Origin of the sequence: Variovorax paradoxus (assembly GCF_030815975.1) — a bacterium.
GTDB classification, from domain to species: domain Bacteria; phylum Pseudomonadota; class Gammaproteobacteria; order Burkholderiales; family Burkholderiaceae_C; genus Variovorax; species Variovorax paradoxus_N.
Genome location: NZ_JAUSXL010000002.1, coordinates 4,331,843 through 4,443,855, shown reverse-complemented (window position 1 = coordinate 4,443,855; position 112,013 = coordinate 4,331,843). Strand labels below are relative to the sequence as shown.

Below are 112,013 nucleotides of genomic sequence, written 5' to 3'. Positions count from 1 at the left end.
CGGTCGAAGCCACGCGGCTCGGCCATGCCGTGACGCTCTACGAAACCGCCCACATGGCGGGCGGCCGCGCGCGACGCGTAGACAACATGCATGGGCTGGTGCTGGACAACGGGCAGCACATCCTGATCGGCGCCTACGCCGCAACGCTGAAGCTGATGCGTGAGATGGGCATCGATGTCGGCCAGGCGCTGCTGCGGCTGCCGCTCTCGCTGCGCTTTGCCGATGGCGGCGGCCTGAAGCTGCCGCGGCTGCCCGCGCCGCTCGACCTGCTGGCGGGCATCTTCACGGCGCGCGGCTGGACGTGGCGGGACAAGTCCACACTGCTGCGCACCGCCGTGCAATGGCGCCTCGCCGGATTCCGCTGCGCCGCCGGCAGCACCGTGGCCGCGCTTTGCACGGGCCTCACGCCGCGTGTGATGGAGGAGCTGATCGAGCCACTGTGCGTTTCCGCGCTCAACACGCCGATCGGCCAGTCGAGCGGCGAAGTGTTCCTGCGCGTGCTGCACGATGCGCTCTTCAGCGGCAGCGGCGGCGCGGACCTGCTGCTGCCGCGCGTCGACCTGGGCGCACTCTTTCCCGATGCGGCCCTGGCGTGGCTCGCGCAGCACGACGCAACGCTGCGCATCGGCACGCGCGTGCACGCCATCTGGCCCGAGGGCGCGGCGTGGCGGGTCGACGGCGAGCACTTCGACCAGGTCGTTCTGGCATGCGCGCCCTGGGACGCGGCACGGCTCGTTCGCGCATCCGGCCTGGCAGCGGATCGCTGGTGCGCAACCACCGAGGCCCTGCGCTTCGAGGCCATTGCCACGGTCTATCTGCGCGGCGCCTCGCCGCTTGCAGAACCGATGCTGGCGCTGCGCAGCCATCCCGCCACCGCGCCGGCGCAGTTCGTGTTCGATCGCGGCCAGCTCGGCGGACCGGAAGGCGTGCTTGCCATGGTGGTGAGCGCGAACGAAACGCCGCGCGAAATGCTGGAACAACAGGCCATGGCACAGGCCGCGGCCCAACTCGGCCAGACCGCGCTGCAAGCCGTGCAGACCGTGGTCGAGAAGCGCGCCACCTTCGCCTGCACACCCGCGCTCGCACGGCCGGCGATGCGCATCGCACCGGGCCTGCAGGCCTGCGGCGACTACACCGAAGGCCCCTACCCTGCCACACTCGAAGGCGCAGTCCTGAGCGGACTGGCCGCCGCCAACGCATCGACAACGCCATGACCGAACTGCGCTACCTGGATTTCGACTACAGCGAAGACACCGAGGGCCACGGCACCTTCGATGCCATGGCCTCGACCGTGCCTGCAAGAACACACGAAGTGCTGGCCGAGATCGCCCAGGTGCTGGCCTGGGCCGATGCCACCTTTCCCGACGCGCGCGGCGCGCTCGACGACGGGGCGGCCTGGGACTTCGACCTGCAGCAGACCCGCGAGGCGCCGGAGCTCGACACGGTGACCTTCTCGCTCAGCGGCACGGAAGATTTCTGCGCGGCGCTGCGCGCGCGGTTCGGCCTGGACTGACGCCTCCCTGTTCATGACGGAAAGAACCATGGTCACCTGCTACCTGCGCTACATCGTCGATCCCTACAAGCTCAAGGAATTCGAGCACTACGGCAAGCTGTGGATTCCGCTGGTCGAGAAGTTCGGTGGCCAGCACCATGGCTATTTCCTGCCATCGGAGGGCGCGAACAACGTGGCGCTGGCGATGTTCAGCTTTCCGAGCCTGGCTGCGTACGAGCAGTACCGCTCGGATTCGATGCAGGATGCCGAATGCCAGGCCGCCTTCAGGTATGCCGAGGACACCCGGTGCATCCTGAGCTACGAGCGCAGCTTCTTCCGGCCGGTTTTCTCGTAGCTCAGGCGCCGAGCGCCACGCACAGCGCGTGCAGGTTCGGCACGATCAGCTGCGGCCGCGCGCCATGCACCCAGGGGCGCTCGTCGCGCACCAGCCAGGCGGCCTGCATGCCGGCATTGAGCGCGCCGACCACGTCGAGCTCCGCGTCGTCGCCCACGTGCAGCACGTCCTTGGGCAGCAGGCCGACCGACGCGGCCGCGGCACGGAAGATCGGCGCATGCGGCTTGCCGCTGCCGAAGGCGCGCGCATTGAACGCGGTGCGAAACCAGCGGCCGACGCCGGTCAGGTGGATGTCCGCATTGCCGTTCGAAACCGCCACCAGCGGATAGCGTTCGCTGAGCCACTTGAGGGCCGGCAGCGCGTCTTCGTAGAGCGTCACGCGCTGGCGCTCGGCAAAGAAGGCGTCGAAGGCCGGATCGGCCAGCGCCGGGTCTTCGCCCGCGTGCCTGAGCGCTGCGCGGATCGACTCGCGGCGCAGCGCGCTCAGGTCGTGCGCCAGGTCGGAGCGCTCCTTGGCGGTGGCTTCGCGCAGTTCGCGCAACACGCCCGGCGTCAGCAGCAGCGAGGCGGTCTTGGGTGCTTCCCGCAACAGCCATTCCTGCAGCACGGTCTCGGCGCGCTCGATGGTCGGCCAGATCGGCCAGAGGGTGTCGTCCAGGTCGAGCGAGATCGCCGAGATGCGCTGGATGTCGAGGGGCGCGGCGCCTGCCGGGGCCGTGGAAGCGGAGGTCATGCCCGAGAATATCGCATGCCTCAAGACAACGGGAACCACGGTTCCATCGCCGCCGAACGCACCGCCATCCTCTGGTGCAACCTGGGCTCGCCGGACGCGCCCACCGCAGCCGCCGTGCGGTCATATCTTGCGGAGTTTCTCGGCGATCCGCGCGTGGTCGAGATTCCCAGGCTGCTCTGGGCCCTCATCCTGCACGGCATCATCCTGCGCGTGCGGCCCGCCAGGTCGGCCGCCAAGTACGCGAGCATCTGGATGGCCGAGGGTTCGCCGCTGAAGGTATGGACCCGCAAGCAGGCCACGCTGCTGGCCGGCTGGCTCGGCGAACGCGGCCACCGCGTGGCGGTGCAGGACGCCATGCGCTACGCCAGCCCGTCGATCGCTTCGCGCCTGGATGCGCTGCAGGCCGCAGGCGCCACGCGCGTGCTGGTGCTGCAGGCCTACCCGCAGTATTCGGCCACCACCACGGCCAGCGTGATCGACGCGGTGAACAGCTGGAGCCGCGGCCAGCGCCGCATACCGGAATTCCGCTTCGTCAACCAGTACCACGACGATCCGGCCTACATCGAAGCGCTTGCGCGAAGCATCGAGCGCCACTGGAAAACCGAAGGCCGCGGCGAACTGCTGCTGATGAGCTTCCACGGCATTCCCGTGCGCAACATCGCGCTCGGTGATCCGTACCAGGCCCAGTGCCTCGAAACCGCGCGCCTGCTCGCGGCGCGGCTGGGCCTTTCGGCCGCACAGCACCGCGTGACCTTCCAGTCGCGTTTCGGCCGCGCCAAGTGGCTCGAGCCCTACACCGAGCCGACCCTGCGCGAGCTCGGCGCGAGCGGGATGAAGCGCATCGACGTGGTGTGCCCGGGCTTTCCGGCCGATTGCCTGGAGACACTCGAAGAAATTGCCATCGAAGGCCGCGAAGCCTTCATGCATGCGGGCGGCGAGGCCTTCAGCTACATCCCCTGCCTCAACGACAGCCCGGCGTGGATCACCGCGCTCGCGGGCATTGCCGAACGCAACCTCGCGGGTTGGCCCACCCTGTCACCGGCCGTCGCTCAGAACTTGCCCAGATAGTCCATCTTGCCGATCGGCATGCCCTGGTGGCGCAGCACGCCGTAGGCCGTGGTCAGGTGGAAGAAGAAGTTGGGCAGCGCGAACTGGAGCAGGTAGCGCTGTGCGGTGAGGTGGGCTTCGCCTTCGCGCACCTTGATGGTCACGGCGCGTTCCTCGTGGCCGTCGATCAGCGTGCGGTCCACGGTCGCGAGGAAATCCTGCGTCTTCGCGATGCGGGCCAGCAGCTCGTCGTACGTCTTTTCCTCGTCGGGAAAACCCGGCGCCGTGATGTCCGCGATGCGCGCCACGCCAAGCTTCGAGGCGTCGCTCGCGCGCTGGATCTGGCCGGCCAACGTGAGCATGTCCGGTGCGAGCCTCGCGTCCACCAGCGTTGCCGGATCGATGTCGTTGGCCCTGGCGTGCGCCAGGCTCTTCTCGAGCAGGTGGGTGAGCTGGCCGAGCCCGCGGGAGAAGACCGGCACGGACAGGTCGTACATCGAAAGCGCCATGGCGTTAATCCTTGTGGTTGGAATCGGCGGCGATTGTCTCGCCGACTCGCGCCTGGCGACCGGCGGCCCGGATAAACCCTTCGATCAACTGCAGTTGTTCGGGCACGTTGAGCGCGGGCGCGTGGCCGCACCCCTGGATTTCGACCACCTTCAGCAACCCGGCGGCGCCTGGCCCCCGCTGCTGCATCTGCTGCGTCACCTCGGGCAGTACCAGGTCTGACTCGGCGCCGCGCAGGCACAGCACCGGCGCCTCGATCACGTCGTAGTGCGGCCAGATCAGGTAGTCGTTGTCGTGCGCGCTGAACTGCCGGACCATCGCCGGGTCGTAGTGCGGCGTCACGCGGCCGTCGGGCAGGCGGCGCGTGGAGCTTTCGGTCAGGCGGCGCCACTGCGCATCGCTGAGCCAGCCATAGGGCTTGTAGACGGTGCGGAAGAAAAGCTCGAGCTCGCCCACCGTGTCGAATGCGGGCGGCTCGCCGGCATAGGCGCGGATGCGCTCGATGGCCGCCTGCGCGAGCTGCGGCGCGTTGTCGTTGAGCGTGAGGCTCGCGATGCGCGCCTTCATGCGCGGCTCGAACAGGCCCGAGGCGCAGACCGTGCCGATGGCACCGCCCATCGACGTGCCGACCCAGTGCACGCGGTCCAGGCGCAGCTCGTCGCACAGCGCGGCGGCCATGCGCGCGTAGAACGAAAGCTGGTATTCCTCGTCGGGCAGCGGGCTCCACTGGCTCAGGCCGCGGCCGATGGTGTCGGGGCAGACCACGCGGAAGCCGCGCGCGGCAAAGTGCTGTGCCAGCTCGTCCATGTCGCGGCAGGTGCGCGCGAGGCCGTGCCAGGCAATGATCACCGGCGCATCGGGTGCGCCCCAGTCGAGCCAATGGATTTCGCGGCCCGCCAGCTGGGCGTAGCGAGAGGCCGGAACGGGTAGATCTTTGCTCATCGCGCAGCCCTCGCCCTGAGCTTGCCGACGATGCCGGTCGGAAAGTAATACACCGAGAGCACGAACAGCACGCCCAGCCACAGCAGCCACCGATCGGGCGACAGCAGCGCCGAGAGCCACGGCAGCCCGCTCGCGGCCTCGCTGCCCACGCGCAGCAGGTCCTGCAGGTAGCTCTGCGCCACCACGAACAGCACCGCGCCAATGGCCGCGCCGTAGATGGTGCCCATGCCACCGATCACCACGATCAGCAGCACGTCGATCATGATCTCGAAGCTCAGCGAGGTGTCGGGCCCGTTGTAGCGCAGCCAAATCGCGAGCATGGCGCCGGCCAGCGTGGCAAAGAGCGCCGACAGTACGGCCGCCGTGGTGCGGTACACCACCACGCGGTAGCCGATGGCCTCGGCGCGGAACTCGTTCTCGCGGATCGCCTGCAGCACGCGGCCGAAAGGCGAATTCACGATGCGCAGCAGCGCGAGCACCAGCACCACCGCCGCCACGAAGAGCAGGTAGTAGCACAGCAGCCGGCCGTCGAGCGAGACGCCGAGGAAGGGCTCTTCGGCAAACTCGAAGCTCGGCGAGATCAGCTCGGGCAGCTTGAAGGTGAGCCCGTCTTCGCCGCCCGTGAAATCCGACAGCTGCGAGGCCAGCGTCTGGAAGGCCGAGGCCACCGCCAGCGTGATCATCGCGAAGAAGATTGCGCGCACCCGCAGCGAGAAGAGGCCGATGGCGAACGAGAGCACCAGCGAGACCGCGAGCGACGCCGCGAGCCCGAGCAGCACCGCGCCCCAGCTGGGCCCGAGGCGCGACGCCGAGATTGCGATGCCATAGGCACCGATGCCGAAGAACATGGTGTGCGCAAAGCTCACGATGCCGGTGTAGCCCAAGAGCAGGTCGAAGCTCGCGACCAGCACCACGAACACCAGGATCTTGGCCGCGACGCTGAGCGCCTTCACGCCCGGGAAGAGGAACGGCGCGAAGGCCAGCGCGATGAACAGCGCCACCAGCAGCAGCGCCAGCAGGCGGCTTCGGGGCATGTCGTTGGAGAGAAGTCGTTTCAGGAACATGTCGTCTTCTTCCTCAACGGTTCGCGACCGGGTACACGCCCTGCGGCCGCCACAGCAGCACCGCCACCATCAGCAGGATGCTCGCGAACTGCGTGAGCGTGGGCAGCAGGAAGCCGATGTAGTTGGTCATGAGCCCCACCAGCAGCGCGCCGATCAGCGCGCCGCCCGTCGAGCCGAGCCCGCCGATGATGATCACGATGAAGATCAGCACGTTGACCTGCGCGCCCATCTGCGGCACCAGGTTCTGCTGGAACAGCCCCCACATCACGCCGCCCAGGCCGGCCAGCGCGCTGCCCACCACGAACACGCCGATGAACAGCCGGCCGATGCGGTAGCCGAGCGACTCCACCATCTCGCGGTCCTGCACGCCGGCGCGGATCAAGAGGCCGATCTTGGTGCGCGCGAGCGTCCATGCGAGCAGGCCAAACACCACCACGCCCACCGCCACCGCGAGCAGCCGGTACTTGCTGATGGCCGCGTCGGCCACGAACAGCGAGCCGCGCAGCGCCTCGGGCAGCGGCAGCGGAATCTGCGCCGGCCCCCAGATCACCTTGATGAGTTCCTCGCCGATGATCATGCCGCCCATGGTGATCAGGATCTGCTTCAGGTGCTGGCCGTAGACCGGCCGCACGATGAAGCGCTCGAACGCGAGGCCGACCGCGCCGGCCACCGCCATCGCGACCAGCATCGCGGGGAACACGGCCACGAGGTTGCGCCACAGTTCGCCCGAACCGGTCCAGTCGCCCATCAGGCCGAGCACGCTGCTGGCCACGAAGGCGCCGAGCGCGATGAACACGCCGTGGCCGAAGTTGAGCACGTCCATCAGCCCGAACACCAGCGTGAGGCCCGAGGCGATGATGAAGATGATCATGCCCATCGCCAGCCCCGCGACCGTGAGCGTGAGCCAGGTCGAGAACGAGCCCGTGAGCGGCAGCGCGACCAGCGCGATGGCGGGAGCGAGCAGCAGCGGCTTCCAGTCGAAGTCGATCTTGGTCATGAGGGCGCTCCTTCTTGCTCCTTCCCCCTCCGGGGGAAGGCTGGGATGGGGGCTGACGGCACTTGCAAGGCCGCGCTGTATCGAGGGCCGCGAGCCCCCACCCCAACCCTCCCCCAGAGGGGGAGGGAGAAATACGTCGAATACTTCATAGAGCCAGTCCAAGCAGCGATTGCTGCAATTGCGCGTCCGCCGAGAACGCCGCCATCGAGCCGCTGTGCACCACGCGGCCGTTGTCCATCACCGCCACGTTGTCGCCCAGGCGCTGGGCGAAGTTGATGTTCTGCTCCACCAGCAGGATGGTCACGCCGCTCGCCTTGAGCTCGGCGAAGGCGTCGATCATGTTGTTGATCATCACGGGCGCAAGGCCCTTGCTGGGCTCGTCGATCAGCAGCAGTTCGCGCGGCTCGACGATGGCGCGCGACACGGCCAGCATCTGCTTCTGCCCACCCGAGAGCTTGCCGGCCGGATGGTTCCAGAACTTCTCGACCGCGGGGAAGAGCTTGAAGATCCACTTCAGGCGCGTGTCGTCGATCTGCTGCGCGTTCTTGGCGCCGCGCGCGGCGAGCAGCATGTTCTCCTTCACCGTGAGGTCGGAGAAGATGCCCATGTTCTCGGGCACGTAGGCGATGCCGCGACTGGCGATCTGTGGTGTCTGCATCGCGGTGATGTCGGTGCCACCGAAGCGCACCCTGCCCTGCGATGCATGCCACAGGCCCATGATGGTCCGCAGCGTGGTCGTCTTGCCCGCGCCGTTGCGGCCCAGCAGCATGGTGAGCTGGCCCTTCGGCACCGCGAGGTCGACGCCGTGCAGGATGTGGTATGCCCCGATGTGCGTGTGCACGCCTTCGAGGGTCAAAAGATTCTGAGTGCTCATGGGTATTGCTCCTTCCCCTTCCGGGGGAAGGCTGGGATGGGGGCAGACGCCGCCTGAAAAGCTGCCGCGGTTCGAAGGCCGCGAGCCCCCACCCTTGCCCTCCCCCAGCGGGGGAGGGAGAAATTCATCATCGACGCCTTCATGCGGCCGCCTCCTTCGCAATGCCCAGATAAGCTTCCTGCACCACCGGCGAGGCAATCACTTCAGCCGGTTCTCCATCCGCCACCAGCGTGCCGTTGTGCAGCACGATGATGCGGTCCGCCAGTTCGCGCACCACGTCCATCTTGTGTTCGACCAGCAGGATGGTCTTGCTCTTGTCCTGCTTGAGCTTGCGGATCAGGTCGAGGATGACCGGCGCCTCGGCCGCGTTCATGCCGGCCGTGGGCTCGTCGAACATGAAGACCTTCGGTTCGAGCGCCATCAAGAGCGCCACCTCGAGCTTGCGCTGGTCGCCGTGCGGCAGGCTCGCCACGGTCGCGTGTTCACGTGATTTGAGTGCCACGTCCGCCAGGATCTGGTCGGCGCGCTCGGTCAGCGCCTTGTGGTCGCTCCAGATGCTCCACAGGTTGAGCCCGCGCCGGTGCGCACCCTGGCGCGTGGCCTGCACCGCCAGGCGCACGTTCTCCAGCACCGTGAGGTTCGGGAACAGGTTGGTGAGCTGGAAGGCCCGCCCCAGCCCCGCGTGCGTGCGCGCCGACGGCGACAGGCCCGAGAGCAGCTGCCCGTCGAGCGACACCGTGCCCGCGCTCGCCTTGAGCTGGCCCGAGATCAGGTTGAAGTACGTGGTCTTGCCCGCCCCGTTGGGGCCGACGATGGCCGTCAGCGTGCCGGGCGCGAAGGCGCAGCTCACGCCATTGACGGCCACGTGCCCGCCGAAGCGGATGGTCAGGTCTTGCGTCTCAAGCATCGTGGGTCATTGCGATTGAAAAAGTAGATGCAGATCGGCCTCAGCAGGTGCCGATCACGTAGTAGTTGGGCCCGGTCTGCTTGAGCGTAGTGGTGACATAGACGTTCCACAGGCCCATCGACTGTCCCGAGCCGTAGGCATAGGTGAGGCCCCACAGCGCATAGGCGCGTCCCGCCACGGTGTGCGCATAGTTGCTGGCGGTGTAGCAGGTTCCGCCGCCGCCGCTGCCGGCCAGGGTGGTGCCCGTGGCCGCGGTCGACATCGCGCCCTGCGCATTGCTGGCGTCCAGCGCCGCCACGGTCCAGCTGTAGGTGGTGGACGGGGCCAGGCCGGTGTCGGTGTAGTTGGTGCCGGCCACCGGTGCGGCGTTGACCTTGCTGCCGCCGCGGTAGACGTTGTAGCCGCTCGCACCCGTGACGCCGGCCCAGCCGACCACCATGCTGCTGCTGGTCGCGCCCGAGGTGCCCACGCCGGCGGGCGCCGGCAGCGACGAGCCGCCGCCGGAGCCGGTCACACGGTCGACCATGGCCTTGAGCGCCGCCATCTGCGGACCCGACTTCTTCGCGTAGTTCGCGTTGTCATAGCCCCACCAGTCCCAGCAGCTGTTGGTGGCTGCGGTGCTGGTCTGCGGGTAGATCAGCACGATGTTGTTGGTGTCGGCCCAGCGGTTGTAGCCGGTCTTGCGTACGTACTGGTCACCCACGTCGGTGTAGTTCTGCTTGCAGCCATGCAGCACCAGGTGCACGCGGCACGACGCGGTGGTGCAGGCCTGCGGCACGTAGATCCAGCCGGTGGCGGCCACGCCGTGGCCGGTGATGAATTCCGACTGGTTGAACTCGGTGAAGCTGCCGCCCAGCGTGCCGTTGTTGCGCGGGTTCAGCGGCCCGTAGAGCTGCGTGAGGATCTCGCCCGCGAGGTCGAAGCCGCAGTTGTTGATGTACGGCGCGGCGGTGGTGCTGCAGGCGCCGCCGTAGTCGTCGGTGACCATCGCATGGCCGGCGCCGATGTTGTTCTTGTAGACCGTGTTGGCGGCGGGCACGAAGCTCTGGTAGTAGGTCTTGAGGTCGTCCATCACCGCGGGCTTGACGGTGTTGTCCGACGTACCCGAAAACATGTACACCTTGGAGTTGCTCATGTTCGACACCGGGTCGATCGCGCCGCTGGCGGCCCAGCTGTTGGTGGTGCTCACGAGCGACGACACCGGAATGCTGGTGCTGTGCGTCATGCAGCGCCCGGTGGCATTGACCACCGAGCCTTCGGCGCAGTAGTACGGACCGCCGGCGACCACGCCCGCGCCGCGCTTGAAGGTGGCCGAGTAAGCCACGTGCAACTGCACCGCCATGAAGCCGCCCGCCGAGAGGCCGGACACGCTCACCTCCGCCGGATTGGCCCCGAGCGCCGGCAGCGGCACCGCCGCCGGCGCGGCCTGTGCCGCCATCGTGATCGCCGCGGCTGCGGCCAACCCCTTCCAGTTCCATCGTTTCGCTGCCATCGCTGTCTCCTTCTGTTGTAGGTGTATCGAACGCTTGCTTGCTGACTGACGAATCGGCCGTTGGTCGCGCCGCGTCCGCGCCGCGAAGGCGCAGGCTGGCGCTCCGCCCGGCGGCCATCCAGGGCGAAGGGAATGCGGCTTCAGGGCCGCGGCTGCGGGCGAGCCCTTATCTCTTGTTCTTGATGGGAATGTCCATCTCTTCGGGCTTGATCTCGTGCACCAGCTCCGGCACGCCCCAGGCGAAGGCCGGGTCGGCCTTGATCTTGAAGTGGTACATCGACTGCATCGCCTGGTGGTCTTCCTTGCGGAAGGTCATCTTGCCCTTGGGCGTGTCGAAGCTCATGCCTTCCATCGCGCCGATTAGCTTGTTGGTGCCGGTATCGCCGTTGGTCTTCTTGAGCGCCGTGACCACCGCCATCGCGGCCGAGAAGCCGCCGGCCGTGAAGAAGTCCGGCGGCGTCTTGAATTCCTTGTAGTGGGCCGACACCAGTGCCTCGTTGACCGGGTTCTTCGGAATGCCGAAGTAGTAGTACGCCGCGCCTTCCATGCCGGGCAGGTTCTTGTAGGCCGCCATGGCCGGCAGGATGTTGCCGCCGGTGGCAATCTCGATGCCGTAGCGCTTGAGGTCGAGGTCGACGATCTTGAACGGATTGCCCGCGCCGGCCCAGACGATCCAGATGATCTTGCGACCCGGCTGGTCCTTGAGCTTGTCGATCAGGCGCTGCGCGCCGGCCGTGAAGTCGGTGGTGGCGGGCGGCAGGTACTCCTCGTGCACCAGCTTCGCCTTCTTGAGCGCGGCGCCGAAGGCCTTCACCCCGTCGCGGCCGAAGGCGTTGTCCTGCGCGAGCGTGGCCACGGTCACGCCGGCCTTGTCGATGGCCACCGCGTTGCTGATTGCGTCCTGGCTCGAATTGCGGCCGGTGCGGAAGATGTACTTGTTCCACTTGTCGCCGGTGATCGAATCGGCCACCGCGGGCTCCACGATCAGGATCTTCTTGTATTCCTCGGCCACCGGCAGCATGGCCAGCGCCACGCCGGAAGCCGTGGGGCCCACCGCCAGCGCGGCCTTGTCGTCGGAGTAGGCGGCGGCCAGCAGCGACTTGCCGAGGTCGGGCTTGCCCTGGTCGTCCTTCTCGATGACCACCAGCTTCTTGCCGTTGACCATCATCGTGCCGCCGGTGGCGTAGTCCAGGCCCATCGTGAAGCCGGTCTGCGTCTGCTTGCCGTAGGCCTCGAGCGGACCGGTCTTGCTGTAGATGTGGGCGATGCGGATTTCGTTGGACTGGGCCCAGGCGGGTGCGGCGGCGGCACAGGCGGCGAGTGCGGCCAGGGCGACGAGGTGGCGACGGTTCATTCTTTGTCTCCTGAAATAGGTGACTGAATATTGCACACTTCGTGCCATCTGCTAACCCCTTGATACCAAACACTTCTTCATTCGGAAGAAGCACCTTTCGACTGAATTCAGAACACTTGATGTGTCTGAATTTCAATCAACTGTCTATGTATCGGTCAGGGTTTTCTCGGAGACTTGGCGCTCGGCGATCCAGCATTGGAACTGGCGCTCGGCCTGCATGCGGAACTCGTTGCGCGCGTGGTTGCAGGCGGCGTGCGCCAGCCGGCGGTGCTTTTGCGAGCGCACCCCGCCGAGCGTCGAATCGATCAGGTGCTCGATGGTCGCGGACTCGGGCCTGCCGTGCGGCTCGTCGAAGTCCATGGGCAGGCCGCACCAATGGCAGTTGGGGCCGAAGGTGGAACGCAGGGCGCGCACGCTCACAGGCTCGCTCGCTCCGGGCCGATGCGGCGCACAAGGCCCGGCGGCTTCACGCCGGCCGCTCCTGGCTCGTCATGCGCTCGTAGAGCGTTGCGCGCGAAATGCCGAGCAGCCTCGACGTTGCCAGCTTGTTGCCGCCGGTGGACTCCAGCGCCGCGGCAATCGCCTTGCGCTCCAGTTCGGCTACCTGCTGCGCGAGCGGCCGCAGCAGCATCGCCTGTTCGTCGGCATCGTGCGCACTCTGCAAGGTGGCGGGCAGTTCGATCTGCTCCAGCCCCGCTTCGCGCAGGATGCGCTCGAGCTGCGCGGCGTCGATGCGCTGCGAGTCGCTGCGCATCGTGACCTGCTCCAGCACGTTGCGCAGCTCGCGGATGTTGCCGCGCCAGTGCTGGCCCGCCAGCAGCGCGAGCGCATCGGGCGTGATCTCGGGCGGGGCCTCGCCGCTGCGCAGCGCCATGTCCTCGCCCAGCGCCTCGACCAGTGCCGGAATGTCGCTGCGGCGCTCGCGCAGCGGCGGCACGCGCAACGGCAGCACGTTGAGGCGGTAGTACAGGTCTTCGCGGAACTGGCCGCGGCGCACCAGCTCAGGCAGGTCGCGCGAGGTGGCGGCGATCACGCGCGCATCGAAGGGCACGAGCTTGTTGGAGCCGAGCGGCTCGATCTCGCCCTCCTGCAGCGCGCGCAACAGCTTGGCCTGCAGGCCGAGCGGCATGTCGCCGATCTCGTCGAGAAAGAGGCTGCCGCCGTCGGCCAGCTTGAACTTGCCTTCGCGCCCGCGCCGGTCGGCGCCCGTGAAGGCGCCGGGCGCGAAGCCGAAGAACTCGGCCTCCAACAAGGTGTCCGGCACGGCCGCGATGTTGACGCTGACGAACATCCCCTTGGCCCGCGCGGAGGAAGCGTGGATCGCATGCGCCAGCAGTTCCTTGCCGGTGCCCGTTTCGCCCAGCAGCAGCACCGGGCTCGCAGACTGCGCGGCGCGCCGCGCATGGCGCTTCACCTCCACCGCGGCCGGGCTGCTGCCGATGAAGCTGGCAAAGGTGTACTTGGAGCGGCGCTGCCCGTCGGCCGCGTGCTGGTAGAGCGGGTTGTTGCGCTGGCTTGCGAGCTCGCGACGCGCGTCGTCGAGGTCGCGCTGCAGCAGCGCGAACTTGCTGATGAGCGGCTGCAGCGTGGTCTCGGGCTGGTCGAACAGCACGATGCCGATGGCGCCGATCACATCGCCCGCCCCGCCCTCCCGCTCCTCGCGCAGCGGAATGCGGCTGACCACGAAGGTGCCCGCCTTGTTGGTGAGCAGGTCGACCAGGATCGGCTCGCCGGTCTCGAGCACGCGCCGCATCTGCGTGTTGGGAATGACGTCCTCGACCATGTGGCCCAGGAACTGGTCGATCGACGAAAAACCCAGCGCCGGCAGGAAGCGGCGATAGCCTTCGTTGACCCACACGATGCGCCCGCTGCGGTCCACCAGGAACATGCCTTGGCTGATGCTCGAGAACAGATGGAACATCGAGCGCGCGGCCAGCGCAAGAATGCCCTCGGCGTCGAGGGGCAGAGCAGGCGATGCGGCAACGGGCGGAACGGCGGACATGGGCGGATCGTAGCGCGCATCATTCGGCCGCTCAGTCGGGCGTCTGTGGCGGCCGCCGGAAATGCCCCAAAAGCACATTCGCTCACCCATGCGAAGAAAGCCCTCATCCCGCCATAAGTAAATCAAACGTTTGATTACCTGCATGGTCTAATCGCCGGCATGAGCGCCTCCGCCCTGCAAGCACTTTCCGCCCGCGCGCCACGCAGCGACGGCGTCGAAGCACGCCAGCGCCTGCTGTATGCCGCCCTCGCCCTCTTTGCCGCCAACGGCTTCGCCAAGACCTCGACCCGCGAGATCGCGCGCGCGGCAGGCGTGAACATCTCGGCCATCAGCTACTACTTCAGCGACAAGGCCGGCTTGTATGCCGCCACCTTCGGCGAACCGATGGGCGGCAACGCGGGCGATTTCATCTCGCTCTATGCCGCGCCGGACCTGCCGATGGAAGAAGCTCTGCAGATCTTCTTCACCCGCATGATCGAGCCCCTGAAGCAGGGAGAAATCGTGCGGCAGTGCATCCAGCTGCACCTGCGCGAAATGCTCGAGCCGACCAGCCAGTGGGCCGAGGAGATGGAGCGTGACATCAAGGGCCCGCACAACGCCATCGCGGGCGTGCTGTGCCGCCGCCTGGGCCTCGCGCGGCCCGACGACGACGTGCACCGGCTGACCTTTGCCATCACCGGCCTGGCGATGCAGCTTTTCGTGAGCCAGGACCTGGTCGAGGCGATACGCCCCTCCTTGCTGAATACGCCGCGCAGCGTGGACACCTGGGCGCAGCGCCTCACGGGCTATGCCATTGCGCTGGTCGAGGCCGAAGCCCTGCGCCGCCAGGCCACTGCCAGGCCCGCGGCCGCACCTGCCCGTTCCGGGAGAAAGAAGACATGAGACGACTCCGATCGATTGCCGCCCTCTGCCTGCCTCTGTGCCTGGGCCTCGGCCTTGCCGGCTGCGGCCTGACACGCCCGCCCGCCGCGGCCCCCGCGCCCTTCCCCGCGCAGTGGCACGCGCCGCTGCCGCACGGCGGCTCGCTCGCATCGTTGGCCGACTGGTGGCGCCAGCTCGACGATCCGCTGCTGGTCGAACTGATCGCAGCGGCCGAGGCCGCGAGCCCCAATCTCGCGAGCGCCGCCGCGCGCGTGGCCGAGGCGCGCTCCACACGCGTGCAGGCCGGCGCGGCGCTGCTGCCCAACCTGGACGGCACGGCCTCGGCCAGCCGCGGTGTCTCGGGCTCCTCCTTCGGCTCGGCCGGCGCAAGCTCTTCGTCCAGCAGCACGGCCATCGCGCCGCTGACCACGCTGCAAGCGGGCCTGCAGTCCAAGTGGGAGATCGACCTCTTCGGCCGCCTGCGCGCCGACCGCGATTCGGCCGAGCAGAAGTTCAACAGCGCCACCGCCAAATGGCACGAAGCGCGCGTTGCCGTGGCGGCTGAAACGGCCAATGCCTATTTCGCCGAACGCGCCTGCCAGCAGCAACTGCGCGTGTCCGAATCCGATGCCCGCTCGCGCGGCGAAACGGCGCGGCTCAACGACCTGTCCGCGCGCGCCGGCTTCACGGCGCCGGCCGACGCCGCGCTCGCACGCGCCAGCGCCTCCGATGCCTCGGGCCGCCTGACCCAGCAGCGCGCGTTGTGCGCGGTGCAGCGCAAGGCACTGGTGGCGCTCAGCGGCATCGACGAGCCCACGCTCGAACAGAAGCTCGCCGCCTCGCCCGCGCAGCGCGCCCTGCCGGCGGTCGGCAGCATTGCCAGCGTGCCGGCGCAGGCGATATCGCAGCGGCCCGACGTGTATGCGGCCGAGCTCGGCGTGGCCTCGGCCAGCGCCGACGTGGGCTCCGCCGAAGCCGAGCGCTACCCCAAGCTCAGCATCTCGGGCTCGATCGGCCGCATGCAGATCCGCACCAGCGGCTTCCGGGAATCGCTCGACACCTGGACGATCGGGCCGGTGTCGCTCACCGTGCCGCTGCTCGATGGCGGCGCGCGCGCGGCCAACAGCGATGCGGCCAAGGCGCGCTACACCGAAGCGGTGTCGCTCTACCGCGCGAACGTGCGGCAGGCGGTGCGCGAGGTGGAAGAAGCCCTGGTCAACCTCGATGCCACCGATGCGCGCACCACCGATGCCGATGCCGCAGTGAAGAACTACCAGGCCTCGTTCGACGCCACCCAGGCCCGCTACAGCAGCGGCCTGGCCAGCCTGTTCGAGCTCGAGGATTCGCGCCGCACGCTCTTTGCCGCGCAGACCGCCCGCGTCTCGCTGCAACGCGAACGCACCGAAGCCTGGGTCGCGCTCTACCGCTCGATGGGCGGCGGCTGGGCCCGCCCCGAATCGCCCTCAATGACTTCCAACCCGGCCGCCAAGGTCGCGACGTCGCCATGAAAAGAATCATCAAACGCTCCACCCTTGCCATCGCCCTGCTGGCGCTGGTGATCATCGCGGCCGCGGCCGTGTGGCTGACGCGCAAGCCCGCGAACGAAACCGGCACGCCGGCCGCCGCCAAGGGCAAGGCGGGTGCACCGGCCGCTCGCCCGACGCTGACGGTCACCGTCGCCAAGGCCGAGCCCACCGAGCTCACGCTCACCCTTGCGGCCAATGGCAACGTGGCGGCCTGGCAGGAGGCCAGCGTGGGCTCCGAATCCAGCGGCCTCAAGCTGGCCGAAGTGCGCGTGAACGTGGGCGACGTGGTGAAGAAGGGCCAGCTGCTCGCCGTGTTCTCGCCCGAGACGGTGCGCGCGGACATCGCGCAATCGCGCGCCTCGCTCGCCGAGGCAAAGGCCACCGCCGCCGACGCTGCCGGCAATGCGGCGCGCGCCCGCACGCTGCAGGCCACCGGCGCATTGAGCCAGCAGCAGATCAACCAGTACCAGACGGCCGAGCAGACCGCCAAGGCGCGCGTCGAGGCCGCCGAAGCCGTGCTGGCCGCGCAGGAAGTGCGCGGCCGCAACACGCAGGTGCTGGCGCCCGACGATGGCGTGATCTCGGCGCGCACCGCCACGGTGGGCAGCGTGGTTTCGGCCGGCACCGAGCTGTTCCGCCTGATCCGCCAGGGCCGGCTCGAATGGCGCGCCGAAGTCACCTCGGCCGAGCTCAGCCGCATTGCGGTGGGCACCACGGCCTTCGTGGTCAGCGCGAGCGGCGCCCAGGTGCGCGGCAAGGTGCGCAGCATCGCGCCCACGGTCGATCCGCAAACGCGCGCGGCGCTGGTCTACGTCGACCTGCCGAACGTGCAGCAGAACACCGGCATCAAGGCCGGCATGTTCGCGCGCGGCGACTTCGAACTCGGACGCAGCTCCGCACCCACCGTGCCGCAGGCCTCCATCGTTCCGCGCGACGGCTTCAACAACGTCTTCATGCTGCTGCCCGACAACCGCGTGGCACAGCTCAAGGTGCAGACCGGCCGCCGCGTCGGCGAGCGCGTGGAGATCACCAACGCGCTGCCCGAGGGCGCGCAGATCGTGGTGCAGGGCGCCGGCTTCCTGAACGACGGCGACCTGGTGCGCGTCGTGGCCGCCCCTGCGCCCGCGGGTGCCGGTGCCCGGCCCGCCGCAGCGCCGGCCTCGGCCGCCGCGGGCGGCCACCAGGGCACCGCTGAAACGAGGGCACGCCCATGAACGTTTCCGCATGGTCCATCCGCAACCCGATTCCGGCGGTGATGCTGTTCGTGCTGCTGAGCTTCGGCGGGCTGCTGTCCTTCAACGCCATGAAGGTGCAGAACTTTCCGGACATCGACCTGCCGACCGTGACTGTCTCGGCGTCGCTGCCCGGCGCCGCGCCTTCGCAGCTCGAGACCGACGTCGCGCGCAAGCTCGAGAATTCCATTGCAACGGTGCAGGGCCTGAAGCACATCACCACCAAGGTGCAGGACGGCGCCGCCACGCTGATCGTGGAATTTCGCCTCGAGAAACCGGTGCAGGAAGCCGTGGACGACGTGCGCTCCGCGGTGCAGCGCGTGCGCGCCGACCTGCCGGCCGACGTGCGTGACCCGGTGGTCACCAAGCTCGACTTCGCGGCCCAGCCGGTGCTGGCCTTCACCATCGCCTCGTCGCGCATGGATGGCGAGGCGCTGAGCTGGTTCGTGGACAACGACATCACCAAGAAGCTGCTCGCGCTGCCCGGCGTGGGTGCGGTGAACCGCGTGGGCGGCGTCACGCGCCAGGTGCACGTCGACCTCGATCCGGCCAAGCTGCAGGCGCTGGGCGCCTCGGCCGCCGACATCTCGCGCCAGCTGCGCCAGGTACAGACCGAAAGCGCGGGCGGCCGCATCGACCTGGGCGGCAGCGAGCAGCCGGTGCGCACCCTGGCCACCGTGCAGTCGGCCGACCAGCTGGCCGACATGCAGATCGCGCTTTCCGACGGCCGCCGCATCCGGCTCGACCAGGTGGCGCGCATCAGCGACACCATCGCCGAGCCGCGCGCCGCGGCGCTGCTCAACGGCAAGCCGGTGGTCGGCTTCGAAGTGGCGCGCAGCCGCGGCGCGAGCGAGGTCGAGGTGGGCCGCGCGGTGCAGAAGGCGCTGGCCGACATGCGCGCGCAGCGCCCAGACATCGAGCTGACCGAGGCCTTCAACTTCGTCGATCCGGTGGAGGAAGAGTACGACGGCTCGCTGCACCTGCTGTACGAGGGCGCGATCCTGGCCGTGATCGTGGTGTGGCTGTTCCTGCGCGACTGGCGCGCCACCTTCGTCTCGGCCGTGGCGCTGCCGATGTCGGTGATTCCGGCCTTCATCGGCATGCACCTGCTGGGCTTTTCGGTCAACGTGATCTCGCTGCTCGCGCTCTCGCTGGTGGTCGGGATATTGGTGGACGATGCCATCGTGGAGGTGGAAAACATCGTGCGCCACCTGCGCATGGGCAAGTCGCCCTACGAGGCGGCCATGGAAGCGGCCGACGAGATCGGGCTGGCCGTGATCGCCACCACCTTCACGCTGATTGCGGTGTTCCTGCCCACCGCTTTCATGAGCGGCGTGGCCGGCAAGTTCTTCAAGCAGTTCGGCTGGACGGCCTCGCTGGCGGTGTTTGCCTCGCTGGTGGTGGCACGGGTGCTCACGCCGATGATGGCGGCCTACATCCTGAAGCCGATCGTCGGCACCGAGAAAGAACCGCGCTGGCTCACGGCCTACATGCGCGCCGTGGAGTGGAGCACGCACCACCGCTTCAAGACAATGGTGCTCGCCACCCTCTTCTTCTTCGGTTCGCTGGCGATGATTCCGCTGCTGAAGACCGGCTTCATTCCGCCGGACGACAACTCGCAGACGCAAATCTATCTCTCGCTTGCACCCGGCTCCACGCTCGCACAGACCACTGCGGCCGCCGAAGAAACGCGCCACCGAGTGATGCAGATCAAGCATGTGCGCAGCGTCTACACCACCGTGGCGGGCGGCAGCGCGGGCGGCGATCCTTTTGCCAACTTCGGCACGCCTGAAACGCGCAAGGCCACGCTCACCATCAAGCTCGACGAGCGCGGCGACCGTCCGCGCAAGCAGGTGATCGAGAACCAGATCCGCACCGCGCTCGAAACGCTGCCCGGCGTGCGCAGCACCGTGGGCCTGGGCGGCTCGGGCGAAAAATACATCCTCGCGCTCACGGGTGAAGACCCTGCCGCGCTGGCCAGCGCCGCCAGCGCCGTCGAGAAAGACCTGCGCACGGTGCCCGGCCTCGGCAACATCACGTCCACCGCGAGCCTGATACGCCCCGAGATCGCCGTGCGCCCCGACTTCGCGCGCGCCGCCGACCTGGGCGTGACGAGTTCGGCCATCGCCGAGACGCTGCGCGTGGCCACGCTGGGCGACTACGACCAGGCGCTGGCCAAGCTCAACCTCGCGCAGCGGCAGGTGCCCATCGTGGTGAAGCTCGAAGACTCGGCACGGCAGAATCTCGAGCTGCTCGGCCGCCTCTCGGTGCCCGGCACGCGCGGCCCGGTCATGCTGAGCCAGGTGGCCTCGCTGACGATGGAAGGCGGCCCGGCCGTCATCGACCGCTACGACCGCTCGCGCAACGTCAACTTCGAGATCGAGCTCTCCGGCGTGGGCCTGGGCGATGCCAAGGCCGCCGTCACAGCGCTGCCATCGGTCCAGAAACTGCCGCCCGGCGTGCGCGTGACCGAGGTGGGCGATGCGGAAGTGATGACCGAGCTGTTCGCGAGCTTCGGCCTCGCGATGCTCACGGGCGTGCTGTGCATCTACATCGTGCTGGTGCTGCTGTTCAAGGACTTCCTGCATCCGGTGACGATTCTTTGCGCGCTGCCGCTGGCGCTCGGCGGCGCCTTCGTCGGCCTCCTGATCGGGCAGAAGGCGCTGTCGATGCCGTCGCTGATCGGCCTGATCATGCTGATGGGCATTGCCACCAAGAACTCGATCCTGCTGGTGGAATACGCCATCGTGGCGCGCCGCGACCACGGCATGAGCCGCTGGGACGCGCTGCGCGACGCCTGCCACAAGCGGGCGCGGCCGATCATCATGACCACGCTGGCCATGGGTGCGGGCATGCTGCCGATTGCCGTGGGCTTCGGCACCGCCGATTCGAGCTTCCGCTCGCCGATGGCGATGGCGGTGATCGGCGGGCTGATCACGTCCACCGTGCTGAGCCTCTTGGTGGTGCCGGCGGTGTTCACCTATGTGGACGATATCGAGCACTGGATACGGCGGACCGTGCGCAAGCTGCGGGGGCAGCCGGCTGATCCGCATATCGACGACGACCTGGTCGAAACGCCGCCCCGCCCCGCGGCCTGAGCGGCTGCGATTTCCTCCTCCACTCCCTCCTCCTCGCCGTGAACGGGAGGAGGCGTCGAGTAGCAAAGGGCTGCCCGTTCGGCCAGAGGAATAGGCTGCATGGCGGATTCCGCCGAAGAGCGGCGCTTCGAATAATCCGGTGCCTGTACACACACAAGGCACCGGCATTGCGCGGCGAGACCCCCATGATTCGACCCACCCTGCGATTCGGCTCACACGGCGCCGGCGTTTCGCTGCTGCAATCGGCCCTGAACCAGTGGGTGGCCTCCAAGCTTCCGCAGCTGGTGGCCGACGGGCAGTTCGGATCCAAGACCACTTCCAAGGTCAAGGAGTACCAGGGATTCTGCAAGCTGGTGCCCGACGCCATCGTCGGGCCCAAGACCTGGGGCATGCTCGAAACGCTGATCGCCCAGCTCATCGGAATGGTCACGCCGCCGCCCGGCGGCAAACCGGCGTCAGCACTGGGCGACAGCGTGGTCGCGGCAGCGGAAGCGGCGCTGCTCAGATGGGGATGGACGACCTCGTCCCAGCCCAGCCCGAGCAATGAGCGCATTGCCGCGGCGCTGTGCGCAAATCCTGCGAGCCCGCAGCGCCCGCGCCAGGGCGGCATGGGGCTGCAGAAAATCTTCCAGGATGCGAACGCCGCCGGCGCCTACATCGGCCGCTGCCCCACCATCACCGCGACTGCCGTGTCGAAGTGGCAGGAAATGGACGCCGGCAATTGGCGCAACGCCAACGACCTGTGCGCATGGTGCGGCATCTTCTGCATCTACGTGTACCGCACCGCCGGCGTCCATGTGCCGGGCGGCTGGGCCCAGCACAGCAAGAACGTGTTCGACAGCACGGTGTTCCGGCGAATTACCGATTACTCGGCCGTGTTTCCGGGCTGCATCGGCGTGGTGAGTGGAATCAACCCGGGTGGACGCAACCACCATTTCATCGTCACTTCGAACGGCAACGACCGGATGGAAAGCATCGACGGCAACGCCTTTGGTCCCGACCGCAACGACAAGAGCAAGGGCAACAAGAGTGTGATCGCGCGCAACGAGTACAGCTACGCCGCGCTCAGGCAAGAGACGGCGTACTTCCTCGCACCCGTGTCGGCGGCTTGAAAAAAAGAAAAAAATGCCGCGAGGCCAACAAGGCACCGCGGCATTCCGGGAAGAAGAAAGAAGACGATTCGCGGAAAGGCTCAGGCCGCGAGCCTGGCCAGCTTCCGCTCACTCATCCGCTTGGCAACCCGCGGCAGCACCAGCACAGCCACGATGACAACCACCAGCGTGATCGACATCGGCCGCTGGAAGAACACCGTCGCGCTGCCCTCGCCGATCGACATCGCGTTGCGCAGCTGCGCTTCTGCGAGCGGTCCGAGGATCATGCCCACCACCACAGGCGCGGTCGGAAAGTCGAAGCGCCGCATCGCCACGCCCAGCAGGCCGATGCCATAGAGCAGAAACAGGTCGAATGCGCTCTGGCGCATGCCGTAGGCACCCACCGTCGCGAAGATCAGGATGCCGGCGTAGAGCTGCGGCTTGGGAATCTTCAGCAGCTTGACCCACAGGCCCACCATCGGCAGGTTCAGCACCAGCAGCATGACGTTGCCGATGTAGAGCGAGGCGATCAGCGCCCACACCAGCGCAGCCGATGTGGTGAACAGCTGCGGCCCCGGCTGGATTCCGTAGTTCTGGAACGCGCCGAGCAGGATGGCGGTGGTGTTCGAGGTGGGAATGCCGAGCGTGAGCAGCGGAATCAGCGCCGCCGTCACCGTGGCGTTGTTGGCGGCCTCGGGGCCGGCCACGCCTTCGATGGCGCCCTTGGTGCCGAACTCGGCCTTGGCGTCCGCGTCCTTGGCGAGCTTCTTTTCCATCGCATAGCTCAGGAAGGTCGGTATCTCGGTGCCGCCGGCCGGAATGCAGCCGAATGGCGTGCCGATGGCAGTGCCGCGCAGCCATGCGGGGATGGAGCGCTTCCAGTCGCGCTTGCTCATGTGAACGCGGCTCAGCTTGTTCTGCGCCTCCACCACCTTGCCTTCATACAGCACGGCGTACAGCACTTCGGCCACCGCGAACAGGCCGACCGCAACCAGCACGATCTCGATGCCGTCGAGCAGCTCGGGAATGCCGCCGGTGTAGCGGCCCTGGCCCGAGATCTGGTCGAGCCCGACGCAGCCGGCCGCCAGGCCGATGAACAGCGCCGTCATGCCGCGCAGCGTGCTCTTGCCCAGCACCGCGCTCACCGTGGTGAAGGCCAGCAGCATCAAGAGGAAATACTCGGGCGGGCCGAGCTTGACCGCGAACTCGGCCACGAACGGCGCGAACAGCGTGACGATGACGGTGGCGATGGTGCCGGCCACGAAGGAGCCGATGGCGGCGGTGGCAAGCGCAGCGCCCGCCCTGCCGCTCTTGGCCATCTTGTTGCCTTCCATCGCCGTCACCATGCTGGCCGTTTCGCCCGGCGTGTTGAGCAGGATCGAGGTGGTCGAGCCGCCGTACATGGCGCCGTAGTAGATGCCCGAGAAGAAGATCATCGAGGCCGTGATGTCGACCTTGCCGGTAATGGGCAGCAGCATGGCCACCGCCACGGCCGGGCCGATGCCGGGCAGCACGCCCACGGCCGTGCCCAGGGCGCAGCCCACCAGGCACCAGAGCAGATTGACGGGGGTGATCGCCGTGGCGAAACCCGTCATGAGTGCGTTGAAGATTTCCATGTCAGAGCCATCCCGACGTTGTGAGGCCCGGCAGGTTGATGGCCAGGAACTGCGTGAACATCCAGAACACCGGGGCGGCAATGAGTGCGCCGGTGACGAAATCGATGCCCCAGGTACGCGGCGCGTTCGCGCGGGCCTGTCCGCTCGCACGGCGCAGGCCTTGCACGGCCAGCACGTAGCACAGCGTGCAGCTCAGGATGAAGCCGAGCGTCGTGATGAGCGCCGCGTTGAGCAGCAGCCCCGCCGATACCCAGATGAAGCCGGGCCAGTACGCACGGTCGGCGCCCGTGGGTGCGTCGAGCTCACGGAAGCCGCCGGTGCGCGCTTCCCAGAGAATCCATCCGCCGCACAGCGTGAGCACGCCCGACACCAGCCAGGGCAGGAAATTCGGCCCGACGCCGCCGTAGCCGGCCTCGGAAGAAATGCCGATGGCACCGAAGGCCAGCGCCAGGCCGGTCAGCAGCACGCCGATGCCAACCAGCGTTTGGGGCCAGGTGGCCGTCGGTGGCGGCGCGGCCGAGGAGTCTGGAGTTGTCATTTTTTCTCTCGGGATGTGGAACTGGATTTGAAAACGGCACGCTGTCGTCTCTTTCGAGGACAGCGCGCCGTGTGGCGGCCAGTGGTGCGAGCCAAATTCAGACCATGCCGGACTTGGCCATGATGGCGCGCAGGCTCGCGAAATCGTCGTCGACGAACTTGGCAAAGGCCTCGCCCGAAAGCACCGCCGGCGTCCAGTCGTTCTTCTTGAGCGACTCGGCCCACGACGGGCTCTTCATGGCGGCCAGCACCATGTCGGTCAGCGACTTGCGCTGCTCGGCGCTGATGCCGGGCGCGCCGTACACGCCGCGCCAGTTGCCGATCTCCACGTCGATGCCCTGCTCCTTGAGCGTGGGCACGTTGATGCCAGGCAGGCGCTGGGCGGAGGTGACGGCAATGGCCTTCATCTTGCCGGCGGCGATGTACTCGGCGAACTCGCTGTAGCCGCTGCCGCCGATGGTGACGTTGCCGCCCAGGATGGCGGCGGTGGCCTCGCCGCCGCCGCGGAAGGCCACGTAGTTGATCTTGGACGGATCGGCGCCGACCTTCTGCGCGATCATGGCCGCGGCGATGTGCTCGGTGGAGCCGCGCGAACCGCCGCCCCACTTGACGCTGCCCGGGTCCTTCTTGAGCTGCTCGACCACGTCCTTCATGGTCTTGAACGGCGAATTGGCCGGCAGCACGAACACGTTGTATTCGGTGGTCAGGCGGGCGATGGGCGTGGCCTGCGAGAGGTTGACCGGCGGCTTGCCCGTGATGATGCCGCCGAGCATGACGGAGCCCATGACCATGAGCGCGTTCGGATCGCCCTTGGAGCCGTTCACGAACTGGGCCAGGCCCAGTGCGCCGGCGGCGCCGCCCTTGTTGTCGTAGGTGACGGTGTCGGCTACCTTGGCTTCGGTCAGGGCCTTGCCCAGCGCGCGGCCCGTGGTATCCCAGCCGCCGCCCGGGTTGGCTGGAATCATCATCTTGACGTTGGCTGCGGCGCGTGCCGACAACGGCAGGGCTCCGGCGGCGGCCAGCGCGGCCAATGACTTCAAAAAGGTGTCGCGACGCATCGTTGTCTCCTGAGTACTAAAGAAAACCTGACTTGGACCTGAGCCGCTATCATGCGCCGCCCTGCTGTCAGTTGGCTGTCCACCGGACTGGGGAAAACACCGAAGTACCATTCCCCTCCACACCCCATGAAGCTGCTGCTGATCGAAGACGATCCCTCGATGCAGGTCACCCTGCAGCGCACCCTCGCCCGCAGCAAGATCGACGTGCGCATCTGCGGCGACGGCGCCCTGGCCGTGGAGCAATGGCGCGCCCTGGAGCCCGACGTGGTGGCGCTCGACCTGAGCCTGCCCAACCTCGACGGCCTGCAGGTGCTGGCCCAGGCGCGCGCCGCGGGGCTGCGCACCCCCGTGCTGCTGCTCACCGCCCGCGGCACGGTCGGCGACCGCATCATGGGCCTGAACGCCGGCGCCGACGACTACCTGCCCAAGCCCTTCGATCTCGACGAACTGGAAGCGCGCATCCGCGCGCTGCGCCGGCGCCACCAGAATGCCGGCGCCGACGCGGGCCCGAACCCGCAGGAGGTGGGCGGGCTGCGCTTCGAGCCCGAAAGCGGCGCCATTTATCACAAGAGCGGCATCCTGGAGCTCACGCCGCGCGAACTCGCGCTGCTCAAGGCACTGATGATGAAGCCCGGCCATGCAGTGAGCAAGGAGCGGCTCTTCGAGCTCGTGTTCCCGGGCGAAACCGATGTGCAGTACGAGGCCATCGAGGTGGTGGTGTACCGCCTGCGCAAGAAGCTCGCGGGCACCGGCGCGGCGCTGATGACGCTGCGCGGGCTGGGCTACCTGCTGCGCGCCGAACCATGAAGACGGCCTTGTCGCTGCGCGCGAGGCTGCTGCTGGGCATTCTCGCGCCGGTGGCGCTGTTCATCGTGATCAACAGCGTGAGCCTGTACCGGCAGAGCCTGGCCGCAGCCACCACGGCCTACGACCGCACGCTGCTCGCATCGGCCAAGACCATCGGCGAGCAGCTCGACGTGGAAGGCTACGACGAGAAGGCGCGGCTGCGCGCCGTCGTGCCCTATTCGGCGCTCGAGGCCTTCGAGGCCGACAACCGCAGCCGCCTTTTCTACCGTGTTTCCGCGCTGGACGGCGAAATGGTTTCGGGCTTTGCCGAGCTACCGTTCTGGCGCGGCCGCATCCCCGACCGCGGGGCCTATGCGGCCCTGGTCGATTTTTACGACGCGCGCTTTCGCAACCAGCCGGTGCGCATGGCGGTGTTGCTGCAACCCGTGGCCAGCGCCCATGGCCGCGGCATGGCCGTGGTGCAGGTGGCGGAAACCCTGGAGCTGCGCGAAACGCTGGTGCGCAAGCTGCTCGTCGACATGCTGTGGCGCCAACTGCTGCTGATGGGTGTGATCGCGCTGGTGACCGTGCTGGTGGTGCAGCGCGCCACGCGGCCGGTCAGGGAACTCGGCGAAGCCATCGAGAAGCGCGCGGCCGACGATCTTTCCCCCATCGACGCGCCTGATGCGCCGCGCGAACTGCGCCCGCTGATCGATGCCACCACCGAGGTCATGGGCCGGCTGCAGCGCCTGCTCGACCACCAGAAGCGCTTCGTGCGCGACAGCGCCCATCAATTGCGCACGCCGCTCGCGGTGCTCAAGGCGCAGGTGCAGTCGGCGCGGCGCGGCGACGTGCCGCCCGAGCAGGCGCTGGGCGAGATCAGCCAGACCGTGGAGCGCGCCACCACGCTCGCCAACCAGATGCTGTCGCTGGCCAAGGTCGAGCAGCTGCGCCAGCGGCCCGAATCGATGCCGCTGGAGCTCGGCGAGGTGGTGCGCCAGATTGCACTCGACCTGTCGCCGCTGATCGCCGACAAGGCGCTCGACTTCGAACTGGCCATCGACGGGCCCGTGACGGTGCGCGCCCACCAGTGGATGCTGCAGGAGCTCACGCGCAACCTGCTGCACAACGCGATCAAGCAGAGCCCGCGCGGCGGCGCGCTGTCGGTGATGGTGCGCTGCGACGCGCAGGAAGCCGTGCTGACGGTGCGCGACGAGGGGCCCGGCATATCGGCCGAACTGCGCCAGCGCCTGTTCGCGCCGTTCTCCGCCGGCGATGCGGCCAGCGGTTCGGGGCTGGGCCTGGCCATCTGCCGCGAGATCGTGCTCGCGCTCGGCGGACGCATCACCCTCGACAACCGCGGCACGCAGGAAAATGCCGCACAGGCGATCGGCCTCGATGCTGTCGTGCGGCTGCCCGTCTACCGCCACAATGCCTGAAACATATGGATCGCCTGCGCATCGACAAATGGCTCTGGGCCGCCCGCTTCTTCAAGACGCGATCCCTGGCTGCGGACGAAATCGGCAAGAACCGGGTGCAGGTCAACGGCGACGTCGCCAAGGCCTCGCGCGAGGTCAAGCCCGGAGACACCGTCGCCATCCGCCTGGGCGCCGTCACGCGAACGGTCACGGTGCGCGGATTGAGCGGCCAGCGCGGGCCCGCGCCGGTGGCTCAGCAGCTCTATGAAGAAACGCCCGAGAGCATTGCCGCGCAGGCCGAAATGCGCGAGCAGCGCCGCATGGGCAGCGAGCCGGCGCTGGCCATCGAGCAGGGCCGGCCCACCAAGCGCGACCGGCGCGAGCTCGACGGCGCGGCGCGGCATGCCGAATGGGACAGCCGCTGGAGCGCTTCCATCGATCCCGAAGACACCGAGCGCTGATCGCCAATCGCTTACCCTGCGTGCTTTTGCACGGAGTCCGGGTTCATGGCCAGCTTCAAGAAATACCGCGCCGACAGCAAGTTCAAACTCTCGCAGGTGGACCCCGGCGAATCTCCGTTCCTGGATGGCGACGAAGCCGACCAGCTCGCCGAGATCGACACCCTGGCCGTCGAACTCGACGACATGCAGAACCTGCTGCATGCCGAGGGCCGCCGCAAGGTCCTGCTGGTGCTGCAGGGCATGGACACCAGCGGCAAGGACGGCACCGTTCGCTGGGTCTTCTCGCGCACCTCTCCGCTGGGCGTGCGCGTCACCGCCTTCAAGGTGCCCAGCGACGACGAGCGCGCGCACGACTACCTCTGGCGCTGCCATGCGGTGGTGCCGCGCGGCGGCGAGATCGCGGTGTGGAACCGCAGCCACTATGAAGACGTGCTGGTGCCCGTGGTCGAAGGCTGGATCGACAAGGCCGAGACCCAGCGGCGCTACGCGCAGATCAACGACTTCGAGCGCCTGCTCGTCGAGACCGGCACGGTGGTCGTCAAGTGCATGCTGCACATCGACAAGGACACGCAGCGCGAACGCCTGCAGGCGCGCATCGACACGCCCGGCAAGCAATGGAAGTTCAACGTGGGAGACCTCGAGGTGCGCACCAAGTGGAACGCCTACCAGCAGGCCTACGACAAGGCGCTGCGCGCCACCTCGACAGACCACGCGCCCTGGTACGTGATACCCGCCAACAACAAGCGGCACCGCAACCTGATGATCGCGCGGCTCCTGATGAAGATCCTGCGGCAGATGAAGCTCAAGGCGCCGCCCGCGGATCCTGCCCTCAAGGGCATGCTCATCAAGTGACGAGCGCCAGTGCCGGTGCTGCGGGCGTCAGGAGCGGCGAACGGCCGAGGACTGGCCCAGCACCCGGCACTTGCCGAATTCGCAGCGCACGGCCCAGATGGCGCCGTTCGAGCACGGCACGCTGTACGACTCGTAGCCCGGGCCCTTGGCCGTCAGCTCGGCGCGCGGCTGGATGCTGCACTGCCCGGCCCTGGCAAGGACTTCGGCGTTGTAGGTATCGACCCCGGTCCGGCGCGGCGCCAGGACGACTTCCGGATTGAAGGCATGGCCATAGAACGTGTCGCGCACGTTCGGATCGAGGTTGCGGTAGCCGCGCTTGGCCATGCAGTGCACCAGCGCGATCTGCTGGTGCTCGGCAATCAGGTCCGCGCTGGGCCGGTAGGACATGTCGATCACCGCCGCCGAAATGCCGGTGTACGAGGCCGCTGCCACAATGCCCTGTCCATGCACCGTGATCAAGCCCAGGCCCAATGCGAGCCACATGGCGTCGCCGGTTTCGCTGCGCGCGGTGATCCGCGTTGCCGCCACGCGGCAATCGGCCACGTCGCTGTCGTAGCGGGCCCGGTCCACGCCTTCCATGGCGATCATGGGCACATACGACAGCCCGGTTCCGGTTCCGGGTTGCGTGGGTGCGGGTGGCGCGCTGGCGCAGCCGGCCAATGCAACAACGGCGCACACGATGCTCAGCAGCAGCTTCATGGAGATCCCTCGTCCTCTTCGCGATAGTTCGGGCGATTTAACCATACAGATGGTTACTTTTGAGCCTGCTTTGTCGCAAAGTTGCGACGAACGAGTTGCTGAGTGCTTTTTGCTGACAGCGGAAATCATTGAACATGCCCATCGACAACACGACCCCCGGCAACGCCATCCGCGAACTCTATGCCGCGCTGTGGCACTTCGCTGCCGGCGCGCGCGGGCAGCTGCTGGGCGCCACCGCGCTGCTCGGCGTTTCGCAGCTGATCCGCCTGACGCTGCCCTACCTGGCGGGACAGGCCATCAACGCGCTGCAGCGCAATGAATTCGGCGCTGCGGGCCGCTGGATCGCGACGCTGGCCGGCGTCTACATCGGCGCCTGGGCGCTGCACGGGCCGGGCCGCATCCTCGAGCGCAACGTGGGCCTGAAGGTGCGCGAGGCGCTGGCCGACCGGCTCTATGCCCGCATTGCTGCCGCCCCGCTGGCCTGGCACGACAGCCACCATTCGGGCGAACTGCAGCATCGCGTGCACCAGGCCAGCCGGGCGCTCGCGGATTTCGCGCAGAACCAGTTCATCTGGCTCACGAACGCCGTCAACTTCGTCGGACCGCTGGTCGCGCTGGCCCTGCTCTCGCGCACCAGTGGCCTCACGGCGCTGGCCGGCTACGTGCTCATCGCCGTCGTGATCGTGCGCATCGACCGCGCGCTGATGCTTCTGGCGCGCGCGGAGAACGACGCCGACCGCCGCTATGTGGCCGCGCTGCTCGACTTCCTGGGCAATGCGTCGACGGTGATCGGCCTGCGCCTGCAGGGCGCCTCGCGTCTGCTGCTGCGCCGGCGCATGGCGGCCATTTCGCTGCCGCTCAAGCGCACCGTGGTGCTCAACGAAGGCAAGTGGTTTGCCGTCGACCTGATGGGCCTGGCACTGACCTGGGGCCTGGTGGTGATCTATGTCTGGCAGGCGCGCACGCCGGGCCAGGCCGTGATGCTGGGGGCGGTGTTCATGATCTACCAGTACGCGCAGCAGGCGGCCGGTGTGGTCACTTCGGTGGCGGCCAATTTCCAGTTCTTCGCGCGCATGCACACCGACTACAGCAGCGCCGAGCCGATCTGGCAGGCGCCCAGGAGCCACACGGAAGAAAGCCCGCCCGAGCAGGTTCCCGCGCATGAACGCATCGCGCCCGATGCGGCGTGGAAGACGCTGGAGGTCGATGGCCTGCAGTGGAACTACGCGCTTCGCGGCAGCGCGGCGGCGGCAGCCGGGGAGCCCGCGCGCGCCGGGCTCAAGGCCGTGGCGCTAACGCTTCGCCGCGGCGAGCGCATTGCGCTGGTGGGCCCCAGCGGCGGCGGCAAGAGCACGCTGCTGCGCGTGCTCGCGGGCCTGTATGCGCCGCATGGCGGCACGCTCGCCATCGACGGCCAACCGGCCGACTGGACGCAGCTGCGCGGCATCGCCACGCTGATCCCGCAGGAAACCGAAGTGTTCGAAGCCAGCGTGCGCGAGAACCTCTCGTTCGGGCAGCCCTTCGCCGACGAAGCCCTGCACGCCGCGCTGCATGCGAGCGCGTTCGACGAGGTGCTGGCGGCCACCCACGGCGACCTGGACACGCCCGTGTCCGAGCGCGGCTTCAACCTCTCTGGCGGACAGCGCCAGCGCCTGTGCCTGGCGCGCGGCGTGCTCGCGGCACAGGGCAGTTCGCTGCTGCTGCTCGACGAGCCCACGAGCGCGCTGGATGCCGGCACCGAGGCGCGCGTGCTCGAACGCATCGCCGGCGCCTTTCCGAACGCCTGCGTGATCGCGTCGATCCATCGCCTGAGCCTGCTCGACCGCTTCGACACCGTAGTGGTGATGGAGGCAGGTCGCGTGCTCGACGCCGGGCCGCGCGATGCAGTGCTGCAGCGCCAGCCGCTGCTGCAGCGGCTGGTGGCGCCGGTCGAGGAACGCGCCGCGGCCTGAACCCTTTTCCGCCTTGAAACCGGGGAGAACTGCAATGCCTATTGCAGCGCCGCCGGCTTGATCCGCGATGCCATGCCCGCAGTGCCGAAGGCCTGGAAGCGGTCGATGCAGACATCGCGTGCGGCTGCTGTCGCTTCCTTCAGGAACTTGCGCGGATCGAATTCGCTGCGGTCCTGCCCCATCGCGCGGCGCATGGCGCCCGTCATGGCCAGCCGGATGTCGGTGTCGATGTTGACCTTGCGCACGCCGTGGCGGATGCCTTCCTGGATCTCCTCCACCGGCACGCCGTAGGTTTCCTTGATGTCGCCGCCGAAGTCGCGGATCACGGCCAGCCATTCCTGCGGCACCGACGAAGAACCGTGCATCACGAGGTGCGTCTTCGGAATGCGCGCATGGATCTCCTTGATGCGGTCGATCGCGAGGATGTCGCCGGTCGGCTTGCGGCTGAACTTGTAGGCGCCGTGCGAGGTGCCGATGGCAATGGCCAGTGCATCCACGCCGGTGCGCGAAACAAAGTCCACCGCCTGCTGCGGATCGGTCAGCAGCTGGTCGTGCGACAGCACGCCCTCGGCGCCGCTGCCGTCTTCCTCGCCGGCCATGCCCGATTCGAGCGACCCGAGGCAGCCCAGCTCGCCCTCGACCGAGACGCCGACCGCATGCGCCATCTCCACCACGCGGCTGGTCACGCCCACGTTGTAGTCGTAGCTCGCGGGCGTCTTGGCGTCTTCCATCAGCGAGCCGTCCATCATCACGCTGGTGAAGCCCGAGCGGATGGCCTGCATGCACATCGACGGGCTCGCGCCGTGGTCCTGGTGCATCACGATCGGGATCTCGGGGTACATCTCGGCCGCCGCCTCGACCATCTTGCGGAGGAACGGTTCGCCCGCGTACTTGCGCGCTCCGGCCGAGGCCTGCAGGATGACCGGGCTGTCGGTCTTCCGCGCGGCCTGCATGATGGCCTGGATCTGCTCCAGGTTGTTGACGTTGAACGCCGGCACGCCGTACTGGTGCTCGGCGGCGTGGTCCAGCAATTGGCGCAGCGAAATCATGGCCATGGGAAGCTCCTGTGGATGTGGGAATGGGAACGGGACGAGTCAGTGCCGGCGGCTTTGGAGCGCCTTGACCGCGGGCAGGCTCTTGCCTTCGAGGAATTCGAGGAACGCGCCGCCCGCCGTCGAGACGTAGTCGATGCACTCCTCCACCTCGAACTGGTTGATGGCGGCTACGGTGTCGCCGCCGCCCGCGAGCGAGAACGCGTCCATGCGCGCGATCGCGTTGGCCAGCGTGCGTGTGCCGTGCGAGAACTGCTCGATCTCGAACACGCCCAGCGGCCCATTCCAGACGATGGTCCTGCACTGGCCGAGCATGGCGACGAGTTGCGCCACCGAGTCCGGGCCGAAGTCCAGGATCATGTCGTCAGGCGCGACCTCGGCCACGGCCTTCACCGTCGCGCGCGCCGTTGGCGAGAACTCGGTGGCCGTGACCACGTCGGTCGGCATGAAGAGCCGCGCACCGCGCGCCGAGAGCGCCGCGGCCACGGCGCGCGCCGTGTCCACCATCTCGGGCTCGCAGAGAGAGCGGCCGACCGGATGGCCCGCCGCGAGCAGGAAGGTGTTGGCCATGCCGCCGCCCACCACCAGCCACTCGACCTGCGCCGCGAGCGATTCGAGGATCGACAGCTTGGTCGACACCTTGGCGCCGCCGACGATCGCGGCCAGCGGCCGCGCGGGGTTCGCGAGCGCGCGGCCGAGCGCGTGGAGCTCCGAGGCCATCAACGGACCGGCGCAGGCAATGGGCGCGAGCCGCGCCAGCGCCTCGGTGGTGGCTTCGGCGCGGTGCGCGGTGCCGAAGGCATCGTTCACGTACACATCGCAGAGCGCCGCCATGCGCCGCGCCAGGGCTTCGGCGTTGGCCTTCTCGCCCACGTTCGCGCGGCAGTTCTCGAGCAGCGCCACCTGGCCGGGTGCCACCTCGAACGGGCGGTCGATCCAGTCGTCGATCAGCGCCACCGGCGTACCCAGCAGTTCGCCGAGCCGCTCGGCCACCGGCGCCAGCGACTCGCCGGGTGCAAGCTTGCCTTCCTTCGGGCGGCCCAGGTGCGAAGCCACCATCACGCGCGCACCTTGCGACAGCGCATGGCGAATGCCGCCCAGGCTGGCGCGGATGCGGGTGTCGTCGCTGATGCGCCCCGACGCATCGAGCGGCACGTTGAGGTCGCAGCGAATGAACACGCGCTGTCCGCGCAGGTCGATCTGATCGAGCGTGTTGAAGCTCATGCGGCCTCTTTCATGCTGGCCAGCGCGGCGTTCGCGAGCAGCCGTCGGGCGCGCTCGGCCACCACTTCGGCGGTCAGACCGAACAGCTTGAAGAGCTCGCCGGCCGGCGCCGATTCGCCGAAGCGGTCGAGCCCGACCACGTCGCCGTATTCGCCGACGAACTTCCACCACAGCCCGGTGCTGCCGGCCTCCACCGCCACGCGCGGCAGGTGGCGCGGAATGACCGCATGGCGCCAGTCCTTGTCCTGCCGTTCGAACACGTCCATGCACGGTACGGACACCACGCGCGCCTCGATGCCCTCCTGCGCGAGCAAGGCTGCCGCGGCCAATGCGACGCCCACTTCGGAGCCGCTTGCCAGCAGCGCCACGCACTCGGCCTCTGGGCGGCGCAGCACGTAAGCGCCGCGAGCGATGGATTCGATGCGCTCGTCGGCGTCGCCGGCATGCGGCAGCGCCTGGCGCGTCAGCAGCAGGCAGCTCGGCCCGTCGACGCGGCGCAGCGCCTGCCGCCAGGCCACGGCCGTCTCGGTGGCATCGGCCGGGCGCCAGACGTCGACATCGGGAATCAGCCGCAGGCTCGAGGCATGCTCGACTGGCTGGTGCGTGGGGCCGTCCTCGCCGAGCCCGATCGAGTCGTGCGTGAAGACGTAGATCACCGGCAGCTTCATCAGCGCCGACATGCGCACGCCGTTGCGCGCGTAGTCGGAAAAGGTCAGGAAGGTGCCGCCGAAGGGACGGAAGCCGCCATGCAGCGCGAGCCCGTTCATGATGGCCGCCATGCCGAACTCGCGCACGCCGTAGTGCACGTGGTTGCCGGTGCCCGCGCCCTTGAGCGCGCGGTGGCCCTTCCAGTCGGTGAGGTTCGAACCCGTGAGGTCGGCCGAGCCGCCGATCAGTTCGGGCATTGCGGGGCCGACCTCGTCGAGCACCTGCTGCGAGGCCTTGCGCGTGGCGACGGATGCCTTGCGCTGCTCCGCGCCCGATGCGGCCGAATCCAGGGCCGCCTCGGCTTTCGCGGTGAGCGGCGCATCGGTGCGATGGCGCCGCAGCAGTTCGCGAGCGAGCGCCGGATGTTCCTGTGCATAGGCCGCAAAGCGTTCCTGCCAAGCCTTGTGCAGCGCGGCGCCCGCTTCGCGCGCCGACCAGGCCTCGGCGATGGCCGCCGGCACCTCGAAGGGCGCGGCGCTCCAGTCCAGCGCCTGCCGCGTCAGCGCGATCTCGGCCTCGCCCAGCGCCTCGCCGTGCGCCTTGGCAGTACCGGCGCGGTTCGGCGAGCCCTGGCCGATGCGTGTCTTGCAGCACACCAGCACCGGCCGGTCCGCGGCGGTGGCGCTTTCAATGGCTGCGTCGAGCGCCGCGGCGTCGTGGCCGTCGACATCGCGCAGCACGGTCCAGCCGTAGGCTTCGAAGCGGCCCGGTGTGTCGTCGCTGAACCAGCCGCCGACCTCGCCGTCGATCGAGATGCCGTTGTCGTCGTAGAACACCACCAGCTTGTGCAGGCGCCAGGTGCCCGCGAGCGAGCAGGCCTCGTGGCTGATGCCTTCCATCAGGCAGCCGTCGCCCAGGAACACGTAGGTGCGGTGGTCGATCACCGCATGGCCGGGCCGGTTGAATTCCTCGGCCAGCAGCTTCTCGGCCAGCGCCATGCCGACCGCATTGCTGATGCCCTGCCCCAGCGGCCCGGTGGTGGTCTCCACGCCGGGCGTGACGCCGACTTCGGGGTGTCCCGGCGTGCGCGAATGCAGCTGGCGGAAGCGCCGCAGCTCCTCCATCGGCAGCGCATAGCCGCTCAGGTGCAGCAGCGCATACAGCAGCATCGAGCCATGGCCGTTGGAAACGACGAAGCGGTCGCGATTCATCCAGTGCGGATCGGCCGGGTCGTGCCGCAGGCAATGCCGCCACAGGGCTTCGGCGATGTCGGCCATGCCCATGGGCATGCCCGGATGGCCCGAGTTGGCGGCTTGCACGGCGTCCATGGCCAGCGCGCGGATGGCGTTGGCGCACTGCGTGCGCAAGGCAAGGTTTTCAATCGTCATGCGAAGGTCCGGTTGGTTCGTTGGCCTGAGGTGTTGGTTCGAAGCGCCCGCGCCCTAGATCGCGTAGGACTTCTTGCGCCGCTCCATGAGGCGCAGGATCATCGGCGTGAAGATCAGCTGCATCGCGAGCTCCATCTTTCCGCCCGGCACTACCAGCGTGTTGGCGCGCGACATGAAGGAGTCGTGCAGCATGCTCAGCAGGTACGGAAAGTCGAAGCCGATCGGGTTGGCGAAGCGGATCACCACCAGGCTCTCGTCCGGGCTCGGGATGGTGCGCGCGATGAACGGGTCGGAGGTGTCGACCACCGGCACGCGCTGGAAGTTGATGTGCGTGCGCGTGAACTGAGGGCAGATGTAGTGCACGTACTCGTTCATGCGGCGCAGGATCACGTCGGTCACGGCCTCGGTCGAATAGCCGCGCGTGTTCTTGTCGCGGTGCAGCTTCTGGATCCACTCGAGGTTGATCACCGGCACCACGCCGATCAAGAGGTCGACGTGGCGCGCGATGTCGACCTTCCCGGTGGTCACGCCGCCATGCAGGCCTTCGTAGAAAAGCAGTTCGCTGTCGGGCAGCGTTTCCCACGGCGTGAAGGTGCCGGGCTCCTGCTTGTAGGGCGCTGCTTCCACCGTGTCGTGCAGGTACTTGCGGCTCTGGCCCACGCCCGCTTCGCCGTAGTCGCGGAACAGCGCCTCGAGTTCGGCGAACAGGTTCGCGTCTTCGCCGAAGTGGCTGAAGTTCTGGTTGCCGGCGGCCTCGGCCTCGGCCATGGCCACCTTCATGGAATTGCGGTCGTAGCGGTGGAAGCTGTCGCCTTCCACGATCGCCGCCTTGACGCTCTCGCGGCGGAAGATGTTTTCGAAGGTTCGCGTGACGGAGGTGGTGCCCGCGCCGGACGAGCCGGTGATGGCAACGATGGGATGTTTGGCTGACATGGTGGCCTCGGGAATTGAAAAACTGGTGCGGGCGGCGGGCCTTGTTCAGGCGGCGGTCGCAAAGAGACCGCGCTTGCCGAACAGCGGTGCCTGGTAGGTGTCCTGCGGCTCCTCGCTGTGGTAGGCCTCCACGCGCGCCACCTCGTCGGACGAGCCGAAGACGAAGCCGATGCGCTGGTGAATCGACTCCGGCTCCACCGCCATCAGGCGGCGCCGGCCGGTGCTGGCCATGCCGCCGGCCTGCTCGATCAGGAACGAGATCGGATTGGCCTCGTAGAGCAGCCGCAGGCGGCCGTCGCGGCCCGACTCCTTGCTGTCGCGCGGATACATGAACACACCGCCGCGCATCAGGATGCGGTGCGTCTCGGCCACCAGCGAGGCGATCCACCGCATGTTGAAGTCGATGCCGCGCGGGCCTTCCTTGCCGGCCAGGCATTCGTCGACATAGCGCTTCACGGCCGGCTCCCAGAAGCGGCTGTTCGATGCGTTGATCGCGAACTCGCTGGTCTGCCGCGGAATGCTCAGGTTCGGATGGCTCAGCACCCATTCGCCCAGCTGCGGATCGAGCGTGAAGGCATGCGTGCCGTTGCCCAGCGTCAGCACCAGCATGGTCGAGGGGCCGTAGATCGCGTAGCCGGCGCCGACCTGCTCGGTGCCGGGCTGCAGAAAGTCTTCGGGCCTGGCATCGGCCTCGGGCGTGGGCGCGCGCAGGATCGAGAAGATGCTGCCCACCGCCACGTTGACATCGATGTTCGACGAGCCGTCGAGCGGGTCGAACAGCAGCAGGTACTTGCCGCGCGGGTACTGCTGCGGCGGCAGATAGGGCTCCTCCATCTCTTCCGAGACCATGCCCGCCACGTGGCCGCCCCACTCGTTGGCGCGCAGGAACATGTCGTTGCTCAGCACGTCGAGCGTCTTCTGTTCCTCGCCCTGCACGTTCTGCGTGCTCGCGCTGCCGAGCACGTCGCCCAGCGCGCCGAGCGCCACCTTGCGCGAGATCGCCTTGCAGGCAAGGGAGACGTCGGTGATGAGCGCGTTGAGCGCGCCCGTGGCACCGGGGTGGCGGCGGCGCTCCTCGATGATGTACTGGGTCAGCGTGGCCTTGCCTGCAATGGGCATGTTCGTCTCCTGGTTGATTCAAAAAAATCTGGTCGTCGTCGTTTCTTCGTCGCGGCGGACCGCACGCGACTCGCGTGCCGTCAGCAGCAGTTGCTGCGGCGTCGCGACGCGCCAGGCCGGCGCCGCTCCCGCCACGGCCGCATGGCCGCCATAGCCCCAGGCCACCAGCGCCGCCGGCGAGCCCGCTGCCTGCGCGGCAAGCAGGTCGGCCGGGCCGTCGCCCACCATCAGCAGCCGTGCGGGCTCCACAGCCAGCTGGCGTGCCGCGGCCTGCAGCAGGAAGGGCGCGGGCTTGCGCTGTGCCGCGGCATCCGCGCCGTAGACCCCCGCCATGGCCGGCAGCAAACCCGCAGCATCCAGCACGGCGCGTGCCAACTGCGTCGGCTTGTTCGTGACCACCACCATCGGCAGCGTGCGGCGCAGGCCCGCGACGAGTTCGGCAATGCCCTCGAACACGCTGCCGAACTTCAAGGGCGCCGCCAGCGTGGCGGCATCGAAGGACTTGCGCAGCCGGCCGCGCAGCGCCTCGCTGCCACCGAGCCCGTGCTCGCGCAGCGCCTGGAGGATCAGCGCATCGGGGCCGTCGCCGATCCACGCGCGCACGGTGTCCAGCTCGAAGCGGGCCAGTCCGGCCTCTTCGAGCGCGGTGTTCAGGGCTTCGCGGATGTCGGGCGCGCTGTCGACCAGCGTGCCGTCGAGGTCGAAGGCGATCGCGTCGATGCCGCGCAGGTCTTTCGTCATGCGGGACACCTTTCCATCGACTGGCGGCCCTGCAGCGCCTGCGCGCGGATGGCGCCAATGGCTTCGCGGTAGCGCCCGCCGTTGAACACGGCCGAGCCCGCCACCAGCGTGTCGGCCCCCGCGGCGCCGATGCGCGCGGCGTTGTCGGGCTTCACGCCGCCATCGACCTCGAGCCAGATCTCGCGCCCGCTGGCATCGATGCGGCGGCGCACCGCCTCGATCTTCGGCAGCACGCTCTCGATGAAGCTCTGGCCGCCGAAGCCGGGGTTGACCGACATCAGCAGCACCAGGTCGAGCTGGTCCAGCACATGGTCGAGCACCGCAAGCGGCGTGGCGGGGTTGAGCACCAGGCCGGCCTTGCAGCCGCTGTCGCGGATCAGCCGGACCGTGCGGTCGATGTGCTCGCTGGCCTCGGGGTGGAACGAGATGATCGATGCGCCGGCCTGCGCGAACATCGGGATCAGCGCATCGACCGGCTTGACCATCAGGTGCACGTCGATCGGCACCGTCGCGTAGGGCTTGATGGCCTCGCAGACCAGCGGGCCGATTGTCAGATTTGGCACATAGTGGTTGTCCATGACATCGAAATGGATCAGATCGGCACCGGCTTCGATGACCGCCGTGACCTCTTCGCCGAGCCGCGCGAAGTTGGCCGACAGCAGGCTGGGTGCGATCCGCATGGCGTTTTTTTTGTTCTGCATCTAACAGTCCTCACGGTAGAGCGCCTGCACGGCATTCAGCGGCGGGGCCGCGGTGGCCATTTGCAACAGTTCATCGATGCCGAGCCACGCCGCGCGCGCCAGGCGTCCGCCGGGCTCGCCGGCCAGCGGCTGCGTGGGGTCGCCCAGGCTCGGCAGCACCAGCCCGGCGCCGCTGAAATCGCTGCCCTCGGTCCAGAAGGTGGGCGTGACCAGCGTCCAGAGGCCGGCACCCAGGGCCGAGCGCAGCCCGTTGGGCGAGTCCTCGATGGCGATCGCGCGCTCGGGCGGCACGCCCAGCGTGTCGAGCGCCAGCAGGTAGATGTCGGATGCGGGCTTCTTTGCGCGCACCTGGTCGCCGCAGGCGATCACGTCGAACATCGTGAGGCCGCGCGGGCCCAGCGTGGCCTGCAGCAGCGCGTCGATGTTGACGGCGGTGGTGGTGCTGGCAATGGCCAGGCGCAGGCCGGCGTTCTGGGCTTCCTCGAGAAATCGCAGCACACCGGTGCGCAGTTCGATGCCGCCGCGCCGCGCGATGTCGGTGTAGTGCTGCGTCTTGGCTGAATGAATGGCCGGCACGCGTTCGTGCAGCCGCTTCTTCTCCGATGCGCCCAGGGGCAGCGAATCGATGTAGGCCTTCATGCGCTCCTTGCCGCCCGTGATCGCCAATAGCGACCGGTATTCGGCCTGGCTCCAGTGCCAGTCGAGGCCGAGCTGCTCGAACGCGAGGTTGAAGGCCATGCGATGCACTTCCTCGGTGTCGGCCAGGGTGCCGTCGACGTCGAAGACGAGGGCTTCGATGCTCATCTCTTTTCTCCTTCGGCTTGCGCGGCGTCCGCCGGCGGATTGAACACGCGGCTCGCCAGGATGTCCTGCGCCTGGAGCGTGCAGAGCTGCTCGCGCGTCAGCGCGTTCTCGCTGCCGAACAGGCGCGTGGCGTGGCGCAGCCGGATGCGGTCGAGCGCGTTGCGGATCGATCGCGCATTGGCAAAGTGCGGCTGGCGACGGCGCAGGCTCACGTAGCGCCCGAAGGTGGAGGCCGCGCCGTCGTCGAAGCTGTAGTTCAGCCGCCCCAGCATGAGCTGCGCGATCTGCATCAGCTCGGCCTCGCTGTAGTCCGGAAAATCGATGTGGTGCGCAATGCGCGAGGCCATGCCCGGGTTGCTGCTGAAGAAAGTCTCCATGCGGTCCTTGTAGCCCGCAAGAATCACCACCAGGTCGTCGCGCTGGTTCTCCATCACCTGCAGCAGAATCTCGATCGATTCCTGCCCGTAGTCGCGCTCGTTCTCGGGCCGGTAGAGGTAGTAGGCCTCGTCGATGAACAGCACGCCGCCCATCGCCTTCTTGATCACTTCCTTGGTCTTGGGCGCCGTGTGGCCGATGAACTGGCCCACCAGGTCGTCGCGCGTCACCGCCACCAGGTGGCCCTTGCGCACGTAGCCCAGCTGCTTGAGCACCTCGGCCATGCGCATCGCCACCGTGGTCTTGCCGGTGCCCGGGTTGCCGGTGAACGACATGTGCAGCGAAGGCGGCTGCGACTGCAGCCCCTGTTCCTGGCGCAGCTTGTCGATCAAGAGCAGCGCCGCGATGTCGCGGATACGGCCCTTGACCGGCGCCAGCCCGATCAGCTCGGCGTCGAGCTGGTCGAGCAGTGCCTTCACGCCCGAAGACTCGAAGAGCTGCTTCGGCGCGGTGGCAATCGCGGCCGTGGTGGCGGGGGATTCGGTGGCGTCCATGCGTGCCTCTGGCAATGCCCGTGCGGCGGATTTCGATCAGTACCGGCTGCCTTCGGGCCGCGCCTGCACCGCATAGCTTTCGATGCTGTAGCGGATCGTGCGGCCCGGCTCCTCCGAGCGGATCAGGCGGAAGCCCGGTTCGTTGGATGGCCGGTTGACGATGAAGGACATCACGACCGACTCGGTGCCGTGCGTCGAGTCGAACGCCGTCACGCGGATGTACTGCTGCGGAAAGGTCTTGCGGCAGGCCGCGAGTTCGAGCATGACGCCGGCCGCATCCTTGATGTCGAACATCGGGTTGCCGAACATCTCCCAGAAGGTGTTGCGCGGATGCGGGTCGTCGGTGTATTCGAGCCCGATGGCCCAGCCCTTGTCGAGGCAGTACTCGACCTGGCGGCTGATCTGCTCGTCGCTCAGGTCGGGCAGGAAGGAAAAGGTGCCTTGTGTGATTCGCATGTCTGTTGCTCCTGGATCTGGAAAGCGGGTTCAGGCCACCGACGGCGTCGGCACGTAGTCCGAGGTATCGGTGGAGGCGTAGTTGAAGGAGATCTCGCCCCAGGTGTCGAGCGCTGCCGCCAGCGGGGTGCACCACTTGGCCGCGTCGCGCAGGATCTGCGGTCCCTCGTTGGCGATGTCGCGGCCCTCGTTGCGTGCCAGCACCATGGCTTCGAGCGCCACGCGGTTGGCGGTGGCCCCGGCCTGGATGCCCTGCGGATGGCCGATGGTGCCGCCGCCGAACTGCAGCACCACGTCGTCGCCGAACAGGTCGAGCAGCTGGTGCATCTGGCCGGCATGGATGCCGCCCGAAGCCACCGGCATCACCTTGCGCAGCGCGCCCCAGTCCTGGTCGAAGTAAATGCCGCGCGGCAGGTCGACCTTGGTGTGCGTGTCGCGGCAGACGTTGTAGTAGCCCTGCACCGTCATCGGGTCGCCCTCGAGCTTGCCGACCGCCGTGCCCGCATGGATGTGGTCCACGCCGGCCAGGCGCATCCACTTGGCGATGACGCGGAAGCTCACGCCGTGGTTCTTCTGCCGCGTGTAGGTGCCGTGGCCCGCGCGGTGCAGGTGCAGGATCATGTCGTTCTGGCGGCACCAGTTGCTCATCGACTGGATGGCCGTGTAGCCGATGACCAGGTCGACCATCACGATCACCGAGCCCAGTTCCTTGGCGAACTGCGCGCGGCGGTACATCTCTTCCATGGTGCCGGCCGTGACGTTCAGGTAGCTGCCCTTGACCTCGCCGGTGGCGGCGCTGGCCTTGTTGACCGCGTCCATCACGAACAGGAAGCGGTCGCGCCAGTGCATGAACGGCTGTGAGTTGATGTTCTCATCGTCCTTCATGAAGTCGAGCCCGCCGCGCAGGCCCTCGTACACCACGCGGCCGTAGTTGCGGCCCGAGAGCCCGAGCTTGGGCTTGGTGGTGGCGCCCAGCAGCGGCCGGCCGAACTTGTCGAGCCGCTCGCGCTCCACCACGATGCCGGTCGGCGGGCCGGGGAAGGTCTTGACGTAGGCCACCGGAAACTTCATGTCCTCCAGCCGCGCGGCCTTCAGCGGCTTGAAGCTGAAGACGTTGCCGATGATGGAAGCCGTCACGTTGGTGATGGAGCCTTCCTCGAACAGCGAGAGGTCGTAGGCCACGTAGCAGAAGTACTGGCCCGGGTTGTTGGGCACTGGCTCCACCTTGTAGGCCTTGGCGCGGTACATGTCGCAGGCGGTGAGCCGGTCGGTCCACACCACGGTCCATGTGGCGGTGGACGATTCGCCCGCCACCGCAGCGGCGGCCTCGATGGCGTCCACGCCTTCCTGCGGCGTGATGCGGAAGAGCGCGAGGATGTCGGTGTCCTTGGGCACGTAATCGCCGTCCCAGTAGCCCATCTGCGCGTACTTGAGCACACCGGCCGAGTAACGCTTCTTGGCGTCGGTGATCTGGATTGCTTCGTTCATGTTGCCCATGGAGTGCCTCTCGAAAAGGAAGGGGTTTGGTGCTGTCTGGTGAAGTGAATGTAGGCCGCATGAAAGATAAAGAAAAATTAAATCTTTTGACATTCACATTTGCCAAACCTAATATCACGGCATGCCTCTTTCCAAGCACGCGAGCTTTCGCCAGCTCGCCACCTTCCACGCCGTGGCGCGGCTCGGCAGCGTTTCACTTGCTGCAGACGAAATGCACCTGACGCAACCCGCGGTGTCGATACAGATCGGCACACTCGAGGAGTCGGCCGGCACGCCGCTGCTGCAGCGCACGGGCCGCGGCATCCGGCTGACCGAGGCGGGCGAATTGCTGGCGGGCTATGCCGGCCGCATCCTCGACCTGTGGCGAGAGGCTGGCGACGAGATGGCCATGCTGCAGGGCGTGTTCTCGGGCACGCTGCGCGTGGGCGCCATCACCACGGCCGAGTACCTGCTGCCGCCCATCCTGGTGAACTTTGCCAAGGAACATCCGAAGGTGAAGGTCAAGCTGCAGGTCGGCAACCGCGACGAGATCGTGCGCATGCTCGCGGGCCAGGAGATCGACATCGCCATCATGGGCCGCCCGCCTGCGGAGCTGAAGACCGACTCCAGCGCCTTCGCCAAGCACCCGATGGCTTTTCTCGCGGCGCCTTCGCATCCGCTGATGTCGGCGGCCAAGCCGAGCATCGCCCTGCTCTCGGACACGCGCATGCTGGTGCGCGAGCGCGGCTCGGGCACGCGCACCACGGTCGAACGCTTCTTCAAGGACCACGGCCTGCCGCTGCGCATCGGCTCCGAGCTGTCGAGCAACGAGGCCATCAAGCAGATGTGCGCCGCGGGCTTCGGCATTGCGTTTTTGTCGATGCACACCTGCGTGCTCGAAATGAACGCGGGCCTGCTCGGCGTGCTGCCGGTGCCGGGCAACCCGGTGGTGCGCGACTGGTATGTGATGCACCTGGCGTCGCGTCAGCTGCCGCAGGTGGCGCTGGCGTTCGAAGAGTATTTGCGCACGCATGGCCAGGCGCAGATCGAGCGGCAGCTCGGTACGCTGCCGGCGGCACGTACTGCCGCAAAGAAACGCAGTGTGCGGGGCGCTTGAGCCTTTCGCTCAATCTCGGCACACAACCACTGGCCGCTCTTCGCCTGTCGCCGACACGCGTCGTCGCGATCCATCGCCTCGCCGGGTGTATGAGCCTCACGCCGGTCATCTGCTGCAACTGCTCTTGGCGGTCCAGCGCACACTTTCCGTAGTGCTCGGCGCTGAACGATTTGTTCAAGTTCCAACCGTCAACGCGTGTCTGAGTCCGCCAAGAAAGAGTTTGCCCGAACGCCGTGCTCAGGGCTTCACAAAAAAGACCATTGGTGGCCGACCTTCGACTTTTGCAACATAGAACGGGTGGTCGGTCGCGACAGGCGCGGCAAGCTTGTATTGCCAGGCGCTGCCAGCTTGCTCGAGACTGATACGCGAGCTGTTGGAGGTTGCCTGTTGCAGCACATCACCGGAGGTAAAGACTTGACGCCGTTCCAACCAGTTGAAGAAGCCACTGGAGTTTCCATCGCGTGGCATCGAGAGCAGGCTGAGATTTTCTTTGGGTACCGTGGCGGGATCCGCTTCGAGAGAGAAGAGCAGATCGCCAGATGTCGGCAGGGACATGTAGCGGAAATTGAAGGTATATGGCGCCTCGGCCATCGCGTCGCTCGTCCGCGCGAACTGCAGGCATGCCGTGTCGGCATCGGCCAGCGACGAGGCGGGGCCGAAAGTGCTGGTGGAATAGTTTTGGGAACCGGTGACTGCGAAGGTCTTGACGTTCGGCACGCTTGGAAGTTCTGTCGCGGTCTTCGTGGCACAGACACCGGAAGCCTGTCCCATCGGGTAGACGAACAAGGTTCCGTCCAACGCGCTGGTGTAGGTCAGGGGCATGAGGCGCGATGATCCACCAATGATCAGACCACTGGAGTAGCTCAAGCTCGCCATATTCAGCGACAGCGAATTCAGTTGGATAGGCAGGGTTGCCTCGACATAGCTCGACGTCGCCGTGTTCATGTCCACGACTTGGCCTTTGGCCCGCAACACGTAGGAGCCGGGTGCGATCTTGGGCATCCACAGCTTGACCAACGCGGTCGTCCGCGGAAAGAACACACCGGCCGTTCCGCCGAGTTGAGTGACGGCGACGACGTTGCTGCCATCGGGATTCTCGAGCGTGTACGTGACCGAAGAAGCTGTGGCGAGGTCGATAGACAACTGAACGTCAAGCTCGCCATTGGCCGCAACGGGGTTGACCGTGTCGAGTGCACGCTTCATTGAAGTAATGGGAGACGGGGCTGGCGCTGGCGCTGGAGCCGGCGAAGGTGCCGGGGCAGTGCCGGGCGCAGGATCGGAACTCGGTGCAGGCGCTGCTGCGGGCGCGGCGGCGATTGGAAGAAGAGCGCCACCACCGCCGCCTCCTCCTCCTCCTCCGCAGCCGTGCAGCGCGCCGATGGCGAGCAAAGCAACCGCTTTTGCAATCGTTTGTTTTTTCATATTTGTCATTCCCTGTGGTTAGAAACTTGCGTTGAGATTGAAGCCGAAGGTGGTCTTGGCCGTGCGATATCCCTCCGGCTTGCGGATCGGCGCCCCCATGAAGAAGTCATAGCTCAACTTGCTCCACTGCCCCCGCACCCCGACCACCGCACCCGCCAGGCTGCGGCCCAGCATGTCCGCGGTCGAACGCCCGCCGACATGCCCGTAGTCGGCGCCGACATACAGCTCCGCCCCGCTCTGCCCCATGCCCCACCCGATGTCGTTGCGAATCAGCCAGCCCCGCTCGCCCATCAGGCTCGTCTCGCCATCGAAGCCGCGCACCGTGTAGCGCCCGCCGATGGCAAACCGGTCCTGCGACATCAGCGGCGTGCGGTTCCACTGCGCGCGCACCAGCCCCGAATAGCGCAGCTTCTGCTCGCCCAGCTTGAATGGCGCGTTCAGGCTCAGCTCGGCCGTGTAGAGCTTCATGCGCGAGGTGCCCTCCAGCGGCTCGCTGGGGTTGTTGCGGTGGTAGATCTCCTGCGGCGAAGTCCTGGCGCCAAAGCCGCCCGTGCCATGCTTGAACGCCAGCGTGCCCTCCAGCGTGGCCTCGCCGATGAACTCCTTGTGGTTCAGGCCCAGTTCCCAGCCGCCGACCACGTGGTGCTGCACCGGAACCTCTGTGTCTTCGATGATGCTGCGCGACTCCCTGCGGAACCCCTTGAGCGCCAGCGTCGTCTTGCGGCTCTGGTCGCGGTACACCAGGCGCGAGAGCTTTACTTCGGCGTTGTTGGACTTGCCGGCGTAGATGATGGGGCCGTTGAAACCCGCCACGCTCTGGTGGTACTGGCTGTTGGAGGCCGTCAAGCCCAGCATCCAGTAGCCGTAGGGCAGCGAGTAGTGCGCGGTCTGGCCTTCGGTGCCGTAGCTCGGTTCCGACAGGAAATGGTTGTTGATGCTGTGGTTGGCGCTGACGTAGAACAGGTCGTTCAGCCCGAAGGGGTTGTCCACCGACACCGTGGCCCCGGCCTGGTAGCGGCCGGTGGCCTCGGTGCCGCTGTCGTCCAGGCTCAGGGTCAGGCGAACCTTGCGGGCCTGCACGTACTTGACCACCAGATCGCTGTCGCCCGGCCTGGCATCGGGGGCAGTCGAGGGCTCGATCTGGATGTCGGCCTCGGCCGTGGGCGCGCGCTTGAGGTTCTCCAGCCCCTGCTCGATGTCGCGCAGGTTCAGGAAGTCACCGATCTGCGCGGGAATCGCGGTGGCCAGCAAGGCGGAACTGCCGAACAAGGTCGAGGAAGAATCCGGCGTCAGGCGAATGGCCGCGATGCGCCCGGGTACCAGCGAGAGGGTCAGGGTGCCGGTGGACAGGTCCTGGGGCGCGGCCAGCACGCGGGTGGTGACGAAGCCGCGCGCAATGGCCGCCTGCTGGGCGCGTGCGAGCACCACGTTCACGCCGGCGGTGCCCAGGCACCGGCCGAGGGGTGAATCGTTGCCGTCCGGCCCTGAAAGATCAGAGACAGCCCATTGGAAGGCCTCGGATTGCTCGCCGACCAGGAGCACGCGGTCGATGCGGAAGCACGGAGACTCGGTCTCGGGTATGCGCTGGGTGGGCGCGGGCGGCGCGGCCTGCAGTCGCTGGTCGATCGTGCGCTCGTTCTGCTCGCGCAGGGCGCGTTCGCGTTCCTGCTGGCGTTGTTGCTCGACGAAGGGGCGGGGGGTGGTGGGCGATTGCTGGGCCAGCGCCCACAGTGGCCCCGCCGCCATTACGGCGACCAGCAGGTTGTGCTTCAAGTGGAACTCCCTCTTCTTTGTTTTTTGGCTGAGGCCCTGACGGGCAATTGCTTCAGCGAGATGGCGCGGGGCACCCCGGGATGGCTTGCAACGGAACGGACGCCGGAGCATCCGGGTCAGTGGCATCCATGATGGCCAAGCTGCAGGCCGGTTTGCCGCCCCACACGAACTCGGCGGTATAGGCGCGTCCGTCTTGCGGGATGAATCTCGCCGTCATTGGACCGCAATTGCCGGTGCGATAGCCAGAGCCCGTGCCATCCGCCCAGGAGCCATAGCCGCTCACCTGGATTGGCTCCCCGGGCTTGGCTTCATAAACGAGATAGGGCTTCGTCCTGCGGCCGCGTTGCACGGCATTGGCGATCCACGGGTACACGATGCCGCGGCCGGCGTAAGCCACGCTGCCCAGAGAGGCGAAGTTCTGACAGGCCTGCGGTGAGGTACTGACAGAGAAATGTGCGGGGTAGCCCGACCCCGATGCTCGCAAGATGAGCCTGGCTGTGCCTGGCTCGACATCGCGCAACTCGTCATAGCCGTTGTTGGCGCGGATGTCGACGAGCGCAGCGTTGGGGTTGATCTCGCTATAGGTGCATGCCGAAAGCATTGCGGTGGCAATGGCGGCGAAAAAAATTCCAGGGTGTTTCATCTTTGCTGTCGTATCGGGTAGTGCGGCGAAGCCGTCTGTCGGTCACCCATTTGAATTCGATCGTTCGAACTGTCGACGGCTGCCGGAGAACCCGCCCACGGTGCCATCGTCACCGAAGAGCACATCGACCGGCTCGTCTTCCTGCACCGTCCAGTAGCACCCAGTGTTGGTGTTCAGGTCCTTGGAAGATGATTTTCCGGAAGCAATCCTGTTCCCCAACCGACTATGCAATGCAGACTCGAACTCGCAATTTGTTATCAGCACATCGACTATTCGGATTTCGCGGGAGCACTTTCGTTAAAACCCCGCTTTTCCGTGATGTACCAGTTGACCAGCCACCAGTCTTTCGCGCAGTGTTTTGTACGAAGCGACTCAAGCATCGCTGCGTCGAAGAGCTCCACATCCTCGGAGTGACTTCGGTAATCCTCGCGTCCGCCAATGGTCCCGGCGAGTTCAAGGTGAATCGTCATGGTCATGAAAATTAGCTTTCATATGGCCTCTGAATCGGTTGCTCTCTTCGACTCCCCACTTCAATACTCTGGCCTGCATTTGGCCGCTTCGCTCACAAAACACATGAAGCTGTCACATATTTCCCCCCGCCATGCGGTCGTCGTTGTCGCCTTGCCCACGGGCCTTTTGTCCAGCTGTGCCACGCGCCCGATCCAGCCAATCACCGGATACACCTGCTGCAACCTGCGCCCCAACTACGGCCGGGTCTCCAGCACCAACATGCTCGGAGACCTGATCGTGCCGGCGGGCGAACCCGCGGTGCTCGACACAATGAAGCGCGACACCTACTTCTACGGCACCATCGGCGGCGACTACATCTCCCTGCGGGACGCCTGCGACGATCAGGTCGATTTCATCCTGCGCAATTGCGCAGTAACCTCTTCCGCGGGCGGAAATCTCCCGGAACTCAAGCTCTGCTGAAACCAATTTTTCAGTCTTTGACAGGCGCTAAGAAATGCGGAATCCCGCATCCACTTAGGATCAGTCAGCAGCCAGTCGTTGCTCTCTAGAAGAAGGCAGCAAGTACTAATTCTCCGAGCGTCAGGGTGAGCTATATCGATCTGCATTTCAGCACTCCTCCAAGCGCTCCAATAGTCGTCTAAATAATATTGAAGGCCCGTGTAAACAGATGGGGCCTCGACACTTTCAGGAAGAAATATTAACTTTTCCTCGGGTCCTTCTCCGTATCTACCTCTAAGCAAAACGTAGTTAAAGTCTTGAGATATGAAATCGACTCTTCCGTCCACTTCTTTCTTTTCAAATCCCAATTTTGTTAAAAACTCAAACTCTGCAGCCGCATACGCGTAGGGATCAAAATCTAGCATTTTGTCTTTCATGGCCTCACCATTTTCCCCGTAAAGGCGTTATACGTATATCCGTTGCCCTGCAAGTACTGAACCTCGCGCCCAAAACCCGTGAGGCTTCCATCGGGCTTGAACATATTCCAGGCCTTGGTTGGATCCGGAGCCGTGGCGAGCACGATATCATCACCACGCGCTATTGCCGCATCTAAAAATGGTTTGTTGACTTGGTCCCAAAAGGCCGTTGGACTTATCTTGTTCATTTGCTCAAAAACATCGCCTGGAACATTTAATACATTGAATCCCCCTGGTTTTGGGGCGGCAAAATTCGGCAAGCTTGGAATTTGCATTTGGGTATTGATGATGTTGTCCATATCATCGCGGAAAGTGCCAAGGACTGTGGTTGTCTTCGAAGGATTAGGTTGGATGATCGTCCCGCTTGTCGTGGCTAGCGCTTGAGGAGATGCCGTTCCATCTCTGTAGAAATTGTTCGCAATCCGAGCGGCAGCATCATCAGAAATCGCTTTGCCTGTCCGACTCAGAACGAACTCTTTGACGATGCCTGTGGTCAGAGCCTTTGCGATGGCAAGCTCTCCAAGGGTGGCCACATCCACGGCAATCAGCCCCACCGCCGCTGCGTCCTTCAGAACGGGCGCTTTGTCGATCACGTTGATCGCTGTATTGACCTCCTTGAGGCTACGGCGGGCCTGGACTTTCGTTTCGTCGTTGGCTGCAGGGTCGAGCAACAGTTGCTCCAAGCCGGCGCGAACACTCTCCAGCCCCATCTTTTCGATGAGGGATGATCCCTTCAACTCACCGGTGTTTACGGCGCTCCTGAGGTCATAGGCGCGCAGTACGTCGACCTCGCAGGCAGGGTCCTTTCTCGCACGACAGCCGTCAATCTTCTGCTGTCGATTGCGCAGATCGGTAGCTGTCAGATAGTTGTTCGACGTTTCGTTGAAGGCACCTGCGGCGCCTGCTGTCCCTCCCGCTGCCGCACCGATCGCTGCGCCCGTCGCCATCACCAAGGCCTGCTTGATTGGCACAGGCAAATCAAGGTTCGCGATCTGTTCTCCAATCGCGGGAATGGCAATGCTGGACGCAGCCGCACCGGCGGCTCCCCCGGCCCCGCCTGTCAGGCCGCCGACGGCAGCGTGCGCCGCGATGCGATAGGCGCCGCCCTCCTTCCAGTTGTTTTCCAGCTGGTCAGCCTGCGCATACAGTGCGGCCTTCTTCTCTGGGTCGGCTTCTCCAGCCGCCCGGTCGTACAAATCGCTGGCCTCTTTCATCTTGCCGTTGGCGTACTCGCCAACCGCCTTGCTTGCGTTCTGTCCAAACTGCGCCGAGAGTTGCGCCTGCGCCTGCACATCCTTGATGATGGTCTGCGTATTCCAGTCCTTGATCAACGTGCCTGCGCTGGCGTTGTTGTCTGTCCTCACACTCTGATCGCCCGCAATGCCGGAGATGCCGGACCTCGTGACGCTGTTCTGATTGCTGCCGCTGACGCTGCCCACGCCCGCACCGCCACCGGGGCGGCTGTTCGGGCCGGACCATGCCGAGTACATCTCTTTAGCCGGTGCGGCGTCCGTCGCGGCTTTCGGCGCCTCGGTGTACCCGACGCCCACGCTGCCACTGACCGAGTAGCTGCTGCCACTCGACTGGCTCACGTTCTGCAGGTCGCTCATCGTCAGTGCACCGCCGGTGCTGAAGCTGTTCTTGCCCGCATCGATGGCCGCCTGGGTGCTCTCGATCACTGCACCCTTCAGGTCCGTATTGCCCGCGACCTTCACATCGAAACCGCCGTCCCCGGCCTTGATACCCGACTGCACGGCCGGGCTGACGAAGACCCCATTGGCCTTGGCCCCGGCCGCGCTGGCGCCGACCGTTGCAACCACGCCATAACAGATCGGCGGAATGCACAGGCTCACATTGAAGCCCGAACTGCTCTGGCGCGACTGGCCCACGCTTATGTCCTGCAGGCTCTCGATATTCAAATTGCCGCCGACATCGGCCGTGACGCGATTGGCCTCGACCGTGGCCCCGCGCATGTTGAGGTCACCACCCGAATTGATGTTGACGGCCTTGCCGCCGCTGACCTGGGTGGCGTTGTAGCTGACGTCGTTCTGGTCGTTCTTGCCCTTGCCGTTGCTTACCCCGAGCTGAATGCTGAAGCCGTTCTGCGCGCCTGCGCCGAAGGTGACACCAACGTTGGCCCCATGGCTCTCGTTCCGGCCGGCCGTCAGGCTGGTGTTGCGGCTGGCCTCCAATATCACATCGTTGTCTGCCGCCAGATTGACGGTGTTGCCCGCTGCGATGGTGGAGCCGATCGCCTGGATGTTGGAGCCCTTGCCGCCCCCCGTTGCCACGATGTTGACGTTGTTCGCGCCCACCACGCTGGAACCCACGGCCTCGCTGCTGTTCGTGAAACTCTGGCTCTGGCTGGTGTTGCGGCTGACGTTCACGCTCACGCCGTAGCTCAGTTGTCCCGTGCCGCCAATGGCCTGGGCCGCGTCATACGCCTGTTTGCCGCTCATGGCCAGATTGACGGCACCCAGGGCCTGCATCCGGCCATCGCCGGTATCGCCCATGGCCTTGATCGTGCTGGAGGCGCCCTTCAGCGTGTCAGTGCTGACACCCATGAAGCTGGCGCTGCCGCCCACGATGGTGCTGGAGCTCTTGTCGAGAGTGACCGTTTGCGTGGTGTTGTAGGCCTCGTTAATGACGACGTTCTTCGCGAGGATGTTGACGTCACCGCCGACAAGCGGCCCCGCCTGCCCGGCAGCCATGATGCTGCTGGCCATCTGCCGGTATTCATTGCCCGCCACCAAGGTCACGTTGCCTGCGAGGCTGGCGACCTGGCTGGCCTGCTGGGTCGTGCTGGCGGTTGCGCTCGCCTGGGAGCCCTTGACGTTACCGATGGCCGGGTTGTACCAGGTGCCCACCATCCCGGACTTGCCGTTGGCGTCGTAGCTGGTCTCGACGCGGGTGTTCTGTGCGCTCTCGATGGTGAGGTTGCGCCCGGACATCATCGTGATGTCGTTGTCTGTGACGACCGTGGCTCCCTGCAAGGTGGTGTCGCGCCCGCTCACGGTCTGTAGGCTACCGGCCGAAATACTGGTACCGATGGCCTGGGTGCTGATGCTGGCTTCAGCATGATTGGAGGACTTCTTGTTGCCCGCAATGGCGATCGCGGTCGCATCTCCGGCGAATGTGGCGCCGGCGAGGGCCTGACCGAAGACCGTGCCGCTGCTTCGACTTTGCGCGGCATGCATCTCCTGGTTCGTCCGGTTGGCCGTGGTGAGATTGATGTCGCGGCCAGCCGACAGCCCCATGGCCTCGTCGGAATGGAGTTGCGCGGCCTGGAGGTTGATGTCGTTGCCTGCCACGACAGCCACGGTCTTGCCGCTCAGGCTGCTGGAGAGCACGTCCGTGGTGCTGGTGCTGTCGAAGGTGCTGGAACTGCTCTTCTTGAACAGGCTCTTGGAGGACTTCTGCGTGGCTGTCGAAACGCTGGTCGTGGACTGCCCCGCCGTGAGGTTGATGTCGTTCTTCGCGGTGGCAATCAAGGCGCCATCGACACTGGCGACAGCGCCGGCACGGATGTTGATGTCGTTGCCGGCCGCCAGGCGCACGTTGTCCTGCCCCTGGATGACCGAGCCGACCTCGCGGCTCTGGCTGGCCAGACCCGCGATCCCCTGCCCGAGGGCGGACGCGGTGCTCGACTCGGTGACCGTGCCCAGGTTGATGTTGCGGCCCGCGCCCACCGATGCGGCGCCCGCACTGGTCAGTGCGGCACCGACCAGGTTGACGTCACGGCCTGCGGACGCAATGAGCACGCCACCGGGGTTGGCCACATACACGCCGGCCACCCGGTCGATATTGCTGTTGCCGGTGGCGCCGGAAGCCGTCGTCGTCCGCACGTTGATATCGCGCCCCGCCGTCAGCACCGCAGCGTCGCTCGCCGTGATGCTGGCACCGATGTTGTTGATGTCGTTGCGCGCGTTGATGCCGATGCTGCCGCCCGCGATCCGGCCGCCGGCCAGGTTGTTGACGTTCTCGGCGTTGATCGACACGAGCGTCCGCCCGGCGATGGTCCCGGTATTGACCAGGTCGCCCGAACTCTTGATGACCGTCGCGTCCGCACTCAGCAGCGCCCCCGATCCATCGATATCGCCGGGCCGCACGCGCACATAGACCTGCGGAACGAGCACCCGCTGCGTGCTGCCGTCCGGCAGGGTCACCGTCTGCTCGACCAGCCAGACGATGTCGCTGGTGAGCTGCGCCATCTGCGCAGCCGTCAGCGCCACGCCGGGGCGCAGGCCATATTGCTTCGCGAAGGTCACGCCCGCGTTCATCAGCGCGGTGTACTGGTCTTCGTCGCTGCTGAAGCCGTCCAGGAAGCGGTAGCCCGTGAGCTGCGCCACCTGCTCGCGGATGAGCTTCTGTTCGTAGAAGCCATCACCCAGCCGCTTGAGCGTGTGGTTCGGATCGAGCCCGAGGCTGTTCAGCAGGTAGTCGCTGCTGAGCCAGGCGCGGTAGTTCGCAAAGCGCGGATCGGTCTCGACCAGATAACCGCCAGGTCCGGCATGAAGGCTGAACAGGCTGGCCGTGGGAAGGCCCACGTTCGGCGTGCTGGTGCGCACCACCAGCGGGATGGCCTGGCCGCTGCCGCCGTTGGCGCCGCCCGAGGCGCCGGCGCCGGCGCCACCCGCGCCTGCAACGCCGCCGACGTTGGCGGCCACCTCGACGATGGTGCCCGTGCGGGTGCCGCCGGTGGCGCTGCCAGCCCCACCGCCGCTCGCGCCGGTGGATCCCGTGGCCGCGGTGCCCGGGTTGTAGCCACTGGTGGCGTTGACGTGGTCGATGTACTCGAACGCGCCGACATCGACCGTTCCGTTTTTTGTCGGCCCGAGAACAATCGGCTGTTGCTGTCCCTTGTCATTGACCACGGTCGAGAAGCTGGTGGTCCGGTAGTTCCCCTTCAGGGCCTCGTTGGTGACGTTGGCTGCGGTCAGCGTGCCGCCGGCAATGATGCGGCTGTCCCGGTTGTAGACGGCCCCCACGAGCGTCATGTCGCCGCCCGAGGAGATGAGGGCCGGATCGGCGTTGATGGCGGTATCGGCCGTGGTCGTGGAGGTGGTGGTCCAAATGCCGTAGCCGTTGCTGTACAGCAAGGCGCCGGTGGAGCCGTCGGGGTTGCGCGCCCACACGAAGGGCTGGCCGGGAATGACGACGACCTGGTCGAGCGTGTAGAAGCCTCCGCCGCCGACCGGTGCGACGCTGACCACCTGCGTCGTCGTGGTGGCCTGCGGCCCCAGCTTGATGTGCGTGTCCCAGTTGTTGATCTGCGCCATCGAGATCGACATGTTGCCCAGCGATTCGATGGTGGCGCTCAGGTTGTTGAGCGTGCCGCCCTGGCCGGTGGCCTTGCCGGCGGCATCCAGGGCGCCGCCAATGGCCATATCGCCGCCGCTGAAGATCAGCGCATGTTCGCGGTTGGTGATGGTGGCCGCGCCGATGTTCAGGGTGTTGCGCGTCGCAATCGTCCCCGACTTGGTCACGCCGTCGAGGGTCTCGATGTCGTTGAGCAGCGTGCCGGCGGCAATCGAGATGTCGTTGCCATAGATGCGGCCCGTGCCGACGTTGTTCACGGCCCCGGCATTGAGGCGGGTGGTGCCGGCGCTGTCGATCAGCCCGCGGTTGGTCAAGGTGCCGGCGGCGTTGACGGTGGTGTTCGTCCCCGACATCTCTGCATTGGCGGTGTTGTCGATGTCGTGGCCGACCACCGTCAGCGTCTGGCCCGCGAGCAGCTTGCCGTTGTTCGTGAAGTGGCCCGTGGTGGTGTAGCTCAGGTTGCCATTCGCGATCACCTCGGCGTTGTTGACGATGTCCTGCGTGAGCGCGACGGAGAGATCCTGGCCGGAGACGAGCTGGCCGTCACCGCTGAAGGTGGCGGCATCGATCTGCAGGCTCTTGTCCGCGACCAGCGTGCCGCCGGTGTTGATCAGGTTCAGGGTCTTGGCGCTGGGCGTGGCCGCGTTGGGGTCCACGATCTTGAGCGTGTCACCCGCGGAGATCAGGCCGTTCGTGTTGTCGACCGTGCCGCCGCTGGTGATCGTGGCGTTGAGGTCGGCCCGGATGGCGCCCGCGTTGTTGTTCAGGTTGCCAGTGCCGATGGCGACGTTCCGGCCCTCGATGCCCTGGTCGGTACCGCGCGTGTTCGTATTGACGACGCTGCCGGCGTTCAGCGTCGTCGTGGCCGCCGAGCGGATCAGGCCACCGGTGTTGGTCAGCGTTCCTGCGGCGATGCCCAGATCGCCCGCGGCCAGGGTCTGGCCGCCGCTGTTGTCGTAGGTGCTTCCATTGGTGTTGATGGCGACGGTGGACTGCCCGAGCACCACGCCGCCGCCCGCGTTGGAGAACGCCTGGGTGCTGGCGGTCAACGTGTTCTTCGCGCCGATGAAGCCGGTAGCGTTGTTGATGGCGCCGGTCTTCAGGTCGAGCGCGCCGCCGCTGGTGATGCCGCCCTGGCCGTTGGTGTAGCCGGCCGCATGGGTGTTGCTCAGGCTTTGACCGTTCGTGTTGACGGTCATGGTCCCGCTCGACTGGATCAGGCCGGCGTCGTTCAAGAGCATTCCCGAACTGGTGGCTACCGTGGTGGTCGCGGCCAGGGTGCCTTGCGTGTTGTCCAGCGTGTTGCCGTGGGTGTTCACGGACAGGCTGTTGCCGAAGACCTTGCCCGATTGGTTGATCAGGCCGCCATTGCTCAAGGTGGCGGCGCCGCCGGCTTGCAAGGTGCCGCCGTTGTTGGTCGTCGCACCGGTGGTCGTGGCGCTCAGGTTGCCGGTGACGGCCGCGGTCGTGCCGCTGCTGTTGTCCAGCGTGCCGGCTGTCAGCGTGGTGTTGCCGTTGGCCGCCAGTGTGCCGCCGACGTTGGTCGCGGCCCCGGCGACCGTGACGGCCAGGTCCCCGACAGCCGTCAAACTTCCGGCGTCGTTCTTGAGGCTGCCGGCCGCGACGGTGGCGTTGCCGCCCGCGAGGATCTTGCCGCCAGCCGAGTTGTCGAGCTGGTTGGCGACCGTGAGGCTCAGGTCGGAACTGCCGGCCGCCTGCAGCGTGCCGCCTTGGTTGCTCATCGACCCTGCACTCGCGGCGATGGGGCCGTTGCTGGCGATGGTGCCCGCGTTGTTGTTCAGCAGCCCGCCCACGGCCAGCGTGGTGGCGCCGCTGCCGGCCTGCACGAGGCTGCCGCCCTGGTTGCTCAGGGATCCCGCGCTCAGGTCGATCTGCCGGGCGTAGGTGGTGCCGCCGTCCTGATTGAACGCACCGGACACAGCCACTGCCAGTGCGCCGTTGCCGGTGATCTGGCCGTTGGCGCCGCTGTAGCTGCCACCGGCGATGCTGAGCGTGCCGGTGCCGGCATGTTCGATGCCGCCGCCGGTGTTGGTGATGGTGGCGCCACTGAGGCTCAGGTCCTGGCCGTTGCTGGCGATGCGGCCGTTCGAGTTGTCGATGCCGCCGCTGACGGCGAGCACTGTGGCGCCGGTGCCGGTCTGCACGATCTGGCCGCCGTTGGTGTTGGCGAGGTTCGAGACATTGATCTGCAGTTGGCCGGCGTTCAGCTGGCCGGCGCTGTTCACGAGCGTCTGGCCGAGTTGTGCGTTGGCCGTGATGGCCAGGGTGCCGGGCGTGGCCACGGTGGCGCCGCTGGTGGTCACGTTGCCCTGGGTGGCGGTGATCGCGATATTGGCGGCGCCGGTCTGGCTGCCGGAGAGATCGACGAAGGCGCCTTGCAGCATGGCGTTGCCGCCCGCGACGGTGGTGCCGGTGGCGCTCAGGCCCTGCGCGGCGGTGATGGACAGGTCGCCGGTGCTCTGAAGGTGCCCGCTGCTGCCCTCGAGGCTGCCGGTCTGGATCGCGAGGTTCGTGCCGCTGGCGATATGGCCATCGGTGTTCAGCAACTGCTGGCCGAGGGTGAGCTGGACGTTACCGCCAGCCGACTGAATGGTGCCTTGGCTGTTGTTCAGGGACTGGCCGGTGAGTGCCAGGGCCTGGTTGGAGGCCAGGGTGCCGCCCGTGTTGCTGATCGCGCCAGCCACGTTGGCGGTCAGCGCACCAGTCGCCGTGATCGTTCCTCGCGTGTTCTCGAGTGTGCCGCCCACGGAGAGGTTCGCGTCGGTCGCGCTGGTCAGCACGCCGTCGGTGTTCACGACGTCGCCGCTGGTGGCGATGTCCAGGCTGCCGGCGTTCAGCGTCCCTGCCGAGTTGTCGAAGGTGCCCAGGCTGCCGGTGAACGCGCTGGAGACGTTCAGGGTGCCCCCGTGGTTGGAGAAGCTCGGCTGGCTCAGCGCCATGCTCGCGACGCTCAAGGTGCCGCCGCTGTTGATCAGGTTGGCGCTTTGCAGCGTGATCGGGCCGCCCGCGTAGATCTTGCCGCCATCGTTGCGAAGCGCTCCGGCGGCGGTGATGGTGCCCGGCTCGATGGGCACCGGCGCAGTGGTCGTGGTTGTCGTCCCGCCGGTCGCCGTCGTGGTGCCGCCGGACGAGGTCGATCCCGTGCCGGTGGTGCCGCCCGAAGTGGTGCCGGTGCCGGCCGTTCCGCCCGTTCCAGCCGTCGGCGCCGGGGCGGGCTCGAGACCGATCACTCCGCCGCGGGTGTTGCTCACCGTGGGCGCAGCAAGGGTCAGCGCCACGCCGCTGGTCTGGCGGATGGTGCCGCCGCGGTTGTCGATGTCGCCTGCCGTGCTGGCGAGTTGAATGCCTTGGCCTTCGAGCGTGCCGCCGGCTCCGTTGAGCGCGTTGGTCAGATTCTCTTGTGTCGTGACCTTGAGGTTGCTGCCGCCCGAGACAGTGCCGCTGTTGGCGAGCGCCGAGGCCGAGAGGTTCGCATTGGCCGTGACCTGGATCGTGCCGGTGTTCTCGAGTCGGCCGGCCGAAGTCACGACGAGTTGACCGAGCCCGGCAAGGCCCGCCACGCCGGCGCTTGCCGAGGCCTGGATCGCGCCCGCGTTGCGCACACCGATGCCGGCCTCATTCGCCAGCAACTGGATGTGCCCGGCATACATGCCGCCGAGCTGCGCCACGTCAATGGCGTAGCTCGGCGCGGGACCGGTGCCGGTCGTGGGCGTGACGTTCATCGCATCGGCGCTCACCACATTGGCCCCGGCCACCAGCTTGAGGTCGTTGGCCCAGATTCCGCCGTTGACGACCACCCCGCGCGAGATCAGCGTGAGCAGGTCGGCGCGGGTCGCGTCGAGCCCGCCGCTGCCCACGGTGACATTGCCGCCGCGTACCACATAGGCGTCCAGGCCGCCCAAGGCATTGAACTGCGGCGTGCCGGTCGTCAGGGTCACGCGAGAAGAGTTGATGAAGGTGCCGCCGTTCACGGCGATGCCGGACGGGTTGGCCAGGATGAACTCCGCGCGCTGGCCCGCGATTTCCACCGGGCCGTTGACGTACGACGGATTGGAGGAGTTCACCTCGTTGAGGATGACGCGCGCCGGGCCGGTGGCCAAATAGGGGTTGCCATTGATCCAGCCGCCCAACTGGCTCTGCACATTGCTTCGTGCGTTGTTGACGATGACGCCCCGGCCGTTAACGTCGAACTGGATGTATTGGTTTCTGGAAACGCCGGCGGCCGAGGGCGTGGTGATGTTGACGACACCCACGCCGTTCGGCGCCACGAGGATCGTGGGGCGCAGGGCGCCGGGAGCCATGGGGTTGGCGACGATCTGGGCTTGCGCATAGGGCGCCGCCAGCAGTCCCGCGAGCGAGAAACCCAACAATATGGGCGCAACGGCTGCAACGCCGGCGAACACGCCCTTGGTGATCGTGATCGCCTTGGAAGAGCCCTTACCGGTGGTGGTCGCCGCCTCGTGAACGACGACGCGCATCGCGCGCGCGGCACTCCAGATCACCCGGTGGAAATTCTTGTTCATCTCTTCCTCTCCCTGACCGCTCAACATGGCAGCAACACACGTCGCAACAGGCGATATGCTGGATCGCTGACAGCCAAGTCAGCGGGTCCGAATTGTCTAGGGGGGTTCTCGTAAGAAATGTCAAAAAAATGAAGCGCGTGCAGATTCAGGCGACAGACGCCACATATGTCACACCGTCCATCCGCAGCAATGAGTCGTTAAGTTTTCATTGACACGAATTGACCGTGGTCCGTCTGCCACAGGTTCAGTCGACAGTCATGACCCGCGCGCAGGAAGCGAGCTTGCGTCGCCTCAAACGCCCAACTGCACCCTCATGCCCACCCACACCGCACGCGGCGCGCCCGGCGCCACGAACTGCGCGTTGCGCCATGCATCGGGCGCCGCCACCGCGCCACTCGCATCGAAGCCGTTGCGGCCCAGCTGGCCCGCGGTGGCGTAGCGGCGGTTGAACACGTTCGCCACCTTGGCAAAAAGCTCCAGGTTGCGCGCGAGCTTCCAGCGCGCGGTGAGGTCGAGCAGCGCATAGCCGCCGATGCGGCCGCTGCCGCTGAAGTCGGCTCCGTCGGGCGTGTGCAGGCCGTTCTCGTTGCCGCGCACCGTCTGCCGCGAATAGACGCGGTACTGCGCGCCCAGGGTCCATTCGGGCGTCACCCGCCAGTCGACGTTGAGCTTGAGCGAGTGCGCCGGCAGGCCCGGCAGGCGGTCGCCGCGCCGCACCGCGATCTCGCCTTCGCCGGTGCAGGCGGGGCTGGTCTCGGCGCTGCTGTTCGATTCGGACACCAGGCAGGCCGGCGAGTCGTATCTCGCGCGCAGGTAGCTGTACGACAGCGACCAGTCCACGCTGCTTGTCTGCTGCGAGAGGCCCAGTTCCACGCCTTGGCGCAAGGTGCGCCCGAAGTTGCTGAAGTAGCCGCGCGAGAGCCCGCTGCTCACGAACAGCAGGTCGTCCTCGTTGACTGTGCGGAACACCGAGGCATTCCACCGCACGCCGGAATCGAGCGTGCCGCGCAGGCCTGTTTCGAAGGTCTGCGAAACCACCTGCTTGAGCGGCGGATCGGACTGCAGTGCGTTGGGCAGCACGCAGGCGTTCGCCGGATCGGAGCAGCCCAGCTCGATCGGGCTCGGCGCGCGGCTGCCCTGGCTCCAGCCGGCATAGGCCGTAAGCTGCGGCGTGGCCTGCCAGGTGAGGCCGATGGCGGGATTGAACTTCTTGTAGCGGCCCTCGCCGTCGAGCTGCGTGGAAAGCCCGAGCAAGGCGCGCCCGTCGTCGCGGGTGCTCACGCGGGTGTCGTTGTAGCGGCCCGAAAAGCTCAGCTGCAGGTTCGGCCGCAGCGTCACCAGATCGGAAAAATAGATGCTCGCGGTGCGGCTCTTGCCCGCGAGCAGCGCATCGACTTCGGCCTCTTCCTGCGGCACCACCGCGCGCGTGGTGTCCAGCAGGCCTTCGGCCTCGGTCTGCCTGAAGTGCGTGCGGGCACGGTCCACCGAGGCACCGAAGGTGAGCTGGTGAATGCCCGCGGTATAGGTCGACTGCAGCGCCACGCCTTCGCCGTGCTGGCGCGTGTAGGTTCGGTTCTCCACGCCTGTGGCCTCGTTGTCCGGCGGATTGAAATCGTCGTTGAGGTCGCCGTTGAGCGTGCTGTAGCGCGAGCGCCGCGTGTAGGCGGTCATGGAGATCGTCTGCTGATCGCTCAGGCGGTAGCTGCCATTGAGCGTGAGCATCGACATGCGGTTTTCAGTGCGGTCGGGCCGCGTGTAGACCTGCTTGCGGTTCTGCATCAGCATGGACTCGGGCAGCAGGCCGTTGCCCACCATCCGGTTGTCGCCATGGGTGAAGCTCAGGTCCCAGGAGAGCTTTCCGCTGTCCTGCCCGACCTTGGCGAACAGCTGGCGCACGCGGGACGGCGAGAAGTTGCGCCAGCCATCTTCATTGAGGCCGCCTAGCGCGAGGAAAAGGTGCCCGCCCTCGGCCAGCTTGCGGCCATGCGTGAGCTCGGTGCTCACGCGGCCGAAGGAGCCGGCCTGCAGCTCCAGCTCGGTGCCGGGATGCGTGTCGCCGCGCTTGGTCTGCAGCGACAGCGCACCGCCGAGCGTGTTCAGCCCGAACAGCGGGTTGGAACCCGGCAGCAGCGTGATGCTCGAGATGGCCGCCTTCGGAATCAGGTCCCAGTTCACCACGTCGCCGAAGGGCTCGTTGATGCGCACGCCGTCCTGGTACACCGACAGGCCCTGCGGCGTGCCGAGCACCGGGCTCGCGCTGAAGCCGCGGTAGTTCACGTCGACCTGGAACGGATTGCCCTGGATCTCGTTCACGTTCACGCTGGGTAATTGCGTGGCCATGAAGTCCGGCAGGTTCAGGCTCTGCGCGCGGCGCAGGTGCTGGTCGTCGGCGGTCTGCACATTGGACGGAATCTGGTCCTTCGGCACCTCGATGCCCGGCACGGGCGTGGTGCCGACCACTTCGACGGTCGGCAGGCTGCCAGCCCGCGCCGCGGCCTCCTGCGCATGCCCGGGCGAGGGGCAGGCGGCGGCGGCCACGGCAAGGCCGATCAGCCGGCGGGTGGTTTGCTTGTTCGGTCGGCTCACGGATGCTCCCCCTCAGGTGCCGGTGCGTGTGAGGCCCAGCTTTTCGACGATGGCGCGCTCCTGCGCGAAGATTTCGCGGCACGACTGCGCGTAGGCCTCCGGCCCGAGGTAATCGACTTCCTGGTCGTATTTCGCGAGTTCGTCCTTGAAGCGCTGGTCGAACATGGCCTTCTTGAAAGCATCGTGCAGCACCGCCACCACGCCGCGCGACAGGCCGCGCGGCCCGGCCAGGCCATAGGGCGACTTGGCCACGATGTCGAAGCCCAGCTCACGCAGCACCGGCACCTGCGGCCAGCGCTTGGAGCGTTCGCCGGAAAAGATCGCCAGCAGCCGAAGCGTGCCCGCATCGACGGCCGGCCCGAAGCCGGTGGAATTGACGCCGGCCATCACCTGCCCGCCCGCTATCGCATTGAGCTGCTCGGCCGTGCCCTTGTAAGGCACATGGATGTAGCGCAGCCCGCGTGCCGTGAACAGCGCCTCCAGCACCATGTGCGGCGTGGTGCCGATGCCGTTGGTGGCAATGGTCAGCTCGCCGGGCCGGGCGCGCGCGAACGCGAGCAGGTCGTCGAGCGAACGCATCGAACTGCCAGCGGCGACCAGCACGCCGAAGGTCACGCTGGACACCTGGATGATCGGCGTCACGTCGCGGATCGGATCCCACAGCACCTTCTGCGTGTGCGGCGCGCGGAACACCGGCTGCGGCATCTGGGCGATGGTGTAGCCGTCGGGCCGCGCCTGCTGCAGCACCGGCATGGCCAGCGTGCCGCCGGCACCGCCGCGGTTTTCGGTCAGCACCGGCTGCCCCAGCGCAACGGAGGCCAGTTCAGCCAGGACGCGCAGCGAGATGTCGGTGGCGCCGCCCGCGGGCCAGGGCACCCACAGCGTGACGGGGCGGGAAGGAAAGGGCTCGGTCGAAGCCATCACACGCGCCAGCGGCAACGCGCCCAGCGCCAGCGCAGCCGCATCGCGCAGCCAGCCGCGCCGGGTGGAACCGCCCTGCACTCTCATGGCGCGCCTCCTCCGCGTTTGGTGAGCCCGCCGAAGCCGCGCTGCGGGTCGTAGCCCCAGCAGGCCAGACCGAAGAAGACGACGAGGCAGCCGAGCACCACGTAGGGCGCGAGGCCCGGGTCCTTGCCGTAGAGCGCGAAGCGGATCCACTCCACCGCATAGGTGAAGGGATTGAAGCGCGCCAGCTGATACACCCATTCGGCGCCCGACTCCTGCAGCTTCCACAGCGGATAGAGCGCGGTCGACAGGAAGTACATCGGGAAGATGACGAAGTTCATCGTGCCCGCGAAGTTCTCCAGCTGCTTGATGTGCACCGACAGCAGCAGCCCGAGCGCGCCCAGCATGAGCGCGCCGGCCGCCAGCGCCACCAGTGCATGCAGGCCGGAGAGCGACAGCAGCGGCAGCTCGGTGCCGATCAGCGCCGCCACGATCACGAAAACCAGCGCCTGCAGCACCGACAGCAGCGCGGTGGCGCACAGCTTGGAGAACAGCAGCCAGGGCCGCGGCAGCGGCGCGGTGAGCAACAGGCGCATCAGGCCCATCTCGCGGTCGTACACCATGGCCAGCGACGACTGCATGCCGTTGAACAGCAGCACCATGCCGACCAGCCCTGGCACGATGTAGACGTCGTACGGAATGTAGGTGTCGTAGGGCTCGACGATCGCCACGCCGAACACATTGCGAAAGCCCGCCGCGAACACGGCCAGCCACAAGAGCGGCCGCACCAGCGCCGACACCAGCCGGCCAGTCTGCTGCGAGAACTTGTAGAGCTCGCGCAGCATGATGGCGCGCATCGCCTGCAGCGCATGGCCCAGTCCGCGCCGCGCTTGCGGTTCGGCGTGTTCGCCCACGGGCGTCTTCGTTTTCAGCGCGCGATCGGACATAGCTTCTCCGGCGCATCGGCGCCCAGCGTATCGAGCACATTGCGCGGGTGCAGCACGCCTTCGGCCGGCGCCTGCGCGATCACGCCCTGCCCGTCGGTCAGCAGCATGGGCTGGCGCAGCTGGCCGTCCCAGGCGCGGAAGCTGAGGCCTGTGCCCTTGGAACCGTCGAGCGTGCTCCTGGCGATGGCCTGGGCCCAGGCCGCGTTCGGGCCCTTGGGCGCGGCAATGGCGGCGGCGGCCAGCGTCTTGCCGGCCATCCAGGCAGACCAGTCGTGCGCGGTCATCGGACGTTTCGCGGCCTTGGCAAAGCGCCGCGAGACCTGCGGCGCGCCGTAGCGCTCGAACTGCGCATGCCAGGCCAGCGCCGCCAGCCCGCCGTCGCCCACCACGGGGCGCGGCAGCACGGTGCGATAGGGCAGCGTGCGGGCGAACTCGCCGTCGCTGTCGACCACCCACACGGCGTCGTAGCTGTTGCCGGCCGTGAGCAGCAGCGGATTGGCCAGGTCGCGCTCGCGCGGATCGGCCGAGAGCTTGAACGGCTTGCTGGCCACCACCTGCAAGCCGTAGCGCTTGATCGACGCCTGCGCGGTGGCCGCGCGCAGGGCGTCTTGCGGGCTGCCGCCCACCAGCAGGAGCAGCTTGCTCCATTTGCGCGACACCAGCGTCTGCGCCAGCGCATCGCTGCGCATGCGTTCGCTGGGCATCAGGTGGAACATGCGGGCGCGACAATCCTGCTGGCGCAGCCGGTCGGAGGCATCGCTCAGGTTCAGCACCGGCAGCTTCACGGCGTCGGCCACCGCCAGCGTCCATTCGGCCGGCAGATCGGTCAGCAGCACCGCCGCGCCGTTCTTCTCGGCCGCCACCGCCGCGGCGCGCGCCGCGTCGACGGAAGCAGCCGGCGCGGTGGCCAGCGCCACTTCGGCGCCCGCCGCGTCGAGTTCGAACTTCGCCTCTTCGAGCGCGACCTCGAGCCCTTCGGAAAGCGGGCCGCCCGGATGTCCCAGATAGGCACGCTCCAGGCGGGAGCGCTCCATGCGGGGGTCGTCGTCCGGCGTGATCAGCATGGCCTTGAGCACGGCCGCACCCGCCGCCATGGGCGCCGAGAGCGCCACGGCCAGCAGCGCGACAGGAATCCAGCAGGCCGGCGGGAGCGCCCTCATTCGACGATCACGAGCCCATAGGGCACGCGCCCCACCGGAACGCTCTTGATGGCCTTGGCGCCGGCCACGTCGACCACCGTCACGTCGTCGCTCAATCCGTTGACCACGTAGAGCCGCGCCTGCGCCTTGTCGAGCGTGACGTTCCAGGCCCGCTTGCCGACCAGCACCAGCGAGCCGACCTTGCGGCTGGCCACGTCGACGAAGGCCACGTGGTTGGCGCGGCCCAGGCCCACGAAGGCCCGCTTGCCGTCGCTCGTCATCTGGATGCCCACGGGCGTGATGTCTTCGGCGCGCGCGCCCTTCACTTCGAATTTCAGCGTGTCGATCACCTCGTGCGTGGCGGTGGAGACGATGCTGACGCTGGCGCCCAGTTCGTTGGTGACCCACAGCTCCTTGCCGTCGGGCGTGATGGCCATGCGCCGCGGCCGCTTGCCGACCTTGATGTTCTTCACGACCTTGCCGCTGGCCGTGTCGATCGCATGCACGAGGCTGGCCACCTCCGAAGTCACGTACAGGGTCTTGCCGTCGGCGCTGACCTTGACGCCCTCCGGCTCCGCGCCCACCTTGACCGAGCGCAGCTTCTTGCCGCTGGCCGCATCGATGAAGCTGGCCTCGCCCGCGTCCTCGTTGGACACGTAGATGACCTTGCCGTCCGGCGAGAGGTCGAAGGCCTCGGGCTCGTCGCCCAGCGGAATGCGCCGCACCGACTTGCCGCTCGCGGGGTCGATCAGGTCGGCCTGGTTGGAATCGGTGCAAGCCACCATGATCTGGCGCTCGGGTGTCAGCTGGATGTGGCGTGCGCGCTTGCAGGTCGGGATCGTGCCTTTCACCGCCAGCGTTGCAAGGTCGATCATCGTCAGCGCGCTGTCCTTCTCGCTCGAGACGTAGGCGGTGCCCTGCGCCGGCGCGGCACCACTGGCGGCGGCCAGCACGAACCCGCTAGCAGCGGCGCGGACCAGCGCACCAAGGACCGGGAAAGAACGTTGCGGCATGCGATGTCTCCATTTTTGTTGGCTCGAGTTCGTCAGGTGTCAGGTATCAGGCGGTACGGGCGATGAAGCCCGCCTCCAGGGTGGCCCCGCCAAGCTGCCGGCCCACATCGGCCGGCGTGCCGTCCGCCAGCAGCGATCCCTTGTGCAGCACCAGCACGCGGTCGGCCTCCTCGGCTTCCTCGACCCGGTGCGTGGCCCACAGCACGCACACGCCGCGCTCGCGTACATCCGCATGCAGGGCGGCGAGCAGGTCCTGGCGCGATTTCGGGTCGAGCCCGACCGTGGCCTCGTCCATCAGCAGCACCGCGGGGCGGTGCAGGCCCGCGCGCGCGAGCTCGACCTTGCGGCGGTTGCCGCCCGACAGCTCGCGCACCTTGCGGTCGAGGTCGGCGTCGATGTTCAGCCGCTCGCAGGCCGATGCGATGCGCTCGTTCGCGAGCCGCCGCGGCAGGCCGTGCAGGTCGGCCTGGAACAGCAGGTTGCGCCGGATGCTCAGGTCCAGGTCGAGCGACATCTGCTGGAACACCACGCCGATGTGGCGCAGCGCCGCGGTCGCGCAGCGGCGCAGCGAATGGCCGGCCACTTCGACCTCGCCTTCGTCGGCCGCGAACATGCCCGTGAGCACCTGGAACAGCGTCGACTTGCCCGCGCCGTTGGGCCCGAGCAGCGCCACGAACTGGCCCGCGGGCACATGCAGCGACAACGACTGCAGCGCCGTGCGTGTGCCGTAGCGCTTGGTTAAGTCGATGGTTCGCAGCATGTAGAACGATGGGGTCTGCCGGGCTTTCGGGGTCTCAATGGTATGGGTCGTTTGCTTTCGATCCGCAAATTCTGTGCCTCCGCAGATCGAGGGTTTTCACTGTGAGGTATCCCTGCTCATTTGCCCCGCGCGAGCGTCTCCGCACTCCCCTGCAAGCCCTGGTCGCTCGACATTCGTTACGTCGCACGAGACACTTTGCGTCAAATTTGATGCGCACACGATGCAGGGCCACGGCAATGCGCGGCGTGCGGCGTCGGACAGCGCATCGAACGCTCGGGATTTCCCCTAGGTTCGATGCCGGTCCCGGCGCGTCGCGGCATGCCGCCGCGCGTTGCATGCAGGTCTTCTCGCCCGGGCTCTTGCGAGTGGAAGCTTGCGCTTTCGCATCGACGGCACATGGGCATGGCGGACCAGCGCGGGTTGGAATGGCGGGCATGGATGTTGCGGTCCGCTGCTTTCGCCAAGGTGATCGAAAGATCCGCAGGCTGCTGCCATGACCGTGTTCAAAACCCACTGAGATGTGAGGAGACATTTATGAAGTTTTCCAGGCAGATCGCCGGCCGTCTCGTACGGCATATCGGCGTCGCGATGTTGGCTCTTCCGGCCTTGGCGCTTGCCAATGCCGACGTCGAGAAAAACATCGCCAACTCGAAGAACTGGGCCACGCAAGCGGGCGATATGTTCAACCAGCGATACAGCAAGTTGAACCAGATCACCAAGAGCAACGTGGGCAAGATGCAGGTTGCGTGGACCTTCTCCACCGGCGTGCTGCGCGGCCACGAGGGTTCGCCCCTGGTGGTCGATGGCGTCATGTACCTGCACTCGCCGTTCCCGAACAAGGTGTTCGCGCTCGACGTCGAGACCCAGAAGATCCTGTGGAAGTACGAACCCAAGCAGGACCAGTCGGTGATCGCGGTCATGTGCTGCGACACGGTGAACCGGGGGCTTGCCTATGCGGAAGGAAAGGTCTTCCTGCAACAGGCCGACACCACCCTCGTCGCGCTCGACGCCAAGACCGGCAAGGTGGCGTGGACGGTGAAGAACGGCGATCCGAAGGTCGGCGCCACCAACACCAATGCGCCCCACGTCTTCAAGGACAAGGTCATCACCGGCATCAGCGGCGGCGAGTTCGGCGTGCGCGGCTTCCTTGCCGCCTACAACATCAAGGACGGCAAGCTGGCGTGGAAAGGCTTCAGCACCGGGCCGGACGAAGAAATGCTGATGGACCCGGCCAAGACCATGACCTGGACCGACGGCAAGATGGCGCCGGTCGGCAAGGACTCTTCGCTCAAGACCTGGAAGGGCGACCAGTGGAAGATCGGCGGCGGCACCACCTGGGGCTGGTACAGCTACGACAAGGCGACCAATGCCGTGTACTACGGCACCGGAAACCCGTCGACCTGGAACCCGTCGCAGCGGCCCGGCGACAACAAGTGGTCGATGAGCATCTGGTCGCGCGACGTGGACACCGGCAAGGTCAACTGGGTCTACCAGATGACGCCGTTCGACGAGTGGGACTTCGACGGGATCAACGAAATGATCCTGGCGGACATCAACGTCAAGGGCAAGCCGACCAAGGCGCTGGTGCACTTCGACCGCAATGGCTTCGCCTACACGCTGGACCGCGTGACCGGCGCGCTGCTGGTGGCCGAGAAGTACGACCCCAAGGTGAACTGGGCCACGCACGTCGACATGAAGACCGGCCGGCCGCAGGTGGTTGCCAAGTATTCGACCGCGCAGAACGGCGCCGACGTCAACACCAAGGGCGTCTGCCCCGCAGCGCTGGGCAGCAAGGACCAGCAACCCGCCTCCTACGACCCCAACACCAAGCTCTTCTACGTGCCGACGAACCACGTCTGCATGGACTACGAGCCGTTCAAGGTCGAATACACGGCTGGCCAGCCGTATGTGGGCGCCACGCTCTCGATGTATCCCACGCCGGGCAGCCATGGCGGCATGGGCAACTTCATCGCGTGGGACGCAGGCACCGGCAAGATCGTGCAGAGCAAGGCCGAGAAGTTCTCGGTGTGGAGCGGCTCGCTGAACACCGCCGGCGGAATCTCCTGCTACGGCACGCTGGAGGGCTACCTGAAGTGCGTGGATGCCAAGGACATCAACAAGGAACTGTTCAAGTTCAAGACCCCGTCCGGCATCATCGGCAACGTGTTCACCTACGAGCACAAGGGCAAGCAGTACATCGGCGTGTTCTCGGGCATCGGCGGCTGGGCCGGCATCGGCATGGCTGCAGGCATCGACCCCGAGAAGAGCACCGAAGGCCTCGGCGCCGTCGGCGGCTACAAGGAACTGAGCCAGTACACCGAGCTCGGCGGCTCGCTGACCGTCTTCGCAGTACCCAAGTAAGACCGAGGAGACCTTAGCCGCTTCATGCGGACCGGGAGAGCACTCGCTGGAGGGCTCTCCCTCGTACTTTCAAAGATATCGGAGACCCAGGAGCCATGAAATTTCGTAAGTCAACGTTGCTGCCTTCCCTCGTCCTGCTTGCCGGCGTGGCCTGCACACTGGCCATTGCCGCGCCAGACCCCGCGCCCTACAAAGTAACCGATGGCTACAAGGTGGACCCCGAAACCATGAAGGGTTTCCGCACCTGGCGCTCCGCCGCTTGCGACCGTTGCCACGGCCCGAACCAGGAAGGCATGGTCGGCCCCTCGCTGATCAACAGCCTCAAGACAATGAAGAAGGAAGACTTCATCAAGACCGTGCGCGATGGAAGGCTCGACAAGGGCATGCAGAGCTTCGGCAACAACCCCGCGGTGATGGAGAACATCAACCAGCTCTACGCCTACCTCAAGGGCCGTTCCGACGGCGCGATCACCCGCGCCCGAGTGGAAGAAAACAAATGACCGCCCGGCAGCATGCTGCCAAGCCCCTTTCCCTGAGCGCCCGCCTGCGGGCGGGCCTGCTGGGCGCGGCATGCTGCTGCGCGCTGCTTCCCGCCCTGGCCCAGGAGACGCCGCCGCGCAAGGCGCTGCGCGTCTGCCAGGACCCCAACAACATGCCGTTCTCCAACACCAAGGGAGAGGGCATCGAAAACCGCATTGCCGAGCTGTTCGGCAAGACGCTGGGCCTGCCGGTCACGTACTACTCGTTCCCGCAGCGGCTGGCCTTCTTCCGCAACACGCTGCGCTTCAAGCTGCCGGGGCAGGACTACCCGTGCGACATCGTGATGGGCGTGCCCGTCGGGCTCGACGAGGTCTCGGTCACCAAGCCGTATTACCGCTCGACCTATGCGCTGGTCTTTCCCAAGGGCAAGGGCATGGACAACGTGGCCTCGGCGGAAGATTTTCTCAAGCTCGATGCGGCCAAGCTGAAGTCGCTGCGCATCGGCATCTACGACCGCTCGCCGGCTTCGCAATGGCTCAACAAGCATGGCCTGCTCGAACAGGGCGTGCCCTACAAGCTCATGAGCGCCGACCCCGCGCAATACCCGGGCGAGATCGTCGAGAAGGATCTGGCCGAAGGCAAGCTCGATGCCGTGGTCGTCTGGGGCCCGATCGCGGGCTTCTTCGCCCGCCGCGTCAAGAACCCGGCCCTCGTCGTGGTGCCGCTCAAGTCCGAAAAGGGCGTGCGGCTCGACTACCAGATGGCCATGGGCGTGCGCTACGGCGAGCGCGAATGGAAGCAGCAGATCGAGGGGCTGATCGAATCCAAGGCGCCCGAGATCCAGGCGATCCTGAAGGAATTCGGCGTTCCGGTGGTCGATGCGTCGTTCGGGGCTCCCACCAACTGAGTTGCCGTTCTTTCCCATGCGCTTCGCCCTCGCCGCTTCGCTCTGCGTCCTGCTCTTGCCCGCCCCGGCCTCGCATGCCGAGCCCGACAAGCGCGACTTTTCGCCCGCCGAACGCCTGCTGTTCATGACACCGCAACTGCAGGGCCTGCAGGCGCCCATGCTGCTGCGCTACACCTTCGGCAAGACCGGCAGCTTCGAAGAGCCATTTGCCGACAGCGTGACCGTTGCCCTGAGCGCCAAGGACGATGGCCGCTGCTGCGATGCCAAGGGCGTGTTCCTGAGCGGCGCGCGCAAGCTGCAGGTGCCCGACGTGCCGGCCGCCGATGGCAATCCCGTCATCCTCTATTTTCTGGAGCATGACGTGCGCGAGATGAAGCGGCTCACGCGCGGCTCCGACTATCACTTCCGCAAGCGCATCCGCATGGCGATCTACCAGGACGCCGAAGTGCGCGAGGTGTCGCTGCGCTACCAGGGCCGCGCCATCAAGGGCAAGGAAATCGTGTTCAGCCCCTTCCTGGACGACCCCAATCGGCCGAAGTACGAAAAGTTCGCGACCAAGAGCTACCGCTTCACGCTGTCCGACGCGGTGCCGGGCGGCGTCTACGGCATCCGCACTTCCGTCCCAGGCGAAAGCGCCGCGGCCCAGCCGCTGCTCGTCGAGGAACTTCTCATCGACGGAGCCAAGGCGCCGGCGCGCTAGCGCCGCGCTTCTCTCGAACATCAGCGAACGCCATGAAAAAAACAGTCCGCCTTCTTTGTTGTCTTCTCGGCCTTCCGATGGCGGTGCATGGCGCGCCGCACGCCAACGACTTTCCCACCGTGGACCGGGTGCTGTACGTGCAGGAATGCATCGCCGCGCATCCGGACGCCGGCAACTTCGAAATGACGAACAAGTGCTCCTGCGCCCTCGACGCGCTGGCAAGGGAAATCAGGTACTCGGAATACGTGGACCTGAGCACCGCCGCCAAGGCCACCACCATCGGCGGCGAGCGCGGCGGCTACATCCGCGATTCGGAAAAACTGCAGGCCGACATCAAGCGCTACAAGGCGCTCCAGGCCAAGGCGAACAAGGGCTGCTTCATCGGCCCGGCCACCGCGCGCTGAGCCGCGTCCCGGGCAGATCGCCATGACGGGTACCGCAACACCTGTGCACGCCGGGGTTGCCGCCATGCTGCTCTGCGCCTCGGCCTGGGCCTCGCCGTTCGCCTACATCACCAACCAGGGCAGCCATGACGTGTCGGTGATCGATCTCGCCTCCGAGCAGGTGGTGGCCACCGTTCCCGTGGGCCGGTCGCCGGCCGGCGTGGTGGCGTCCAGCCGCGCCGGCAAGGCGTTCGTCTCCAACCCCGACAGCAAGACCATCTCGGTCATCGACATGCGCCAGCAGAAGGTCGTGAACACGCTGCCGGCCGGAGACGGGCCGGTGGGCATCGACATCTCGGGCGACGGCCGGCACCTGTACGTGGCCGACTGGTACAGCAGCCAGCTGCTGGTGTTCGACGCGCAAGCCACCGGTGCCGCAAGGCCCCTGGCGTCGATCGCGGTCGGCCGTGCGCCCGCCGGCGTGGCCGCACATCCCGACGGCACCACCGTGTTCGTGGCCGAGCGCGACGACGACAGCGTGGCCGTGGTCGACGCGGCCGCACGGCGGGTGCTGGCGCGCGTGCGTGTCGGCAGCCATCCGTTCGCGCTGCTCTACGACGCTGCGCGCTCGCGGCTCTATGCGCTCAATGTGCAGAGCAACGACGTTTCGGTGGTCGACATGCGCGATGCGCGCCGGCCCGCCGTCATCGCCACGGTGAAGGTGGGCAAGGCCCCCTACGGCGCCGCGCTGGCGCAGGGCGGCGCACTGCTCTACGTGACCAACCAGCATGAAGACACGGTCAGCGTGATCGACGCCGACTCGCTGAAGCTGCTGCGCACCCTCCCCGGCTTCGCCTACCCGGAAGGCATTGCCGCGCACGGCGACCGCGTCTATGTCGTGAACTGGATGGACGACAACGTGCAGGTGCTCGATGCCGCGAGCGGGCAGAAGCGCAAGACCATCGCCACGGGGCAGAACAGCCGCGGGTTCGGCGCCTTCATCGGCGCGCCGATCGAGCCCTGACATATTTCTCGACCGATTTTTTTCTCCACCTCATCACGGACGTTTCCATGCTGACACACCCTTCCGGCCGACGGGCTCTCTCCGTTCTTCTCGCATCGATCCTGCTCGCCGCATCGGCCCCGAGCCAGGCCCACGGGCCCACGCGCCAGAAGGTGAGCGAAAAGGTCACCATCGAGGCGCCAGCCGATGCCGTGTGGGCCAAGATCAAGAATTTCAACGCGCTGAAGGACTGGCATCCGGCAGTGGCCGACAGCGCGGCCGACAAGGGCAACACCGAAGGCTCGGTCAGGACCGTCAAGCTCAAGGGCGGCGGCACGCTGGTCGAGACGCTCGAGGGCTACGACGACGCGAAGATGAAATACAACTACCGCGCCAAGGATGGCGGGGCGCTGCCGGTCACCAACTACACCTCCGTGCTCTCGGTGGTGGCCGACGGCGGCAAGTCGGTCGTCGAATGGCGCGGCGCCTTCTACCGCGGCTATCCCAACAACGATCCGCCGCCGGACCAGAACGACGAAGCCGCGATCAAGGCCGTGACCGACGTCTACCGCGGCGGGCTCTCCCACCTGAAGAAGATGATGGAGTCGAAATAGCCCCGGACACCGGAGCCGGCAACACCATGGGCACCGAAGAACAACTCGAAGACTGGCGCCGCCTCGCGCTGCGCGTCGAAAGCGAAGTCGCGAAAGCGATCATCGGCCAGACCGAGACGATCCGCCTCATCAACGTGGCGCTGTTCGCGCGCGGCCACGTGCTGCTCGAAGGCGACGTGGGCGTCGGCAAGACCACGGTGCTGCGCGCCTTCTCGCGCGCCATCGGCGGCGACTTCGAGCGCGTCGAGGGCACGGTCGACCTGATGCCCGGCGACCTGGTCTATCACACCTACGTCGATGCCGAAGGCCGGCCGCGCATCGACCCGGGGCCGCTGCTGCGCCACGGCGAGCGCCTGGTCACCTTCTTCTTCAACGAGATCAACCGGGCCCGGCCGCAGGTGCAGTCGCTGCTCTTGCGCGCGATGGCCGAGCGCACGGTGTCGGCCTTCGACCGCGAGTACAGCTTTCCGCACATGACGGTGTTCGCCGACCGCAACAAGGTCGAGCGCGAAGAGACCTTCGAGCTGGCTTCGGCGGCGCGCGACCGCTTCATGTTCGAACTCAACATGCCCAAGCCGGCCGACCGCGGCATCCGCCGGTCGCTGGTGTTCGACACTGTCTACCACGACACCGAAAGCCTGATCGACAAGGTGGCGCCGGCCATCCTGCCCTGGGACCGGCTCAACGCCATTGCCGCGCAGGTGCAGCACAGCGTGCGCGCCAGCGAGACCATCGAGCGCTATGTGCTCGACGTGTGGGAGGCCACCGAGGCGCCGCAGAAGTTCGGCATCCGGCTCGATGGCGTGGACATGGACCGCCTGATTCTTGCCGGCGCCAGCCCGCGCGGCATGAGCGCGCTGCTGCGCGCGGCGCGCACCGTCGCCTGGCTCGAAGGCCGCTCGCACCTGGAGCCTGCCGATCTGGCGGCGGTGCTGCCCTCGGTGCTCGGGCACCGCGTCTTCTTCACGCCCGTCTACGAGTTGCGCCGCGCAGAACTCTCGGAAGCGCTGGTGACGCAGATCATGGACAGGATCGCCGCTCCCTGATGCCATGGACCGCGTCGATGAATTCCACTACCAGCTGCCGCGCCGCTTCGGCGGCTGGCGCCCGGGCGCGCAGCGCGGGCTGAGCCAGGGAAGCGGGCAGGAATTCGCCGCGCACCGGCGGCTGTTCGACCACCCCGACCCGCGCCGCATCGACCTGCGCGCGAGCGTGCGCGAGGGCCGCGGCGACTGGCTGGTGCGCATCCACCGGCTGCGCGTGGCCATTCCCGTGCATGTGGTGGTGGATGTGTCGGCCTCGATGCATTTCGGCGCCGAGCGCCGCAAGCTCGACGTGGTGGCCGACCTGGTCGAGGCGCTGGGCTACAGCGCCTTTCGCGCCGGCGACACGGTCGGCCTGCTGGCCTTCGATCAGCGCGAGCGCCCGGACCTCTTCGTGCCCGCGCGCCACAGCCGCGGCAACGGCAGCCTGATGGCGCGGATGCTGCGCGAGTGCCGTGCAGCCACGGGACCGGCGCCCACGGACGACAGCGCGCTGGCGGGCCTGCGGCGCACCACCGAACGCCTGGTGGGCCGCGGCGGGCTGGTGTTTCTCGCTTCGGACTTTCACTGGCCGATTGCCGCGCTCGGCGAGCTGCTCGAGCAGTTCGCGCCCGCCTGCGTGGTTCCGCTGGTGGTCTGGGATCCGGCCGAAACCGAGCCGCCGGACGCCCGTGCGCTGGTGGCGCTGCGCGATGCCGAAACCGGCGCGCGGCGCAGCCTGTGGATGCGCGAGTCGCTGCGCGTGCGGTGGCGCGAATCGGTTGCGGCGCGGCGCGCCGAACTCACCGCCTTGTTCAACGCGCACGGCATGCCGCCCTTTCACCTGCATGGCCGTTTCGACGCCGAAGCGCTCACGCGCTATTTCCTGGAGACGGCGGCATGAACCCCGTGAATGCAGCCGTGCTCGCCATGGCGCTGGCCGTGGGTCCGTCCGGTCTGGCGCTGGCCGCCGATTCTGCGAAACCCGCCACGACCGCAACAGCCGCAACAGCCACCATCGAGCAGCCGCGCAGCTTCGGCCACGTGCTCGGCGATGTGCTCACGCAGCGCGTGCTGCTCGAGCAGCAAGGCCGGCCGCTCGAGCTTGGCGCGCTGCCCGCCGCGGCGCGCATCGATCTCTGGCTCGAACGCAGGCCATCGCGCATCGAGACCGATGCAGAGGGACGGCGCTGGCTCGCAGTCGAATACCAGATCATCAATGCACCGCGGAACCTCACAGCCATCTCGCTGCCGGCCCTGGCGATCGCCACCGCCTCGGGCTCGGCGCTCGCGCTGCCCGCATGGCCGGTCAGCATCGGACCGCTGACGCCGGCAGAAGCCTTCGGCCAGGGCGATCTGCAGCCGCTGCGGCCGGACCGCCCGGTCGCGGCGCTTCCGACCTATGCCATCGAGCGGCATCTGAAGCTCTCGCTTCTTGCGCTGCTCGCGGTGCTGCTGGCCTGGCTCGCCTGGTGGGCGTGGCGCAACATGCGCGAAGCGCAGCAGCTTCCGTTCGCACATGCCTGGCGCGAGCTCAAGCGCATCGACGATCCGGCGAGCCCGGAAGCCTGGCGCGTGGTGCACCGCGCGCTCAACCGGAGCGCCGGGCGCGTGGTGCACGGCGCCAGCCTGCCGCAGCTGCTGGCCGATGCGCCCTACCTGCGCCCGCTGCAGCCGCGCCTGGAGGATTTCTACCGCGAGTCGACGCGGCGCTTCTTCTTTGCCGAAAGCGCCGCCGCCCCGGCCCAGCCCCAGGCCGCCTATCCGCTCAAGCCGCTGTGCCGGGCGTTGCACAACGCGGAGAAGCGCCACCGGCATTGACATGCGCTTCGACCTTGCCCAGCCCTGGATGCTCGCTCTGCTGCCGCTCGCGCTGCTGCCGCTGCTGCGCAGGCGCGGCGATACGCTGGGCTTCTCGTACCTTGCCTGGCTGCCGGCCGATCGGGTCGGCCGCCTGGTCGGTTTCCTGTGGCGCGCATTCGCGGTCGGCGCCATGGCCTTCACGGTTCTGGGACTCTCGGGGCCGGGCCAATCGGGCGCCGTAGTCGAGCGCGCCGGACGCGGCGCCGAGGTGCTGATCCTGATGGACCGCAGCAGCAGCATGGACGCGACGGTGCACACCAACGGCCTGCAGACCGCGGGCCGCATGTCGCAGGAACCCAAGGCCAAGGTCGTGCGCGACCTGCTGAGCGAATTCGTCGCCAAGCGGCCCGACAACCGCTTTGCCTTCATGACCTTCAGCACGGTGCCGATCGCCGTGGTGCCGTTCACGCAGAAGACCGACACGGTGCAGGCCGCGCTCGCCGCCACCGCCATCGGCCGTGGCCTGCCCGAAACCCGCATGGGCGTGGCACTGCTGGCCGCCATCGAGGAATTCGAAGGCCGCAGCTATTCGGGAAGCCGCGTGATCCTGATCGTTTCGGACGGCGGCGCCCAGCTCGACGAGCCGACGCGGCAGCGCGTGCATGCCGGCCTCGCGCGCGAGAAGATCGGCCTGTACTGGATCTATGTGCGCAGCGGCCCCAACTCGCCCAACCTCAATACCGAGACGGTCTCGGCCTACGGCCTCGGCGAAGAACTGGCGCTGCACCAGTTCTTCAAGACGCTGAGCACGCCCTACCGGCTCTATCAGGTCGACGACTCCAATGCCATGGCCGCCGCCATGGCCGAGATCGACCGGCAGCAGAATTTTCCGCTCACCATCCATGAACGCGTGCCGCGGCGCGACCACGGCGCGGCGTTCTACCTGGCAGCGATGCTGTGCTGCATGGGCCTGCTCGCCTGCCGCGCCGTGCAGCTGCAGAGCTGGCGAAAAGAAACCCCATGAAGCGACGCACGGTTCACCTGGTCTTCGGCGTGCTGAGCCTGTGCTGTATCGGCGCGGCACTGGAGCGTGGGCTGCGGCTGCGCCATGCCATGGGCCTGAACGCCGAGATCGCCCGCATCGCCGCCACGCCGCTCGGCAAGGACGCGACGACGGCGCCGATCTCGGCCCCGCGCGAACTGCAGTTGGCCCAGGCGCTGGCCCTCTCGAAGACCGGTGCGCACGACGCCGCGCTCAAAGGCTATGCGAGCCTGATCCAGGCCGGCGAGCGCGATCCCGTCGCGCAGCAGGCGTTGTTCAACCTGGGCAACATGTACCTGCGCCAGGGCATGGCGCAAGAGGCCGGTGCGCTGCCGCTGTTCGAACTCGGCAAGCAGCGGCTGCGCGACCTGCTGCGCGCCACGCCGCAGGACTGGGACGCGCGCTACAACCTGGAGCGCGCGCTGCGGCTCGCGCCCGAAGACCACGAAGCCTTCTCCGCCGAGCAGCAACCGGCGCACGAGCAGCGCCGGGTCCGGGTGCCGGGCTTTGTCGCTGGAGACCTGCCGTGAGAGCGTCGTTGCCGCGCGGGCGGTGGCTTTCCGTCTTGCGGCGCTTTGCCGGCAGCACCGGCAACGGGCCGCTGCTGCTCGCCCTGCTGCTGCTGGCGCTCGCCGTTTGGCCGCCGCGCGTGCAGCTGCAGCGCCCGGTGTTCAACTGGCAGGTCAGCTTCGACATCACGCAGAGCATGAACGTGGAAGACGTGGAGCTGGACCACGCAGCCGTCAGCCGGCTCACGCTCGCGCGCGCCGCCATGCGCGATGTGCTCGGTGCGCTGCCCTGCGGCTCCAAGGTGGGCTGGAGCGTCTTCGCGGACTACCGCTCGCTGGTGATCCTTTCGCCGGTCGAGGTCTGCAGCCACTACGAGGAACTGCTGGCTTCGCTCGAACGCATCGACGGCCGCATGCGCTGGGCCAATGCCAGCAATGTGAGCAAGGGCGTGACCTGGGCCGTGCGCGGGGCCCGCAGCGTGGGGCCCGACACCCGCTTCGTCTTCATCAGCGACGGGCAGGAATCGCCGCCGCTGCGCATCAACGAGACACCGCCCATGACGGACATCAAGCCCGGCGAGGTGATGGGCTGGCTGATCGGCGTGGGCGGCGACGTGCCGGTGCCCATTCCCAAGACCGGCAGCAACGGCGAACCCGCGGGCTACTGGCGGGCCGACGAGGTGGTGCAGGGCTCGGCCATCGGCAGCGCGCTGAACCACGAACATCTGTCCGAGCTGCGGCAGGACCACCTGCGCGCGCTGGCCGAGCTGGTGGGCGTGAACTACCGGCGCCTGAACGCGCCCGACGCCCTGAAGACAGCCATGCTGGACCGCCGCTACGCCCGGTATCTGCCTGCGGACACCGACCTGCGCTGGATTCCGGCGCTGCTCGCGCTGCTGCTGCTGGTGTGGCGGTTCGCGCCGGATTTCGGGCTGCGGTCCACCCGCTTGCCACGCAAGTGGAACGCCGGGATTGCTTCAGCGCCGATTCGCCTGTAGGTAGCCATATCGAAAGGTCGCGTTTGCCCGCAAATGAGGATTTGTGCCGATTTGTTCCCCTATAGGCAAACTAATTATCCCATATTGTTCCCCTTTAGGCTAACATCAGCAGCCCTTCTGCAAGCCTATAGGCTAACAAATGGCCACGAATCTCAATCAACTCCGCGTCGAGCAGGTCGATGGCGCGCTGGAGCCTTACCGCAAAGTCGGAGGAATGTCCGTTCCGGCGGGGGGATGGCTGCGGGCCGTCCGCGAAGCACTGGGCCTGACCGTCCGGCAACAGGCAGCGCGCGTAGGAATTGCAGTGGCCACACTGCACAAGTCCGAACAGTCTGAAGCCCACGAACGCATTTCATTGGCACAGCTGCGGAAACTCGCTGAAGGGCTGGACTGCGAACTTGTCTACGGCCTGGTGCCCCGCAAGCCGCTGGCTGAAATGGTCCAGGAACAAGCGTCCCGGATCGCCCGCTCCGAAATACTGGGCGTGGCGCATTCGATGGACCTTGAAGACCAGCGGCCGAGCGAAGCCTATGTGCGCAGGCAACTGGATCAGCGCCGCGCGGAACTGCTCTCCGGGAAGTGGTCAAGTCTGTGGCGGTAGCGCTCCAATACCAGGCAGGTCAAACCCCGCTCGATGCCGACGAACTCGGGCAACTCGCTCCAAAGCACATCACCACGCAGGGCCAGCTCAACGAGTGGGAGCAGACCAACATCGTCGAAGCGCTCAAATGGCTCAAGCGCGGCCGGCATCCCGCCGTGTTGACCGAGGCGTTCTGCCGCCAGTTGCACAAGCAAATGTTCGGCAAGACCTGGAAGTGGGCTGGAACCTTCAGGCAATCCGACAAGAACATCGGAGGCGATTGGCGTCAGGTCTCGACGCAGTTGCGTCAATTGCTCGACAACACCCAGTTCTGGGTCAATGACAAAGTCTTTCCGCTGGACGAAATCGCGGTCCGATTTCACCATCGCCTCGTACTGGTCCATGCCTTTCCAAACGGCAATGGCCGGCATGCACGGCTGATGACGGACAGCCTTTTGAACCAGGCCGGAGGCCATGCCTTTTCCTGGGGCAACGAGGGCAGCCTGGTGGCTGGCGGCGGGGTCCGAGACAGCTACCTGGACGCGCTGCGAACGGCCGATGCCGGCGACATCACCAAGCTGATGGCCTTTGTCCGGAGTTGATATTCAGCCGCAGCGCGCTCTGCGGCTGCGACCGCGCGCCCGCCGCACTCATGCGTGCGGCGTAACGAGTGCCGCAGAAAGCCGCCGGGAGTTTGCAGGATCGCGAAACACCAGCGGATGCTCCGTCGGCGCCGCCGGGTCGCGCGCGGCCGCATGCGCCACCGCCTCCACCACCCGATGGTGGTCCGGGCTCTTCGCGCACACGGGATCGGCGGCGGCCGCGTCCTGCGCCAGCAGATAGGCCTGGCAGCGGCAGCCGCCCAGGTCCTGCTCGCGCTGGTCGCAGCTCGCGCAAGGCTCCTTCATCCAGCCGGTGCCGCGGTAGCGGTTGAAGCCTTCCGAATCGAACCAGATATCGCGCACGCTGTGCGCCTTCACGTTCGGAAATTCGAGGCCCGGCAGCATCTTGGCGGTGTGGCAAGGCAGCGCAGTGCCGTCGGGCGCCACGGTAAGGAACATGCTGCCCCAGCCGTTGACGCATTTCTTGGCCTTGCCCTCGTGGTAGTCGGGCGCGACAAAGAAGATGCGCATGCGCTCGCCGAGCCGCTTGCGCCAGGCGTCGGTCACCTCTTCGGCATGGCGCAGCTGCTCGTGCGTCGGCAGCAGCTGGTCGCGGTTCACGAAGGCCCAGGAGTAGTACTGGGTGTTGGCAAGTTCGAGGTACTCGGCGCCCATCTCGTGCGCCATTTCGATGATGCGGTCGATGTGGTCGATGTTCATGCGGTGGATCACCACGTTCAGCACCATCGGCCAGCCCTGGTCCTTGATGATCTTCGCCACCCGGTTCTTCAGCTCGAAGGTTTTGGTGTGCGAGAGAAAGTCGTTCATCTCGCGCGTGGAGTCCTGGAACGACAGCTGCACGTGGTCCAGGCCCGCGGCCTTCAGCGCCGCGGCGCGCTGCGCCGTGAGGCCGACGCCCGAGGTCAGCAGGTTGGTGTAGTAGCCCAGGCGCGCGGCCTCGGCAATGATGATCTCGAGGTCGTCGCGCAGCAATGGCTCGCCGCCCGAGAGGCCGCATTGCACCGCGCCGAGCTCGCGGCCTTCGCGCAGCACGCGCAGCCAGTCTTCCGTGCCCAGCTCGTTCTCCTGCTGCGCGAAGTCGACCGGGTTGAAGCAGAACACGCAATGCAGCGGACAGCGGTAGGTCAGCTCCGCCAGCAGCCAGAGCGGCGGTCCGGGGCGCGGTGCCACCTGTGTCATGCGGCGTCCCAGCGCAGCCAGTTCTGCTGCGCCGCCATCTCGACGAAGCCACGCACCTCGGGTTCGAGCCCGGTGGTGCCGAAGGCCTGCTCCAGGTCGGCCACGATGGCCGCGACGCTGCGCTCGCCGTCGCAGCGCTTCATGATCTCGCCCGCGCTGCCGTTGAGCCGCACCATGCCCTCGGGATAGAGCAGCACATGGCAATCCTGCGCTGGCTCCCATTGCAGGCGGAAGCCGGGGCCGATGCGGGGTTTGCTGTCCGCGGTGAGCGCGGTCTTGTTCGCGGTCATGCGCCGTTCACGCCGTAGCGCGTCGCCATTGCATCGTTCATGGCCCACAGGATGTCGAGCTTGAACTGCAGCACCTCGATCGCGCGCTCCTGCATCGCGCGGGTGTCGAAGTGGTCGAGCGTGATCGCCAGGCCCTGCTCCACATCGCGCCGCGCCTGGCTCACGCGGTTGCGGAAATAGTCGAGGCCCGCCGGCTCGATCCACGCATAGTGCTCGGGCCAGGTGGCCAGGCGCTGCTTGTGGATCTCGGGCGCGAAGAGTTCGGTGAGCGAGGAACACACCGCCTCCTGCCACGGCGCGCGGCGCGCGAAGTTCACGTAGGCATCGACCGCGAAGCGCACCGCGGACACCACGTGGCGCAGGTCGCGCACCTCTTCGCGTGCCAGCCCCACGGCCTCGGCCAAGCGCAGCCAGGCCTCGACGCCGCCTTCGTCCTTGACCCCGCCGAGCTCGAAGCCGTCGTGGTCGAGGATGCGCTGCACCCAGCCGCGGCGCACCTGCGGGTCGGGGCAGTTCGAGAGCACGGCCGCGTCCTTGATCGGGATCGCGATCTGGTAGTAAAAGCGGTTCGCCACCCAGCCGCGGATCTGCTCGGGCGTGGCCTGGCCGCTGTTGAGCATGACGTTGAACGGATGATGGATGTGGTAGCTGCGGCCGCGCTCGCGCAGCTTGGCTTCGAACTCCTCGCGGCTCCATGCCGGGCCGGCTTTCTCGCTGTCAGCGGCCGGGCGCGATGAATCTTGAATCCTGTCGGCATGCATGGCGGGGCTCGGTGCTTTCAGAGTTGGATGGTCATCCCGTCCTCGCACGGCTCGATGCCTGCGCGCCGCAGCGCCGCATGCTCATCGGAGTCTTCGTCGAGGATGGGATTGGTGTTGTTGATGTGGATCAGCATGCGCCGCGCGGTGGTGGCGGGCAGCTTCGACAGCCACTCGATCATGCCGCCCTCGCCCGATTGCGGCAGGTGGCCGATCTCGCGCGCGCGCTTGCTGCTCACGCCCAGGCGAACCATCTCGTCGTCGGTCCAGAAGGTACCGTCCACCATGACCGCATCGGCGCTTGCCATGGCATCGAACACGGGCGGCGTGATGGCGCCCAGGCCGGGCGCGTAGAACAGGCTCTTGCCGCTCTTGCGGTCGAGGATGGTCACGCCGATGTTGTCGCCCGGCACCTGCTGCTCGCGGTGCGGCGAATACGGCGCGGCCTTGCCGGTCAGCGCCAGCGCGCGGAAGACGAGGCCGGGCACGCCGGGCACTTCGAAGGCATTGCCGTCGAGCGCGATCGGGTGGCGCGCCACGCCGCAGTAGTGCGAGAGCACGCGCAGCACGGGATTACCCTCGCTCAGGTCTTCGGCGACCGGGTCGGTGCACCACAGCGGCAGCGGCGTGCCGCGCTCGCGCAGCATGAAGAGGCCGGTGGCATGGTCGACCTGCCCGTCGATCAGCACTACGCCCGCGATCGCGGTGTCGCGCATCGCACGTGCCGGCTGCAGCACGGGGCTGCTGCGGATCTGCTCCAGGATGTCGGGCGAGGCGTTGAACAGCACGCCATCGGCACCATCGTCGGGGCGCACGAAGATCGACGACTGCGTGCGCGGCTTGGCGCGCACCGTGCCCGCGCGCACGCCGGCGCAATTGGGGCAGTTGCAGTTCCATTGCGGAAAGCCGCCGCCGGCGGCAGAGCCCAGGACGGTGATGCGCATCGGGGGATGAAAAAAGGAAGACGGAGGGGCTCTAAACAACCCGCCCCGGGCGTGCCGGGGCGGGTTGTCACGAGGCGCAGCTCAACGAGCGCTGACGTACATCGTGATCTCGAAGCCGAAGCGAAGATCGGTGGCCGTCGGGGTTTCCCACTTCATATGGTGTCTCCTGCAAAGGTTGCACAGCGCCACGTGGCGGCTGCGGGAACTTCGTGTGCTCCAGCACGCATATTGAACCCATGGACCGCCCAGACCCAGCCATGAAATCATGAATAGCACTTCATGATTTTCATGAATAGCGGCAACAGGGCCACCGCGTACCATGGCCCTCGTGCTTCCTACCGGCCTGTACCCCGAATCTCCTCCCTGGCGCACCCACGCATTGGAGGTGTCGCATGGCCATGTGCTGCATGTAGAAGAAAGTGGTGACCCCGCCGGAATCTGCGCCGTCGTGCTGCACGGCGGGCCCGGCTCGGGCACTTCGCCGCTGCTGCGGCGCTTCTTCGATCCGGCGCGATACCGCGTGATCGGCATCGATCAGCGCGGCGCCGGCCGGAGCCGCCCGCGCGGCGCGACGGTGCACAACAGCACGGCCGAACTTCTGGACGATCTGCGGCATGTGCGCGAGCAGCTCGAGGTGCCGCGCTGGCTCGTGGTCGGCGGCTCGTGGGGCGCCACGCTGGCGCTGGCCCATGCGGCGTTCGAGCCGCAGGCGGTGGCGGCCCTGCTGCTGCGCGCGGTGTTCCTGCCGCGGGCCGAAGAGATCGACGCCTTCTTCCAGGACAGCGCCGGCCGCGCACCCGACGCGTGGGCGCGGTTCGCGTCCGTGGCGCCGGCGAGCGAACGCCACGACATGCTTGGTTTCCTGGCCCGCGGCCTGCAGCAGGTACCGGCCGATGGCGACGCAGACCTGCCCCGGCAGCTCGCGCTGGCCTGGTGGCGTTGGGAACAAACGCTGGCGCGCGGCGCAGCCATGCCAACCGGCGAGCCATCGCCGTCCGGCGTCGAGCCCGATCGCGACACGCTCGACGCGCTGGTCGACCGCTATCGCGTGCAGAGCCATTACCTGCGGCACCGCTGCTGGCTCGATGCGCCTGCGCTGCTGGACCGCCTGGCTGCACTGCCCCGCGTGCCCACGCTGCTGCTGCATTCCCGCGACGACCGGATCTGTGCGCCGCATGGCGCGCAGGCCGTGCACGATCGCATCGCGTACAGCCGGCTGCAGTGGATCGATGGCGCTGGCCACGATCCGGCGCACCCGGCCATGGCCGGTGCGATGGTTGCCGCGCTCGACGGCTACGCGCGGCACGGCCACTTCGGCAACGCGCCCGCGCCATGACGCTGCGCCTGAAGATCAACCTGATCGTCAGCCTGCTGACGCTGCTGTTCGTCGCGGCCATGCTCGCGCTGCAGCTGCGCGCCATGCGCGAATCGGTGCACGAGGAAGTCGTGGCGGCGAATCGCGTGGCCGCGCAGCTGCTGAACCGCACCGCTTGGCTCTACGCGGCCCAAGGCACGCCCGCCATGCTGTCGTTCCTGCAGGGCGTGGGGCGCGTGCGCTCCAACGACATCACGCTGCTCGACAGCGAGGACCGCGTGCTGTACAGCTCGCCGACCTCGGTCTACAAGGCCGGCCGCGATGCGCCGGACTGGTTCGCGGGCCTGGTCTCGCCGCCGCCCTCGCAGCTGTCCATCGCCTTTCCGGGCGGCCGGCTCGCGGTGGTTTCCAACGCTTCGCGCGCCGTGCTCGACGCATGGGACGATTTCGTGCTGCTGATGCTCAGCGCGCTGGGCCTGCTGGCGATCGTCAATGCGGGCGTGTTCTGGCTCGTGGGCCGTGCGACGCGCCCGTTCGCGGACATCGTGCACGCGCTGAACCAGCTCGAGAGCGGGCGCTTCGACGTGTCGCTGCGCGCCCTGCCCGGCACCGAGGCGGCGGCCATCGGCGCCGCCTTCAACCGCATGGTCGGCATGCTGCAGCAGCACATCGAGACCGAACGGCGCGCCGTGCGCGCTGAAAACCGCCTGTCCGAAAGCCGCGAGCTGGGCCGCTGGGTCGACCAGAAGATCGAGCAGGAACGCCGCCTGATCGCGCGCGAGCTGCACGACGAGCTGGGCCAGTCGGTCACCGCGATGCGCAGCATGGCCCTGTCGATCGCGCAGCGCGTGCAGGCGCTCGATCCGCAGGCCGAGCAGGCGGCGCGGCTGATCGCCGAGGAATCGGGGCGGCTCTACACGGCCATGCACGGCATGATCCCGCGCCTGACGCCGCTGGTGCTCGACAAGTTCGGCCTGGTGGCCGCGCTCGAAGACCTGGTGGAGCGAACCCGCAACAGCCATGGCGGCGTGCAGATCGACTGGCATCTGGAGATCGAACTCGATCGCCTGCGGCTCGACACCGACACCGCGCTGGTGCTGTACCGCGCCGCGCAGGAAGGCATCACCAACGCCCTGCGGCATGGCGAGGCGCACCGGATCGTGCTGGCCCTGCAGGGCGACGAACAGACCGTGAAGCTCACGCTGACCGACGACGGCCGGGGCCTGCCCGGCCCTGACGCCGCCAGGGAAACCAGCACAGGGCACTATGGCCTGCGTTGGCTTGCCGAGCGCATCGACAGCCTGGGCGGCGACCTGCGCCTTGAACCCGCCGCGCCCAGCGGCGCCCAACTGACGGTGCGCCTGCCCTTGCCGGCGGCCGCCACGGAGAACCCATGAACCAAGCGAATCAGCCGATTCGAGTGATGCTGGTGGACGACCATGCGCTGGTGCGCATGGGCTTTCGCATGCTGCTGGCCGACGCGCAGATCGAGGTCGCGGCCGAGGCCGACACCGGCGAACAGGCCTGCCAGGACTATCCGCAGGTGCGGCCCGACGTTGTGGTGATGGACCTGTCGATGCCCGGCATGGGCGGCCTGGAAGCGCTGCGCCGGCTGCTGGCGCACGACCCCAAGGCGCGCGTGCTGGCGCTCTCGGCGCACGAGGACACGATCCATCCGCGCCGTGTGCTGCGCGCCGGCGCACTCGGCTACCTGGCCAAGCGCAGTGCGCCCGATGCACTGATTGCCGCGGTGAAGGCGGTGGCGCGCGGCGATCGCTACATCGACGCCAACACCGCGCAGGCGCTGGCCACCGCGCAGATCGAAGGCGAGGCCAATCCGGCCGACCTGCTCAGCGAGCGCGAGTTCTCGGTCTTCATCCAGCTTGCGCGCGGCATGACGGTAGCGCAGATTGCCAGCACGCTGAATCTTTCGCTCAGCACGGTGGGCTCGCACCTGTACCGCGTCAAGCAGAAGCTGGGCGCCACCAACCAGGCGGAGCTGACATGGGTGGCGCTGCGGTGGGGGCTGATCCAGGTCTAAGGTCCAGCGCGACCGCGCCGGCTTGGCGGTTCAGCTGCGTTCGAGGATCGGCCAGCCGGCTTCGATGGCCCGCGCGCGCAGGCGCTGGTCCGGCGCCACCGCCACCGGATCGGACACGGCGCACAAGAGCGGCAGATCGCTGGCCGAATCGGAATAGAACCACGACTGCTCGAGCGCTTCGAGCCGCGTGCCGCGCAGGGCCAGCCACTGGTTCACGTGCGCCAGCTTGTGGACGCCGAAGCACGGGTCGCCGTCGATGGCGCCGTCGAGCGTGTCGTCGATCACCAGGGACCGCGTCGCCAGCACGTCGGCCACGCCGAACACGCGGCCGAAGGGCTCGGCGATGAAGCGCGTGGTGGCGGTCACGATGGCGCAGAGGTGGCCCGCGTCCTGATGCTTTCGCACCAGCGCGCGCATCGGCTCTGGCACCCGCGGCGCAATCTCGGCTTCGAATTCCGCCGCCCATTGGCGCAGCGCGGCCATGCCGAAGCTCGCGAGCGGCGCGACGCTGGCGCGATGCAGCTCGCGAATGTCCAGCGTGCCGTCCACGTACTGCTGGCAGTAGCCCAGGTAGACCGTCTCGGCATCCGCCGGCAGCACGCCGCGCGCCACCAGGAAGCGCGTCCAGGCCATGCCGCTGTCGAACGGGATCAGCGTGTGGTCGAGATCGAACAGAGCGAGCTTCATTGAAGGAGCGACAGCGGACTGCGCATCGGCATTGCGCAAGTACGCAGCTACGCAGCAGCCGAAGCCTCTTGCGGCCTCAGCTCAGATTGAGTGAGCAGCTGCGCCGGCAGTACACCGCGCAGCGCATTGCAAACCACGAGCTTCTGCGCCGCCCGCAAATCTTCCAGGGTCAGGCTGCGCTCCGTGGCCTCCCATATCGAATCTTCGATCAGCACGCCGCGCATCACGCCGGGCAGCGCGCCATCCGAAACGGGCGGTGTCCACCAGCGTCCGTCGATGCGCGCGAACACCGTGCTGCGCCCGCCTTCGACGAGCCGGCCGTCTTCGGTGAAGAACAGGCTGTCGAAAGCCCCGGCGCGTTCGGCGGCGCGCACGCCGGCGTCGTAGTGCTGGCGCACGGTGGTCTTGTGGGCTCCCAGCGGGTTCGCATTGGGCAGGCGCTCGTCGGCAATCACAAGCTTTGCCGCGCCCGGAGGCAAAGGCGGCAAAGGCGAATGCGTGATGTCGATGCGCCCACCATGCGCAAGCGCCAGCCGCAGCCGCGAGGGTTGGCTGGGCGACAGCGCGGGCAACGCTTCCCGCAGCGCCTCCATCGCGGCATCGCGGCTGAACCTGAAGCCCAGCGCACGCGCGCTGCCCGCCAGCCGCCCCAGATGCCGATCGAGGTAGCGGATGCCTTCGCCGGGCGTGGCCAGCATGGTCTCGAAGAGCTCGAAACCGGGATCGAGGGCCGTGAGAAAGCGCGCCTTGAGCAGGCATTCCTCGAACTCGTCGGCGGCGTTGCTGTCCTGCACGATACCGGCACCGACGCCCAGGCGCAGCGGCCGCAGGCCCTCGGCTTGCGCGCCGAGCGTGAGCGTGCGAATGGCCACGGAAAGGCAGAAGTCGCCGATCGATGCGTCCTGCGCGGGCGCATCGATCCAGCCGATGGCGCCGCAGTAAAGGCCGCGCGGGGTGCTTTCGAGCTCGGCGATCCACTCCATGGTGCGGTGCTTGGGCGCGCCCGTGATGGAGCCGCAGGGAAACACCGCGCGCAGCAGTTCGGGCATGCCGACGCCGGCGCGCAGCCTCGCCTGCACGGTCGATGTCATCTGGAACACCGTGGCGTAGGGCTCGATGGCGAAGAGCGTCGGCACCTTGACCGAACCGATGCACGCGACGCGGCCGATGTCGTTGCGCAGCAGGTCGACGATCATCACGTTCTCGGCGCGGTTCTTGGTGTCGACCGAGAGCAGGCGCGCCATCTCGCTGTCGCTCTCGGGCGCATCGGCGCGGGCCGCGGTGCCCTTCATGGGACGCGCGGTGAGCACGCCCGCGTCGTGGCGCAGGAAGAGTTCGGGCGAGCACGAGAGCACGTGGGTGATGTCGCCCTCCCCCGCCTTCTGGCTGCCTTCGGGCAGGGCGATCAGCGCGCCGTAGGCCACGGGCTGCCGTTCGCGCAGGCGCCGGTACAGCTCCACCGGCGAGCCATAGCTTCGGCCCTGCAGCCGGTAGGTGAAGTTGACCTGGTAGGTTTCGCCCGCGGCGATGGCGTCGTGGATGCGCGCGATGGCTTCGGTGAAGGCCGGCTCGTCGATGCTGGGCTGCAGGTCCATCACACCGACGGGCTGCTGCGGGCTGGCCTCGGATGCCGCGCCGGCCTCGCGCTGTTCGAGCTTGGCCAGCCAGCTTGCGACCTCGTCCGACGAGAGCATCGCGCATTCGCGGAACATCAGCACGCGCAGCGCCGACGCATCGTTCGCGGCAAGCCGTGCATGCCCTGCGCGCTGCAGCCTGGCGCCCCATTCGTAATCGGCCAGCAGCACCGCGTGCAGGCCTTGCCGCAGGTCGGCATCGACCTGCGCCCAAGTCGCATCGAGCTCGCGCGGATCGGTGCACCGGTGCTCGCGCATGAAGCCGGTGTGCAGCCGGCTGGTGAGCCGCGCAGGGGTCGAGCCGCAGTCGTCGAGGAGCGCGAAGGAAGGCAAGCTCAGCTCCAGTCGTCCATGTCGTGCTTGATGCGATGCCGGTTGGCAATCAGCTCGTCCACCGACGGCTCGTTGTTCAGTGCGCGCCGGATTGCGAGCTTGGTGGCTTCGTAGTTGGTGCGGTACATGTCTTTCTTGTCGAGGTTCGGGTCCTTGGCGCAGCGCGGATCGATCCACACCAGGCTGATGATGCACAGCGTGTTGGCATATTCCCGGGGAATGATGCCATCGATCAGGCAATCGACCACCGCATCGGCCGTCGCGCTCTGCACCACGCCGCCGAACAGGTCGATGTTGGCCACGTCCTTCAGCGTGACCTTGGGCACCATGATGGTCGCGGGCCGCACGAGCTGGTTGCAGGCGCGGATCGCGAACATCGCGGTGTGGCCCTTGCTCTGCGCCATCATGTTGGCGAAGGCCTGGCCCACGGGGCCATCGGTCGCGCCGATCAGGATCTCGGGCATGGCGTCGGTGAACTGGCCTTCCTTGGCGAGCACGGTGGCTTCGCCTGCGTGGAAAAGATAAGGATGCGTCATGGAAAGAATTTCAGGGGAAGATTGAAGAACGGTCGAGACGGGTCATAGACACATGATGAGTTCGCCCTTGCCGTCGGCCGAGAGATCGCCCAGGTGGCGTTCGATGCGACGCGAAGGCAAGGCCGCAAAAGGCCCGCCGTGGCGCGCGAGATCACGCGACAGCAGGGCCCAGAACACCGGCGTTGCGGTCCGGTTCGGCACGAAGGTCAATGCCGTCTCGATGCCCGCCGGCGGCGCCGCGCCCGGCCCCGCGAACACGATGCTCCCGCGTCGCATGCCATAGCCCGCATGCGCGCCGGCCTTGCCTCCCACGGCGATCGTACCCGCCACCATGCGCGAACCCAGGAACGCGCCCGCGTCGCCATGGACCAGCGCGGACCCGCGGCGCATGCGGTCGCCGAAGCGCTCGCCCGCGTTGCCATGGATCACGAGGGTGCCGCCGCGCATGCCATCCATGCTGCCGGGCAAGGTGCTGGCGGCGAAGTCGCCGACATCGCCTTTCACATCGATGGTGCCGCCGGCCATTTCGCAGGCAGCGAGCAGGCCGGCGCTGCCATCGATCTGCAGTTCGCCGCCGCGCATGCAGCCGCCCGCGTAGTGGCCCGCATCGCCTTCGACCCGGATGTGGCCGCCATCCATCTGCCAACCGATGCGGTCGAAGCGCCCGAGATCGCCTTCGAAGCGAAGCGTGCCCTCTTCCGTGCCCTTCGCAACATCGAACAACTCGGCCAGCGGCAGCATCGCGTTGCCATGGCCCACGCGCAGCTGCTCGACCTGCGCAAGCGATAGCTCCGCGAATGCGGCGGGCGTGATGCCGCGCAGATCGACGCGGAGCGAGGGCGCCTGCCGCAGCCTGAAGTGCCATCCGCTCATCAGGCAACCTCCGCGCTACGCACTGCGGCATTCGCCTTGGGAGCGGCCCGGCGGCTCATGGCGCACCTCCCGCCGCGCCCAGCAGCTTGTGCAGATGAAAATGGAACGGGCCCAGCTTGCCGCCGTAATTGCCGGCCGAAATGCGCAGCAGCCCTCCGGCCGGGCCGATGGCGATGGCGGCTTCCATGCCCACGCGCATGGCCGCGCCCACGTCGGCCTCGGTCAGGCCATCGATCACGATTTCCATCACGCAGCCGATCTCCTGTGCACAAGCTCCGCCCGCCAATTCGCTGTGCGCCACCAGCCCGACGAGGCTGGGGCAGAAGGCATCGTTGGTCGAGGCGTTGAGGTTTGCGTAGCGGCTGCCGACCTTGGAGCCCGAGCGCACCACGCCGCCCGGAAACGGCATCACCACGTTGGGCTGCCGCTTCATCGCCGCAACCGCGGCTTCGGCGGCGGCCAGCGCCGCATCGGTATCGCGCGCCAGCAGCAGCAGGTTGCCGCCGCCCACGGCCTTCACCACGGGCGTGTCTTCCTGCGCGACGAACTCGCCGTCCATCACCGGCACGCGCCAGTAGCGCAGGCCGTCGATCACCTTCGAGATCTGCCAGCCGTCGCCGAAGAAGCGCAGGTTCTTGCCGAGCGCAGCCACGTCGCTGCCGGGCGCGCTGCGCGGCAGGCCCGCGAACACCGCGGTGGTCGGACAGGTCAGCACGCACTGGCCGACGCGGCGCTCGAGCTGCTTGGCCAGCTCCTTGCCGGACATCGAGAACATCAGCACGCTCACGCCCGGGCGGCCATCGGGCGATTCTTCCGGCGCGATCTCGCGCTCGATGCCGGCCTCGCAGCCGCAGGCGATCACCGAGGTGGCGAAGCCGGTGGCCGACACCGCCGCATGGCGCGCCCACGCCATGTTGTGCGCCGTGATGAGGATGCGCGTGGCCTTCATCGGAAAGGCCTCGGCAAAGGTCTCGTCGATGACGACGCCGTTGCGCAGCAAAGTTGATGGAGCCGTCATGCCGTCTCCGCCTTCACGACGACGTCTCCTTGAAGCACTCGGCCGGCAGCAGGCGCCCGCCGTTGCAGCATTGGCACAGCTCATCGTGGCCGATGGCGATGTGGTCGAAGTTGACCGAGCCTTGCGCCGCCAGATGCCGGCGCAGCCGCTTCTCGATGCCGCGGTCGTAGTCCGGCGCGACGAAATGCGTGCCGCCCACCGGCGCCGCCATGACGCGCCCGGCGCGCGAGACCAGCACGCCGTCCTTGAACACATATTCGGGCGTCGCGAACATGGCCTCGCGGTCCGCGTTCTCGCGGTACACCGCGATGTCGGCCGCGGCGCCCGCGCCCAGGTGGCCGCGGTCGCGCAGGCCCAGCAGCCGCGCGGGGCCGGCGCGGGTCATGATCGCGATCTCGTAGAGCGAGAGTTCGCGCGTGATCGAACGCAGCGCGGCCTGCGCCGCCACCTCTGGATGCAGCTTGGCCAGTTGCTCCTCGCGAAAGCTGCGGTCCATCAGCAGGCGGATCAGGTGCGGGTAGCTCGTGAACGGGCCGCCGTTGGGATGGTCGGTGGTCAGCACCACGCGCCACGGATCGTCGACCAGCAAGAAGATCTCCAGCCCGATCACCCACTGCAGCGCATTCACGTAGCTCTGCTCGCGGTAGCGGAACGGCACCACGCCGCAGCCGGCTTCGCACTCGATGTCGGCGCCGATCCACTTGCGCGGATCGGCCAGGCCCGACTGCGCATGCTGGCGCATGGTGTCGCCCGAGGCCGTGACGGTCTGGCCGAACATGATCTGGCCGACGTCGATGCTCACGTTCTTGTTCGCGTTCACCACCTCGGCGAGCTGCAGCGCGGCCGAGGAGAACTTCTTCGGCCCCTCGGTGCCATAGGCGTGGAACTGGATGTGCGTCAAGTGCCCGGGCAGGCCGTCGAGTGCGGCGATGGTGTCGAGCGTGGACTGGATGTTGCCGGCCACGCCCAGGTTGCTGCCGTGGATGTGCAGCGGATGCGGCACGCCAAGCTCGCGCAGCGCGCGCGCCAGCGTGTGCACCACCTGCCGCGGCGTGACCTGCCAGTGCACGTGGTTCTCGTCGACGTCGAGCTTGCGCTGGTTGAACTTGAAGGCCGAGATGCCGCCCGGGTTCACCACCTTCACGCCCATCGCCTTGCTGGCGTTGATGGTCCAGCCCGCATAGTCGCGGATGCGCTCGAAATCCCAGCCCTCGGCCAGCATGCGCAGGAACAGCTCGTCGTTGCCGAGCATCACGTAGGCGCCGTGGTCGAGGATCGGCGTGTCGCCCATTTCCATGTGCGCATGGCGTGCATTGCAGGCCATCATGGCCGGCTCGAAGGCCGCCGTGTAGCCCATCTCGACATAGCGGTAGCCGGTGGCCAGGGTGCCCGGCGTGCAGGTGCCGCACGAGGCGAGCTCGAGCACGTTGTCTGGCAGCGCAATGGGGTTCGCGTTGGCGCGGTGGTCTTCGGGCAGCAGCATGCGCGCGAGGTTGACCTTGCCGCCGCCGATGTGGGTGTGCATGTCGATGCCGCCGGCCATCACGATGCAGCCGCCGATGTCGATCTCCTCGGTGGCGGCTTCGTTCGGCGCCAACTCGACCATGCGGCCGTCGCGCAGGTACAGGTCGCGCACCTCGTCGCGGCCGTTCGCGGGATCGATGACGCGGCCGCCGCGCAGGCGCAGTGTCGTCGTCATTGCACGCGCTCCTTCTTCAGCGCGCGCAGCGCCTCCGTCAGCCGCCGGACCACCTCGCCCACGCTCGGCAGCCCGTCTTCATGCACAGGCCGCAGCGGCAGCAGTACCGAACCGTCGGTGCGGAACAGATGGCCCGCGGAACCGATGCCGGGTGTCGAGACGGGAATGAACACCAGCTCGTGCGCATCGTGCGGCAGCTGCATTCCCGGATGGCCGAGCACGATGCGCGGCACGCCGGCCGGTGGCGGCGCGGGCTCGGGGCCGTAGCTCGACACCCACAGCAGCGCATCGACCGCGCCATCGGCCAGCAGGCGCTCTGCATCGAAGCACAGCGGCTCATGCTCCAGGCCCAGCGGCCCGGCACGCGAACGCAGCGGCAAGCCCGAGAGCCAGGCGAACACCTGGTTCACGGTGGAGGCCCCGTCGCCGCCGCCCAGCGGCAGCGAGGCCGCGCGCGTGCTTCGGTTGAGCGTGGCGACGATGCGCTGGATCGCCTCGACGATCAGCGCGCCCTGGGCCGGCAAGCGAGCCGATTCGTACACCAGCACCGCATAGCGCGCCGCCTGCAAGCGCGCGGCGAGCGCCGCCAGTCCGGCCGGCACGTGCGTGTCGTCTGTCGAAACGCGGCCCGCGACGAGCGCCGCGAGCAGGGCCACGGTGTCGAACAGGTCGCCGTGCAGCGGCAGCGTTTCCACGGCCACGCCCTCCCGCTCGCCCACGCCGAAGCGGTGGAAGAGCTCCGGGTAATGCGCCGCCGGCTCCTCGGTCATGCAGACGATCAGATCGGCCCGCGTCCTCACTTCCGCCAGCGTGGTGCTGAAGCCGCCGCGGTCCTGCAGTGCGCGCAGGCCATGCATCATCGCCGCGCCCTGGGCCGGGTCGCAGATGGCGCCCGTTTCGCAGGCCAGCGCATAGAGCGCCCGGGCGCCTGCGACGTCGGTGCCGAGGCCGCCGAACAGGGGCTGCCGGGCGGCCGCGAGCAGCGAGGCGGCGGTGCCGAGCGCGGTGTCCAGATCGCAGTCCTGGCCGCCGGCCTGCGGCTGCCTGGCGCCGGCCGTGGCATCGAAGTTGGCCAGCGCCTTGCGCGCACGCGGGCAATCGCTGCCCACGAGCTTCAGCGGCGTGCCGGGCGGCCCCACGTCGACGCCGAAGGTGTCGCACAGCAGGGGGCAGAAAGGACAGGTCCAGGGGGCATTGCCGGGCGGCGCGGCAGTGTCGGGTTCATTCATGGGCAGGCCACCACGCAAGCCATGTGCCATTCAGCCCCGGCGTCGCCACGCCTTGGGACAAGGGCCGATGACACACACAATGTGAGACAGAGTGTTGCGCTTTTGGTGGTCAATGCGTGCCGGCGGCAGCCCGCCGCAATGCATGCAAGTCCGCCGGTGGATGGCACGGTTCGTGTGTACAGCGGGCTGATGGCACGCCTCACCCACTCTCGTCGCACCGGCTCCGGCAGATCAGCGGCGCACGCGCGGCAGTTGCAGGTCGTGCAGCGCGCTGGCCACCAGCCAGGCGTCGGCGCCAGCCACGCTCGCACGCGCCAGGTCGTCCTCGCTGCGGATTCCGCCGGCGCCGATCACCATGGCGTCCGGCGCCAGGCGCCTCACCTCCTGCAGGGTTTCGAGGTCGGGGCCGGCACCCGAGCCGACGCGCTCCAGCGTCATCACGATCAGCCGCTCGGGCCACAGGTCCACGGCGTCCCAGCAGCCAGCGGAATCGAGCCGCTGGCCATCGCGCCGGTCCAGCGACAGCACCGCCCCCGCATCGCCCGCCTTGGCACCATCGCCCTGCGTGGTGTCGAAACAGCGCTCCAATGCCTCGCGCGACCGCAGCGATTCGCTGCCGAACACCAGCACGACGCGCGAGGCGTACGGCGCCAGTTGGTCGCGCAGCGCCTGGCCGGCCGATGCATCGGCCAGGCCGGCGTCCAGCCAGAGCTCGATGCCCGGCAGCGCCCGCAGCAGATCGGCCAGCACGCCAATCTGCACCGCCCCGCCCTGCAAGGCATCGAGGTCGGCCACGTACAGCTGGCGGGCCGCGCAGTGCTCGCAAAGGATGCGCGCCACCGTCACCGGATCGCTGCTGGCGCACAGCGCCGACACGATCGGCCGGTAGGCCTTGCGGTCGCCGCGCACGGCCCGCACCACCTGGCCCTTCAGCAGGTCGACGACAGGAATCAGGTTCAGTTCGGAAGTCATGGGGAAGATGGGGAAGAGCCCGGAAAGTGGATGTTGAAATGACGAAACGCGTTTTTGTTTACGAGTATCTCAGCGGCGGCGGCTGGAGCGACTATGGCGACGATTCGGCGGCCGACGAGTTGCTGCCGCTGGGCCTGTCGATGCGCGATGCCATGGTGGCAGACCTGGTGCGCGCTGCCGATTGTTCGGTCTCCGCGGCTGTCTGCGAACCGGGGAACACCCTGCCCAGGGGGGTCGTGCCGGTGCGGGCGCGCACCAACGAATCGGCCTTCGACTTCGTGGCGCGGCAGAGCGTGCTGCACGACCTGGTGTGGCTGGTGGCACCCGAGACCGGTGGCCTGCTGGCGCGCTTCCAGCGCATCGTCGGCAACGCGCGCTGGCTCGGATGCAGCGCCGAAGCCATCGAGCTCACGGCAGGCAAGAAGGCCACGCTCGCGCATCTGGCCGCCCACGGCGTGCAGACGCCGCTGGCCTTCGCGAACGCGCCCGAGATCGCACGCTGGGTGGTCAAGCCCGACGACGGCGCCGGCGGCGTGGCCACCCACGTGCACGCCCGCCACGCGGATGCGCTCGAAGACCAGGCCCTGCGCACGCACGCCGGCGCCACTCTGACGCTCGAGCCCTGGATCGACGGCGAAGCGCTGAGCGTCTCGCTGCTGTGCACGGCGCAGAATGCCGAAATGCTGAGCATCAACCGCCAGAGCATCTCGATCGATGCGACCGGACGGCTGTCTTTCGATGGCGTGCACGTCGACGCGGCGGGCCACGGCGATCCGCGCTGGCGCCCCCTGGCCGCGCTGGCAGCGCAGGTGGCGCACGCCGTCCCCGGGCTGCACGGCTTCGCGGGCATCGACCTGGTCTGGCACCCGCAGCGCGGGCCGGTGGTGATCGAGGTCAATCCGCGTGTCACCTGTGCCTACGTCGGGCTCTCGGCGGCGCTGGGGCGCAACCTGGCGGCCGAGCTGCTGGCAGGCCGCCAACACGGCGGCAGCGCTCATGAACAGGAACTTGCGCGTGCCGACGCCTGAACGCACCACCATCGGGTGGGACATCGGCGGCGCGCACGTCAAGGCCTGCCTGCTGCAAGGCGGCGAGGTGGTCGACGTGGCGCAGTGGGGCTGCCCGCTCTGGCAGGGCCTCGATCATCTGGCGCGTGCACTGGAGGCCGCCAGCGCGCGCTGGCCCGGGCTTGCGGCCGCGCAGCATGCCGTGACCATGACGGGCGAAATGGTCGATCTGTTTCCCGACCGCGAAGCCGGCGTGCGCGGCATTGCCGCCGCGCTGGCGGCGTCGCTGCCCACGCGTCGGGGCGCGCTTCAGTTCTTTGCCGGCGATGCCGGCTGGTGCGCCGCCGCCGATGTCGCACGGCACTGGGAGCACATCGCCTCGGCCAACTGGCTCGCCACCGCGCGGCATGCCGCGCTCGTGTTCCCCGAAGGCGTGCTGGTCGACATCGGCAGCACGACCACCGACCTGATCGCCTTCGGCCACGGGCGCGTGCTGACCACCAGCCGCAGCGATGCCGAACGCCTGGTGAGCGGCGAGCTCGCCTACCACGGTGTGGTGCGCACGCCGGTGTGCGCGCTGACCCAGCGCATCGAATGGCGCGGCCAGCCACGCCATGTGATGAACGAGTTCTTCGCCACCACGGCCGACGTCTATCGCCTGTGCGGCGAACTCGATCCCGCGCACGACCTGTACCCCAGCGCCGACAGCGCGCCCAAGACCTTGCCGGCCACGCGCCAGCGTCTCGCGCGCATGGTGGGGCTGGACGAACGCGATGCGTCCGCCGAAGAGTGGCTGGAGCTCGCGCATGCCTGGCGCGCGGCACAGGTCGAGGCCATTGGTGCGCAGTTGCGCCGCGTGCTGGCGGCGCATGCGCTTTCGCGCGATGCCGTGGTGGTGAGCGCGGGCTGCGGCGCCTTCCTGGTACCCAGCCTGGCCGCCGCCGTCGCCACCCCCACGGAGAATGCGGGGACCATGCTGCGCCGCTTTGCCGCCTATGGCGCCGACGTGGCGAAGGTGGCGCGCCATGCCGCCGCGGGCACCGCCACCTGGGCGCAGGTATGCGCGCCGAGCGTGGCGGTGGCCGCGCTGTTCGAAAGGGAGCACGACTGATGTGGGTGGTCAAGATTGGCGGCAGTCTCTGTGCCGACCCGGTGCTGCCGCAGTGGCTCGATCTGCTGACGCAGATCGGCGGCGGCCGCGTGACGGTGGTCTGCGGCGGCGGCACCTTTGCAGACGAAGTGCGGCGCGTACAGGCGCACTGGCAGTTCAACGACCTCGCCGCCCACAACATGGCGGTACTCGCCATGGCGCAGACGGCCTACCAGCTGCATGCGCTGAACCCGGCGCTGCAGCTGACCGCGCGCAAGACCGAAATTCCCGACCTGCTGCGGCGCGGAAAGACAGCGCTGTGGCTGCCGCTCGAATTGCGGCGCGACAAGCCGGACGGCCGCACCAGCTGGGACGCCACATCGGACACGATCGCGCTCGACCTCGCCAAGCATCTCAATGCCGAGCAGCTGGTGCTGGTCAAGTCGTGCGCCATCGATCCGCAGTTGACGCTGGGGGAGCTCGGCGACGCCGGCGTGGTCGACCCGCAGTTTGCCGAGCGCTCCGGCGATGCGGCGTTTCCGATCACCCTGCTGCACAAGAACCAGCTCGCGACCATGCGTGCGCTGCTGCTGGGCGAAACCACCTTCGCCCCGCGCTGAATCAAGCCGCTACACGCTCCACGGCCTCGCCATGCAGCAACGCGGCCAGTGCCGCGAGCCGCTCCGGGCAGAGTGCCGTCTTGCGGTCGGCCACGCAGACGGCGCTGCGAAACCCCGCGAAATCCGGCGCCAATGATTGCAGCAACGGAACATGCGCCACGCGCAGCGCGCCTGCCACGCCGGCCATGGGGCCCGCGGCGCGCACCTGGGCCAGGAAGGCGCGCAGCTCGGCCATCGAGACAGCATCGAACAGGCTGCCGGCCTGCTTGTCGGCGGTGTCGACCATGAGGCCCGGGAACCCGAGCGTGCAGGCATGCGCGGTCAGCACGGCATCGAGCCCGTGGTCGGCAATGAAGACCGGCACCACCGGCCAGTTGCTGGCCGCGAGCGCATCGAGCACCGCAAGGGCCCCCGGCCCGCGCTCGATGCCGACCTTCACGTAGTCGACGCCGCAGGCGCCTACCACTTCCACTTGCGCCAGGATGCCGCCAAGGTCATTCATCGGCAGGTCGCCGATCGTCGCGCTCACGGGCAGGCCGATGCCGTGCGCACGCAGCGCGGCCACGATGGCACCGATGGTTGCCACCGGCAAACCACCCAGTGCGCCTTCGTTGGGTTCCTTCAGATCGATGAAGTCGGCGCCGCCGCGCGCCGCGAACAGGGCCTCGTCCACGCTGCGCACGCTCACCAGCATGCGCGTCACGATGCGCGCTCCGGTGTGCCGGCGCGGTGCCGCGCGACCGCGGCGCGCAGCCATTCCCAGGCCTCGCGTTCCTCAGGGCCGGCGGTCTTGTCGATCGCGATCTGCAGGTAGGTCATTTCGGTTTCCACTTTCTCGGGAGGGAGCATGTGCAGCCGGCTCACCAACACGGCGCCTTCGATCACCGCGGCCTGCGCGCGGTTGAAGCCGACAAACGGCGCATGCGTGGCCTCGTGCACGGCCACCATGCGCAGCACCGGCCGCTGCACGTCGTCGCGCTGCTCGGCCAGCTCCAGCTCGACATGGCGCAGCGCAGCGGCCAGCCGCACGCCTTCGATGTGTTCGGCCGGCAGCGTGGGCCACGTCTTGCGCCCCGTCACGCAGCCCGCAAATACGCGGGTGTCGCAGACGATGTTGAGCACCGCATGGCCGGTGGCCACGATGTTGTCGTGCGTGGTCGAGGGCTTGAACGGCATCAGCAAAATGCCGCCCTCCTGGTAGCGGATGCCCATGGGCGCCACATGCGGCTTGCCGCCGGGAGCCACGGTGGTCACCACCGCTTCGAAGATCTGGTCGTTCATGAGGGTGTTGGCGCGGCGGTGCTCGTGGCGCCGGTCTCGGCCGCGTTGTTCTTCGATGTCTTCATGGTGGTTCCCGGCGCGCACCAGCGCGCGAGGTCTTCGGTGGGCCGCGGCGCGGCGCAGCCCCAGTCGAGCGGCTGGTCCTGCACATAGCGCTTGCCGAGCTGCCAGGCGATCTCGGCGCGCGCCAGTTCCACGCCCATGTAGAACGCATGGTCGGCATCGTCCTGCAGCTTGAGCTGCGGCCAGAGCTCGAAAGCGCCCTGCCCCAGCCGCAAGCCGTCGCGGTTGTAGACGTGCAGGCCCAGCGGCGATATCTGCACGCGGAAATTGGGGTCGCGCACCTGCGAGGCGATCTCGTTGATTTCTTCGGGCGTGTCGGGAAAAGGATGCTTGGCGTGCACCGTCATCAGCGCATCGCTCATGCCCTTGGGCAGCGTCGCGTTGCGGGCTGCTGCATGCATGATGCGGCGCGCCCAGTCGGCCTCGCTCACCGCGCGGCGCGCATGCTGGCTCACTTGCGTGGTCAGCACCGCCGCCACGTTCAGCTCGGCGGCAATGCCGAACAGCACCGCATTGATGCCGCTGGTGTCGGCTTCGGTGAGCTCCGTGAGGTTGCCCACGCCCAGCATGATCGGGGCCTCGGGGAAACGCTCGCGCAGCCGGTGGTAGCGCACGATCGATGCAGTCAGGCCGAACGGTATCGGATCGAGGATCGAGTCGGCCAGGAAGGCGCGGCCGCGGTGCTGCATCTGCTCGACGGCGGCATACAGCGACGCTTCATCGGCCGGAACGCGCGGTATCAGCACCGGCGTGGCCGCCACCTCGTCGGCGATCCACAGGGTGTCGAGCGTCAGGCTCAGCAGGTAGTCGGCGCCGGCCTTGCCGCCGAGCAGCAACTCCTGTGTGTCGCTCGAATCGACGCTGACCTGGAAGCCCGCGGCCTTCAGCGCCTGCACGCTCTCGGCCAGATGGTCGAAGCGCGTCTCGGGCAGGCAGCCCAGGTCGATGACGTTGGCGCCATCGCCCGCGAGCTGCTGCGCGCGCTCGATGATCTGCGCCACCGAGAGCCGCGGCGCATCGACGATCTCGGCGAAGATCGCGACCTCGTATTCGGCCAGGTCGATGGCACGCGCACTGCGGTTGAAATGGCGCGGCAGGTCTTTCAGTTCCTGCGGGCCGCGTTCCACCGGCACGCCGAAGTGAAGGCTCAAGGCCTCGACGTCGCCGCGGCAGCGGCCCGGCACCATGATGCGATCGGCGCGCCGCGGCGCAGCGCCCTCGCTCTCGGCTTCGGTGAACACGGGTGCCGCGACGCGGCGGCGGATCATGTCGGCCGTCATCAGCGCCGCCACCTGCAACCCGATCTCCCGCACTTCCCATGTGAACGGTGCCGCCTCGATCCCGGCCAGCACCCGCGTGAGGCTGGCTTGGGCGAGGCGCCCGGTCAGGAAGACGATGTGTTCCATGCGAGAGAAAGTTCCTTCAGGCGCGTGTCGAGCGCAGTCTCCAGTTCGGCCGGTGAACAGACCACCTGGCAAAAGTCGATGCCGCGCAGCCGCTCCACGTTGTCGAGTTCGATGCGCCGCGGACGCAGCGTGACCCAGTCGTGCGGCGACTTGGTCACCACCACCGGTTCCGTATCGCATGCAAACACGATGCCAGGAATGCCGAGCTTGCCGGCCTGGGCAAACATGTTGGTCGGCAGCGAGTCACTGATGCCGAATGCGCACTTGGCCACCGTGTTGCTGGTGGCCGGCGCCACCACCACCGTGTGATAGACATCGTCGTAGAGCATGCCCACCGGCACGCCGCTGGCCGTCTTGTCGCGGAACACACGGAAGCGCGGCCTCAGCGCTTCGATCTGCAGCTTGTAGATGGGCAGCACCTCCTCGGCAGCGGCCGAGAGGAACAGGTCGACCGAGGGCAGCCGCGCCGCAATCGCGAGCGACTCTTCGAGAAAATGGCCCGAACCCGTGATGCACCAAGCCAGCCGCGAACGCGGCGGCGATGCCGGCAGCAGCGCTTCCCCGTCTTCGGCAGCCAGCGCGGCGCCGCGTGGATCGATCTTGGCCGTGCCCGTCAGCTCCCCGTTCATCGTCATGTCTGGCGAGCCTTGCGGCTCAATCGGGTGGAGAGATCTCGATGTGAAGCTTGTGGAGTTTTCGGTACAAGGTGTTGCGGCTGACATCGAGCGCCTTGGCGACGTTGCTCACGTTCCAGCGATGCTGCTCGAGCATCTGCAACAGCACCTGCCGCTCGTTGGCCTGGATCGGGTTGAGTTGTTTGATGGGCGGTGCCGCATCGGCCGGCGCCGCGTCCGATGCGGCATCGGCCGGGTCGGCCACTGCAGCCTGGGGCAGCGCGGCCAGTGGTGATGGCACGGGCCGCGCGGCCAGCGAAGGCAGGTGCTCCCGCGTGATGGTCTTGCCGTCGGCCAGCGCGGCGGCACTGCGCAGCACGTGGCGCAATTGCCTCAGGTTGCCGGGCCACGAATAGGCCATGAGCAGGCGCTCGGCCTCTTCGCCGAGCCTGGAGTCGCTGCCGCCCTCGTCCTTCAGCACGTCGTGGATGAGTTCGCGCTTGTCGGAGCGATCGCGCAAGGCGGGCAGGTCGAGTTCGATGCCGGCCAGCCGGTAGTAGAGGTCTTCGCGGAAGCGGCCGTCGCGCACCAGGCTCGGCAGATGCTGGTGGCTGGCGCTCACGAGCTGGAAATCCACCGGATGGGTTTCCTCGGTGCCCAGCGGCGTGACCTGGCGCTCGTCAAGCACGCGCAGCAGCCGGGCCTGCAGCTCCAGCGGCATGTCGGCGATTTCGTCGAGAAACAGCGTGCCACCGTCGGCCTGCAGGATCTTGCCGCGCCGCCCGCTGCGCTGTGCACCGGTGAATGCGCCGGCCTTGTAGCCGAAGAGTTCGGATTCGATCAGCGTCTCGGGCAGGCTCGCGCAATTGACCGCAACGAAGGCGCCCTCGGCATGCGGGCTGCTCTCGTGGATGGCGCGCGCGAACACTTCCTTGCCCGAGCCCGTCTCGCCGCACAGCAGCACGGGGGTTCGGCGCGCGACCACGCGCCGCGCGGTGTCCAGGTGCGCCACCAGCCGCGCGTCCTTGAAGGTGCGAACGCTAGGCGCACGCGCGGCCGCCGGCCGCAGCGGTGCACGAAACGCTTCGGCGCCCGTCTCCGCCACCATGGAAGCCGCGCCCGCACCGGCCACGCGCGCACGCGCCGGCGTGGCGGCATCGGAGGCCGGCCGCCGCGCCACCGCGAAGAAGCGCAGCGCCGCATTGGCCCGGTAGGCCACCACCGGATGGAATGAAGAAGAAAGGCTGCGCTGGACGATGTCTTCGAGCGAGGTCTGGAACAGGTCGTCGATGCGCTGCGTGCGGATCTCGGCCATCGACTGAAGGCCCAGCTGGAACAAGGCGCTGCGGTTGGCCGCGAGGATGCGCCCGTCGTCGCCGACCGCGAGCTTGCCTTCATGCAGCGTGTAGACGAACTCGGGCCGGCTGTGGAAGTGCAGCGGATGCGCATTCGAGAAGCGCTTGTCGATGAGCCGGTTCTCGATCATGCGCGCCGTCATGCCCAGGAGCACCAGCACGTGCTGCTGCATCAGGCTGGAGCGGCTGGTGACGTCGAGCACCGCGATGATCTCGCCGGACGGATCGAACACCGGCACCGCCGAGCAGGTGAGCTGCGTGAAGTGGCTGAAGAAATGCTCTTCGCGCCGCACGGAGATCGGATGGGCCGCGGCCAGGCAGGTGCCCATGCCGTTGGTGCCGGCCTCGGCCTCGCCCCACATGCCGCCGGCGCGCAGGCCCATGGGCTCCGCTTCGGTGGCGAACTCGGGCGAGGACACCATGTGCACGATCACGCCGTCGGTATCGGTCAGCACCACGGCGGACTCGGCATCGGCGAGCTGCTGGTAGAGCGTGGTCATCTCGTAGCGCGCGCACTCGATGACGTCGGCATGCTGGTTGCGCCGGCTTTGCAGCGCCGACGATGCAATGACCACCGGTTCGCGCGGGCGGCCCGGATCGAGCTGGTACTGGTTCAGGCAGCGGCTCCACGAGCGCGTGACCAGATCGTTGCCCTCTTCGTGAAAGCCTCGCCTCACCACGTCGAGCACACGGTCAGCGTGTCGATCGCCTTGTCTCAGCGTCAATGTCATTGGAGTTCTCCGGCGCGTTCCATCATGTCTCGTTCGGCCCATTGTTGTGCCTGCCGGCCTGCCGCGCACCCGGTGAAACACCAAGCACTGGCAATGCCGGAGCGGGTCCGGTCTGTGGCCTGCATTTTGCGTGGATGAGTCCTGCCGGGGTGGGCTTGCATGCCGCCAGACACACTTTCAAACACATTCGATCACCGGAGACACCACTTGATGAACACCAGCCCGCGTCCTTCCATCGCCCGCCTTTCGAATGCGCCGAACGCATCGCCCGAGGCGGCCGAGGCATCCGCGCCCATGGACCTGATCTTCATCGAGGGCTTCAGCGGCCAGACGGTGATCGGCATCCACGACTCCGAGCTGCATCATCCGCAGCCTCTGTTGATCGACGTGCATGCCGGAGTGCCCCGTGCACGCGCCTGCGACACCGACCGCATCGGCGACACCATCGACTATGGCGTGGTGCGCGAGCGGCTGGTGCGGCTGATGGCCGAGCATCGGCTGCAACTGCTCGAGGCCTTTGCCGAAGCCATTGCCGACATCCTCATCGACGAGTTCGGCGCCAGCTGGGTTCGCGTGAAGGTCGTGAAGCCGCGCAAGTTCGACGATGTGCAGGCCGTGGGCGTGCAGATCGAACGCCATGCGCCCACGCACCACGCTTCGAAGTCCACACCTGGCGCAACCGTGCTGAACTTCCTTGCCAGCGGCATGGTTCCCGCCAAGCACTGAACACTCGATACGGCCGCGCCATGCGGCAGCAAGAAAAAAACCGACGCGGTTCACGCGTCGGTTTTTTGTTTTGCGGTTCAGAGGTGGGCTGCGAACGGGTGTGCCGTCGTGCCTTTCTTGTCCACCACTTCCGCTGCCGTCGGCGAGCCGGTCACGGCACGCTGGATGGCCTCGCGGGTGGCCTGGTAGTTGTAGTCCTGGATCTTCTTGTCGTCGTCGGCAAGCCAGTGGATGAACACGCCGACGCAGATGAACAGGTTGTCCGCCTCCGCCATGGGGATGGTGCCATCCTCGACGCTGTCGGCCACCGCCAGCGCCACGGCGCGCTGCGCCGGCCCGAACATCTGCACCGCCTGCTTGGCGCCCTTGATGGTCACTTTGTTGAACATCACGGTAGCCGGTTTGGTCAGCAGGTTGGGAGCCACGACTGCGAGCAGCGAAGTGAAGCCGTCCTTGTTGTTCGTCAACGCGTTGGCGAAGGCGGTCTCGGCAGCGCCGCCGCGCGGTCCGATGATCAGGTCGATATGGGCTACTTCGTTGCCGTCGCCGACGAGCGATTCGCCCACCATCAGTCGATCTATTTTTGCCATGGTTTCGAGTCTCCTCTCAGAGGTCCAAGGTGATTAGGGTCAATACGACACCGGTCAGGAAGACCAGCGCAAAGCCATGGGTATCACGATCCGTGCCATCCATTCGCAGCCTCGCGCGCGGGCGCTGCGCACGAGCGGATCCAGCCCGAAAGCAGCAGCGCCGCCACGGTGAAATCGGCGCTGGTTCCGGGGTTGACGCCTGCGACCTTGAGCGAAACGTCCCAGGCGGCGAAGCCGGGGTCGGCGTCGAGCGCCACGCCCGCGCCAGCGCGCTCGCGCCAGGCCTGCGCCGCCGTCATGACAGTCTGTGCCACGCGCTCGCCGTGTTTTCGAACAATGTGTGAATCGGGAAAGGCGCCCAGGCAAGCCAGGTAGAGCCGTTGGACGAAAGCCACAGTGGCGGCATCGGGCGGCGCATCGGCCGACGCGGCGCCGCAGCCCGCTGCATCGACCGGCTCTTGGAACGCCAGGGCGAACAGGTCCGCGAATCCGTCGCGGTACTGGCGCGCGATGAGGTCGCGGTCCGCGGCAAGGGCCATGGCGGCGCGCAGGTCGACACTGGGCGCATCGCGCACGTCCTCGGCCGGCGCTGTACCCAGGCCACCGGGATGTGCATGCGCAATCGCGCGATAGGCGGCGCGGGCATCGTCGATGTCGAGCGTGGCCAGCACCGACTCCACGGCGGCACGCAAGGCCGCGGGGGTTGCGGCATGGGGATGCTGCTCCACCGCGAGCGCGATCGGCGCGCACAGCAGCAGGATGCCGAGGTTGGTGTTGCATCCCGCCACTGCCCAGGTGGCCGCCACCGCGGCCTCGATGCGCGCTCCCACGCGCAGGCCGGGCTCGAACAGCGCGCCGGCCGCAGCCTGTGCGCTGGCGACGAACATCGAGGCCTGCATGCCGTGGCCGGGCGAGTCCAGGCTCACGTTGCCAGGCTTGCGCACCGCAACGTCGAGCCAGCAGGCCCGCAGAAAGCAGGCCCTCGCGCGTTCGATGGTCGCCTGCCGCGCGTTCGTCATCATCATCAGGCGCGGCGCTCCGGCAGCGGCAGGCTCTGCTGCACGAGGCGGCGCGCCTGCGCGAGCTTGCGGTCGAGCAGGTCGTCGACGATGGCGCGCGCGATGTTGAAGCCCGTCACGCGCTGTAGCCCCTGCCAGGCGGCCACGCCGTTGACCTCGAGCACCTGGATCTTCGGCCCGCTGGCCGCGGCGATGAGGTCCACGCCCGCGTAGTCCATGTCCAGCGCCTGCGCCGCGCCTTCGGCCAGTTGCGCGAGCGCGGGCGCCAGCTCCGCCGGTTCACAGCGCGCGCCCTGGGCCACGTTGTGGATCCAGTGCGCGCTGACGCGGCGCATTGCGGTCACGGCGCGTCCGCCCACCACCATCACGCGCCAGTCGAAACCCGGTGAGGCCATGGGCGGGACGAAGCGCTGCAGATAGGCCAGGCCTGCGTAGCGCGCGTCGATGTCGGGCATCGGATGATGCACGCCGTCGACCTCGCCCACGAGCTGCAGGTTCTTGCCCTGCGAACCGAACAGGGGCTTGAGCACCAGCGCATGGCCCGCGGCCGTTTCGCGCATCGCGATGCGCCGCGCCTGCGCCGCCGATTCGGTGGCCCAGGTGGCGGGTGCGGGAATGCGCGCGGCATGCAGCAGCAGGCTGGTCATCGACTTGTCGACCGAGCGCTCGATGGCGCGCGCATCGTTGTAGACCGGCACGCCCAGTTCGCGCAGCGCATGCAGTACGCCCAGGCGCTTGGTGACCTGCTCGAAGCTTCCGCCGGCAATGCCGCGCACCAGCACTGCATCGGGCAGCTCGCGGCCGTAGCCGGGAATGACCAGGCCATGCCACGCCGCGCTGGTGTCGATGTTGCAGTCGGCCAGGTCGACGCAGCGGCCCACCGCACCGCGCGCGCGCAATGCGGCCTGCAGCTGGCGCGTGTGCCAGCCGATTTCGTCCGTCATGATGACGACTCGAGTCACTGGCACACCCCCAGTCTTCGCGCACTTCGTGTCGCTTCGCCAACCCCCTTGCAGGGGGCAACACCAGCGGCCCGGCAAAGCCGGTTCCGCGGTGTTTCTGGAAGAAGACCTGCGAGCATGCGGTTCATTTCAGGTTTCCTGCAGCCACAGGCGCTGCAGCAGCGCCATATCGGGCGCGCCGCCGTGCCAGGTGTTGCCGCTGTCGATGTTGCTGACCCACACCTCGGCCGGGGCGAACAGCGCGCCGTCGATCTTGTAGAAGTCGTACTCGACCTCCTTGAAGATCTCGGCGAACGAGCGCCCGTGGTCGCGCGAATTGCGCGAAGGCAGCGCGCGGGCCAATTCGCGTGCCGCGTCGTCGTCGCCGCGAACGGTCAGGTGCACTCGGCCGCCGTACAGGATGGCATCGTTGGTGCGCCCCATGGCCTCGACGCCATCGGCGCTCGGCGACGGCAGTGGCGCGGTGCCGGCGCCCTCGACGATGTTGCCCAACGCAAAGCCCAGCTCGTGCGCCTTGTGCAGCGCTACCTCGAGCACGCGCGCCACCACCTGCGTCGTGCCCGCGAGGCTGGTGGTGGGCGTGAGGATCAGGGTCAGCGCTTCCGCGGCCAGGCCGCAATCGCGCAGCAGCTTGTCGATCACGACCTTCGGCGGGGTGCGATCGACTTCGAGCACCAGCACGCCGCAGGGCGCATGGTCGCGATAGCCCAGTTCTCCAAAGAGCTTTTCCTTGACCGCCAGCGCGCGCGCCGGCCCCGAGCCGAGCGAGAAGAACTTCTTGCCGCCGGTTTCTTCCTTGGTGGCCGCCAGGCTCCAGCCCGCGTACTGGCTGCCGAGACAGGCCAGCACCGGCTGCGAGCTGCGCACGTCGAGCCACGTGGGCCAGCCCTCGGTGCTGCCGCTGCTGCGCAGGTTCACCTGCCCCAGCCCGCCCATGCAGATCTCGCCGATCTGCAGGCCGGCCGCCACGCTGCCGCGCGCCTCGATGCCGGCATCGACAATGCGCGCACCGGTGTCGTCGCGGCGCAGCTGCAGCCCGAGCGCATCGGCATCGGCCAGCAGGCGCTCGACCAGCGGCCGGGCCAGCAGGTTGACGCTCAGGCCCGACGCGGCCGTGGGCGAGGATGTGTTGCTCATGCCTTGGTCTCCAGTGATTGCAGCAGCCGCTCGCGGCCTTCGCTCAAGCGGGCGCGCACCTGCTGCGCGTTGCTTCCGCTCGCGGTCAGGGTGCACAGGGGGTCGTCGATGTCGAAGCGCTGGCCGGCTTCGGGCAGGTCGCGGATGCCGGACCATGCCGCGAGACGCTGTGCCGCGGCCGCGTCGAGCTGCAACGGCTGCCGCGCGAACACGATCTCGATGCCCTCGACCTCTTGCGCATGCGATGGCACCGGCGGTGGCAATTCGCCATGCAGGCAGGCACGCACATGCGCCTGCATCACGCCCGGCGAACCGGCCGGCGTTCTGTAGAGGCTCATGCTGGCCGGCGGCCTGGGATTGACTTCGAGCACGCCGATGGCATCGCCGTCGCGCATGAAGTCGAGGCTGCACAGGCCACGCAGTTCGAACTCCGCCGTCAGCATGCGCGCGATGGCTGTCACGCGGCGCGCCATGTCTTCCGCCACGGGCACCGGCCCGACCGCGCCGCAGAACACGAAAGGCCGCGTACCGAAGCGGCGCACGGTCTGCTCGTTGAAGCCGAGCACATGAACGTCGCGGCCGTTGGCAATGAAGGTGGCCGACATCGGCAGCCCGGCCATTTCGCGCTGGAAGTAGTGGTGCGAAGACGGCGGCTCGTCCATCGACCAGGGCGCATGGCGGACATGCCAGCCGCCGCAGCCCTGCGCGTCCTTCATCAGCCATCCCGCAGGGTCCTCGGGCGGCTGCAGCAGCACCTGCGGAAACGGTATGACGTGCGCCGCAAGAAAGCCGAAGAAGGCCGCCGGATCACGCAGGCGCCGCACGGCTGCGGGCGCGGTGCCGATCAGCGGCAGCACGGCAGCGCCCTCTTCCAGCAATTCGGGCTCGCCCTCGAAGCCGCTGCCCGCGATCCAGCCCAGCACCGGCTCGCCCTGCTCGCCCTCCCGCGCGAGCGTGCGCAACGCAGCCAGGACGCTTTCGGATTCGATCTGCAAACTGCCGGCTGTGCCGATGGGCAGCCAGCGCGACGCAGCGCGGCGCGTGTCGACATCGCCGAACAGATCGAGCGCGACGACCCTGAAGCCGTCGCTCGCCGCCGCCTCGGCCATGGCGCGCGCGGAGATGGCGGCAACGGCGATCGTCTGCATTGCGCGGGCTGGCTTCTTCAAGCCGTCTTTCCGGCTTGCTCGACGAGAAACGCGCGTGCCACCGCAAACGCTTCGGCGAAGCTCAGCACCTGCGCCTTCTCGGCCTCGCACATCTGCACCAGCAGCCGATGCTGCGTCTGGTACTTGACGTTGCCCACCGCCAGCGCGCCGATGCCCACGGCCTGCGTGCCGGCCAGCGGCTTGGCATCGTCCATCACGCCGACGCCGGCAATGCCTTCGGGCGGCACGGCGTTCACGTCGGCCGCAACCTTGAGCCGCGTCGCGGCACCGAGCGCCTCGGTCGACACCACCTGCACGCCCGCGGCCGCACAGGCCAGCAGCACGTCGGCATCGGCGATGGAGCGGCGCACGGCGTCGGGGTCGCCGCCCGAGAGGCCATGCAGCTTCACGCCGAAGCGCTGGCCGGTTTCGTCGGCCGCCTCCTGCGCCGCATCGATGCCGTTGCGGCTGGACAGGTACACATCGGCACCAGCCTGCGCTGCGATCACGCCCGCCACGCGGCCCACCGGGCCCGTGCCGCCCAGGATCACCACGCGCTGGCCTTCCAGGCCCTGGGCATGGTGGCGCTTCAGCGCGGCCTCGACGCAGGCCACCATGGCCGCGGCTGTGGTGTAGGCGCCGCTCGGGTCGGCCATCAGCGAGACGACGAAGGGCTTGACCATCGAGGTTCGCGCGCGCTCGAGCATGTCGGCCGCCAGCTGCGCATCGCGTCCGCCGATGAAGATGCCGGTGCGCGCCACGCCTTTCGGCCCGCGCGAGAAGATGGTGTCCTGCGTCAGCCCGGTGATGCGGTCCAGGCCCACTTCGCAGTAGGGCACGATGATCTGGTAGCCGGCGTCCGCTGCCATGTTGATGTCGAACGGACTCATCTGTCGGCCGGGGGTGAACATGTGGAGGATGCGGGGACGTTCCATGTGGGCCTGCGTTGGTGTTGGTTGTGTGTGGAAGGAATGGCGATGGATGAAAGGTCTGCAACAGCGGCAGCTGCGGATTCAGCGCTTGCGCGGCTCCGCGGTCCGGTCGCGCACCACCGCCCCGCGATTGCGGCCGGCGACGATGCGCAGCTCCAGCCGCGGGTCGAGCCGCCCGGCGGCGCGCGCCGCATCGACAAGCATCTCGGCCCGCACTTGCGAGGGCACGATCGCAAAACTCGTGGGGCCCCATGAACTCTGGCCGATGGCCGCGTCATGCCCGCGGCTCGCGTCTGCGAACCAGTGCATCAGCCGCCCGACCGCGGCACTTGTGTAGATGCCGCCCTGCGCCGGCGCGAAGTGCTCGCCGAGCAGTTGCTGCATGCGGTTGATGCCCGCGGCAAACGGCGCGAACTCCGCGCGCGCGGCACCAGGCAGCACGCGCATCAGAACCTGATGGCAGATCTCGGCCGCGCCCGCCTGCGGCAACGGCGGCAAGGCTGCAATGGCTTTCTTCTCCGCGCCGCCCGAGAGGCCCTTGTGCGCGGGGTCCTGGACGACGACGACGCGCCATTCCTCGGGAAACTCGATGCGCGACAGCAGCGGCGCGGGCAGCCCGTCCGGGCCGGGGCCGCCATCGAGCAGCAGGCCGCCGCTGTCGAAACCCGCAATGCCGATCCCCGAACGCAGGCCGCGGCCCAGCCAGTGCGCCAGCGTGCCCGTGTCCAGGTCGAGCCCATGCCATTCGGCAAAGGCCCGCCCGATCGCCGACGCGAGCTGCGTGCCCGAGCCGAAGCCTGCATGCGCCGGCAGCGCATGCCGCAGCTGCAGCGAGAGCGGCGCGTGGCGGCCGCTGCGCTGCTTCAACACCGCCAGATAGCTCGCGGCGCGGGCCAGCTCCGCCTCGCCGGCCGGCGTGTCGGCCGCCAGTTGGTCCGACGATGCGGAGGCCGACAACTCCACGTCGGTGGTGAAGCCCTCGATCACCAGCCCCAGGCTGCCGAACGCACGCCCCAGCGAACCGGAAGGGTCCAGAAAACCCAGGTGCAGACGCCCGGGCGCGCTCACGCTCACCGTGCGAACGCCCTGGTCGAGCCTGGAAGCAAAGGCGAGGTCGGCGGAAGTCATGGGCGGCGATGGGCGATGAGGCGAGGTCATGGACTCGCTTGTCATAGCAAGGGCCGTTCCGCCCGTGCGCCTAGAGGGGGCAACCAGGGCCCGGGCGCCTTCAGGGGGCCGGCGATGTCCCAGGAGCGGGACAATGTGTCACGGCGTGCGGGGGCCGCGGCAGGGGCAGCTGCGCGGCGCAGCCTCCCAATGAAAAACGCCCCGTGAGGGGCGTTTTTGTTGCTATCTGGCGGAACCGGAGGGATTCGAACCCTCGATGAGGCTCTACACCCCATACTCCCTTAGCAGGGGAGCACCTTCGGCCACTCGGTCACAGTTCCTGAAAGAAGCCGAGATTATGCCACCATCAGGCGGCCGGTTGGTCCAGGTCGAAGGCTTTGTGCAGTGCGCGCACGGCCAATTCCATGTATTTTTCGTCGATCACGACCGAGGTCTTGATCTCGCTGGTGGAAATCATCTGGATGTTGATGCCCTCTTCGCTCAGCACGCGGAACATCTTGCTGGCCACGCCCACGTGGCTGCGCATGCCGATGCCCACGATGCTGACCTTGCAGATCTTGGTGTCGCCCACGATCTCGGTCGCGCCCAGCGAGGGCATGACCTTCGACTGCAGCAGGTCGACCGTCTTCGCATACTCGTTGCGGTGCACGGTGAAGCTGAAGTCGGTTCGGCCGTCCTTGCTGAGGTTCTGGATGATCACGTCGACTTCGATGTTGGCGTCCGCCACGGCACCGAGGATGTGATACGCGATGCCCGGCTTGTCGGGCACGCCGAGCACCGAGATCTTGGCTTCGTCGCGGTTGAAAGCGATGCCGGATACGACGGCTTGTTCCATGTTTTCGTCTTCCTCGAAAGTGATCAGCGTGCCGGACTTGGCCTCTTCATTGATGTCGATGTCCCACGGCGTGAAGCTCGAGAGCACACGCAGCGGCACCTTGTACTTGCCGGCGAATTCCACCGAGCGGATCTGCAGCACCTTGGAGCCCAGGCTCGCCATCTCGAGCATCTCTTCGAAGCTCACGGTCGAGAGGCGGCGCGCATCGGGCTCCACGCGCGGATCGGTGGTGTAGACGCCGTCGACGTCGGTGTAGATCAGGCACTCGTGCGCCTTCATCGCGGCTGCAATGGCCACGGCCGAGGTGTCGCTGCCGCCGCGGCCCAGCGTGGTGATGTTGCCGTTGTCGTCCACGCCCTGGAAGCCGGTGATGACCACGACCTTGCCGGCGTCGAGGTCGGCGCGCACTCGCTCGTCGTCGATGCTCTCGATGCGCGCCTTGGTGTAGGAGTTGTCGGTACGCACCGACACCTGCCAACCCGCGTAGCTCACGGCCTCCATGCCTTCGGCCTGCAGCGCAATGGCCAGCAGCGCGGATGAAGCCTGCTCGCCGGTCGAGGCGAGCATGTCGAGCTCGCGCCCGTGGGCGTCGCTCGGTTTGCTCGGCGCAAGCTCCTTGGCCAGGCCGAGCAGGCGATTGGTTTCGCCGCTCATGGCACTCGGGACCACGATCATCTGGTGGCCGGCGCGCGCCCACTTGGCAACGCGCTTGGCGACATTCTTGATGCGCTCGGTCGAGCCCATCGACGTACCGCCGTATTTGTGAACGATCAATGCCATGGGTGAATTCAGAGAAATGGGAAGGGCCGCCGCTGCACT

101 protein-coding genes and 1 tRNA gene (1 of these 102 cut by a window edge) are annotated in these 112,013 nt (G+C 67.6%); 38 read left to right on the top strand and 64 right to left on the bottom strand.

What is annotated here, in order from left to right; all coding sequences use genetic code 11:
• The 3 genes in view from hpnE to QFZ47_RS24525 are tightly spaced (at most 28 nt apart) and all read left to right on the top strand, a layout consistent with a single transcriptional unit that may run on beyond the window.
• Positions 1-1,214 carry the 3' portion of a hydroxysqualene dehydroxylase HpnE gene (gene hpnE, locus QFZ47_RS24535; RefSeq protein ID WP_307658118.1) on the top strand. The gene continues 46 nt to the left of window position 1, outside the view, so 1,214 of the gene's 1,260 nt are visible here — the last part of the coding sequence; the start codon falls outside the window, past its left edge; its stop codon occupies positions 1,212-1,214.
• Positions 1,211-1,513, top strand: a complete 303-nt coding sequence (locus QFZ47_RS24530; RefSeq protein WP_307658117.1) for a hypothetical protein — start codon at positions 1,211-1,213, stop codon at positions 1,511-1,513. The genes hpnE and QFZ47_RS24530 overlap by 4 nt, the downstream gene beginning before the upstream one ends.
• Positions 1,514-1,541: 28 nt before the next feature.
• On the top strand, positions 1,542-1,847 hold the full coding sequence (locus QFZ47_RS24525) for an NIPSNAP family protein (protein WP_307659006.1): 306 nt from the start codon (positions 1,542-1,544) through the stop codon (positions 1,845-1,847).
• A 1-nt stretch (position 1,848) separates the two neighbouring features.
• Here QFZ47_RS24525 and QFZ47_RS24520 read toward each other — a convergent pair whose 3' ends face one another.
• The gene (locus tag QFZ47_RS24520) at positions 1,849-2,580 is read right to left on the bottom strand and encodes an HAD family hydrolase (protein WP_307658116.1); all 732 of its coding nucleotides are present in this window, start codon (positions 2,578-2,580) and stop codon (positions 1,849-1,851) included.
• Positions 2,581-2,595: 15 nt separating this feature from the next.
• Here QFZ47_RS24520 and hemH point away from each other — a divergent pair, with 15 nt between their 5' ends.
• On the top strand, positions 2,596-3,648 hold the full coding sequence (gene hemH, locus QFZ47_RS24515; RefSeq protein WP_307658115.1) for a ferrochelatase: 1,053 nt from the start codon (positions 2,596-2,598) through the stop codon (positions 3,646-3,648).
• Here hemH and QFZ47_RS24510 read toward each other — a convergent pair.
• The 10 genes from QFZ47_RS24510 to QFZ47_RS24465 all read right to left on the bottom strand — a co-directional run bounded on the left by QFZ47_RS24510 (position 3,630) and on the right by QFZ47_RS24465 (position 13,766).
• Entirely contained in the window at positions 3,630-4,136 is a 507-nt protein-coding gene (locus QFZ47_RS24510) for a DUF1993 domain-containing protein (protein ID WP_307658114.1), read from the bottom strand. The genes hemH and QFZ47_RS24510 overlap by 19 nt on opposite strands.
• A gap of 4 nt (positions 4,137-4,140) precedes the next feature.
• A complete protein-coding gene (locus QFZ47_RS24505) occupies positions 4,141-5,076 on the bottom strand; it encodes an alpha/beta fold hydrolase (protein WP_307658113.1) in 936 nt (311 codons plus the stop codon).
• Positions 5,073-6,140, bottom strand: coding sequence for a branched-chain amino acid ABC transporter permease (locus QFZ47_RS24500; protein WP_307658112.1), 1,068 nt, complete (start codon positions 6,138-6,140; stop codon positions 5,073-5,075). Before QFZ47_RS24500 ends, QFZ47_RS24505 begins: the two co-directional genes overlap by 4 nt.
• Before the next feature lie 13 nt (positions 6,141-6,153).
• Positions 6,154-7,137 (bottom strand): branched-chain amino acid ABC transporter permease, encoded by a 984-nt coding sequence (locus QFZ47_RS24495; protein ID WP_307658111.1) that lies wholly within the window; start codon positions 7,135-7,137, stop codon positions 6,154-6,156.
• 145 nt (positions 7,138-7,282) lie between these two features.
• Positions 7,283-8,011: an ABC transporter ATP-binding protein gene (locus QFZ47_RS24490; protein WP_307658110.1), complete on the bottom strand. Its 729-nt coding sequence runs from the start codon at positions 8,009-8,011 to the stop codon at positions 7,283-7,285.
• Between the two features lie 139 nt (positions 8,012-8,150).
• Entirely contained in the window at positions 8,151-8,918 is a 768-nt protein-coding gene (locus QFZ47_RS24485; RefSeq protein ID WP_307658109.1) for an ABC transporter ATP-binding protein, read from the bottom strand.
• A 40-nt stretch (positions 8,919-8,958) separates the two neighbouring features.
• Positions 8,959-10,410, bottom strand: a complete 1,452-nt coding sequence (locus QFZ47_RS24480) for an extracellular catalytic domain type 2 short-chain-length polyhydroxyalkanoate depolymerase (RefSeq protein ID WP_307658108.1) — start codon at positions 10,408-10,410, stop codon at positions 8,959-8,961.
• Between the two features lie 166 nt (positions 10,411-10,576).
• On the bottom strand, positions 10,577-11,764 hold the full coding sequence (locus QFZ47_RS24475; protein WP_307658107.1) for a substrate-binding domain-containing protein: 1,188 nt from the start codon (positions 11,762-11,764) through the stop codon (positions 10,577-10,579).
• A 144-nt stretch (positions 11,765-11,908) separates the two neighbouring features.
• Positions 11,909-12,184, bottom strand: coding sequence for a hypothetical protein (locus QFZ47_RS24470; RefSeq protein WP_307658106.1), 276 nt, complete (start codon positions 12,182-12,184; stop codon positions 11,909-11,911).
• 46 nt (positions 12,185-12,230) lie between these two features.
• Positions 12,231-13,766: a sigma-54 interaction domain-containing protein gene (locus QFZ47_RS24465; protein ID WP_307658105.1), complete on the bottom strand. Its 1,536-nt coding sequence runs from the start codon at positions 13,764-13,766 to the stop codon at positions 12,231-12,233.
• Between the two features lie 159 nt (positions 13,767-13,925).
• Between QFZ47_RS24465 and QFZ47_RS24460 the strand changes: the two genes are divergently transcribed.
• The 5 genes from QFZ47_RS24460 (at position 13,926) to QFZ47_RS24440 (ending at position 21,595) form a co-directional block, all read left to right on the top strand.
• Positions 13,926-14,648 (top strand): CerR family C-terminal domain-containing protein, encoded by a 723-nt coding sequence (locus QFZ47_RS24460; RefSeq protein WP_307658104.1) that lies wholly within the window; start codon positions 13,926-13,928, stop codon positions 14,646-14,648.
• Positions 14,645-16,135 carry an efflux transporter outer membrane subunit gene (locus QFZ47_RS24455; RefSeq protein WP_307658103.1) on the top strand — a complete coding sequence of 497 codons (1,491 nt, stop codon included), beginning with the start codon at positions 14,645-14,647 and terminating at the stop codon, positions 16,133-16,135. The genes QFZ47_RS24460 and QFZ47_RS24455 overlap by 4 nt, the downstream gene beginning before the upstream one ends.
• Positions 16,132-17,367 carry an efflux RND transporter periplasmic adaptor subunit gene (locus QFZ47_RS24450; protein WP_307658102.1) on the top strand — a complete coding sequence of 412 codons (1,236 nt, stop codon included), beginning with the start codon at positions 16,132-16,134 and terminating at the stop codon, positions 17,365-17,367. Before QFZ47_RS24455 ends, QFZ47_RS24450 begins: the two co-directional genes overlap by 4 nt.
• Positions 17,364-20,483: an efflux RND transporter permease subunit gene (locus QFZ47_RS24445; RefSeq protein ID WP_307658101.1), complete on the top strand. Its 3,120-nt coding sequence runs from the start codon at positions 17,364-17,366 to the stop codon at positions 20,481-20,483. Before QFZ47_RS24450 ends, QFZ47_RS24445 begins: the two co-directional genes overlap by 4 nt.
• A 185-nt stretch (positions 20,484-20,668) precedes the next feature.
• Positions 20,669-21,595: a peptidoglycan-binding domain-containing protein gene (locus tag QFZ47_RS24440; protein WP_307658100.1), complete on the top strand. Its 927-nt coding sequence runs from the start codon at positions 20,669-20,671 to the stop codon at positions 21,593-21,595.
• Positions 21,596-21,675: 80 nt separating this feature from the next.
• Here the strand turns inward: QFZ47_RS24440 and QFZ47_RS24435 are convergent, their stop codons facing one another.
• The 3 genes from QFZ47_RS24435 to QFZ47_RS24425 all read right to left on the bottom strand — a co-directional run bounded on the left by QFZ47_RS24435 (position 21,676) and on the right by QFZ47_RS24425 (position 24,785).
• Complete coding sequence (locus QFZ47_RS24435) at positions 21,676-23,190, bottom strand: tripartite tricarboxylate transporter permease (protein ID WP_307658099.1); 1,515 nt, start codon at positions 23,188-23,190, stop codon at positions 21,676-21,678.
• Position 23,191: 1 nt separating this feature from the next.
• Positions 23,192-23,728 (bottom strand): tripartite tricarboxylate transporter TctB family protein, encoded by a 537-nt coding sequence (locus QFZ47_RS24430; RefSeq protein ID WP_307658098.1) that lies wholly within the window; start codon positions 23,726-23,728, stop codon positions 23,192-23,194.
• Positions 23,729-23,825: 97 nt separating this feature from the next.
• A complete protein-coding gene (locus QFZ47_RS24425; RefSeq protein ID WP_307658097.1) occupies positions 23,826-24,785 on the bottom strand; it encodes a tripartite tricarboxylate transporter substrate binding protein in 960 nt (319 codons plus the stop codon).
• Positions 24,786-24,911: 126 nt separating this feature from the next.
• Between QFZ47_RS24425 and QFZ47_RS24420 the strand changes: the two genes are divergently transcribed.
• The 4 genes from QFZ47_RS24420 to QFZ47_RS24405 are packed head-to-tail and all read left to right on the top strand — an operon-like array spanning position 24,912 to position 28,302.
• Complete coding sequence (locus QFZ47_RS24420; RefSeq protein WP_307658096.1) at positions 24,912-25,592, top strand: response regulator transcription factor; 681 nt, start codon at positions 24,912-24,914, stop codon at positions 25,590-25,592.
• Positions 25,589-27,010, top strand: coding sequence for a sensor histidine kinase (locus QFZ47_RS24415; RefSeq protein ID WP_307658095.1), 1,422 nt, complete (start codon positions 25,589-25,591; stop codon positions 27,008-27,010). The genes QFZ47_RS24420 and QFZ47_RS24415 overlap by 4 nt, the downstream gene beginning before the upstream one ends.
• A 5-nt stretch (positions 27,011-27,015) precedes the next feature.
• Positions 27,016-27,450 carry an RNA-binding S4 domain-containing protein gene (locus QFZ47_RS24410; protein WP_307658094.1) on the top strand — a complete coding sequence of 145 codons (435 nt, stop codon included), beginning with the start codon at positions 27,016-27,018 and terminating at the stop codon, positions 27,448-27,450.
• A 45-nt stretch (positions 27,451-27,495) separates the two neighbouring features.
• Positions 27,496-28,302 carry a PPK2 family polyphosphate kinase gene (locus QFZ47_RS24405; protein WP_307658093.1) on the top strand — a complete coding sequence of 269 codons (807 nt, stop codon included), beginning with the start codon at positions 27,496-27,498 and terminating at the stop codon, positions 28,300-28,302.
• A 27-nt stretch (positions 28,303-28,329) separates the two neighbouring features.
• Here the strand turns inward: QFZ47_RS24405 and QFZ47_RS24400 are convergent, their stop codons facing one another.
• Entirely contained in the window at positions 28,330-29,001 is a 672-nt protein-coding gene (locus QFZ47_RS24400) for a hypothetical protein (protein ID WP_307658092.1), read from the bottom strand.
• Between the two features lie 134 nt (positions 29,002-29,135).
• On the opposite strand from QFZ47_RS24400, the gene QFZ47_RS24395 reads away from it, so the two are divergent.
• Positions 29,136-30,953 (top strand): ABC transporter ATP-binding protein, encoded by a 1,818-nt coding sequence (locus QFZ47_RS24395; RefSeq protein ID WP_307658091.1) that lies wholly within the window; start codon positions 29,136-29,138, stop codon positions 30,951-30,953.
• Between the two features lie 38 nt (positions 30,954-30,991).
• On the opposite strand, the gene fba is transcribed toward QFZ47_RS24395, so the two are convergent.
• Genes fba through QFZ47_RS24340 form a run of 11 tightly spaced genes read right to left on the bottom strand, consistent with a single transcriptional unit; the run spans position 30,992 to position 42,436 of the window.
• Positions 30,992-32,008, bottom strand: a complete 1,017-nt coding sequence (fba, locus tag QFZ47_RS24390) for a class II fructose-bisphosphate aldolase (protein ID WP_307658090.1) — start codon at positions 32,006-32,008, stop codon at positions 30,992-30,994.
• 39 nt (positions 32,009-32,047) lie between these two features.
• On the bottom strand, positions 32,048-33,229 hold the full coding sequence (locus tag QFZ47_RS24385; RefSeq protein ID WP_307658089.1) for a phosphoglycerate kinase: 1,182 nt from the start codon (positions 33,227-33,229) through the stop codon (positions 32,048-32,050).
• Positions 33,226-35,265, bottom strand: coding sequence for a transketolase (gene tkt / locus QFZ47_RS24380; protein ID WP_307658088.1), 2,040 nt, complete (start codon positions 35,263-35,265; stop codon positions 33,226-33,228). Before tkt ends, QFZ47_RS24385 begins: the two co-directional genes overlap by 4 nt.
• A 54-nt stretch (positions 35,266-35,319) precedes the next feature.
• Positions 35,320-36,198, bottom strand: coding sequence for a phosphoribulokinase (locus QFZ47_RS24375; protein WP_307658087.1), 879 nt, complete (start codon positions 36,196-36,198; stop codon positions 35,320-35,322).
• 45 nt (positions 36,199-36,243) lie between these two features.
• The gene (locus tag QFZ47_RS24370) at positions 36,244-37,317 is read right to left on the bottom strand and encodes a class 1 fructose-bisphosphatase (protein WP_307658086.1); all 1,074 of its coding nucleotides are present in this window, start codon (positions 37,315-37,317) and stop codon (positions 36,244-36,246) included.
• 18 nt (positions 37,318-37,335) lie between these two features.
• Complete coding sequence (locus QFZ47_RS24365; protein ID WP_307658085.1) at positions 37,336-38,058, bottom strand: HAD-IA family hydrolase; 723 nt, start codon at positions 38,056-38,058, stop codon at positions 37,336-37,338.
• A complete protein-coding gene (gene rpe / locus QFZ47_RS24360; RefSeq protein WP_307658084.1) occupies positions 38,055-38,759 on the bottom strand; it encodes a ribulose-phosphate 3-epimerase in 705 nt (234 codons plus the stop codon). The genes QFZ47_RS24365 and rpe overlap by 4 nt, the downstream gene beginning before the upstream one ends.
• Entirely contained in the window at positions 38,760-39,563 is an 804-nt protein-coding gene (locus tag QFZ47_RS24355) for an HAD-IA family hydrolase (protein WP_307658083.1), read from the bottom strand.
• Positions 39,560-40,492, bottom strand: coding sequence for a CbbX protein (gene cbbX, locus QFZ47_RS24350; protein WP_307658082.1), 933 nt, complete (start codon positions 40,490-40,492; stop codon positions 39,560-39,562). Before cbbX ends, QFZ47_RS24355 begins: the two co-directional genes overlap by 4 nt.
• Before the next feature lie 36 nt (positions 40,493-40,528).
• On the bottom strand, positions 40,529-40,948 hold the full coding sequence (locus tag QFZ47_RS24345; RefSeq protein ID WP_124958015.1) for a ribulose bisphosphate carboxylase small subunit: 420 nt from the start codon (positions 40,946-40,948) through the stop codon (positions 40,529-40,531).
• A gap of 30 nt (positions 40,949-40,978) precedes the next feature.
• A complete protein-coding gene (locus QFZ47_RS24340; protein ID WP_307592608.1) occupies positions 40,979-42,436 on the bottom strand; it encodes a form I ribulose bisphosphate carboxylase large subunit in 1,458 nt (485 codons plus the stop codon).
• Positions 42,437-42,566: 130 nt separating this feature from the next.
• On the opposite strand from QFZ47_RS24340, the gene QFZ47_RS24335 reads away from it, so the two are divergent.
• Positions 42,567-43,541, top strand: a complete 975-nt coding sequence (locus QFZ47_RS24335) for a LysR family transcriptional regulator (RefSeq protein WP_307658081.1) — start codon at positions 42,567-42,569, stop codon at positions 43,539-43,541.
• Between the two features lie 237 nt (positions 43,542-43,778).
• On the opposite strand, the gene QFZ47_RS24330 is transcribed toward QFZ47_RS24335, so the two are convergent.
• The 4 genes from QFZ47_RS24330 to QFZ47_RS24315 all read right to left on the bottom strand — a co-directional run bounded on the left by QFZ47_RS24330 (position 43,779) and on the right by QFZ47_RS24315 (position 47,855).
• On the bottom strand, positions 43,779-44,963 hold the full coding sequence (locus QFZ47_RS24330) for a hypothetical protein (RefSeq protein ID WP_307658079.1): 1,185 nt from the start codon (positions 44,961-44,963) through the stop codon (positions 43,779-43,781).
• 18 nt (positions 44,964-44,981) lie between these two features.
• Positions 44,982-46,709 carry a ShlB/FhaC/HecB family hemolysin secretion/activation protein gene (locus QFZ47_RS24325; RefSeq protein ID WP_307659005.1) on the bottom strand — a complete coding sequence of 576 codons (1,728 nt, stop codon included), beginning with the start codon at positions 46,707-46,709 and terminating at the stop codon, positions 44,982-44,984.
• A gap of 79 nt (positions 46,710-46,788) precedes the next feature.
• Complete coding sequence (locus QFZ47_RS24320) at positions 46,789-47,379, bottom strand: hypothetical protein (RefSeq protein ID WP_307658078.1); 591 nt, start codon at positions 47,377-47,379, stop codon at positions 46,789-46,791.
• A gap of 269 nt (positions 47,380-47,648) precedes the next feature.
• Positions 47,649-47,855: a hypothetical protein gene (locus QFZ47_RS24315; RefSeq protein WP_307658077.1), complete on the bottom strand. Its 207-nt coding sequence runs from the start codon at positions 47,853-47,855 to the stop codon at positions 47,649-47,651.
• On the opposite strand from QFZ47_RS24315, the gene QFZ47_RS24310 reads away from it, so the two are divergent.
• Entirely contained in the window at positions 47,848-48,309 is a 462-nt protein-coding gene (locus QFZ47_RS24310) for a hypothetical protein (RefSeq protein ID WP_307658076.1), read from the top strand. The two genes, QFZ47_RS24315 and QFZ47_RS24310, sit on opposite strands and share 8 nt — an antisense overlap.
• Positions 48,310-48,721: 412 nt before the next feature.
• Here the strand turns inward: QFZ47_RS24310 and QFZ47_RS24305 are convergent, their stop codons facing one another.
• The 7 genes from QFZ47_RS24305 to QFZ47_RS24275 all read right to left on the bottom strand — a co-directional run bounded on the left by QFZ47_RS24305 (position 48,722) and on the right by QFZ47_RS24275 (position 66,017).
• Positions 48,722-58,627 (bottom strand): hemagglutinin repeat-containing protein, encoded by a 9,906-nt coding sequence (locus tag QFZ47_RS24305; protein ID WP_307658075.1) that lies wholly within the window; start codon positions 58,625-58,627, stop codon positions 48,722-48,724.
• A gap of 291 nt (positions 58,628-58,918) precedes the next feature.
• The gene (locus tag QFZ47_RS24300) at positions 58,919-61,213 is read right to left on the bottom strand and encodes a TonB-dependent receptor (protein WP_307658074.1); all 2,295 of its coding nucleotides are present in this window, start codon (positions 61,211-61,213) and stop codon (positions 58,919-58,921) included.
• 12 nt (positions 61,214-61,225) lie between these two features.
• Positions 61,226-62,221, bottom strand: a complete 996-nt coding sequence (locus QFZ47_RS24295) for a tripartite tricarboxylate transporter substrate binding protein (protein WP_307658073.1) — start codon at positions 62,219-62,221, stop codon at positions 61,226-61,228.
• Entirely contained in the window at positions 62,218-63,105 is an 888-nt protein-coding gene (locus QFZ47_RS24290) for a lanthanide ABC transporter permease protein PedC (RefSeq protein ID WP_307658072.1), read from the bottom strand. Before QFZ47_RS24290 ends, QFZ47_RS24295 begins: the two co-directional genes overlap by 4 nt.
• Positions 63,087-64,265, bottom strand: a complete 1,179-nt coding sequence (locus tag QFZ47_RS24285) for a type 1 periplasmic-binding domain-containing protein (protein WP_307658071.1) — start codon at positions 64,263-64,265, stop codon at positions 63,087-63,089. The genes QFZ47_RS24290 and QFZ47_RS24285 overlap by 19 nt, the downstream gene beginning before the upstream one ends.
• The gene (locus tag QFZ47_RS24280; protein WP_307658070.1) at positions 64,262-65,257 is read right to left on the bottom strand and encodes a PQQ-dependent catabolism-associated beta-propeller protein; all 996 of its coding nucleotides are present in this window, start codon (positions 65,255-65,257) and stop codon (positions 64,262-64,264) included. Before QFZ47_RS24280 ends, QFZ47_RS24285 begins: the two co-directional genes overlap by 4 nt.
• A 46-nt stretch (positions 65,258-65,303) precedes the next feature.
• Positions 65,304-66,017 (bottom strand): lanthanide ABC transporter ATP-binding protein PedB/LutE, encoded by a 714-nt coding sequence (locus QFZ47_RS24275; protein ID WP_307658069.1) that lies wholly within the window; start codon positions 66,015-66,017, stop codon positions 65,304-65,306.
• 588 nt (positions 66,018-66,605) lie between these two features.
• Here QFZ47_RS24275 and QFZ47_RS24270 point away from each other — a divergent pair.
• From QFZ47_RS24270 to QFZ47_RS24200, 15 genes are all read left to right on the top strand, one after another.
• A complete protein-coding gene (locus QFZ47_RS24270; protein ID WP_370880611.1) occupies positions 66,606-68,378 on the top strand; it encodes a methanol/ethanol family PQQ-dependent dehydrogenase in 1,773 nt (590 codons plus the stop codon).
• A gap of 95 nt (positions 68,379-68,473) precedes the next feature.
• Positions 68,474-68,878, top strand: coding sequence for a c-type cytochrome (locus QFZ47_RS24265; RefSeq protein WP_012748141.1), 405 nt, complete (start codon positions 68,474-68,476; stop codon positions 68,876-68,878).
• The gene (locus QFZ47_RS24260) at positions 68,875-69,765 is read left to right on the top strand and encodes a quinoprotein dehydrogenase-associated putative ABC transporter substrate-binding protein (RefSeq protein ID WP_307658067.1); all 891 of its coding nucleotides are present in this window, start codon (positions 68,875-68,877) and stop codon (positions 69,763-69,765) included. The genes QFZ47_RS24265 and QFZ47_RS24260 overlap by 4 nt, the downstream gene beginning before the upstream one ends.
• A gap of 16 nt (positions 69,766-69,781) precedes the next feature.
• Positions 69,782-70,465, top strand: coding sequence for a hypothetical protein (locus tag QFZ47_RS24255; protein WP_307658066.1), 684 nt, complete (start codon positions 69,782-69,784; stop codon positions 70,463-70,465).
• Between the two features lie 32 nt (positions 70,466-70,497).
• A complete protein-coding gene (locus QFZ47_RS24250) occupies positions 70,498-70,869 on the top strand; it encodes a hypothetical protein (RefSeq protein WP_307658065.1) in 372 nt (123 codons plus the stop codon).
• Between the two features lie 22 nt (positions 70,870-70,891).
• Entirely contained in the window at positions 70,892-71,872 is a 981-nt protein-coding gene (locus QFZ47_RS24245; protein WP_307658064.1) for a YVTN family beta-propeller repeat protein, read from the top strand.
• Between the two features lie 47 nt (positions 71,873-71,919).
• Positions 71,920-72,465, top strand: a complete 546-nt coding sequence (locus QFZ47_RS24240) for an SRPBCC family protein (protein ID WP_307658063.1) — start codon at positions 71,920-71,922, stop codon at positions 72,463-72,465.
• A gap of 26 nt (positions 72,466-72,491) precedes the next feature.
• Positions 72,492-73,511 carry an AAA family ATPase gene (locus QFZ47_RS24235; RefSeq protein ID WP_307658062.1) on the top strand — a complete coding sequence of 340 codons (1,020 nt, stop codon included), beginning with the start codon at positions 72,492-72,494 and terminating at the stop codon, positions 73,509-73,511.
• Between the two features lie 4 nt (positions 73,512-73,515).
• Positions 73,516-74,391, top strand: coding sequence for a DUF58 domain-containing protein (locus QFZ47_RS24230; protein WP_307658061.1), 876 nt, complete (start codon positions 73,516-73,518; stop codon positions 74,389-74,391).
• On the top strand, positions 74,388-75,308 hold the full coding sequence (locus QFZ47_RS24225; protein ID WP_307658060.1) for a calcium incorporation protein MxaA: 921 nt from the start codon (positions 74,388-74,390) through the stop codon (positions 75,306-75,308). The genes QFZ47_RS24230 and QFZ47_RS24225 overlap by 4 nt, the downstream gene beginning before the upstream one ends.
• 1 nt (position 75,309) lies before the next feature.
• On the top strand, positions 75,310-76,314 hold the full coding sequence (locus tag QFZ47_RS24220) for a vWA domain-containing protein (protein WP_307658059.1): 1,005 nt from the start codon (positions 75,310-75,312) through the stop codon (positions 76,312-76,314).
• A complete protein-coding gene (locus QFZ47_RS24215; RefSeq protein WP_307658058.1) occupies positions 76,311-76,862 on the top strand; it encodes an MxaK protein in 552 nt (183 codons plus the stop codon). The genes QFZ47_RS24220 and QFZ47_RS24215 overlap by 4 nt, the downstream gene beginning before the upstream one ends.
• 35 nt (positions 76,863-76,897) lie before the next feature.
• Positions 76,898-77,839: an MxaL protein gene (locus tag QFZ47_RS24210; protein WP_370880646.1), complete on the top strand. Its 942-nt coding sequence runs from the start codon at positions 76,898-76,900 to the stop codon at positions 77,837-77,839.
• A 139-nt stretch (positions 77,840-77,978) separates the two neighbouring features.
• Positions 77,979-78,440 (top strand): mobile mystery protein A, encoded by a 462-nt coding sequence (locus QFZ47_RS24205; RefSeq protein ID WP_307658056.1) that lies wholly within the window; start codon positions 77,979-77,981, stop codon positions 78,438-78,440.
• Complete coding sequence (locus QFZ47_RS24200) at positions 78,419-79,021, top strand: mobile mystery protein B (protein WP_307658055.1); 603 nt, start codon at positions 78,419-78,421, stop codon at positions 79,019-79,021. The genes QFZ47_RS24205 and QFZ47_RS24200 overlap by 22 nt, the downstream gene beginning before the upstream one ends.
• 48 nt (positions 79,022-79,069) lie before the next feature.
• Here the strand turns inward: QFZ47_RS24200 and pqqE are convergent, their stop codons facing one another.
• From pqqE to pqqA, 5 genes are all read right to left on the bottom strand, one after another.
• A complete protein-coding gene (gene pqqE, locus QFZ47_RS24195) occupies positions 79,070-80,221 on the bottom strand; it encodes a pyrroloquinoline quinone biosynthesis protein PqqE (RefSeq protein WP_307658054.1) in 1,152 nt (383 codons plus the stop codon).
• A complete protein-coding gene (gene pqqD, locus QFZ47_RS24190) occupies positions 80,218-80,511 on the bottom strand; it encodes a pyrroloquinoline quinone biosynthesis peptide chaperone PqqD (RefSeq protein WP_307658053.1) in 294 nt (97 codons plus the stop codon). The genes pqqE and pqqD overlap by 4 nt, the downstream gene beginning before the upstream one ends.
• Entirely contained in the window at positions 80,508-81,272 is a 765-nt protein-coding gene (gene pqqC / locus QFZ47_RS24185) for a pyrroloquinoline-quinone synthase PqqC (protein ID WP_307658052.1), read from the bottom strand. Before pqqC ends, pqqD begins: the two co-directional genes overlap by 4 nt.
• Before the next feature lie 17 nt (positions 81,273-81,289).
• A complete protein-coding gene (gene pqqB / locus QFZ47_RS24180) occupies positions 81,290-82,213 on the bottom strand; it encodes a pyrroloquinoline quinone biosynthesis protein PqqB (RefSeq protein WP_307658051.1) in 924 nt (307 codons plus the stop codon).
• 81 nt (positions 82,214-82,294) lie between these two features.
• Positions 82,295-82,369: a pyrroloquinoline quinone precursor peptide PqqA gene (gene pqqA, locus QFZ47_RS24175; RefSeq protein WP_010100094.1), complete on the bottom strand. Its 75-nt coding sequence runs from the start codon at positions 82,367-82,369 to the stop codon at positions 82,295-82,297.
• A gap of 163 nt (positions 82,370-82,532) precedes the next feature.
• Between pqqA and QFZ47_RS24170 the strand changes: the two genes are divergently transcribed.
• Genes QFZ47_RS24170 through QFZ47_RS24160 form a run of 3 tightly spaced genes read left to right on the top strand, consistent with a single transcriptional unit; the run spans position 82,533 to position 85,569 of the window.
• Positions 82,533-83,549 (top strand): alpha/beta fold hydrolase, encoded by a 1,017-nt coding sequence (locus QFZ47_RS24170; RefSeq protein ID WP_307658050.1) that lies wholly within the window; start codon positions 82,533-82,535, stop codon positions 83,547-83,549.
• Complete coding sequence (locus QFZ47_RS24165; RefSeq protein ID WP_307658049.1) at positions 83,546-84,925, top strand: histidine kinase; 1,380 nt, start codon at positions 83,546-83,548, stop codon at positions 84,923-84,925. Before QFZ47_RS24170 ends, QFZ47_RS24165 begins: the two co-directional genes overlap by 4 nt.
• Complete coding sequence (locus QFZ47_RS24160; protein ID WP_307658048.1) at positions 84,922-85,569, top strand: response regulator; 648 nt, start codon at positions 84,922-84,924, stop codon at positions 85,567-85,569. The genes QFZ47_RS24165 and QFZ47_RS24160 overlap by 4 nt, the downstream gene beginning before the upstream one ends.
• Positions 85,570-85,599: 30 nt before the next feature.
• Here the strand turns inward: QFZ47_RS24160 and QFZ47_RS24155 are convergent, their stop codons facing one another.
• From QFZ47_RS24155 to QFZ47_RS24120, 8 genes are all read right to left on the bottom strand, one after another.
• Positions 85,600-86,256: an HAD family hydrolase gene (locus QFZ47_RS24155; protein WP_307658047.1), complete on the bottom strand. Its 657-nt coding sequence runs from the start codon at positions 86,254-86,256 to the stop codon at positions 85,600-85,602.
• Positions 86,257-86,303: 47 nt separating this feature from the next.
• Positions 86,304-88,223: an aminodeoxychorismate synthase component I gene (gene pabB, locus QFZ47_RS24150; protein ID WP_307658046.1), complete on the bottom strand. Its 1,920-nt coding sequence runs from the start codon at positions 88,221-88,223 to the stop codon at positions 86,304-86,306.
• A gap of 2 nt (positions 88,224-88,225) precedes the next feature.
• Positions 88,226-88,759 carry a formaldehyde-activating enzyme gene (gene fae, locus QFZ47_RS24145; RefSeq protein WP_307658045.1) on the bottom strand — a complete coding sequence of 178 codons (534 nt, stop codon included), beginning with the start codon at positions 88,757-88,759 and terminating at the stop codon, positions 88,226-88,228.
• A gap of 42 nt (positions 88,760-88,801) precedes the next feature.
• Positions 88,802-89,632 carry a formylmethanofuran dehydrogenase subunit C gene (locus tag QFZ47_RS24140; RefSeq protein ID WP_307658044.1) on the bottom strand — a complete coding sequence of 277 codons (831 nt, stop codon included), beginning with the start codon at positions 89,630-89,632 and terminating at the stop codon, positions 88,802-88,804.
• A gap of 55 nt (positions 89,633-89,687) precedes the next feature.
• The gene (fhcD, locus tag QFZ47_RS24135; RefSeq protein ID WP_307658043.1) at positions 89,688-90,650 is read right to left on the bottom strand and encodes a formylmethanofuran--tetrahydromethanopterin N-formyltransferase; all 963 of its coding nucleotides are present in this window, start codon (positions 90,648-90,650) and stop codon (positions 89,688-89,690) included.
• Positions 90,651-90,663: 13 nt separating this feature from the next.
• On the bottom strand, positions 90,664-92,349 hold the full coding sequence (locus tag QFZ47_RS24130) for a formylmethanofuran dehydrogenase subunit A (protein ID WP_307658042.1): 1,686 nt from the start codon (positions 92,347-92,349) through the stop codon (positions 90,664-90,666).
• Positions 92,346-93,578 carry a molybdopterin-binding domain-containing protein gene (locus QFZ47_RS24125; RefSeq protein WP_307658041.1) on the bottom strand — a complete coding sequence of 411 codons (1,233 nt, stop codon included), beginning with the start codon at positions 93,576-93,578 and terminating at the stop codon, positions 92,346-92,348. The genes QFZ47_RS24130 and QFZ47_RS24125 overlap by 4 nt, the downstream gene beginning before the upstream one ends.
• Positions 93,579-93,809: 231 nt before the next feature.
• A complete protein-coding gene (locus tag QFZ47_RS24120; protein ID WP_307658040.1) occupies positions 93,810-94,550 on the bottom strand; it encodes a HisA/HisF-related TIM barrel protein in 741 nt (246 codons plus the stop codon).
• A 38-nt stretch (positions 94,551-94,588) separates the two neighbouring features.
• On the opposite strand from QFZ47_RS24120, the gene QFZ47_RS24115 reads away from it, so the two are divergent.
• From QFZ47_RS24115 to QFZ47_RS24105, 3 genes are read left to right on the top strand one after another with little or no spacing between them, the layout of a single operon-like run.
• Entirely contained in the window at positions 94,589-95,578 is a 990-nt protein-coding gene (locus QFZ47_RS24115; protein ID WP_307658039.1) for an ATP-grasp domain-containing protein, read from the top strand.
• Positions 95,547-96,668: a hydantoinase/oxoprolinase family protein gene (locus QFZ47_RS24110; RefSeq protein ID WP_307658038.1), complete on the top strand. Its 1,122-nt coding sequence runs from the start codon at positions 95,547-95,549 to the stop codon at positions 96,666-96,668. The genes QFZ47_RS24115 and QFZ47_RS24110 overlap by 32 nt, the downstream gene beginning before the upstream one ends.
• A complete protein-coding gene (locus tag QFZ47_RS24105) occupies positions 96,668-97,267 on the top strand; it encodes an amino acid kinase family protein (protein ID WP_307658037.1) in 600 nt (199 codons plus the stop codon). Before QFZ47_RS24110 ends, QFZ47_RS24105 begins: the two co-directional genes overlap by 1 nt.
• Before the next feature lies 1 nt (position 97,268).
• Here QFZ47_RS24105 and QFZ47_RS24100 read toward each other — a convergent pair whose 3' ends face one another.
• From QFZ47_RS24100 to QFZ47_RS24080, 5 genes are read right to left on the bottom strand one after another with little or no spacing between them, the layout of a single operon-like run.
• Positions 97,269-97,961: a (5-formylfuran-3-yl)methyl phosphate synthase gene (locus QFZ47_RS24100; protein ID WP_307659004.1), complete on the bottom strand. Its 693-nt coding sequence runs from the start codon at positions 97,959-97,961 to the stop codon at positions 97,269-97,271.
• Positions 97,962-97,966: 5 nt separating this feature from the next.
• Positions 97,967-98,548: a DUF447 domain-containing protein gene (locus tag QFZ47_RS24095; protein WP_307658036.1), complete on the bottom strand. Its 582-nt coding sequence runs from the start codon at positions 98,546-98,548 to the stop codon at positions 97,967-97,969.
• Positions 98,545-100,017: a DUF6513 domain-containing protein gene (locus tag QFZ47_RS24090; protein ID WP_307658035.1), complete on the bottom strand. Its 1,473-nt coding sequence runs from the start codon at positions 100,015-100,017 to the stop codon at positions 98,545-98,547. The genes QFZ47_RS24095 and QFZ47_RS24090 overlap by 4 nt, the downstream gene beginning before the upstream one ends.
• Entirely contained in the window at positions 99,996-100,652 is a 657-nt protein-coding gene (locus QFZ47_RS24085; RefSeq protein ID WP_307658034.1) for a flavoprotein, read from the bottom strand. The genes QFZ47_RS24090 and QFZ47_RS24085 overlap by 22 nt, the downstream gene beginning before the upstream one ends.
• Before the next feature lie 19 nt (positions 100,653-100,671).
• Complete coding sequence (locus QFZ47_RS24080) at positions 100,672-102,717, bottom strand: sigma-54-dependent Fis family transcriptional regulator (RefSeq protein WP_307658033.1); 2,046 nt, start codon at positions 102,715-102,717, stop codon at positions 100,672-100,674.
• A gap of 294 nt (positions 102,718-103,011) precedes the next feature.
• Between QFZ47_RS24080 and QFZ47_RS24075 the strand changes: the two genes are divergently transcribed.
• Entirely contained in the window at positions 103,012-103,443 is a 432-nt protein-coding gene (locus tag QFZ47_RS24075) for a dihydroneopterin aldolase (protein ID WP_307659003.1), read from the top strand.
• A 77-nt stretch (positions 103,444-103,520) separates the two neighbouring features.
• On the opposite strand, the gene fae (QFZ47_RS24070) is transcribed toward QFZ47_RS24075, so the two are convergent.
• From fae (QFZ47_RS24070) to QFZ47_RS24030, 9 genes are all read right to left on the bottom strand, one after another.
• The gene (gene fae, locus QFZ47_RS24070; protein ID WP_307658032.1) at positions 103,521-104,033 is read right to left on the bottom strand and encodes a formaldehyde-activating enzyme; all 513 of its coding nucleotides are present in this window, start codon (positions 104,031-104,033) and stop codon (positions 103,521-103,523) included.
• An 83-nt stretch (positions 104,034-104,116) separates the two neighbouring features.
• Positions 104,117-105,058, bottom strand: a complete 942-nt coding sequence (locus QFZ47_RS24065) for a triphosphoribosyl-dephospho-CoA synthase (protein ID WP_307658031.1) — start codon at positions 105,056-105,058, stop codon at positions 104,117-104,119.
• On the bottom strand, positions 105,058-105,996 hold the full coding sequence (locus QFZ47_RS24060) for an ATP-grasp domain-containing protein (protein WP_307658030.1): 939 nt from the start codon (positions 105,994-105,996) through the stop codon (positions 105,058-105,060). Before QFZ47_RS24060 ends, QFZ47_RS24065 begins: the two co-directional genes overlap by 1 nt.
• Positions 105,997-106,143: 147 nt before the next feature.
• On the bottom strand, positions 106,144-107,151 hold the full coding sequence (mch, locus tag QFZ47_RS24055) for a methenyltetrahydromethanopterin cyclohydrolase (protein ID WP_307658029.1): 1,008 nt from the start codon (positions 107,149-107,151) through the stop codon (positions 106,144-106,146).
• The gene (locus QFZ47_RS24050) at positions 107,148-108,299 is read right to left on the bottom strand and encodes an ATP-grasp domain-containing protein (protein WP_307658028.1); all 1,152 of its coding nucleotides are present in this window, start codon (positions 108,297-108,299) and stop codon (positions 107,148-107,150) included. Before QFZ47_RS24050 ends, mch begins: the two co-directional genes overlap by 4 nt.
• A 17-nt stretch (positions 108,300-108,316) precedes the next feature.
• A complete protein-coding gene (locus QFZ47_RS24045) occupies positions 108,317-109,234 on the bottom strand; it encodes an NAD(P)-dependent methylenetetrahydromethanopterin dehydrogenase (protein WP_307658027.1) in 918 nt (305 codons plus the stop codon).
• 78 nt (positions 109,235-109,312) lie between these two features.
• Positions 109,313-110,359 (bottom strand): beta-ribofuranosylaminobenzene 5'-phosphate synthase family protein, encoded by a 1,047-nt coding sequence (locus tag QFZ47_RS24040; protein ID WP_307658026.1) that lies wholly within the window; start codon positions 110,357-110,359, stop codon positions 109,313-109,315.
• A 227-nt stretch (positions 110,360-110,586) separates the two neighbouring features.
• Positions 110,587-110,679 (bottom strand) — tRNA-Ser (locus QFZ47_RS24035).
• A 26-nt stretch (positions 110,680-110,705) separates the two neighbouring features.
• Positions 110,706-111,974 (bottom strand): aspartate kinase, encoded by a 1,269-nt coding sequence (locus QFZ47_RS24030; RefSeq protein ID WP_307658025.1) that lies wholly within the window; start codon positions 111,972-111,974, stop codon positions 110,706-110,708.
• Between the last annotated feature and the right edge of the window lie 39 nt (positions 111,975-112,013).

Excerpts from the sequence above, each read along its gene's own strand:
- QFZ47_RS24235 (WP_307658062.1), top strand. The coding sequence starts at position 72,492 with ATGGGCACCGAAGAACAACTCGAAGACTGGCGCCGCCTCGCGCTGCGC.
- QFZ47_RS24425 (WP_307658097.1), bottom strand. The coding sequence starts at position 24,785 with ATGCGTCGCGACACCTTTTTGAAGTCATTGGCCGCGCTGGCCGCCGCC.
- QFZ47_RS24030 (WP_307658025.1), bottom strand. The coding sequence starts at position 111,974 with ATGGCATTGATCGTTCACAAATACGGCGGTACGTCGATGGGCTCGACC.
- QFZ47_RS24120 (WP_307658040.1), bottom strand. The coding sequence starts at position 94,550 with ATGACTTCCGAACTGAACCTGATTCCTGTCGTCGACCTGCTGAAGGGC.
- QFZ47_RS24075 (WP_307659003.1), top strand. The coding sequence starts at position 103,012 with ATGGACCTGATCTTCATCGAGGGCTTCAGCGGCCAGACGGTGATCGGC.
- QFZ47_RS24250 (WP_307658065.1), top strand. The coding sequence starts at position 70,498 with ATGAAAAAAACAGTCCGCCTTCTTTGTTGTCTTCTCGGCCTTCCGATG.
- pqqB (WP_307658051.1), bottom strand. The coding sequence starts at position 82,213 with ATGCGCATCACCGTCCTGGGCTCTGCCGCCGGCGGCGGCTTTCCGCAA.
- QFZ47_RS24140 (WP_307658044.1), bottom strand. The coding sequence starts at position 89,632 with ATGAGCGGATGGCACTTCAGGCTGCGGCAGGCGCCCTCGCTCCGCGTC.
- cbbX (WP_307658082.1), bottom strand. The coding sequence starts at position 40,492 with ATGGACGCCACCGAATCCCCCGCCACCACGGCCGCGATTGCCACCGCG.
- QFZ47_RS24460 (WP_307658104.1), top strand. The coding sequence starts at position 13,926 with ATGAGCGCCTCCGCCCTGCAAGCACTTTCCGCCCGCGCGCCACGCAGC.
- mch (WP_307658029.1), bottom strand. The coding sequence starts at position 107,151 with ATGAGCAACACATCCTCGCCCACGGCCGCGTCGGGCCTGAGCGTCAAC.
- QFZ47_RS24365 (WP_307658085.1), bottom strand. The coding sequence starts at position 38,058 with ATGACGAAAGACCTGCGCGGCATCGACGCGATCGCCTTCGACCTCGAC.
- QFZ47_RS24420 (WP_307658096.1), top strand. The coding sequence starts at position 24,912 with ATGAAGCTGCTGCTGATCGAAGACGATCCCTCGATGCAGGTCACCCTG.
- fae (WP_307658032.1), bottom strand. The coding sequence starts at position 104,033 with ATGGCAAAAATAGATCGACTGATGGTGGGCGAATCGCTCGTCGGCGAC.
- QFZ47_RS24050 (WP_307658028.1), bottom strand. The coding sequence starts at position 108,299 with ATGCAGACGATCGCCGTTGCCGCCATCTCCGCGCGCGCCATGGCCGAG.
- QFZ47_RS24310 (WP_307658076.1), top strand. The coding sequence starts at position 47,848 with ATGGTCATGAAAATTAGCTTTCATATGGCCTCTGAATCGGTTGCTCTC.
- QFZ47_RS24505 (WP_307658113.1), bottom strand. The coding sequence starts at position 5,076 with ATGAGCAAAGATCTACCCGTTCCGGCCTCTCGCTACGCCCAGCTGGCG.
- QFZ47_RS24375 (WP_307658087.1), bottom strand. The coding sequence starts at position 36,198 with ATGTCAGCCAAACATCCCATCGTTGCCATCACCGGCTCGTCCGGCGCG.
- QFZ47_RS24045 (WP_307658027.1), bottom strand. The coding sequence starts at position 109,234 with ATGGAACGTCCCCGCATCCTCCACATGTTCACCCCCGGCCGACAGATG.
- QFZ47_RS24330 (WP_307658079.1), bottom strand. The coding sequence starts at position 44,963 with ATGAAAAAACAAACGATTGCAAAAGCGGTTGCTTTGCTCGCCATCGGC.
- QFZ47_RS24270 (WP_370880611.1), top strand. The coding sequence starts at position 66,606 with ATGTTGGCTCTTCCGGCCTTGGCGCTTGCCAATGCCGACGTCGAGAAA.
- QFZ47_RS24400 (WP_307658092.1), bottom strand. The coding sequence starts at position 29,001 with ATGAAGCTGCTGCTGAGCATCGTGTGCGCCGTTGTTGCATTGGCCGGC.
- QFZ47_RS24090 (WP_307658035.1), bottom strand. The coding sequence starts at position 100,017 with ATGGAACACATCGTCTTCCTGACCGGGCGCCTCGCCCAAGCCAGCCTC.
- QFZ47_RS24450 (WP_307658102.1), top strand. The coding sequence starts at position 16,132 with ATGAAAAGAATCATCAAACGCTCCACCCTTGCCATCGCCCTGCTGGCG.
- rpe (WP_307658084.1), bottom strand. The coding sequence starts at position 38,759 with ATGCAGAACAAAAAAAACGCCATGCGGATCGCACCCAGCCTGCTGTCG.
- QFZ47_RS24230 (WP_307658061.1), top strand. The coding sequence starts at position 73,516 with ATGGACCGCGTCGATGAATTCCACTACCAGCTGCCGCGCCGCTTCGGC.
- QFZ47_RS24325 (WP_307659005.1), bottom strand. The coding sequence starts at position 46,709 with ATGGCGGCGGGGCCACTGTGGGCGCTGGCCCAGCAATCGCCCACCACC.
- QFZ47_RS24245 (WP_307658064.1), top strand. The coding sequence starts at position 70,892 with ATGACGGGTACCGCAACACCTGTGCACGCCGGGGTTGCCGCCATGCTG.
- QFZ47_RS24105 (WP_307658037.1), top strand. The coding sequence starts at position 96,668 with ATGTGGGTGGTCAAGATTGGCGGCAGTCTCTGTGCCGACCCGGTGCTG.
- QFZ47_RS24205 (WP_307658056.1), top strand. The coding sequence starts at position 77,979 with ATGGCCACGAATCTCAATCAACTCCGCGTCGAGCAGGTCGATGGCGCG.
- QFZ47_RS24385 (WP_307658089.1), bottom strand. The coding sequence starts at position 33,229 with ATGAGCTTCAACACGCTCGATCAGATCGACCTGCGCGGACAGCGCGTG.
- hemH (WP_307658115.1), top strand. The coding sequence starts at position 2,596 with ATGCCTCAAGACAACGGGAACCACGGTTCCATCGCCGCCGAACGCACC.
- QFZ47_RS24415 (WP_307658095.1), top strand. The coding sequence starts at position 25,589 with ATGAAGACGGCCTTGTCGCTGCGCGCGAGGCTGCTGCTGGGCATTCTC.
- QFZ47_RS24430 (WP_307658098.1), bottom strand. The coding sequence starts at position 23,728 with ATGACAACTCCAGACTCCTCGGCCGCGCCGCCACCGACGGCCACCTGG.
- fba (WP_307658090.1), bottom strand. The coding sequence starts at position 32,008 with ATGGCCATGATTTCGCTGCGCCAATTGCTGGACCACGCCGCCGAGCAC.
- QFZ47_RS24500 (WP_307658112.1), bottom strand. The coding sequence starts at position 6,140 with ATGTTCCTGAAACGACTTCTCTCCAACGACATGCCCCGAAGCCGCCTG.
- QFZ47_RS24370 (WP_307658086.1), bottom strand. The coding sequence starts at position 37,317 with ATGCCCATTGCAGGCAAGGCCACGCTGACCCAGTACATCATCGAGGAG.
- QFZ47_RS24255 (WP_307658066.1), top strand. The coding sequence starts at position 69,782 with ATGCGCTTCGCCCTCGCCGCTTCGCTCTGCGTCCTGCTCTTGCCCGCC.
- QFZ47_RS24170 (WP_307658050.1), top strand. The coding sequence starts at position 82,533 with ATGGCCCTCGTGCTTCCTACCGGCCTGTACCCCGAATCTCCTCCCTGG.
- QFZ47_RS24315 (WP_307658077.1), bottom strand. The coding sequence starts at position 47,855 with ATGACCATGACGATTCACCTTGAACTCGCCGGGACCATTGGCGGACGC.
- QFZ47_RS24095 (WP_307658036.1), bottom strand. The coding sequence starts at position 98,548 with ATGAACGACCAGATCTTCGAAGCGGTGGTGACCACCGTGGCTCCCGGC.
- pqqC (WP_307658052.1), bottom strand. The coding sequence starts at position 81,272 with ATGCATGCCGACAGGATTCAAGATTCATCGCGCCCGGCCGCTGACAGC.
- QFZ47_RS24060 (WP_307658030.1), bottom strand. The coding sequence starts at position 105,996 with ATGACGGACGAAATCGGCTGGCACACGCGCCAGCTGCAGGCCGCATTG.
- QFZ47_RS24080 (WP_307658033.1), bottom strand. The coding sequence starts at position 102,717 with ATGACATTGACGCTGAGACAAGGCGATCGACACGCTGACCGTGTGCTC.
- QFZ47_RS24285 (WP_307658071.1), bottom strand. The coding sequence starts at position 64,265 with ATGAGGGCGCTCCCGCCGGCCTGCTGGATTCCTGTCGCGCTGCTGGCC.
- QFZ47_RS24295 (WP_307658073.1), bottom strand. The coding sequence starts at position 62,221 with ATGAGAGTGCAGGGCGGTTCCACCCGGCGCGGCTGGCTGCGCGATGCG.
- QFZ47_RS24115 (WP_307658039.1), top strand. The coding sequence starts at position 94,589 with ATGACGAAACGCGTTTTTGTTTACGAGTATCTCAGCGGCGGCGGCTGG.
- QFZ47_RS24130 (WP_307658042.1), bottom strand. The coding sequence starts at position 92,349 with ATGACGACGACACTGCGCCTGCGCGGCGGCCGCGTCATCGATCCCGCG.
- QFZ47_RS24520 (WP_307658116.1), bottom strand. The coding sequence starts at position 2,580 with ATGACCTCCGCTTCCACGGCCCCGGCAGGCGCCGCGCCCCTCGACATC.
- QFZ47_RS24160 (WP_307658048.1), top strand. The coding sequence starts at position 84,922 with ATGAACCAAGCGAATCAGCCGATTCGAGTGATGCTGGTGGACGACCAT.
- QFZ47_RS24435 (WP_307658099.1), bottom strand. The coding sequence starts at position 23,190 with ATGGAAATCTTCAACGCACTCATGACGGGTTTCGCCACGGCGATCACC.
- QFZ47_RS24335 (WP_307658081.1), top strand. The coding sequence starts at position 42,567 with ATGCCTCTTTCCAAGCACGCGAGCTTTCGCCAGCTCGCCACCTTCCAC.
- tkt (WP_307658088.1), bottom strand. The coding sequence starts at position 35,265 with ATGACGATTGAAAACCTTGCCTTGCGCACGCAGTGCGCCAACGCCATC.
- QFZ47_RS24240 (WP_307658063.1), top strand. The coding sequence starts at position 71,920 with ATGCTGACACACCCTTCCGGCCGACGGGCTCTCTCCGTTCTTCTCGCA.
- QFZ47_RS24065 (WP_307658031.1), bottom strand. The coding sequence starts at position 105,058 with ATGATGATGACGAACGCGCGGCAGGCGACCATCGAACGCGCGAGGGCC.
- QFZ47_RS24495 (WP_307658111.1), bottom strand. The coding sequence starts at position 7,137 with ATGACCAAGATCGACTTCGACTGGAAGCCGCTGCTGCTCGCTCCCGCC.
- QFZ47_RS24395 (WP_307658091.1), top strand. The coding sequence starts at position 29,136 with ATGCCCATCGACAACACGACCCCCGGCAACGCCATCCGCGAACTCTAT.
- QFZ47_RS24475 (WP_307658107.1), bottom strand. The coding sequence starts at position 11,764 with ATGAACCGTCGCCACCTCGTCGCCCTGGCCGCACTCGCCGCCTGTGCC.
- QFZ47_RS24530 (WP_307658117.1), top strand. The coding sequence starts at position 1,211 with ATGACCGAACTGCGCTACCTGGATTTCGACTACAGCGAAGACACCGAG.
- QFZ47_RS24345 (WP_124958015.1), bottom strand. The coding sequence starts at position 40,948 with ATGCGAATCACACAAGGCACCTTTTCCTTCCTGCCCGACCTGAGCGAC.
- fhcD (WP_307658043.1), bottom strand. The coding sequence starts at position 90,650 with ATGACGGCTCCATCAACTTTGCTGCGCAACGGCGTCGTCATCGACGAG.
- QFZ47_RS24455 (WP_307658103.1), top strand. The coding sequence starts at position 14,645 with ATGAGACGACTCCGATCGATTGCCGCCCTCTGCCTGCCTCTGTGCCTG.
- QFZ47_RS24410 (WP_307658094.1), top strand. The coding sequence starts at position 27,016 with ATGGATCGCCTGCGCATCGACAAATGGCTCTGGGCCGCCCGCTTCTTC.
- QFZ47_RS24490 (WP_307658110.1), bottom strand. The coding sequence starts at position 8,011 with ATGAGCACTCAGAATCTTTTGACCCTCGAAGGCGTGCACACGCACATC.
- QFZ47_RS24275 (WP_307658069.1), bottom strand. The coding sequence starts at position 66,017 with ATGCTGCGAACCATCGACTTAACCAAGCGCTACGGCACACGCACGGCG.
- QFZ47_RS24165 (WP_307658049.1), top strand. The coding sequence starts at position 83,546 with ATGACGCTGCGCCTGAAGATCAACCTGATCGTCAGCCTGCTGACGCTG.
- QFZ47_RS24265 (WP_012748141.1), top strand. The coding sequence starts at position 68,474 with ATGAAATTTCGTAAGTCAACGTTGCTGCCTTCCCTCGTCCTGCTTGCC.
- pqqE (WP_307658054.1), bottom strand. The coding sequence starts at position 80,221 with ATGACACAGGTGGCACCGCGCCCCGGACCGCCGCTCTGGCTGCTGGCG.
- QFZ47_RS24440 (WP_307658100.1), top strand. The coding sequence starts at position 20,669 with ATGATTCGACCCACCCTGCGATTCGGCTCACACGGCGCCGGCGTTTCG.
- pqqD (WP_307658053.1), bottom strand. The coding sequence starts at position 80,511 with ATGACCGCGAACAAGACCGCGCTCACCGCGGACAGCAAACCCCGCATC.
- QFZ47_RS24510 (WP_307658114.1), bottom strand. The coding sequence starts at position 4,136 with ATGGCGCTTTCGATGTACGACCTGTCCGTGCCGGTCTTCTCCCGCGGG.
- QFZ47_RS24085 (WP_307658034.1), bottom strand. The coding sequence starts at position 100,652 with ATGACGATGAACGGGGAGCTGACGGGCACGGCCAAGATCGATCCACGC.
- QFZ47_RS24480 (WP_307658108.1), bottom strand. The coding sequence starts at position 10,410 with ATGGCAGCGAAACGATGGAACTGGAAGGGGTTGGCCGCAGCCGCGGCG.
- QFZ47_RS24155 (WP_307658047.1), bottom strand. The coding sequence starts at position 86,256 with ATGAAGCTCGCTCTGTTCGATCTCGACCACACGCTGATCCCGTTCGAC.
- QFZ47_RS24320 (WP_307658078.1), bottom strand. The coding sequence starts at position 47,379 with ATGAAACACCCTGGAATTTTTTTCGCCGCCATTGCCACCGCAATGCTT.
- QFZ47_RS24405 (WP_307658093.1), top strand. The coding sequence starts at position 27,496 with ATGGCCAGCTTCAAGAAATACCGCGCCGACAGCAAGTTCAAACTCTCG.
- QFZ47_RS24040 (WP_307658026.1), bottom strand. The coding sequence starts at position 110,359 with ATGACTTCCGCCGACCTCGCCTTTGCTTCCAGGCTCGACCAGGGCGTT.
- QFZ47_RS24485 (WP_307658109.1), bottom strand. The coding sequence starts at position 8,918 with ATGCTTGAGACGCAAGACCTGACCATCCGCTTCGGCGGGCACGTGGCC.
- QFZ47_RS24340 (WP_307592608.1), bottom strand. The coding sequence starts at position 42,436 with ATGAACGAAGCAATCCAGATCACCGACGCCAAGAAGCGTTACTCGGCC.
- QFZ47_RS24260 (WP_307658067.1), top strand. The coding sequence starts at position 68,875 with ATGACCGCCCGGCAGCATGCTGCCAAGCCCCTTTCCCTGAGCGCCCGC.
- QFZ47_RS24355 (WP_307658083.1), bottom strand. The coding sequence starts at position 39,563 with ATGAGCATCGAAGCCCTCGTCTTCGACGTCGACGGCACCCTGGCCGAC.
- QFZ47_RS24290 (WP_307658072.1), bottom strand. The coding sequence starts at position 63,105 with ATGTCCGATCGCGCGCTGAAAACGAAGACGCCCGTGGGCGAACACGCC.
- QFZ47_RS24215 (WP_307658058.1), top strand. The coding sequence starts at position 76,311 with ATGAAGCGACGCACGGTTCACCTGGTCTTCGGCGTGCTGAGCCTGTGC.
- QFZ47_RS24465 (WP_307658105.1), bottom strand. The coding sequence starts at position 13,766 with ATGTCCGCCGTTCCGCCCGTTGCCGCATCGCCTGCTCTGCCCCTCGAC.
- QFZ47_RS24280 (WP_307658070.1), bottom strand. The coding sequence starts at position 65,257 with ATGCCGCAACGTTCTTTCCCGGTCCTTGGTGCGCTGGTCCGCGCCGCT.
- QFZ47_RS24525 (WP_307659006.1), top strand. The coding sequence starts at position 1,542 with ATGGTCACCTGCTACCTGCGCTACATCGTCGATCCCTACAAGCTCAAG.
- fae (WP_307658045.1), bottom strand. The coding sequence starts at position 88,759 with ATGACGCATCCTTATCTTTTCCACGCAGGCGAAGCCACCGTGCTCGCC.
- QFZ47_RS24125 (WP_307658041.1), bottom strand. The coding sequence starts at position 93,578 with ATGAATGAACCCGACACTGCCGCGCCGCCCGGCAATGCCCCCTGGACC.
- QFZ47_RS24110 (WP_307658038.1), top strand. The coding sequence starts at position 95,547 with ATGAACAGGAACTTGCGCGTGCCGACGCCTGAACGCACCACCATCGGG.
- QFZ47_RS24225 (WP_307658060.1), top strand. The coding sequence starts at position 74,388 with ATGAACCCCGTGAATGCAGCCGTGCTCGCCATGGCGCTGGCCGTGGGT.
- QFZ47_RS24220 (WP_307658059.1), top strand. The coding sequence starts at position 75,310 with ATGCGCTTCGACCTTGCCCAGCCCTGGATGCTCGCTCTGCTGCCGCTC.
- QFZ47_RS24305 (WP_307658075.1), bottom strand. The coding sequence starts at position 58,627 with ATGAACAAGAATTTCCACCGGGTGATCTGGAGTGCCGCGCGCGCGATG.
- QFZ47_RS24445 (WP_307658101.1), top strand. The coding sequence starts at position 17,364 with ATGAACGTTTCCGCATGGTCCATCCGCAACCCGATTCCGGCGGTGATG.
- QFZ47_RS24100 (WP_307659004.1), bottom strand. The coding sequence starts at position 97,961 with ATGCTGGTGAGCGTGCGCAGCGTGGACGAGGCCCTGTTCGCGGCGCGC.